This window comes from Halorubrum sp. B52 (assembly GCF_059752555.1).
In genome coordinates this window covers 499,674-607,269 of record NZ_MWTG01000009.1, presented here as the reverse complement: position 1 = coordinate 607,269, position 107,596 = coordinate 499,674, and the positions used below count along the sequence as shown (strand labels likewise).

At 70.9% G+C, this 107,596-nt stretch carries 122 protein-coding genes and 3 tRNA genes (2 of these 125 only partly in view); 61 read left to right on the top strand and 64 right to left on the bottom strand.

The genetic code is table 11. From position 1 onward, the window contains the following. Positions 1 to 558, bottom strand: partial view of an SDR family oxidoreductase gene (locus B4V04_RS11660; RefSeq protein ID WP_498231796.1) — the 5' portion only. 198 nt of this gene lie to the left of the window's left edge; 558 of the gene's 756 nt are visible here — the first part of the coding sequence; it begins with the start codon at positions 556 to 558; the stop codon falls past the left edge of the window. Positions 559 to 695: 137 nt separating this feature from the next. On the opposite strand from B4V04_RS11660, the gene crtID reads away from it, so the two are divergent. The 5 genes from crtID (at position 696) to B4V04_RS11635 (ending at position 5,277) form a co-directional block, all read left to right on the top strand. After that, a complete protein-coding gene (crtID, locus tag B4V04_RS11655; protein WP_498231794.1) occupies positions 696 to 2,195 on the top strand; it encodes a bifunctional phytoene desaturase/3,4-desaturase in 1,500 nt (499 codons plus the stop codon). Beyond that, the gene (locus B4V04_RS11650; protein WP_498231792.1) at positions 2,192 to 3,091 is read left to right on the top strand and encodes a prenyltransferase; all 900 of its coding nucleotides are present in this window, start codon (positions 2,192 to 2,194) and stop codon (positions 3,089 to 3,091) included. Before crtID ends, B4V04_RS11650 begins: the two co-directional genes overlap by 4 nt. After that, positions 3,088 to 3,990, top strand: coding sequence for a bisanhydrobacterioruberin hydratase (gene cruF / locus B4V04_RS11645; protein WP_498231790.1), 903 nt, complete (start codon positions 3,088 to 3,090; stop codon positions 3,988 to 3,990). Before B4V04_RS11650 ends, cruF begins: the two co-directional genes overlap by 4 nt. 164 nt (positions 3,991 to 4,154) lie before the next feature. Further along, complete coding sequence (locus B4V04_RS11640; protein WP_498231788.1) at positions 4,155 to 4,712, top strand: hypothetical protein; 558 nt, start codon at positions 4,155 to 4,157, stop codon at positions 4,710 to 4,712. A 139-nt stretch (positions 4,713 to 4,851) separates the two neighbouring features. Beyond that, positions 4,852 to 5,277 carry a universal stress protein gene (locus B4V04_RS11635; RefSeq protein WP_498231786.1) on the top strand — a complete coding sequence of 142 codons (426 nt, stop codon included), beginning with the start codon at positions 4,852 to 4,854 and terminating at the stop codon, positions 5,275 to 5,277. 28 nt (positions 5,278 to 5,305) lie between these two features. Here the strand turns inward: B4V04_RS11635 and B4V04_RS11630 are convergent, their stop codons facing one another. Then, positions 5,306 to 6,709, bottom strand: coding sequence for a dihydrolipoyl dehydrogenase family protein (locus B4V04_RS11630; RefSeq protein ID WP_498231784.1), 1,404 nt, complete (start codon positions 6,707 to 6,709; stop codon positions 5,306 to 5,308). A 266-nt stretch (positions 6,710 to 6,975) separates the two neighbouring features. Between B4V04_RS11630 and B4V04_RS11625 the strand changes: the two genes are divergently transcribed. After that, positions 6,976 to 7,743, top strand: coding sequence for an MBL fold metallo-hydrolase (locus tag B4V04_RS11625; RefSeq protein ID WP_498231782.1), 768 nt, complete (start codon positions 6,976 to 6,978; stop codon positions 7,741 to 7,743). A gap of 123 nt (positions 7,744 to 7,866) precedes the next feature. After that, positions 7,867 to 8,871, top strand: coding sequence for a GTP 3',8-cyclase MoaA (gene moaA, locus B4V04_RS11620; RefSeq protein WP_498231780.1), 1,005 nt, complete (start codon positions 7,867 to 7,869; stop codon positions 8,869 to 8,871). A gap of 31 nt (positions 8,872 to 8,902) precedes the next feature. On the opposite strand, the gene B4V04_RS11615 is transcribed toward moaA, so the two are convergent. Together B4V04_RS11615 and B4V04_RS11610 are read right to left on the bottom strand one after the other, a co-directional pair. Continuing rightward, positions 8,903 to 10,867, bottom strand: coding sequence for a S9 family peptidase (locus B4V04_RS11615; RefSeq protein WP_498231778.1), 1,965 nt, complete (start codon positions 10,865 to 10,867; stop codon positions 8,903 to 8,905). 259 nt (positions 10,868 to 11,126) lie between these two features. Beyond that, positions 11,127 to 11,201: transfer RNA gene (locus tag B4V04_RS11610), tRNA-Arg, on the bottom strand. Positions 11,202 to 11,303: 102 nt separating this feature from the next. Here B4V04_RS11610 and B4V04_RS11605 point away from each other — a divergent pair. Together B4V04_RS11605 and B4V04_RS11600 are read left to right on the top strand one after the other, a co-directional pair. Then, entirely contained in the window at positions 11,304 to 11,930 is a 627-nt protein-coding gene (locus B4V04_RS11605) for an AAA family ATPase (protein ID WP_498231776.1), read from the top strand. Further along, a complete protein-coding gene (locus tag B4V04_RS11600) occupies positions 11,927 to 12,379 on the top strand; it encodes an RNA-binding domain-containing protein (protein ID WP_498231774.1) in 453 nt (150 codons plus the stop codon). The genes B4V04_RS11605 and B4V04_RS11600 overlap by 4 nt, the downstream gene beginning before the upstream one ends. A gap of 36 nt (positions 12,380 to 12,415) precedes the next feature. Here the strand turns inward: B4V04_RS11600 and B4V04_RS11595 are convergent, their stop codons facing one another. From B4V04_RS11595 to B4V04_RS11575, 5 genes are all read right to left on the bottom strand, one after another. After that, the gene (locus tag B4V04_RS11595) at positions 12,416 to 12,994 is read right to left on the bottom strand and encodes a DUF7978 family protein (RefSeq protein ID WP_498231772.1); all 579 of its coding nucleotides are present in this window, start codon (positions 12,992 to 12,994) and stop codon (positions 12,416 to 12,418) included. 93 nt (positions 12,995 to 13,087) lie between these two features. After that, positions 13,088 to 13,681 carry a GNAT family N-acetyltransferase gene (locus tag B4V04_RS11590; RefSeq protein ID WP_498231770.1) on the bottom strand — a complete coding sequence of 198 codons (594 nt, stop codon included), beginning with the start codon at positions 13,679 to 13,681 and terminating at the stop codon, positions 13,088 to 13,090. Positions 13,682 to 13,784: 103 nt separating this feature from the next. Then, a complete protein-coding gene (locus B4V04_RS11585) occupies positions 13,785 to 14,702 on the bottom strand; it encodes a DMT family transporter (protein WP_498231768.1) in 918 nt (305 codons plus the stop codon). A gap of 100 nt (positions 14,703 to 14,802) precedes the next feature. Beyond that, positions 14,803 to 15,474, bottom strand: a complete 672-nt coding sequence (locus B4V04_RS11580) for an ArsR/SmtB family transcription factor (protein ID WP_498231766.1) — start codon at positions 15,472 to 15,474, stop codon at positions 14,803 to 14,805. Positions 15,475 to 15,608: 134 nt separating this feature from the next. Next, positions 15,609 to 16,925, bottom strand: a complete 1,317-nt coding sequence (locus B4V04_RS11575) for an MFS transporter (RefSeq protein ID WP_498231764.1) — start codon at positions 16,923 to 16,925, stop codon at positions 15,609 to 15,611. A 168-nt stretch (positions 16,926 to 17,093) separates the two neighbouring features. Between B4V04_RS11575 and gpmI the strand changes: the two genes are divergently transcribed. After that, entirely contained in the window at positions 17,094 to 18,665 is a 1,572-nt protein-coding gene (gene gpmI / locus B4V04_RS11570; RefSeq protein WP_498231762.1) for a 2,3-bisphosphoglycerate-independent phosphoglycerate mutase, read from the top strand. A 10-nt stretch (positions 18,666 to 18,675) separates the two neighbouring features. Here the strand turns inward: gpmI and B4V04_RS11565 are convergent, their stop codons facing one another. Further along, entirely contained in the window at positions 18,676 to 18,798 is a 123-nt protein-coding gene (locus B4V04_RS11565; RefSeq protein ID WP_498231760.1) for a hypothetical protein, read from the bottom strand. A gap of 127 nt (positions 18,799 to 18,925) precedes the next feature. Further along, positions 18,926 to 19,468 carry a hypothetical protein gene (locus tag B4V04_RS11560; RefSeq protein WP_498231758.1) on the bottom strand — a complete coding sequence of 181 codons (543 nt, stop codon included), beginning with the start codon at positions 19,466 to 19,468 and terminating at the stop codon, positions 18,926 to 18,928. Between the two features lie 286 nt (positions 19,469 to 19,754). On the opposite strand from B4V04_RS11560, the gene B4V04_RS11555 reads away from it, so the two are divergent. The 5 genes from B4V04_RS11555 (at position 19,755) to B4V04_RS11535 (ending at position 24,449) form a co-directional block, all read left to right on the top strand. Then, on the top strand, positions 19,755 to 20,897 hold the full coding sequence (locus B4V04_RS11555; RefSeq protein WP_498231757.1) for a thiolase family protein: 1,143 nt from the start codon (positions 19,755 to 19,757) through the stop codon (positions 20,895 to 20,897). Between the two features lie 47 nt (positions 20,898 to 20,944). Continuing rightward, positions 20,945 to 21,532 (top strand): DUF655 domain-containing protein, encoded by a 588-nt coding sequence (locus B4V04_RS11550; protein WP_498231755.1) that lies wholly within the window; start codon positions 20,945 to 20,947, stop codon positions 21,530 to 21,532. Positions 21,533 to 21,577: 45 nt separating this feature from the next. Beyond that, entirely contained in the window at positions 21,578 to 22,504 is a 927-nt protein-coding gene (locus tag B4V04_RS11545) for a 16S ribosomal RNA methyltransferase A (protein WP_498231753.1), read from the top strand. 209 nt (positions 22,505 to 22,713) lie between these two features. Next, positions 22,714 to 23,835, top strand: coding sequence for a mechanosensitive ion channel family protein (locus tag B4V04_RS11540; RefSeq protein WP_498232455.1), 1,122 nt, complete (start codon positions 22,714 to 22,716; stop codon positions 23,833 to 23,835). Next, positions 23,832 to 24,449, top strand: a complete 618-nt coding sequence (locus B4V04_RS11535) for a HemK2/MTQ2 family protein methyltransferase (RefSeq protein WP_498231752.1) — start codon at positions 23,832 to 23,834, stop codon at positions 24,447 to 24,449. Before B4V04_RS11540 ends, B4V04_RS11535 begins: the two co-directional genes overlap by 4 nt. 7 nt (positions 24,450 to 24,456) lie before the next feature. Here B4V04_RS11535 and B4V04_RS11530 read toward each other — a convergent pair whose 3' ends face one another. After that, entirely contained in the window at positions 24,457 to 25,374 is a 918-nt protein-coding gene (locus tag B4V04_RS11530; protein ID WP_498231751.1) for an ABC transporter substrate-binding protein, read from the bottom strand. Between the two features lie 111 nt (positions 25,375 to 25,485). Between B4V04_RS11530 and B4V04_RS11525 the strand changes: the two genes are divergently transcribed. From B4V04_RS11525 to B4V04_RS11515, 3 genes are all read left to right on the top strand, one after another. Continuing rightward, positions 25,486 to 26,487, top strand: a complete 1,002-nt coding sequence (locus B4V04_RS11525) for a 5-methyltetrahydropteroyltriglutamate--homocysteine methyltransferase (RefSeq protein ID WP_498231749.1) — start codon at positions 25,486 to 25,488, stop codon at positions 26,485 to 26,487. Further along, complete coding sequence (locus B4V04_RS11520) at positions 26,487 to 27,557, top strand: methionine synthase (RefSeq protein ID WP_498231747.1); 1,071 nt, start codon at positions 26,487 to 26,489, stop codon at positions 27,555 to 27,557. The genes B4V04_RS11525 and B4V04_RS11520 overlap by 1 nt, the downstream gene beginning before the upstream one ends. A gap of 99 nt (positions 27,558 to 27,656) precedes the next feature. Then, positions 27,657 to 28,406 (top strand): sugar phosphate isomerase/epimerase family protein, encoded by a 750-nt coding sequence (locus B4V04_RS11515; protein ID WP_498231745.1) that lies wholly within the window; start codon positions 27,657 to 27,659, stop codon positions 28,404 to 28,406. Between the two features lie 43 nt (positions 28,407 to 28,449). On the opposite strand, the gene B4V04_RS11510 is transcribed toward B4V04_RS11515, so the two are convergent. The 3 genes from B4V04_RS11510 to B4V04_RS11500 all read right to left on the bottom strand — a co-directional run bounded on the left by B4V04_RS11510 (position 28,450) and on the right by B4V04_RS11500 (position 31,038). Next, positions 28,450 to 28,959, bottom strand: a complete 510-nt coding sequence (locus tag B4V04_RS11510; protein WP_498231744.1) for a universal stress protein — start codon at positions 28,957 to 28,959, stop codon at positions 28,450 to 28,452. Positions 28,960 to 29,063: 104 nt separating this feature from the next. Further along, positions 29,064 to 29,876: a DUF7547 family protein gene (locus tag B4V04_RS11505; RefSeq protein ID WP_498231742.1), complete on the bottom strand. Its 813-nt coding sequence runs from the start codon at positions 29,874 to 29,876 to the stop codon at positions 29,064 to 29,066. A gap of 58 nt (positions 29,877 to 29,934) precedes the next feature. Beyond that, on the bottom strand, positions 29,935 to 31,038 hold the full coding sequence (locus tag B4V04_RS11500; RefSeq protein WP_498231741.1) for an NADH:flavin oxidoreductase/NADH oxidase: 1,104 nt from the start codon (positions 31,036 to 31,038) through the stop codon (positions 29,935 to 29,937). 153 nt (positions 31,039 to 31,191) lie between these two features. Between B4V04_RS11500 and B4V04_RS11495 the strand changes: the two genes are divergently transcribed. Further along, entirely contained in the window at positions 31,192 to 31,353 is a 162-nt protein-coding gene (locus tag B4V04_RS11495; protein WP_498231739.1) for a hypothetical protein, read from the top strand. A gap of 57 nt (positions 31,354 to 31,410) precedes the next feature. Here B4V04_RS11495 and B4V04_RS11490 read toward each other — a convergent pair whose 3' ends face one another. Beyond that, positions 31,411 to 32,199: a sulfite exporter TauE/SafE family protein gene (locus B4V04_RS11490; protein WP_498231738.1), complete on the bottom strand. Its 789-nt coding sequence runs from the start codon at positions 32,197 to 32,199 to the stop codon at positions 31,411 to 31,413. A gap of 100 nt (positions 32,200 to 32,299) precedes the next feature. Here B4V04_RS11490 and B4V04_RS11485 point away from each other — a divergent pair, with 100 nt between their 5' ends. After that, on the top strand, positions 32,300 to 32,692 hold the full coding sequence (locus B4V04_RS11485; protein ID WP_498231736.1) for a CopG family ribbon-helix-helix protein: 393 nt from the start codon (positions 32,300 to 32,302) through the stop codon (positions 32,690 to 32,692). Between the two features lie 39 nt (positions 32,693 to 32,731). Here the strand turns inward: B4V04_RS11485 and B4V04_RS11480 are convergent, their stop codons facing one another. The 4 genes from B4V04_RS11480 to B4V04_RS11465 form a co-directional block, all read right to left on the bottom strand. Then, positions 32,732 to 33,277, bottom strand: coding sequence for a DUF1684 domain-containing protein (locus tag B4V04_RS11480; RefSeq protein ID WP_498231735.1), 546 nt, complete (start codon positions 33,275 to 33,277; stop codon positions 32,732 to 32,734). An 85-nt stretch (positions 33,278 to 33,362) separates the two neighbouring features. Further along, complete coding sequence (locus B4V04_RS11475) at positions 33,363 to 34,064, bottom strand: helix-turn-helix domain-containing protein (protein WP_498231734.1); 702 nt, start codon at positions 34,062 to 34,064, stop codon at positions 33,363 to 33,365. A gap of 122 nt (positions 34,065 to 34,186) precedes the next feature. After that, a complete protein-coding gene (locus B4V04_RS11470; RefSeq protein WP_498231732.1) occupies positions 34,187 to 34,465 on the bottom strand; it encodes a DUF7521 family protein in 279 nt (92 codons plus the stop codon). Beyond that, complete coding sequence (locus B4V04_RS11465; protein ID WP_498231731.1) at positions 34,462 to 34,860, bottom strand: helix-turn-helix domain-containing protein; 399 nt, start codon at positions 34,858 to 34,860, stop codon at positions 34,462 to 34,464. Before B4V04_RS11465 ends, B4V04_RS11470 begins: the two co-directional genes overlap by 4 nt. A gap of 129 nt (positions 34,861 to 34,989) precedes the next feature. On the opposite strand from B4V04_RS11465, the gene B4V04_RS11460 reads away from it, so the two are divergent. The 3 genes from B4V04_RS11460 (at position 34,990) to rnhB (ending at position 37,925) form a co-directional block, all read left to right on the top strand. Further along, entirely contained in the window at positions 34,990 to 36,624 is a 1,635-nt protein-coding gene (locus tag B4V04_RS11460) for a potassium channel family protein (protein ID WP_498231729.1), read from the top strand. 148 nt (positions 36,625 to 36,772) lie between these two features. Continuing rightward, on the top strand, positions 36,773 to 37,144 hold the full coding sequence (locus B4V04_RS11455) for a 30S ribosomal protein S8e (RefSeq protein WP_144797511.1): 372 nt from the start codon (positions 36,773 to 36,775) through the stop codon (positions 37,142 to 37,144). A gap of 55 nt (positions 37,145 to 37,199) precedes the next feature. Further along, on the top strand, positions 37,200 to 37,925 hold the full coding sequence (rnhB, locus tag B4V04_RS11450; protein ID WP_498231727.1) for a ribonuclease HII: 726 nt from the start codon (positions 37,200 to 37,202) through the stop codon (positions 37,923 to 37,925). Positions 37,926 to 37,932: 7 nt separating this feature from the next. On the opposite strand, the gene B4V04_RS11445 is transcribed toward rnhB, so the two are convergent. From B4V04_RS11445 to secF, 3 genes are all read right to left on the bottom strand, one after another. Then, on the bottom strand, positions 37,933 to 38,685 hold the full coding sequence (locus tag B4V04_RS11445; protein WP_498231725.1) for a TMEM165/GDT1 family protein: 753 nt from the start codon (positions 38,683 to 38,685) through the stop codon (positions 37,933 to 37,935). 211 nt (positions 38,686 to 38,896) lie between these two features. Continuing rightward, on the bottom strand, positions 38,897 to 40,498 hold the full coding sequence (locus tag B4V04_RS11440) for a preprotein translocase subunit SecD (protein ID WP_144797518.1): 1,602 nt from the start codon (positions 40,496 to 40,498) through the stop codon (positions 38,897 to 38,899). Next, on the bottom strand, positions 40,498 to 41,379 hold the full coding sequence (gene secF / locus B4V04_RS11435; protein WP_144797520.1) for a protein translocase subunit SecF: 882 nt from the start codon (positions 41,377 to 41,379) through the stop codon (positions 40,498 to 40,500). Before secF ends, B4V04_RS11440 begins: the two co-directional genes overlap by 1 nt. Before the next feature lie 159 nt (positions 41,380 to 41,538). On the opposite strand from secF, the gene B4V04_RS11430 reads away from it, so the two are divergent. Beyond that, positions 41,539 to 41,943 (top strand): DUF7968 family protein, encoded by a 405-nt coding sequence (locus tag B4V04_RS11430; protein ID WP_498231722.1) that lies wholly within the window; start codon positions 41,539 to 41,541, stop codon positions 41,941 to 41,943. 1 nt (position 41,944) lies between these two features. Here B4V04_RS11430 and B4V04_RS11425 read toward each other — a convergent pair whose 3' ends face one another. Then, positions 41,945 to 42,433, bottom strand: coding sequence for a DUF5812 family protein (locus tag B4V04_RS11425; protein ID WP_144797524.1), 489 nt, complete (start codon positions 42,431 to 42,433; stop codon positions 41,945 to 41,947). A gap of 44 nt (positions 42,434 to 42,477) precedes the next feature. Then, positions 42,478 to 43,050: a DUF8056 family protein gene (locus B4V04_RS11420; RefSeq protein WP_144797526.1), complete on the bottom strand. Its 573-nt coding sequence runs from the start codon at positions 43,048 to 43,050 to the stop codon at positions 42,478 to 42,480. Positions 43,051 to 43,132: 82 nt separating this feature from the next. Between B4V04_RS11420 and B4V04_RS11415 the strand changes: the two genes are divergently transcribed. Then, positions 43,133 to 43,813 (top strand): undecaprenyl diphosphate synthase family protein, encoded by a 681-nt coding sequence (locus tag B4V04_RS11415; protein ID WP_498231719.1) that lies wholly within the window; start codon positions 43,133 to 43,135, stop codon positions 43,811 to 43,813. Positions 43,814 to 43,896: 83 nt separating this feature from the next. Here B4V04_RS11415 and B4V04_RS11410 read toward each other — a convergent pair whose 3' ends face one another. The 3 genes from B4V04_RS11410 to B4V04_RS11400 all read right to left on the bottom strand — a co-directional run bounded on the left by B4V04_RS11410 (position 43,897) and on the right by B4V04_RS11400 (position 46,227). After that, positions 43,897 to 45,063: an inorganic phosphate transporter gene (locus B4V04_RS11410; protein ID WP_498231717.1), complete on the bottom strand. Its 1,167-nt coding sequence runs from the start codon at positions 45,061 to 45,063 to the stop codon at positions 43,897 to 43,899. 291 nt (positions 45,064 to 45,354) lie between these two features. Next, positions 45,355 to 45,425: transfer RNA gene (locus tag B4V04_RS11405), tRNA-Gly, on the bottom strand. An 88-nt stretch (positions 45,426 to 45,513) separates the two neighbouring features. Further along, a complete protein-coding gene (locus B4V04_RS11400; RefSeq protein ID WP_498231715.1) occupies positions 45,514 to 46,227 on the bottom strand; it encodes an enoyl-CoA hydratase/isomerase family protein in 714 nt (237 codons plus the stop codon). A 59-nt stretch (positions 46,228 to 46,286) separates the two neighbouring features. Here B4V04_RS11400 and B4V04_RS11395 point away from each other — a divergent pair, with 59 nt between their 5' ends. The 8 genes from B4V04_RS11395 to B4V04_RS11360 all read left to right on the top strand — a co-directional run bounded on the left by B4V04_RS11395 (position 46,287) and on the right by B4V04_RS11360 (position 51,643). After that, positions 46,287 to 46,952, top strand: a complete 666-nt coding sequence (locus tag B4V04_RS11395) for a DUF7114 family protein (RefSeq protein WP_498231713.1) — start codon at positions 46,287 to 46,289, stop codon at positions 46,950 to 46,952. 110 nt (positions 46,953 to 47,062) lie between these two features. Beyond that, positions 47,063 to 47,134 (top strand) — tRNA-Thr (locus B4V04_RS11390). A gap of 66 nt (positions 47,135 to 47,200) precedes the next feature. Then, complete coding sequence (locus tag B4V04_RS11385) at positions 47,201 to 47,899, top strand: haloacid dehalogenase type II (RefSeq protein WP_498231711.1); 699 nt, start codon at positions 47,201 to 47,203, stop codon at positions 47,897 to 47,899. Positions 47,900 to 48,002: 103 nt separating this feature from the next. After that, positions 48,003 to 48,668 carry a DUF7384 family protein gene (locus B4V04_RS11380; RefSeq protein WP_498231710.1) on the top strand — a complete coding sequence of 222 codons (666 nt, stop codon included), beginning with the start codon at positions 48,003 to 48,005 and terminating at the stop codon, positions 48,666 to 48,668. A gap of 25 nt (positions 48,669 to 48,693) precedes the next feature. Further along, positions 48,694 to 49,662 carry an HhH-GPD family protein gene (locus B4V04_RS11375; RefSeq protein ID WP_498231709.1) on the top strand — a complete coding sequence of 323 codons (969 nt, stop codon included), beginning with the start codon at positions 48,694 to 48,696 and terminating at the stop codon, positions 49,660 to 49,662. Between the two features lie 105 nt (positions 49,663 to 49,767). Further along, positions 49,768 to 50,166 (top strand): DUF5778 family protein, encoded by a 399-nt coding sequence (locus tag B4V04_RS11370; RefSeq protein WP_498231707.1) that lies wholly within the window; start codon positions 49,768 to 49,770, stop codon positions 50,164 to 50,166. A gap of 34 nt (positions 50,167 to 50,200) precedes the next feature. Further along, a complete protein-coding gene (locus B4V04_RS11365; RefSeq protein WP_498231705.1) occupies positions 50,201 to 50,851 on the top strand; it encodes an alpha/beta hydrolase in 651 nt (216 codons plus the stop codon). Between the two features lie 81 nt (positions 50,852 to 50,932). Continuing rightward, positions 50,933 to 51,643, top strand: coding sequence for a class I SAM-dependent methyltransferase (locus B4V04_RS11360; protein ID WP_498231704.1), 711 nt, complete (start codon positions 50,933 to 50,935; stop codon positions 51,641 to 51,643). Between the two features lie 44 nt (positions 51,644 to 51,687). Here B4V04_RS11360 and B4V04_RS11355 read toward each other — a convergent pair whose 3' ends face one another. The 6 genes from B4V04_RS11355 to B4V04_RS11330 all read right to left on the bottom strand — a co-directional run bounded on the left by B4V04_RS11355 (position 51,688) and on the right by B4V04_RS11330 (position 57,121). Next, the gene (locus tag B4V04_RS11355; RefSeq protein ID WP_498231703.1) at positions 51,688 to 52,017 is read right to left on the bottom strand and encodes a transcription factor S; all 330 of its coding nucleotides are present in this window, start codon (positions 52,015 to 52,017) and stop codon (positions 51,688 to 51,690) included. A gap of 363 nt (positions 52,018 to 52,380) precedes the next feature. Next, entirely contained in the window at positions 52,381 to 53,499 is a 1,119-nt protein-coding gene (locus B4V04_RS11350; RefSeq protein WP_498231702.1) for a putative sulfate/molybdate transporter, read from the bottom strand. A gap of 87 nt (positions 53,500 to 53,586) precedes the next feature. Next, positions 53,587 to 54,207, bottom strand: coding sequence for a DUF8135 domain-containing protein (locus tag B4V04_RS11345; protein WP_498231700.1), 621 nt, complete (start codon positions 54,205 to 54,207; stop codon positions 53,587 to 53,589). Further along, a complete protein-coding gene (locus B4V04_RS11340; RefSeq protein WP_498231698.1) occupies positions 54,204 to 55,079 on the bottom strand; it encodes a hypothetical protein in 876 nt (291 codons plus the stop codon). The genes B4V04_RS11345 and B4V04_RS11340 overlap by 4 nt, the downstream gene beginning before the upstream one ends. Before the next feature lie 131 nt (positions 55,080 to 55,210). Beyond that, positions 55,211 to 56,047: an RAD55 family ATPase gene (locus B4V04_RS11335; RefSeq protein ID WP_498231696.1), complete on the bottom strand. Its 837-nt coding sequence runs from the start codon at positions 56,045 to 56,047 to the stop codon at positions 55,211 to 55,213. Between the two features lie 60 nt (positions 56,048 to 56,107). Beyond that, entirely contained in the window at positions 56,108 to 57,121 is a 1,014-nt protein-coding gene (locus B4V04_RS11330) for a beta-ribofuranosylaminobenzene 5'-phosphate synthase family protein (protein WP_498231694.1), read from the bottom strand. 139 nt (positions 57,122 to 57,260) lie between these two features. On the opposite strand from B4V04_RS11330, the gene B4V04_RS11325 reads away from it, so the two are divergent. Continuing rightward, on the top strand, positions 57,261 to 57,731 hold the full coding sequence (locus B4V04_RS11325; protein ID WP_498231692.1) for a hypothetical protein: 471 nt from the start codon (positions 57,261 to 57,263) through the stop codon (positions 57,729 to 57,731). Between the two features lie 73 nt (positions 57,732 to 57,804). Here B4V04_RS11325 and B4V04_RS11320 read toward each other — a convergent pair whose 3' ends face one another. From B4V04_RS11320 to tbsP, 3 genes are all read right to left on the bottom strand, one after another. After that, positions 57,805 to 58,143 carry a cupin domain-containing protein gene (locus B4V04_RS11320; protein ID WP_498231690.1) on the bottom strand — a complete coding sequence of 113 codons (339 nt, stop codon included), beginning with the start codon at positions 58,141 to 58,143 and terminating at the stop codon, positions 57,805 to 57,807. 76 nt (positions 58,144 to 58,219) lie between these two features. Then, entirely contained in the window at positions 58,220 to 59,911 is a 1,692-nt protein-coding gene (locus B4V04_RS11315) for a YcaO-like family protein (RefSeq protein WP_498231689.1), read from the bottom strand. A gap of 69 nt (positions 59,912 to 59,980) precedes the next feature. Beyond that, positions 59,981 to 60,787 carry a transcriptional regulator TbsP gene (gene tbsP, locus B4V04_RS11310; protein ID WP_498231687.1) on the bottom strand — a complete coding sequence of 269 codons (807 nt, stop codon included), beginning with the start codon at positions 60,785 to 60,787 and terminating at the stop codon, positions 59,981 to 59,983. A gap of 317 nt (positions 60,788 to 61,104) precedes the next feature. Here tbsP and glyA point away from each other — a divergent pair, with 317 nt between their 5' ends. The 6 genes from glyA to B4V04_RS11280 all read left to right on the top strand — a co-directional run bounded on the left by glyA (position 61,105) and on the right by B4V04_RS11280 (position 65,245). Next, positions 61,105 to 62,352 carry a serine hydroxymethyltransferase gene (gene glyA, locus B4V04_RS11305; protein WP_498231686.1) on the top strand — a complete coding sequence of 416 codons (1,248 nt, stop codon included), beginning with the start codon at positions 61,105 to 61,107 and terminating at the stop codon, positions 62,350 to 62,352. Positions 62,353 to 62,462: 110 nt separating this feature from the next. Further along, entirely contained in the window at positions 62,463 to 62,873 is a 411-nt protein-coding gene (locus tag B4V04_RS11300) for a DUF3054 domain-containing protein (RefSeq protein ID WP_498231684.1), read from the top strand. A 234-nt stretch (positions 62,874 to 63,107) separates the two neighbouring features. Next, positions 63,108 to 63,389, top strand: coding sequence for a DUF8015 family protein (locus tag B4V04_RS11295; protein WP_498231682.1), 282 nt, complete (start codon positions 63,108 to 63,110; stop codon positions 63,387 to 63,389). Between the two features lie 85 nt (positions 63,390 to 63,474). Beyond that, the gene (locus tag B4V04_RS11290) at positions 63,475 to 64,473 is read left to right on the top strand and encodes an ornithine cyclodeaminase family protein (RefSeq protein ID WP_498231680.1); all 999 of its coding nucleotides are present in this window, start codon (positions 63,475 to 63,477) and stop codon (positions 64,471 to 64,473) included. 107 nt (positions 64,474 to 64,580) lie between these two features. Next, positions 64,581 to 65,000: a CBS domain-containing protein gene (locus B4V04_RS11285; RefSeq protein ID WP_498231679.1), complete on the top strand. Its 420-nt coding sequence runs from the start codon at positions 64,581 to 64,583 to the stop codon at positions 64,998 to 65,000. 2 nt (positions 65,001 to 65,002) lie between these two features. After that, positions 65,003 to 65,245, top strand: a complete 243-nt coding sequence (locus tag B4V04_RS11280; RefSeq protein WP_498231677.1) for an amphi-Trp domain-containing protein — start codon at positions 65,003 to 65,005, stop codon at positions 65,243 to 65,245. 110 nt (positions 65,246 to 65,355) lie between these two features. On the opposite strand, the gene B4V04_RS11275 is transcribed toward B4V04_RS11280, so the two are convergent. Together B4V04_RS11275 and B4V04_RS11270 are read right to left on the bottom strand one after the other, a co-directional pair. Then, entirely contained in the window at positions 65,356 to 66,423 is a 1,068-nt protein-coding gene (locus tag B4V04_RS11275) for an mRNA surveillance protein pelota (protein ID WP_498231676.1), read from the bottom strand. A gap of 25 nt (positions 66,424 to 66,448) precedes the next feature. After that, a complete protein-coding gene (locus tag B4V04_RS11270) occupies positions 66,449 to 67,603 on the bottom strand; it encodes a DUF4013 domain-containing protein (RefSeq protein WP_498231675.1) in 1,155 nt (384 codons plus the stop codon). Positions 67,604 to 67,898: 295 nt separating this feature from the next. Here B4V04_RS11270 and B4V04_RS11265 point away from each other — a divergent pair, with 295 nt between their 5' ends. From B4V04_RS11265 to B4V04_RS11255, 3 genes are all read left to right on the top strand, one after another. After that, on the top strand, positions 67,899 to 68,318 hold the full coding sequence (locus tag B4V04_RS11265) for a DUF8159 domain-containing protein (protein WP_498231673.1): 420 nt from the start codon (positions 67,899 to 67,901) through the stop codon (positions 68,316 to 68,318). Then, on the top strand, positions 68,315 to 69,250 hold the full coding sequence (locus B4V04_RS11260; protein ID WP_498231671.1) for an alpha/beta hydrolase: 936 nt from the start codon (positions 68,315 to 68,317) through the stop codon (positions 69,248 to 69,250). The genes B4V04_RS11265 and B4V04_RS11260 overlap by 4 nt, the downstream gene beginning before the upstream one ends. A 65-nt stretch (positions 69,251 to 69,315) precedes the next feature. Then, a complete protein-coding gene (locus B4V04_RS11255; protein ID WP_498231669.1) occupies positions 69,316 to 69,627 on the top strand; it encodes an MTH1187 family thiamine-binding protein in 312 nt (103 codons plus the stop codon). 18 nt (positions 69,628 to 69,645) lie between these two features. Here the strand turns inward: B4V04_RS11255 and B4V04_RS11250 are convergent, their stop codons facing one another. From B4V04_RS11250 to B4V04_RS11235, 4 genes are all read right to left on the bottom strand, one after another. After that, complete coding sequence (locus B4V04_RS11250; protein ID WP_498231668.1) at positions 69,646 to 71,154, bottom strand: RtcB family protein; 1,509 nt, start codon at positions 71,152 to 71,154, stop codon at positions 69,646 to 69,648. Positions 71,155 to 71,271: 117 nt separating this feature from the next. Beyond that, a complete protein-coding gene (locus B4V04_RS11245; RefSeq protein ID WP_498231666.1) occupies positions 71,272 to 71,799 on the bottom strand; it encodes a hypothetical protein in 528 nt (175 codons plus the stop codon). Between the two features lie 68 nt (positions 71,800 to 71,867). Further along, positions 71,868 to 72,356: an archease gene (locus B4V04_RS11240; RefSeq protein ID WP_498231664.1), complete on the bottom strand. Its 489-nt coding sequence runs from the start codon at positions 72,354 to 72,356 to the stop codon at positions 71,868 to 71,870. Further along, complete coding sequence (locus tag B4V04_RS11235) at positions 72,353 to 73,210, bottom strand: DUF502 domain-containing protein (protein WP_498231662.1); 858 nt, start codon at positions 73,208 to 73,210, stop codon at positions 72,353 to 72,355. The genes B4V04_RS11240 and B4V04_RS11235 overlap by 4 nt, the downstream gene beginning before the upstream one ends. A gap of 133 nt (positions 73,211 to 73,343) precedes the next feature. Between B4V04_RS11235 and B4V04_RS11230 the strand changes: the two genes are divergently transcribed. From B4V04_RS11230 to hmgA, 3 genes are all read left to right on the top strand, one after another. Next, positions 73,344 to 73,817: a GNAT family N-acetyltransferase gene (locus B4V04_RS11230; protein WP_144797788.1), complete on the top strand. Its 474-nt coding sequence runs from the start codon at positions 73,344 to 73,346 to the stop codon at positions 73,815 to 73,817. A gap of 87 nt (positions 73,818 to 73,904) precedes the next feature. Further along, complete coding sequence (locus B4V04_RS11225; RefSeq protein WP_498231660.1) at positions 73,905 to 74,702, top strand: inositol monophosphatase family protein; 798 nt, start codon at positions 73,905 to 73,907, stop codon at positions 74,700 to 74,702. 67 nt (positions 74,703 to 74,769) lie between these two features. Further along, a complete protein-coding gene (hmgA, locus tag B4V04_RS11220) occupies positions 74,770 to 75,993 on the top strand; it encodes a hydroxymethylglutaryl-CoA reductase (NADPH) (RefSeq protein WP_498231658.1) in 1,224 nt (407 codons plus the stop codon). Between the two features lie 28 nt (positions 75,994 to 76,021). Here hmgA and B4V04_RS11215 read toward each other — a convergent pair whose 3' ends face one another. From B4V04_RS11215 to B4V04_RS11205, 3 genes are all read right to left on the bottom strand, one after another. Then, on the bottom strand, positions 76,022 to 76,339 hold the full coding sequence (locus tag B4V04_RS11215; protein WP_498231656.1) for a DUF2250 domain-containing protein: 318 nt from the start codon (positions 76,337 to 76,339) through the stop codon (positions 76,022 to 76,024). A gap of 96 nt (positions 76,340 to 76,435) precedes the next feature. Further along, positions 76,436 to 77,866 (bottom strand): 7,8-didemethyl-8-hydroxy-5-deazariboflavin synthase subunit CofH, encoded by a 1,431-nt coding sequence (gene cofH, locus B4V04_RS11210; RefSeq protein ID WP_498231655.1) that lies wholly within the window; start codon positions 77,864 to 77,866, stop codon positions 76,436 to 76,438. 591 nt (positions 77,867 to 78,457) lie between these two features. After that, complete coding sequence (locus B4V04_RS11205) at positions 78,458 to 79,399, bottom strand: HFX_2341 family transcriptional regulator (RefSeq protein ID WP_498231653.1); 942 nt, start codon at positions 79,397 to 79,399, stop codon at positions 78,458 to 78,460. A gap of 198 nt (positions 79,400 to 79,597) precedes the next feature. On the opposite strand from B4V04_RS11205, the gene B4V04_RS11200 reads away from it, so the two are divergent. Then, on the top strand, positions 79,598 to 80,074 hold the full coding sequence (locus B4V04_RS11200) for a 50S ribosomal protein L11 (RefSeq protein ID WP_144797800.1): 477 nt from the start codon (positions 79,598 to 79,600) through the stop codon (positions 80,072 to 80,074). 58 nt (positions 80,075 to 80,132) lie between these two features. Here the strand turns inward: B4V04_RS11200 and B4V04_RS11195 are convergent, their stop codons facing one another. Next, a complete protein-coding gene (locus B4V04_RS11195) occupies positions 80,133 to 80,855 on the bottom strand; it encodes a DUF4013 domain-containing protein (RefSeq protein WP_498231651.1) in 723 nt (240 codons plus the stop codon). 102 nt (positions 80,856 to 80,957) lie between these two features. Here B4V04_RS11195 and B4V04_RS11190 point away from each other — a divergent pair, with 102 nt between their 5' ends. Further along, complete coding sequence (locus tag B4V04_RS11190; RefSeq protein WP_498231649.1) at positions 80,958 to 81,245, top strand: DUF8072 family protein; 288 nt, start codon at positions 80,958 to 80,960, stop codon at positions 81,243 to 81,245. 35 nt (positions 81,246 to 81,280) lie between these two features. Here the strand turns inward: B4V04_RS11190 and B4V04_RS11185 are convergent, their stop codons facing one another. Both B4V04_RS11185 and B4V04_RS11180 read right to left on the bottom strand, forming a co-directional pair. Continuing rightward, entirely contained in the window at positions 81,281 to 81,742 is a 462-nt protein-coding gene (locus B4V04_RS11185; RefSeq protein WP_498231647.1) for a universal stress protein, read from the bottom strand. An 84-nt stretch (positions 81,743 to 81,826) separates the two neighbouring features. Next, a complete protein-coding gene (locus B4V04_RS11180) occupies positions 81,827 to 83,746 on the bottom strand; it encodes an ATP-binding protein (RefSeq protein WP_498231645.1) in 1,920 nt (639 codons plus the stop codon). 125 nt (positions 83,747 to 83,871) lie between these two features. Here B4V04_RS11180 and B4V04_RS11175 point away from each other — a divergent pair, with 125 nt between their 5' ends. Continuing rightward, positions 83,872 to 84,207, top strand: coding sequence for a DUF7113 family protein (locus B4V04_RS11175; protein ID WP_498231644.1), 336 nt, complete (start codon positions 83,872 to 83,874; stop codon positions 84,205 to 84,207). Positions 84,208 to 84,268: 61 nt separating this feature from the next. Beyond that, a complete protein-coding gene (locus B4V04_RS11170) occupies positions 84,269 to 84,976 on the top strand; it encodes a DUF2270 domain-containing protein (RefSeq protein ID WP_498231642.1) in 708 nt (235 codons plus the stop codon). A gap of 36 nt (positions 84,977 to 85,012) precedes the next feature. On the opposite strand, the gene B4V04_RS11165 is transcribed toward B4V04_RS11170, so the two are convergent. Beyond that, positions 85,013 to 85,204, bottom strand: a complete 192-nt coding sequence (locus B4V04_RS11165) for a hypothetical protein (RefSeq protein ID WP_144797814.1) — start codon at positions 85,202 to 85,204, stop codon at positions 85,013 to 85,015. A 95-nt stretch (positions 85,205 to 85,299) separates the two neighbouring features. Beyond that, positions 85,300 to 86,052 (bottom strand): helix-turn-helix domain-containing protein, encoded by a 753-nt coding sequence (locus B4V04_RS11160; protein ID WP_498231640.1) that lies wholly within the window; start codon positions 86,050 to 86,052, stop codon positions 85,300 to 85,302. Positions 86,053 to 86,190: 138 nt separating this feature from the next. Here B4V04_RS11160 and B4V04_RS11155 point away from each other — a divergent pair, with 138 nt between their 5' ends. Then, the gene (locus B4V04_RS11155) at positions 86,191 to 86,799 is read left to right on the top strand and encodes a hypothetical protein (protein WP_498231639.1); all 609 of its coding nucleotides are present in this window, start codon (positions 86,191 to 86,193) and stop codon (positions 86,797 to 86,799) included. A gap of 25 nt (positions 86,800 to 86,824) precedes the next feature. Here the strand turns inward: B4V04_RS11155 and B4V04_RS11150 are convergent, their stop codons facing one another. The 3 genes from B4V04_RS11150 to B4V04_RS11140 form a co-directional block, all read right to left on the bottom strand. After that, a complete protein-coding gene (locus B4V04_RS11150; RefSeq protein WP_498231638.1) occupies positions 86,825 to 88,666 on the bottom strand; it encodes an SLC13 family permease in 1,842 nt (613 codons plus the stop codon). A 139-nt stretch (positions 88,667 to 88,805) separates the two neighbouring features. Further along, on the bottom strand, positions 88,806 to 89,090 hold the full coding sequence (locus tag B4V04_RS11145) for a translation initiation factor eIF-1A (RefSeq protein ID WP_144797820.1): 285 nt from the start codon (positions 89,088 to 89,090) through the stop codon (positions 88,806 to 88,808). 126 nt (positions 89,091 to 89,216) lie between these two features. Continuing rightward, positions 89,217 to 89,858: a P-loop nucleotide/nucleoside kinase family protein gene (locus B4V04_RS11140; protein ID WP_498231636.1), complete on the bottom strand. Its 642-nt coding sequence runs from the start codon at positions 89,856 to 89,858 to the stop codon at positions 89,217 to 89,219. A gap of 167 nt (positions 89,859 to 90,025) precedes the next feature. Between B4V04_RS11140 and B4V04_RS11135 the strand changes: the two genes are divergently transcribed. The 3 genes from B4V04_RS11135 to B4V04_RS11125 all read left to right on the top strand — a co-directional run bounded on the left by B4V04_RS11135 (position 90,026) and on the right by B4V04_RS11125 (position 92,346). Continuing rightward, on the top strand, positions 90,026 to 90,160 hold the full coding sequence (locus B4V04_RS11135; protein WP_277752397.1) for a hypothetical protein: 135 nt from the start codon (positions 90,026 to 90,028) through the stop codon (positions 90,158 to 90,160). A 118-nt stretch (positions 90,161 to 90,278) separates the two neighbouring features. Then, entirely contained in the window at positions 90,279 to 90,998 is a 720-nt protein-coding gene (locus B4V04_RS11130; RefSeq protein ID WP_498231635.1) for a carbonic anhydrase, read from the top strand. An 85-nt stretch (positions 90,999 to 91,083) separates the two neighbouring features. After that, entirely contained in the window at positions 91,084 to 92,346 is a 1,263-nt protein-coding gene (locus tag B4V04_RS11125; protein ID WP_498231634.1) for an outer membrane protein assembly factor BamB family protein, read from the top strand. A 194-nt stretch (positions 92,347 to 92,540) separates the two neighbouring features. Here the strand turns inward: B4V04_RS11125 and ndk are convergent, their stop codons facing one another. From ndk to rpl7ae, 4 genes are read right to left on the bottom strand one after another with little or no spacing between them, the layout of a single operon-like run. Next, entirely contained in the window at positions 92,541 to 93,020 is a 480-nt protein-coding gene (gene ndk / locus B4V04_RS11120; protein WP_498231633.1) for a nucleoside-diphosphate kinase, read from the bottom strand. Then, positions 93,021 to 93,209 carry a 50S ribosomal protein L24e gene (locus tag B4V04_RS11115; RefSeq protein WP_092565766.1) on the bottom strand — a complete coding sequence of 63 codons (189 nt, stop codon included), beginning with the start codon at positions 93,207 to 93,209 and terminating at the stop codon, positions 93,021 to 93,023. Positions 93,210 to 93,212: 3 nt separating this feature from the next. Then, positions 93,213 to 93,437 (bottom strand): 30S ribosomal protein S28e, encoded by a 225-nt coding sequence (locus B4V04_RS11110; RefSeq protein WP_004046478.1) that lies wholly within the window; start codon positions 93,435 to 93,437, stop codon positions 93,213 to 93,215. Between the two features lie 6 nt (positions 93,438 to 93,443). Then, positions 93,444 to 93,806, bottom strand: coding sequence for a 50S ribosomal protein L7Ae (gene rpl7ae / locus B4V04_RS11105; RefSeq protein WP_144797830.1), 363 nt, complete (start codon positions 93,804 to 93,806; stop codon positions 93,444 to 93,446). A 274-nt stretch (positions 93,807 to 94,080) separates the two neighbouring features. On the opposite strand from rpl7ae, the gene B4V04_RS11100 reads away from it, so the two are divergent. Continuing rightward, positions 94,081 to 95,496: a bifunctional metallophosphatase/5'-nucleotidase gene (locus B4V04_RS11100; protein WP_498231632.1), complete on the top strand. Its 1,416-nt coding sequence runs from the start codon at positions 94,081 to 94,083 to the stop codon at positions 95,494 to 95,496. Between the two features lie 54 nt (positions 95,497 to 95,550). On the opposite strand, the gene B4V04_RS11095 is transcribed toward B4V04_RS11100, so the two are convergent. The 3 genes from B4V04_RS11095 to B4V04_RS11085 form a co-directional block, all read right to left on the bottom strand. After that, positions 95,551 to 96,501, bottom strand: coding sequence for a tetrahydrofolate dehydrogenase/cyclohydrolase catalytic domain-containing protein (locus tag B4V04_RS11095; RefSeq protein WP_498231630.1), 951 nt, complete (start codon positions 96,499 to 96,501; stop codon positions 95,551 to 95,553). A 106-nt stretch (positions 96,502 to 96,607) separates the two neighbouring features. Next, positions 96,608 to 97,384 carry an aldo/keto reductase gene (locus tag B4V04_RS11090; RefSeq protein ID WP_498231628.1) on the bottom strand — a complete coding sequence of 259 codons (777 nt, stop codon included), beginning with the start codon at positions 97,382 to 97,384 and terminating at the stop codon, positions 96,608 to 96,610. Between the two features lie 57 nt (positions 97,385 to 97,441). Then, positions 97,442 to 98,137 (bottom strand): HAD family hydrolase, encoded by a 696-nt coding sequence (locus B4V04_RS11085; RefSeq protein WP_498231626.1) that lies wholly within the window; start codon positions 98,135 to 98,137, stop codon positions 97,442 to 97,444. A 188-nt stretch (positions 98,138 to 98,325) separates the two neighbouring features. On the opposite strand from B4V04_RS11085, the gene B4V04_RS11080 reads away from it, so the two are divergent. Then, entirely contained in the window at positions 98,326 to 99,465 is a 1,140-nt protein-coding gene (locus B4V04_RS11080) for a CBS domain-containing protein (RefSeq protein ID WP_498231624.1), read from the top strand. An 85-nt stretch (positions 99,466 to 99,550) separates the two neighbouring features. Here the strand turns inward: B4V04_RS11080 and B4V04_RS11075 are convergent, their stop codons facing one another. The 3 genes from B4V04_RS11075 to B4V04_RS11065 form a co-directional block, all read right to left on the bottom strand. After that, a complete protein-coding gene (locus tag B4V04_RS11075) occupies positions 99,551 to 102,946 on the bottom strand; it encodes a S8 family serine peptidase (RefSeq protein WP_498231623.1) in 3,396 nt (1,131 codons plus the stop codon). Positions 102,947 to 102,996: 50 nt separating this feature from the next. Next, positions 102,997 to 103,704, bottom strand: coding sequence for a DNA repair and recombination protein RadB (gene radB / locus B4V04_RS11070; protein ID WP_498231621.1), 708 nt, complete (start codon positions 103,702 to 103,704; stop codon positions 102,997 to 102,999). A 184-nt stretch (positions 103,705 to 103,888) separates the two neighbouring features. Continuing rightward, on the bottom strand, positions 103,889 to 104,095 hold the full coding sequence (locus B4V04_RS11065; protein WP_004046191.1) for a cold-shock protein: 207 nt from the start codon (positions 104,093 to 104,095) through the stop codon (positions 103,889 to 103,891). A 186-nt stretch (positions 104,096 to 104,281) separates the two neighbouring features. On the opposite strand from B4V04_RS11065, the gene B4V04_RS11060 reads away from it, so the two are divergent. The 5 genes from B4V04_RS11060 to B4V04_RS11040 all read left to right on the top strand — a co-directional run. Continuing rightward, entirely contained in the window at positions 104,282 to 104,977 is a 696-nt protein-coding gene (locus tag B4V04_RS11060) for an SCO family protein (RefSeq protein ID WP_498231619.1), read from the top strand. After that, complete coding sequence (locus B4V04_RS11055; protein WP_498231617.1) at positions 104,974 to 105,519, top strand: TlpA family protein disulfide reductase; 546 nt, start codon at positions 104,974 to 104,976, stop codon at positions 105,517 to 105,519. The genes B4V04_RS11060 and B4V04_RS11055 overlap by 4 nt, the downstream gene beginning before the upstream one ends. Then, positions 105,516 to 106,181, top strand: a complete 666-nt coding sequence (locus B4V04_RS11050; protein ID WP_498231615.1) for a cytochrome C biogenesis protein — start codon at positions 105,516 to 105,518, stop codon at positions 106,179 to 106,181. Before B4V04_RS11055 ends, B4V04_RS11050 begins: the two co-directional genes overlap by 4 nt. Positions 106,182 to 106,270: 89 nt before the next feature. After that, positions 106,271 to 106,927 (top strand): AIM24 family protein, encoded by a 657-nt coding sequence (locus B4V04_RS11045; protein WP_498231613.1) that lies wholly within the window; start codon positions 106,271 to 106,273, stop codon positions 106,925 to 106,927. Positions 106,928 to 106,940: 13 nt separating this feature from the next. After that, on the top strand, positions 106,941 to 107,596 hold the 5' portion of the coding sequence (locus tag B4V04_RS11040) for a glycerophosphodiester phosphodiesterase (protein WP_498231611.1). The gene runs 259 nt beyond the window's last position; only the first 656 of its 915 coding nucleotides appear in the window; its start codon is at positions 106,941 to 106,943; the stop codon falls past the right edge of the window.

The following is a 107,596-nucleotide window of genomic DNA, read 5'->3' as shown; positions in this document are numbered from 1 at the left end:
GCGGGCGACCGCCTCGGCCGCCGCCTTCGAGACCGCGTACGCGCCCATGCCGGGCGTCGACTCGTGGGCGACCGACCCCGAGGGGACGATCACCCGCGCGTCGTCGGCGAGGTGGGGGACGGCCTCGTTGACCGTCGCGAAGACGCCGCGGGCGTTGGTGCGCATGGTGTCGTCGTAGTCGGCGTACGAGAGCGCGTCCGTCGGGCTCTCGCCGGGCGCGCCGTGGAAGACGGCGGCGTTCGCGAGCACGACGTCGATCGGCCCGCCCTCGCGAGCGGCCCGCTGGAAGAAGCGCTCGAGGTCGAACTCGTCGCGGACGTCGACGCGCTCGCCCCACGCGGTCCCGGCGTCGTGGCTCTCCTCGCCGTCGTCGGCCGCCGTTGCGCCGACCGCCTCCTCCCCCTGACCGCCGTCGCCGTTCAGCTCCGCGACGGTGCGATCGACGGCGTCGCCGTCGCGGCCGGAGACGGCGACGAACGCCCCCGCGTCGACGAACGCCTCGGCCACCGCCCGCCCGATCCCGCTCGTTGCGCCGGTGATCGCGACCGTCGGATCCATGTGGGAATCGGTAGGAGCGTCGGCGACTTAGGCGTACCCACTCGCCGCGTCGGATCGGCGGCCGCCCGCGGATCGCGTCGGCGCCGCCCCGCCGCGTCTGGCCGGTATTTATACCCCTTCCGACCCTACGAGATCACATGGACGTGGCCCCGGACATCGACGCCGTGGCCGGCGAATCCGTCGTCGTGATCGGCGGCGGGTTCGGCGGCCTCTCGACCGCGTGTTACCTCGCGGACGCCGGCGCGGACGTGACCCTCTTGGAGAAGAACGAGCAGCTCGGCGGGCGCGCGAGCCGCCTGGAGGCCGACAGCTTCCGGTTCGACATGGGCCCCTCGTGGTACCTGATGCCGGACGTGTTCGAGCGGTTCTTCGGCCACTTCGGGCGCTCGCCCGACGAGTTCTACGAGTTGGAGCGGCTCGATCCCCACTACCGCGTGTTCTGGAAGGACGGCGACAAGGTCGACGTGCTCCCGGACCGCGAGGCGAACAGGGAGCTGTTCGAGGAGTACGAGCCCGGCGCGGGCGACGCGTTCGAGGCGTACCTGGAGGAGTCGAAGCGCACCTACGAGATCGGGATGGAGCACTTCGTGTACGAGGACCGCCCGCGGCTGCGCGACTACGTGGACAAGGACGTGCTCCGGTACTCGTGGGGGCTCTCGCTGCTCGGGAAGATGCAGGGGCACGTGGAGGACTACTTCGACCACCCGAAGCTCCAGCAGCTGATGCAGTACACGCTCGTCTTCCTCGGCGGCTCGCCGTACAACACCCCGGCGCTGTACAACCTGATGAGTCACGTGGACTACAACATGGGCGTCTACTACCCCGAGGGCGGTATCGGCGCCGTCGTCGACGGGATCGTCGAGCTCGGCGACGACCTCGGCGTGGAGTACGTCACCGACGCCGAGGTGACGGGGATCGAGGGGCGCCGCGGCGGGTTCGCGGTCGACGCCGCCGACGGCGAGCGCTACCTCTCGGACCTCGTCGTCTCCGACGCCGACTACGCGCACACCGAACAGGAGCTGCTACCGCCGCGCAAGCGCCAGTACACGGAGGAGTACTGGGAGTCCCGGACGTACGCCCCCTCGGCGTTCCTGCTGTACCTCGGCGTCGAGGGCGACGTGCCCAACCTCGAACACCACACGCTGGTGCTGCCGACGGCGTGGGACGGCCACTTCGCGCAGATCTTCGACGACCCCTCGTGGCCCGACGACCCCGCCTACTACCTCTGCGTCCCCTCCGAGACCGACGACACCGTGGCGCCCGAGGGACACAGCAACCTCTTCGCGCTGGTCCCCATCGCGCCCGGGCTGGAGGACACGCCCGAACTGCGCGCGGAGTACCGCGACCTCGTGTTGGACGACATCGCGGAGAACACCGAGACGGAGCTTCGCGGCCGGATCGTCTTCGAGGAGACGTTCTGCGTCGACGACTTCGCCGACCGCTACAACAGCTACCGCGGGAGCGCGCTCGGCTTGGCGCACACGCTGCGGCAGACCTCGCTGCTCCGGCCGCCCCACGAGTCCGACGCGGTCGACGGCCTCTACTTCACGGGGTCGACGACGACGCCCGGCATCGGCGTCCCGATGTGTCTCATCAGCGGACAGATAACGGCCGAGGCGGTCTCGAAGCCGACGTGAGCGACGCCGTGACCCGCACAGCGACCGACGCCGACCGACGGTCGATCGCCGGCGACCTCCGGTACCTGCTGGTGCTATCGCGGCCGCGCTTCTGGCTGTACCTCGCGGGGCCGGTCGCGGTCGGGGTCACGTACGGGATCGGCGACGTGAGCGGGCTGTTCACGCCGACGACCGTCGCGCTGGCGGCGTACTTCCTCGTGCCCGCCAACGTCTTCCTCTACGGCGTCAACGACGCGTTCGACGCCGACATCGACGAGCTGAACCCGAAGAAAGAGGACCGCGAGGCGCGCTGGAAGGGGAGCCGGCTCGTCGCGCTCGCGGTGCTCGCGTCGGCGCTCGCGGGGCTCGCCACCTTCGCGGTCACGCCGCGGGTCGCGTGGCCGTACCTCGCCGGGTTCCTCCTGCTGTCGGTCGGCTACAGCGCCCCGCCGGTGCGGTTCAAGACGACGCCGTTCCTCGACTCGGCCTCGAACGGCCTCTATATTCTCCCCGGCGCGGCCGCGTACGCGACCGTCGCCGGCGCCCACCCGCCGCTCGCGGCGCTCGCGGGCGCGTGGCTCTGGACGATGGGGATGCACACGTTCTCCGCGATCCCCGACATCGAGCCGGACCGGGCCGCCGGGATCCGGACGACGGCGACGCTGCTCGGGGAGCGGCGGACGTACGCCTACTGCTTCGCGTGCTGGGTCGTCGCCGCGGCCGCGTTCGCCGCGGTCGACCTCCGGCTCGGCGCGCTGCTCGGCGTCTACCCGGTCTTCGTCGCGTGGGTCGCCGCGTCGTCGGTGTCGGTCGACCGCGCGTACTGGTGGTTCCCGGCGCTGAACACCGCCGTCGGCACGCTGCTGGCGATGGGCGGGCTCTGGCGCGTCTACCCGGTCACGGAGGTGCTCGCGTGAGCGACGAGGGCGGGTCGGCCGGGCCGGCGGGGTCCGCGGAGTCGGGCGCGTCCGGCGTCGACGCGCTCCGCGCGCGGCTCCCCGACACGCGCCGCGGGGCCGAGGCGCTCCTCGACCGGACCGTCCGCGAGAACCGGTTCACCATCGCCGTGTTATTCCCGCTCGTCGGCGCGGTCGCCCTGGTCGGCAGCGCGGAGGGGTGGGTGCCGGAGCCGCTCGCCTTCCACCCGTGGTTCGTGCTGTTCGGCGTGCTGGTGATGCGCTCGCCGCTCGTCGTCGGGACCCTCCCCGCGCTCGACCGGCGTGCGCTCGGGTGGGTCGGCGTCCTGATCGCGTACACCTACGCCATCGAGCTGGTCGGCGTCGCCACGGGGTGGCCGTACGGGAACTTCGAGTACACGGTCGACCTCGGGCCGATGCTCGCCGGCGTGCCGGTCGCGCTCCCGGTCTTCTTCATCCCGCTCGTCGTGAACGCCTACCTGCTCTGTCTCCTGCTCCTCGGCCCGCGGGCCTCGAACGGCTGGCTCCGCCTCCTGACCGTGATCGCCGCGGTCGTCGCGATGGACGTGGTCCTCGACCCCGGCGCGGTCGCGCTCGGCTTCTGGAGCTTCGGCGGCGGGAGCTTCTACGGCGTCCCGCTCTCGAACTACGCCGGCTGGGTGGTCTCGGCGACGGTGGCGGTCGTCACCCTCGACCGCGCGTTCGCGGGGACGACGCTCCGCGACCGGCTGCGCGACTGCGAGTTCATGCTCGACGACATGGTGAGCTTCGTGATCCTCTGGGGCGGGATCAACCTCTGGTACGGGAACCTCCTGCCGGTCGCCGTCGCCGCCGCGTTCGGCGTCGGACTCGTCCGCGCGGACCGGTTCGACGCGCGGGTGTTCTCGCCGTGGGGATGAAGGCGGCGCAGTCGATCGGGGCGGCGGGAGGGGCGAGGCGGTCGCCCTTCGCGGCGTGACGCGGCGTCTCCCCGGCCCGACTCGGTGTCCCTTATATACGCCCGCCTCCTTCTCGGAGATATGAGCGTTCAGGAGAGTCGCGGGCGGCACGGCGGGGAGGCGGAATGAGCCGGTTGGCGATCGAGTACGGCGCCCACGAGCGCGTCCGCGAGGTCGTCGACCGGCTGACCTACTGCGCCGAGCACGTCAGCGTCGCGTTCGACGGCTGGGAGGAGCCGCACGTCAAGGGGCCGGGGCTGTACTTCGCGGTCGTCGCCGACCGCGGCTACGGCGCGTACGCCGACCCGATGGGCGACAACCGGTGGCCCCGCGAGAGCTGCGCGTCGGTGTTCGACGAGGACGCCTTCGTGGACGCGGTCGGGTCGGTGAGCGTCGAGCAGGACGGCGGGGTCGTCGTCGCCGTCGACGGCGAGATCGAGGAGCAGATGGTCCGCTTCCGCGACCTCGGCACCCGGAGCGGCGAGTCCCAGCTCGTCGACGACGTGGGCTACGAGCCGTGGATGGGGTCGCGACACATGAGCGCGATCGAGACGTCGGTCCGGCCGGAAGTCGTGGCGACGGTGACGCTGAGCGAGGAGACGGGGCGCGTGAGCCGCTTCCGCGACGGGGAGGCGACGTCGATGCGGCGCCACGAGCTCGGCGGCGAGTGGAGGGTCGAATAGGCGGCGGGCAGCGGCGGTAGACGGCGGCGGGCGGCGGCGGTAGACGGCGGCGGGCGGCGGCGGTCGACCCGCCGACCGCGTTTCCGGACATCGGGTCCGAGGCCCCATCGTTATTGGCCCGCCCGTCGAACCCTGGCGTATGTACGACGAGATCCTGGTGCCGACCGACGGGAGCGAGGCTGTCGACCGCGCGCTCGACCACGCGCTGCGGCTGGCGAGCGACCACGACGCGACGGTCCACGCGCTGTACGTCGTCGATCAACGGATAGCGACCGCGAACTCCGGCGACCTCCACGACGAGATCGTCGAGGACCTGGAGACGCAGGGGGAGGAGGCGGTCGCCGCCGTCGCCGAGCGCGCCGAGGAGGCAGGGATCGACGTCGAGACGAGCGTCCTCCGGGGGACGCCCGACACGGAGATCGTCTCGTACGCCGACGAGCGCGGGATCGACGTGATCGTGATGAGTCCGGAGGGGAAGTCGCCGCGCGAGCGTATCCGGTCGCTCGGCAGCGTCTCCGACCGCGTCGCCGACGACGCGAACGTGCCGGTGTTCCTGATCAAGTAGGCGGCGCCGCAGCTCGCCGAGACGGGCGCTACTCCCCGAGCGTCGCCGACGCCTCTCGGAACAGCCCGTCGAGGATCTCCGGCGTGGTGGGGTGGTACGCGCGGTCGGGCACGTCCCTGACGTCCATTCCGGTCTCGATTATCACCTGCATCGTCTTCGCCATCGCGTCGGCGTGGTAGTGGAGCCCCTGGTACCCGAGGACCGTCCCGTCGGCGCCGACGACGAGCCGGGCGAGCCCCTCCGGGACGTTCTTGGTCTTGAACACCCCGTCGTCCGCCGCCTCGCGGGTGACGACGCGGTGGTCGAGGCCGGCGGCCTCTGCCGACGCCGCCGAGTGACCGAGGCGGGCGAACGGGAGCACGCCGAGACCGGAGAAGACCACGTGATGGTGGACGTTCTCGTAGTCGACGAGCGGGTCGCCGTCGCGGTGCCGCAGGAGGTTCTCGGCCGCCGTCTCCCCCTGTTCCTTGGCGACGTGGAGGATCGGCTCCTTCCCGTTGGCGTCGCCGACGACGAAGACGCGGTCGTCGCCGCGGGCCCGCATCGCGTCGTCGACCCACCCCTGCCCCGGGTCGAGGCGCGTCTCCTCCAGCCCGAGACGGTCGAGCGCCGGGCGACGGCCGGTGAACGCGAACAGCTGGTCGGCCTCGATCGCGGTCTCCTCTCCGTCGCGGTCGACGTGGAGCCTGACGCCGCCGGAGTCGGTCGGCTCGACGCGTTGCTCCGTCGCGCGGGTGAGCACCTCGACGTCGAACGCGTCCCGGTAGTAGTCGAGCAGCGCGTCGCCGAAGGGGGCGTCGGCCTCGTCGAGCGGCCGGGCGTCGTGCTCGATCACGGTGAGGTCCATCCCCGCCGCCTCGCTGAGGTACGGCACCAGCTCCATGCCGACGTAGCCGAACCCCATGACGACGCCGGAGTCGCCGAAGTCGGTCGCGTCGAGCACGTCCGCGCTCGTCGTCACCTCGACGTCGTCGATGCCGGGCAGCGACGGGAGGTTCACCGTCGAGCCCGTCGCGATCACGACGTAGTCCGGCTCGATCGTTCGGTCGCCGACCGCGAGGCGGCGGTCGTCGACGAACCGCGCGGTGTCGCGGAGGAACTTGACACCCTCGCGCTCCGCGAGCTCGTCGACGGCGGCGCGGCGGTGGGCGGCGAAGTTCGACGTGTGCTCGTTCTTCCGCTCCACGACGGCCTCCAGGTCGACGTCCGGAAGCGGGCCGGAGAGCCGGTCGTCGTGTCGCGCCGCGAAGCGGTGTTCGGCCGCCGACAGCACCTCCTTCGAGGGCATACAGCCGCGGAGGATGCAGAGCCCGCCGCCCGGGTCGCCGTCGTCGATCAGCGTCAGCTCGATATCGGGGTCGTCCGCGAGCCGCTCGGCGGCGGCGACGCCGGCGCTCCCGTACGCGCCGACGACCGCGACGTGCGTTGACATACCCCGACCCTTTCGGTCGGGACACATAACCGTTCCGCGGGGGGGGCGGTCGGCCGACGAATGCGGTCGGTTCCGGGCCGGTCTCGCGGCGGTCCCGCATCGAGCGGGGCGCGACGTCGCAACACAGTTAACCGTGCCTGTCACCGTCGGTTAGCCACGATGTCGCGCGAGCGAGACGGACGTCGAACCGGAGGGGGACCGCCACGCGAGCCCGGGGCCGACGGAGGGCCGGCGCGACCCGACGCCGGAGCGAGGGCCCGCCACTGATGGAACTCACCGTCCTCGGCTCCGGCAGCGCGATGCCGGTGCCCGACCGCGCGCAGGCGGGGTACCTCCTCGACGACGGCGAGCGCTCCCTCCTCGTCGACTGCGGCAGCGGCGTCCTCCAGCGGCTCGCGGGCACCGAGACCGGCTACGAGGGGGTCTCGACCGTCCTCCTCACGCACCACCACCTCGACCACGTCGCCGCCCTCCTCCCCCTGCTGAAGGCCCGGTGGCTCGCGGGGGCCGAACACCTCGAAGTGGTCGGCCCCGCGGGGACGAAATCGCTCGTCGACGGCCTCCTCGACGTCCACGACTACCTCGACGGGCGGGTTGACCTCGCGGTCCGAGAGGTGTCGGCGGCGCGCCCGTTCGCGGCGGCCGGGTTCGACGTCGCCGCCCGGGAGACGCGCCACTCGATGGCGGGGCTGGCCTACCGGTTCTCGCCGCCGAGTTCCGACGTCGACCCCACCGACGGCCCGCTCGCGCTCTCCGGCGACACCGAAGCGTTCGCGGGGATGGCGTCGTTCGCCGACGGAAGCGACCTCCTCGTCCACGACTGCTCGTTCCCGGACGGCACCGACGTGTCGAACCACCCGAACCCCACGCAGTTGGGCGCGTCGCTCGCGGGCGTCGACGTCGACACGCTCCTCCTGTCGCACCTCTACCCGCACACGGGCGGTCGGGAGCGCGAGATGGCCCGGAGCGTCCGCGAGGCGGGGTTCGACGGCGACGTCGAGGTCGCGAGCGACGGGCTGCGCGTCGAGCTCTGAGCGGCCCTCGACCCGGATCCGGTCCCTCTCGTCGGCGTTTCGGCCGTAAACGTAACCGTTGACAATTACCTGACCCCGTGATGGACCCTGATATTTAAGCGATCATAGCCGCTCCGTTGGGACATGACCGAGCCGCTCGCGGACGACTTCGGACGGGAGGTGACGGGGGTCCGGGTCTCGCTCACCGACCGGTGTAACTTCGACTGCGTCTACTGTCACAACGAGGGGTTAGGCGACACGCGGGGGCCGATGGAGCCGAGCGACGACGAGATGAGCGCCGACGACGTGGTCCGCTTCCTTGAGGTCGTCGAGGGGTACGGCGTCGACTCGGTGAAGTTCACCGGCGGCGAGCCGATGCTGCGTCAGGACTTAGAGGAGATCGTCGAGCGCACGCCCGACTCGATGGAGGTGTCGATGACGACGAACGGCACCTTCCTGCCGGGGCGCGCCGAGGACCTGAAGGCGGCCGGGCTCGACCGCGTGAACGTCTCGCAGGACGCGCTCGACCCCGACGACTTCGCCGAGGTGACGAAGTCCGGCGCCTACGAGCGGGTGCTGGAGGGCGTGAAGGCCGCCGTCGACGCCGGGCTCGACCCCGTGAAGCTGAACATGGTCGTGTTCACGCACACCGCGGGCTACGTCGAGGAGATGGTCGAGCACGTCGCCGACAACGAGGGGCTCCAGCTCCAGCTCATCGAGTACATGCCGGAGCTCACCGGGAAGCCGGAGTGGAACATCGACATCGGGCGCGTCCACGACTGGCTCGCCGAGGAGGCGGACCGGATCGAGCACCGCGAGATGCACGACCGCAAGCGCTACTTCGTCGGCGAGGACGCCGACGGCGAGGGCGGCGGGATGGTCGAGATCGTCGACCCCGTGGAGAACGAGGAGTTCTGCGCGAACTGCGGCCGCGTCCGCGTCACCCACGAGGGGTACCTGAAGGGGTGTCTCAACCGCAACGACGACCTCCGGTCGATGGGCGAGATGACCCGCGAGGAGATCGCGGAGACGTTCGAGGCGGTCGTCGCCAACCGCGTCCCCTACTACGGGGAGTACCTCGTCGAGAACGACGAGGGCGAGTACGAGATCAACGAGGAGTACCTCGGGACGCCGAGCGCGGCGGACTGAGGGGACCGCACGACGAAGGGGCGTCGGAGCCCTACTCCGGCGGCTCGTACGGCCGACTGCTCCCGTCGTCCGGGAGCTCCCGCAGGTATTTGGCGAACAGGTCCGCGACCCGCGTGTACGCGTCGAGGACGTTCTCTCGCTTCCCGAATCCGTGCGGCTCGCCCTCGTACCGGCGGAGCTCGTGGCGGACGTCGTGTTTCTCCAACTCGTCGACCAGCTGCTCCGACTGGCTGATCGGGACGCGGGCGTCCGCCTCGCCGTGGAGAACCATGAGCGGGTCGTCGATGTCGGGAACGGTCCGGATCGGGCTCGCGTCGCGGTAGGCGTCGAGGTCGGAGACGAAGTCGCCGAGCTCCCGCTTGAGGAGCTGCCAGCCCACGTCGTCGGTGTCGTCGACGAACGTCTCGTAGTCGTACACGCCGTAGAAGGCGGCGCCGGCGCGGAACCGGTCGCTGTTACCGAGCGCGTTCACGGTCATCAGCCCGCCGCCGGAGCCGCCGAAGATCCCGACTCGGTCGCCGTCGACGGCGTCGTATCGCGCCGCCGTCGCGTCCGCGGCGCGGATCACGTCGTCGAGGTCGCCGCCGCCCCAGTCGCCGTCGTTCGCCATCCGGAACGCCCGGCCGAAGCCGTCGGAGCCGCGGTAGTTCGGGCGGACGACCGCGTAGCCGAGCGCCGCGAAGTAGGCCGCCCGGTGGTCGAAGCCGAAGCCGTCGAAGGCTGTGGGGCCGCCGTGCGGCTTCACGAGCAGGGGGACCGAGTCGGGCTCGGCGTCGTCTCCGCCGTCCGAACCGTCGCCCGCGTCCGTGTCCGGCAGGTGGATCACCGCGTGGACCTCGGTCCCGGCCGAGTCGTAGGTGAACGCCTCCGGCTCGGGGAGCCGCGCCGCGAACCCCGCCGTCGCCGACGGTGTGAGCCGTTCCCCGCTCGCCGCGTCGACGACGGCCGGGGGCTCGGTCGGGGTCTCGCGCACCGACACCACCCGGTCGCCGTCCCAGCGCGGCGCGCCGTGGATCGCGTCGCCCGAGGCGAGGACCGTCACGTCGTCGGCCGTCTCGGGGTCGGTCTCGGCGCCCGCCCCGGGGCCGGCGTCCGCGAGCGCACCGTCGACGTCGACCGCGTGCACGTGCGTTCGACCGTCTCTCGTGGCGGTGACGGCGAGACGGTCGCCCGCGTCGTTCCACTCGGGCGCCGCGATCTCCGTCTCCGGGACGCCGTAGATTGGGGTCGGCGAGTCGCCGCTCTCGTCTCCCTCGTCGGCCGCGGCGCCGCCGTCGATCCCGTACACCGCGTCGTAACCGCTCCCGTCGTGGACGAACGCGACCGCCCCGTGGTCGCCGGGGCGGGGGCGCGGGCAGGCCGCCCGGACGCCCGGCTCGGCGAACAGCTCCGTGACTCCCTCCTCGTCGCCCTCGCTCTCACCGTCGTCACCGAGCGGGACGCGAACGAGCGCGGCCTCGTAGTCGAACAGGTCGGCGTGGTCCGAGCGGGTCGCGACGACGCTGTCTCCCTGCCAGTGCGGGTCGGCGTAGAGGGAGTCGTCGTTCGCGATCGCCTCGACGCGGTCGCCGTCGGGCGAGACGACCGCGAGGCTCGCCCGCGAGAAGGCGTCCGTGACGACGGCGATGCCGGGCTCGCCCCACGCGAGCCCCGAGATGCCGCCCGACAGGTCCGTGAGCACCTCGACCGCGCCGGTGTCCGCGCCGACGGTCGCGAGCTCGGCGTCGGCGGTGACGAAGGCGATCCGGTCGCCGTCGGGGCTCCAGTCGAGCCACCGGGCGTCGGTGCGACCGTAGCGCATGGCCGAGACGCCCTCGCTCGTGAGTCGGACGTCGTCGCCGTCGGCCGCCAGCCAGAGGTCGGTGGTCAGCTCGCGGTTCTTCGCGTAGGCGATCCGCCCGTCCGGCCCGACCGCGGCCTGCACGACGCGGTCCGCGACGGCCGTGTCGGCGAGCAGGCCGTCGTAGTCGGTGTCCCTGAGGTCTCGTCGGTACACGCGTGGGTCTCGGGCGAGCGGGTACTTGGGCGTGTGGCTCGCGGAAAGGCGGCGTGCGGGATGCGCTGCCGACCGGGAAAACGTACGGGCACAGTGGGATTCGAACCAGAATCAGACGTGCTCGCTCCCTGCTCGCGGCTCCGCCGCTCGCTTACCGAGGTGCTCACTTCGTTCGCACCTCGCATCGCTCGCTGCGCGCGACTGATGGGGTTCGAATCCCCTGCGAGCCGGTTCGCTCGTCGCTTCGCTCCTCGCTGTACGGGCACAGTGGGATTCGAACCCACGACCGTCGGATTAGAAGTCCGACGCTCTATCCGAGCTGAGCTATGTGCCCTCACCTCGTCTTCTACCGCCCGATATAAAAAACGCCGACGGTTCGCGCCGCCGGGCGGCGCCAACAGCAGACCTAAGTCCGGCACGGGACTACTCCGCGCCAATGAACGTCATCGGAACCGTCGGGCTCCCCGGGAGCGGGAAGGGGGAGGCGGCGAACGTGGCCGAGGCGGCGGACATCCCGGTCGTCGTCATGGGCGACGTGATCCGGGCGGAGTGCCGCCGCCGCGGGCTCGACCCCGCCGAGCACCACGGCCGGATCGCGCGGGCGCTCCGCGAGGAGGAGGGCGACGACGCCATCGCCGCCCGCACGCTCCCGCGGATCCGCGAGGCCGCCGCCGAGAGCGACCGGGACGCCGTCCTCGTCGACGGACTGCGCTCCACCGTCGAGTTAGAGCGCTTCCGCGAGGCGTTCGGCGACGACTTCACGCTCGTGGCGATCCGGGCGCCGTTCGAACTCCGCGCCGAGCGCCTCGACGCCCGCGGCCGCGACGACTCCGACTCCGACCTGGAGGCGCTCCGCGAGCGCGACGCGCGCGAAATCGAACTCGGTCTCGGCGACACCCTCGACCGCGCCGACGTCGAGGTCGACAACACGGGGACGCTCGGCGAGTTCCGGAGCCGCGTCCGGGAGGTGCTGGGGGTCGGAGCAGAGGGAGCGGAGCGGGACGAGGAAGAGGAGGAAGCGGAGTCGACGGCGACCACGAGCGCCGGAGGTGACGCCGCGTGATCTACAGCGTCGACGTGCGGATCGAGGTCCCGGTCAACGACACGGAGGTGACAGACCGGGTCTTCGACGCGGTGCGGAACGTGTTCCCGGACGCGGAGCCGGTCCACGAGGACGGGAAGCTCGTCGCCGAGGCGCACACCCTCGACGCCTTCTCGGACGTGCTCCACGAACAGGAGATCCTCGACACGGCCCGCCGGGTGTTCCTGCGGAACAGCACCGACGAGGGGTTCGCCTTCTCGCTGAAGAAGCAGGCGGCGTTCGAAGGGATCGTCAACTTCGCCGTCGGGGAGTCGGACGAACTGGGCGAGATCGACGTCGACGTCCGCGTCCGCGAGCCCGACGTCGAATCGTTCATCGACTACGTCGCGCCGGAGACCGACGAGGGGCGGCCCGTCGACCCCGTCCGTGAGTACGGCGATCGGATCGAGCCCGACGAGGGCGACTACTGAACGCCGAGCAACTGACCGACTCGCAGTTTATACCTCTCAGTCGCTCAGCAGCGTCGCGCCCGCACCGCCGATCGCGCCGAAGACGGCCGGGTACACCGCGCCCGCGAGCAGCACGGCGGTGATGAGATCGGGAGCGACCGTCCCGTCGCCGACGGCGTAGCGGAAGAGGAACGCGCCGATCGCGGCCAGCGGGAGGTAGCCCGCGACCACGAACGCGCCGGGCTTCGCGCCGTCGACCGGCTCGCGCTCTCCGGCGACCCGGCTCGCGACGAGCCCGGCGACGACCAGCAGGACGGGCGGAACGACGTACAGCAGGGTCAGCGAGCCGCCGTCGGCCTGCGAGATGAGGTTCGTCATCTGCGAGCCGCCGATCAGCGACGGCACCCGGGTGTCGACGAAGTGCCCGTTGTAGAACACCCACCCGACCGCCTGCCACGTCGGGATGGGGTCGCCGCCGAACAGCTCGGCGAAGACGTTGAACCCCGCCAGCTGGTCCTCTATCGCGCCGGCCTGCGTGACGTACGCGAACAGGTAGCCGAGGAGGTACGCGGCGGCGCCCGCGGCCGCGCCGCCGACGATTTCGCTCGTTCCGCTCGTTCGGTCGGGGACTGACATGCACCCGGAGTCGTTTCGGCCGTGGTAAGTGTTTGTTGGCTCGCGGTGAGCGAGTAAAAAACGCGACTCAGGCGCCGGAACCACCGGAATCGGTCAGCTCGTCGCCTCGCGCCACTCCCCCTGCGAGATCGTGTAGCGCACCTCGTCGTGCACGCTCCCGTCGAGGAAGGTGAGGGTGTTCCGCAGGCGGCCCTCGCGGCGGCCGCCGAAGCGGTCGACGTACCGCTCGACCGCGCGCCGCGAGTTGTCGTTGTCGGGGTGGTGGCTCACGGCGACGACCTCCAGGTCGAGGTCGTCGAACGCGACCGCGACGAGCGCCCCGGCGCGCTCGCCGGAGTACCCACGACCCCAGAACCGCTTGCGGAGCCACGTGCCGAGCTCGGCGGTCCGGGTGTCCCAGTCCACCGAGAAGCCGCCGAAGCCGGCGATCTCGCCGGCGCCGTCCTCGCCCTCGCGGGGGCGGATGACGTAGCTCGCGGCCTCGTCGTCGTCCCACCGCTCGCGGCCGCGTTCGAGGAACTCGCGGGTCTCCTTCTTCGTCTCGTGGGGGTCCCACGTGACGTACTGAGTCACCTCGTCGATCCCGGGGTCCGACGAGCAGATCCGGTAACACGCGTCGAGGTCGACGTTCTCGGGGCGCCGGGACTCCAGTCGAAGCCGATCCGTCTCGATCGTCTCGGGGAACATGGCGGCCACTCTCGGGGGAATCGCCTAAAAGGATCCCCGAGAATGAGACGCGTTTACATTTTACAGGGAGCGGGAGACGGCGACGGCCGCGGGAGCGACCCCGTCAGGCGAGCCCGTACCGCCGGAGCGCCGACCGCAACGCCGCCCGCTTCACGAGCGCGAAGCCGACGCAGATGATCAGGAAGCCGGCGACCGTGTTGAGCGTGATCCCCTCGCTCAGGAACACCCAGCCGGCGACCGCGGCGAAGATCGGGGCGACGTACGAGACGAGGTTGATCTCGATGGGCCCGAGCCGGTCGAGCAGGTCGAAGTAGATGAGGAAGCCGAGCCCGCTGGCGGCGATCGACAGGTACGCCAGCGCCAGCACTCCCTCCGTCGTCCACGCGACGTCGGCGACCGACTCGCCGAGTCCGACCGACAGCACGTGCATCAACAGGGCGCCGGCGATCATCGACCACGCCTCCATCGTCTCGATCGGGATGTCGGCGTCCGACGCGCGGGTGAGCACCGACCCGAGCGCGAACGAGGCCGCCGCGAGCAACACGAGGAGCTTCGCGACCGTGCCGCCGCCGGTCAGGTTCGCGGGGTCGGGCGCGGCCAGCACGACCGCGCCGACGAGGCCGACGAGGAGGCCGACCACGCCGACGAGGGTCAGCCGCTCGGAGGGGAGGAAGGCGCGGGCGAAGACGGTCGTCAGCACGGGCGAGAGACTGACGATCACGGCTGCGACCGCGCTCGTCACGGCGGGGTCCGTCTCGCCGATAAAGAGGAACGCGTGGTAGGCGGCGATGATCAGCGTCGCACCGACCGCGACGACGGCCCACTCGTCGCGCCCCCGGGGGACCGGGTCGTCGACGACGTACGCGGCGTACGCGAGCATGACGACGCCGGCGACGTCGTACCTGAGCGCGGCGAACAGCACCGGCGGGAAGTACGCGAGGCCGGCCTTGATCGCCATGAACGCGGAGCCCCAGACGGCGGCGAGGACGAGGAACAGCGCGAGGTCCCGTGCTCGGCTCACACGCGTCCTCCTCCGGGCGCGGTTCAAAAGGTTCCGGAAGCGGCCGGGCGTGCTGGGAGACGGACGTGCGGGCGACGTGGGAGCGCGAACGGCCGACGCGCTACCGGACTCGGTAGCTGTCGGCGTCGCCGTCGGCCTCGCGGGCGAGGACGCCGACGTCGGCGAGACGCCCGAGCGCGTCGCCGACGGTCTCCTCGCGGGCGCCGACCTCGTCGGCCACGGCCGCGGGCGTGCCGTCCGTCTCGATCACCGCGGCGAGGATCGCGGCGTAGAAGCGGCTGTCGGCCTCCGTGCCGAGCCGCTCGTCGATCTTCGCGAGCGTGTCCTCGACCCGGCCCTGCACCCACCGCTGGGCCAGCGAGAGCTCGCGGTCGAGGTCCTGGAGGCGGGCGTACTCCCCCGCGAGGTCGGCGATGTCGTTCGACGTGCCCGAGCCGTCGGGCGCCTCGATACTGAGGTGGGGACACCGCCCGGACATGTCGAGGCTGTTCTTGGCCGGGTAGGCGCTCTTCGCGCCGAAGCCGTACGGGGAGACGCTCACTTCCAGCCTGAGGCTGCGGGTGATACGGAAGTACTTCCGGCGCTGGTCGTCCGTCGTCGACTCGATCAGGCCCGCCTCCTCGAGCTTTCGCAGGTGGTCGATAACGGCCTTCGGGCTCACGTCGAGGTACTCCGAGATCTCCGTGACGTAGCAGGGCTTGGTCGCGAGCAGCCGGAGGATGCGCCGCCGGTTCTCGTTCCCGAGGAGATCGAGCAGTACCGCGGAGTCCATTAACGTATGGTTAGCGTCGCGAATATAAAAGACTGCCTTCCTCGGCGAGCACCGTTGTCCACTGAGAGGGTTCGTCCCGTCTGTGACCGTGCTCGCACGCTCGAGTTCCGTGACGACGTGGACGATCGAGGGCGTCACTCGGAGTCGGCTTCTCCGGAACCGACGTAGATCTCGTCCGATAACAGCAGCGCGATGGGGATCGCCGAGAGAACGACCAGCCCCGAGATCAACAGGAACGCGCGACGCAGCCCCGCCGTATCCCCGATCCAGCCGACGATAGCGGGCGATGCCGAGGAGAGGACGAGCGCCCCGGTCCAGAGGTATCCGAACGTGCGACCCTCGCTCTCGGCCGGCGCGATGTCCGAGACGATCGCGTCTCGCGCCGGATTGAGGCCCCAGAGACTGCCGCCCAAGACGACGAGAACGAGAAACAGGACTGGCGGCGAAAGGACCGTCTCGGAGAGAACGGCCAACGTGGACGCGCCGACGACGAGGAACCCGAGTAGCACGTGCCGCGAGTCGTACCGATCGATGAGCCTGCCAGTTCCGATCTGGACGCCACCGGCGGTTACCAACAACACCGAGTAGTAGAAGCTCGCCGTCGATTCCGGCGTCACGGCGAACCCGCTGATCGAGAAGGAGTAGCCGTATTCGCTGGTAATGAACTCCGGGAGGAACACGGTCGTCCCCGCCGTTGCCACGAGCTGGAGGACGAACGCGACGAAGACGGCCGAGATCGGGTACAGGAACAGTCGACGGTCCGCGTCCCGGATCGAGGGTCCACCGGCGGACTCAGCTCCGGTCGACGACCTCGGTGCCGCCGACCTCGGGGGACGCGTCTCGAACGCGCCGAGGGTGGAGAAGAGGTACCCGGCGTACAGCAGACCGACGATCCCGAAGACGACGAGGATCTCCTCCCATCCCGTGAAGAGCAGTCCGACGCCGACGAGCGCGGGTGCGACACCCTCCCCGAACGATCGGGCGGATCCCCACATCCCGAGGACCGTCCCTTTGCGCTGTTCGGGCACGTTCTGGCTGATGAGCGGGTATCCGATCGGGTGGAGCGTGCTCGATCCGAGTCCGACGACCAGCATCACGGCCAACATGCCGACGAACTGGCCGTTCACCGTCGTCCCCGCGATCGAGGTCTCGAACCCGAGGACGTTCATCCCCGGGAGCAGGGGAAAGACGGCGAAACTCGCGCCCATCAGAGCGATCCCCGTCGGGAGCATGAGCCGACGGTCGTATCGGTCCGAGAGGTGTCCCATCGGTGCCTGTCCGACGGCGGAACCGAACGTCTGAGCGCCGAGCAACACCCCCAGCTGCCACAGGGGAAACCCGAACGCTACCGCCCATATGGGTATCAGCGGAGGGAACGACCGCTTCAGGAAGTGATCCATCCCGTGAGCCCCGCTGATCACGAAGGCGAAGCGACGTTCCTCGTCCTCCATCTGGTAGGTGAGCGTCTCGATATCGACACATAACCTCACCGGTCTCAGCGACGCTCCGCCCGGGTCTGTTACACGATCGAAACGCCGCCGCGGTCGATCGGTCCGGTCGGCTCGAACCCTTCGGACCGGAGCGAAGGGTAGTTACCCGGGGGGAGCGGAACGAGGCGTATGGAGACGGCGCTCATCGTTCTCGACGGTTGGGGACTCGGCGGCGGAGCGGGAGGCGGTGACGGCGAGGACGGCGAGACGGCCGACCCCTCCGGGCGACCGGCCGGCCGTGACGCGGTCGCGGCCGCCGACACGCCGACGTTCGACGACGCGACCGCGCGCGGCGCGGACGGCCGGCTCGTCGTCCACGGCCGGCGCGTGGGGCTCCCCGAGGGCCAGATGGGGAACTCGGAGGTCGGCCATCTGAACATCGGCGCGGGGCGCGTGGTCAAGCAGGCGTACACCCGGATCACGGACGCGCTCGCGGAGGGCTCGCTCTCGGACAACGACGCGATCGCCGGCGCGCTGGAGCACGCGGAGTCGACCGGCGGACGGGTGCATCTCATGGGGCTCGTCTCCGACGGCGGCGTCCACTCGGACGTCGAGCACCTGCTCGCGCTGATCGACGCCGCGGCCGACGCGGGCGTGCCGGCGACGACCCACGCGTTCACGGACGGCCGCGACACCGCCCCCGAGATCGCCGACCGCTTCCTCGCCGAGGTGGAGGCGAAGGCCGCGGAGCGCGGGACCGGCCGCGTCGCGACCGTCACTGGACGGTACCACGCGATGGACCGCGACGAGAACTGGGAGCGGACGAGGAAGGCGTACGACGCGATCGTCGAGCGCGAGGCGCCCCACCGCGCGGAGACGGCGGTCGAGGCCGCGACGCAGGCCCACGCCCGCGGCGAGACCGACGAGTTCATCGAGCCGACCCTCGTCGGCGACGAGCCGGCGCTGGCCGACGGCGACGCGGTGATCTTCTTCAACTTCCGGGCGGACCGCGCCCGCCAGCTCGTCCGACTGCTCACCGACACCCGGCCCGAGTGGGAGTTCGAGCTCGACCAGCCGGACGTCCGGCTGACGACGGTGACCGAGTACGACGAGACGTTCGAGTTCCCGGTCGCGTTCCCGCCGGAGATCCCCGAGAACACGATCGGAGAGGTCGTCGCCGACGCGGGGCTCACGCAGCTCCGGATCGCCGAGTCGGAGAAGTACCCGCACGTCACCTACTTCCTCAACGGCGGCCGCGAGGTGAAGTTCCCGGGCGAGCTGCGCGAGATCGTGGAGAGCCCCGACGTCTCCACGTACGACCAGCAGCCGGAGATGTCGGCCCCCGAGCTCACCGACGAGGCGATCGGGATCATCGACGGCGAGGATCCCGACCTGATGGTCCTCAACTACGCGAACCCGGACATGGTGGGCCACACCGGCGACTTCGACGCCGCCGTCGAGGCGGTCGAGGCCGTCGACGCGCAGCTCGACCGGCTCCTCGACGCGGTCGCCGACGCGGGCGGACACGCGGTCGTGACCGCCGACCACGGCAACGCCGACGACATGGGGACGCCCGAGGACCCCCACACCGCCCACACGTTCAACCCGGTCCCGTTCGTCTACCTGACGCCCGACGGCGATGACGGCGGGCGCGCGGTCCGCGAGGGCGGGTCGCTGTGCGACATCGCCCCGACGCTCGTGGACCTGATCGGGCTCGACCGCCCCGCGGAGATGACCGGCGAGCCGCTCCTTTCCGAATAGTTCTGGCCGTTTAACGCCACTCAGTCGTCGCGGTAGCCTCCGCGCCCGAGGACTCACCTTCCGAGCCGTGCCTCGGATCGAAGGTCGGTCGCTCGACGCCGAGCAGTTCGTACGGATCCGCGTCGTCCGGCATCGGTGACTCGTATTCGTCGGCGTCGCCCGGCGGCGTATGTCTCCTCGAAGGCGGTTTGCGGGTGCTTCCAGATGTCCAGTGCGAGGTCGGCGAACCGGCTCCGGCCTCGGTTACTGTGAACGTACCTCTACTGGTTAGAGGGGTTCTCTGGACGTGTTAGTTTATTCCCGAATCCGCCCTCAACGTCGACGTGGTACTCCCAGTCCCCTCCGAAGGTCTCGGGGCGATCCCCGGTGTACCGCGGGTCGGTTTTGTGAACGATGGTGTAGTTGTAGTTGCCGTTGTCGTCGTAGCCTCGGCAGTTGATCTGGTTCTTTACCCAGCCGGAGTCGAGGAACGGGTCGTTGTCGAACGTGCCCCGGTACTGCACCTTGTAGTAGCAGTTGGTGATGGTGGATTGGTCGAGTTCGTCGAACCCGCTCACGGTTCCCTGCGTGCGACCGTCGCCCAGATCCCAGTAGTGGTCACCGTTCGCGTCGTAGGCGTACCGCGACTTGTACGCCCCTGTGACGACTTCGCCTTCGTCGGGAATCCCGTTGTCGTCTTCGTCTTCGAAATTGCTTTTCGTCGTTTTGCCGAGCGCGGTTCCTACCGGGACGGCTCCGAGTGCCGCTGCCCCTGCGACACCGTGGAGCAGTCGGCGACGAGTCGTGTTGTCGGGGTTGATCATGTTGAGCAGCAGCCATGATGACAGGACAATAGATAAACATTTCTTCCGTTTTGCGTTACTGTCTGATAATTTGGTAAGAGACGGAGAAGAGCATACATCACCGTAGCGGATTCAGCTGTGATCGCCCGCGGAACGGCTCGGTGCTACGCTGGCCAACCGTCAGCAGCAACTTCCCTCGAAAATACCACTTATTAAAAGGATACACAGAGTCGATAAATCGTAAACTCCGGGCATATTTCCGGCGGTTCCACGGCCATTTAAGAGCGTCACCGGTCTCTGATCGATCATGACAGACGAGACCACACCGGTGATCGCCGCAGCCTACCGAACGCCGCAGGGGAGAGACGGAGGCGTCTACGAGGACGTCCGCAGCGAGGACCTCTCGACGAGGCTCATCGACCACACGCTGGCGGAGACGGGGCTGACGAGCGACCACGTCGACGACCTGATGTGGGGCGTCGCCCAGCAGCGGACCGAGCAGGACAACAACGTCGCCCGCGTCATCGCGCTCCTCTCGGAGCTCGGCGAGTCGGTGCCGGCGACCTCGATCAACCGCTGGTGCGCCTCCTCGATGCAGGCGATCATCTCCGCGTCGGACGCGATCGCGGCGGGGAACCGCGACTGCGTCGTCGCCGGCGGCGTCGAGAACATGAGCCGCGTCCCGATGGACGGCGACTCCTACCAGCACCTCCACCCGGAGCTGTCGGAGCGGTACAACGTCTTCCAGCTCCAGATGGGGATGACCGCCGAGAAGGTGGCCGAGGAGTACGACGTGAGCCGCGAGGCGCAGGACGAGTACGCCGCGCGGAGCCATCGGCGCGCCGCCGAGGCGACCGACTCGGGACGATTCGACGACGAGATCGTCCCGGTCGAGACGGACGACGGGCTCGTCGAGGAAGACGAGGGGATCCGCCCGGACACGACGGCCGAGAAGCTCGCCGAGCTCCCGCCCGCGTTCACGGGCGACGGGACGGTGACGGCCGGCAACTCCTCGCAGATCTCCGACGGCGCCGCCCTGACGCTGGTGACGAGTAAGGCGTTCGCCGAGGACCACGGGCTCGACGTGCTCGCGGAGGTCGGCACGAACGCGGTCGCCGGCGTCGACCCCACCGTGATGGGGATCGGGCCGGTGCCCGCGACCCGGAACCTGCTCGACCGCTCCGGGCGGTCGATCGACGACTACGACCTAGTCGAGCTCAACGAGGCGTTCGCCTCCCAGTGCGAGTACGCTCGGCGCGAACTCGGCGTCGACGCGGAGCGCTACAACGTCAACGGCGGCGCCATCGCGCTCGGCCACCCGCTCGGCGCCTCCGGGGCGCGGCTCCCCGTCACGCTGCTCCACGAGATGGAGAAGCGCGACGCCGGCCGCGGGCTCGCGACTCTCTGCGTCGGCTTCGGGCAGGGCGCCGCGATCGAGTTCTCGCGATAGGCCGGCGCGGCAGCGGTTTTTTCACCGTACGGTGCGGTAAAACGAGTATGAGCGATCCCGAAACCGACGCGCCCGACGCGGCGGACGACGAGGAGGGCCCGGTCGCCGTCCTGTTGGACGTGTTGCCGAACGGGCGGCCGGACGACGACCGTCCGCCGTCGCGGAAGTCCCCGGTCGCGTACGGCCTCGGGACCGACTCGTTCCGACTGTACGAGCTGGATCTCGGCGAGGACGCCGCGGCGTCCGTGAGCGATCGGCTCGCGCTCGACGGGCCGGCCGTCGGCCGGTACCGCGAGGTGTCGTACGACGACCTCACCCGGAACGCGGCCGCGGAGGTGGAGTACGCGGTCGAGGCGATCGTCGAGGCCGACGAGGAGCGCTTCGTCGACTTCTACAACGAGGCCGGGCCGATCACCCTCCGCCTCCACCAGCTCAACCTCCTCCCGGGCGTGGGCAAGCAGCTCCGGAACAACGTCCTCGACGAGCGCAAGCGCGGCCCCTTCGAGAGCTTCGCGGAGGTGTCCGAGCGCGTCTCGGGGCTCCACCGCCCGCGCGAGGTTATCGTCGAACGGATCGTCGAGGAGATCCGCGAGGACGACCTGAAGTACCGGACGTTCGCCGGCCGCGAGGAGTGAGCCTCGAAACGGGACTTTTACCCGGAGCGCCGGTCTATCGCGGCCATGACCGACCTATCGACGGGTGAGGCCGCGGCGTACGGGGACCGCGACCCCGACGCCCTCGCGCGCCGCGCCGGGGAGCGCGCGAACCCCGATCGCGACCAGCACTTCCTCGTCGACGACCGCGTGCTCGACCGGATCCCGGGGTACCTCCCGGACGACGCGGACGCGAGTCACCTGCTGGAGATCGGCGGGGGCGCGGGCGCGCTCACCGACCGACTGCTGGCGGTTCTCACTGCCGACGACCGCGACGGCGACGCCGAGCGCGACGCCGACGACGCTCCCGGCCGCCTCTCCGTCGTCGAGCGCGACGGGACGTTCGCCGCCTTCCTCCGCGAGGAGTTCGCGGCCGCGATCGACGACGGCCTCCTCGACGTGATCGAGGGCGACGCGCTCGACGTCGACCTCCCCCCGTTCACCGCCTGCGTCGCCAACCTCCCGTACGGCGTCTCCTCGGAGATCGCCTTCCGCCTGCTCCCCGAGGGGAGGCCGCTCGTGTTGATGTTCCAGGCCGAGTTCGCCGAGCGCATGGTGGCCTCGGCGGGCGAGTCGGAGTACGGCCGCCTCTCGGTGTCCGCCCAGCACTACGCCGCCGTCGAGATCGTCGAGCGCGTCCCGAAAGAGGCGTTCGACCCGCAGCCCGCCGTCGAGAGCGCCGTCGTCCGGTGTACGCCTCGCGACCCCGACTACGAGGTCGGCGACGAGGCGTTCTTCCTCCGGTTCGTGAAGGCGCTGTTCACCCAGCGGCGCAAGACGGTGCGGAACGCGATCCGGAACACCGGCCACATCTCCGGGCTGGACGAGCCCGAGGCCGTCGTCGAGGCCGCCGACGAGGAGCTGCTCCGCCGGCGCCCCGGCACGCTGGAGCCGAGCGCGTTCGCCGCGCTGGCGGAGCTGGCCCGCGAGCACGGCGCGCCGACCGAGGTGTGATCGCGGGGATGACGCTCGCGATCGCCCAGTCGACGCTCGCGGACGTCGTCCTCGCGGTCGGCTCGCTGTCCGCCGGCTCGCTCCCCGTCGCGACGCTCCCGGAGCTGCTGACCGCCGGCGGCAACGCCACCGGTCCCGTGGGGGGCGTCTACGACACCCTGACCGAGAACGTCAGGCGCACCCTCGCCTCCGTCCTGATAGTCGCGGCCGTGCTCGCCGTGCGGCTGCTCACCGCGTGGGCGAAGCGGCGGGACGGAGAGCTCACCTCGACGCAGCGCCTGCTGCTCTCGGCGTCCGTCGGCGCCGCCACCGCGCTCGGCGCGCTCTCGCTGCTCGCGGTGTGGGACCGCAGCGGCGCGCTCCTCGACGCGTTCGAGGCGGCCGCGATCACGGACCAGCTGTCGAACGTCGTGCTCGCGGTGGTGCTCCTGGCGAGCGCCTACGCCGTCACCGACTTCCTCGGCGGGGTCATCCGCGAGCTCTCCGCCGAGAGCACCGTCCTCACCGACCACCAGGAGGAGGTGGTCCGGCGGCTCACGCAGCTGACGGTGTACACCTTCGCGCTGCTCGTCGTCGTCGGGCTGTTCACCGACAACGTCGGCGGACTCCTCGTCGGGGCGGGGTTCCTCGGGATCGTGGTCGGGATGGCCGCCCGGCAGACGCTCGGCGCGGTGCTCGCCGGGTTCGTGCTGATGTTCTCCCGGCCCTTCGAGGTCGGCGACTGGGTCGAGGTCGGGGACCACGAGGGGACGGTCACCGAGATCTCGATCATGAGCACCCGGCTCCGGTCGTTCGACGGCGAGATGGTCACGCTGCCGAACGACGACGTGCGGTCGGGCTCGATCGTCGACCGGTCGCGCCGGAACCGCCTGCGGATCGAAGTCGAGGTCGGCGTCGACTACGCGACCGACCTCGAGCGCGCGGCGGCGGTGATCGAGGAGGCGATCGCCGGCGTCGACGACGTCGCCGCGATGCCCGAGCCGGACGCCGTGACGAAGCGGTTCGACGACTCGGCGGTCGTCCTCGGCGCCCGGTACTGGATCCGGAACCCGAGCATGCGGAAGCGCTGGCGCACGCAGACGGCCGCGATGGGCGCGATCAAGTCCGCGCTGGAGGCCGAGGGGATCGTCATCCCGTTCCCGCAGCAGACGCTCTCCGCGCGGGAGGAGGGCACGTCCGGACCGCAGCTCGACGCGTCGGTCGAGGGGCGGGCGGCGACGCGGGGCGGCGGCAACCGAAGCGACGGCGGCGAGACGGCCGACGGGTCGGGTGACGGAGGCGGCGACGCGACTGCCGGGTCCGGCGACGACGGCGAGGGGGCGGACGAGTGAGCGACGAGGGCGCTCCGGACGGGGATCCCGCTCCCGGGCCCGACCTCGCCGCGCGCCGCGGCGTCGACGACGCGGTCGTCTACCAGCCCGCCGAGGACTCCGGACTGCTCGCCGAGGCGGCGGTCGAGGCCGCGCGCGGTCGCGTGCTGGAGGTCGGTACCGGCTCCGGCTGGGTCGCCGCGCGGATCGCCGCGGAGCGCGACCTGGACGTGGTCGGCGCCGACCTCAACCCGCACGCGGCGCGGCAGGCCCGCGAGCGCGGCGTCGAGGCCGTCGTCGCCGACCTCTGTGCCCCGTTCCGCGCGGACGCGTTCGACACCGTCTGCTTCAACCCGCCGTACCTCCCGACCGACCCCGACAACGAGTGGGGCGACTGGATGGAGCACGCGCTCTCGGGCGGCGAGTCGGGCCGGGAGCTGATCGAGCCGTTCCTCGCCGACGTGGGACGCGTCCTCGCGCCCGGCGGCGTCGTCCTGCTGCTCGTCTCCTCGCTGACCGGCTACGAGGAGGTGCTCGCGCTGGTCGAGGCGGCCGGCTTCGAGGGCGAGGCCGTCGTCGAGGAGTCGTTCCCGTTCGAGACGCTCACCGTGCTTCGGCTCGACCGGCGGGAGTGAGTCGGTTTTACCCGTCCTTCGGGACTCCCGCCACGGGGTCGACGCGCCGCACCTTCTCGCCGTGATCCCCGAATCGATCGGGGTGGATCACCGCCGCCAGCGCCTCCAGCGTGTCGACGACGCGGTGGCTGTGGCGGTTCAGGTAGGCGATGCCGTCCATCGCGTACACCCGGCCGTCGCGCACCGCCGCCACCTCGCCGAGCGACTCGCGCTCCAGCAGGTCGAGGGCCGCGCGCTCGGCCTCGCCGACGTCGGCGCTACAGGGCCCGATCACGACGACCTCCGGGTCGAAGGCGCGGAGCTCGTCGGGGGTCACCTTCCGGGACCGCTCCCCCGACGCGACGAGCCCGGGCTCCCCGCCGGCGATCCGGATCAGGTCGGTGACCCAGAGCCCGGCGTGGCGGAGCGGGTCGGTCCAGTCGAGGACGGCGACGCGGGGGCGGGGCTTGCCCTCGCTCGAGGAGACCGCGTCGGCGACGGCGTCGATCCGGGCGTCGAGGTCGTCGCGGAGCTCGGCCGCGGCCGCCGGACGGCCGACCGCCTCGCCGACTCGCTCGACGTTCGCGAGGACGTCGTCGAGGTCGTCGGCGTAGACGTCGAGCACCGCCGCGTCGAGGTCGAGCCGCTCGACCGCCCGGCGGGCGAGCCCGGCGTCGAGCGCGCACACCGCGCAGACGCCCTGCGTGAGGATCACGTCGGGATCGGCCGCGGCGAGCCGGTCGCCGTCGAGGTAGTAGGTGTCGTCGTGCGCGGCGATCCGGTCGAGGTCGGCGGGGTCGGCGTCGAGATCGCGGACGAGCCCGGTGAGGGTCGGCCGGTCCTCGACCGCCGGCGGACGGTCGCACTGGTGGGAGACCGCGGCGGGGACCGCGCCGAGCGCGGCCGCCAGCTCGGTCGCGGAGGGGAACAGGGAGACGACGCTCATGGGGATCGGTCCCCGACCAGCGGCTTAACCGTTCGGCCCGCGGTCGGTAATAACTATTGGGCATAAAATACATTAGCAAATATTATACGGCGGCATATCGAACGACTGGTGATGACTGAACGTGTCGCGGCCACGCCGGGGCTGTATCCGCTCCCGGACTGGGCGAAAGGGACGCTCTCGGACCTCAAGGGCCACCAGAAGGGGGACCTACTGAGCGGCGACGAGAGCGAGGCGATCGTCGAGCAGTACGACGAGGTCCGCGCGGAGTTCGTCGACGACCAGCTGGACGCCGGCCTCGACCGCGTCGTCGAGGGGCAGGGCCGGTGGGACGACATGATCGCGCACCCGCTGACGGTGCACGATTCGGTCGAGACCGGCGGTATCGTGCGGTACTACGACAACAACAACTTCTACCGCGACCCGCGCGTGGTCGACGACCTCGACTTCTCCGGCGACGTGGCGCGCGAGCTGGAGTCGGCCGAGCGGCTGATCGACGGCGAGGCGCCCCTCGCCGCGACGCTGCCGGGCCCGTACTCGCTCGCCGGCCTCGCGAGCGACGAGCACTACGGCGACGAGGCGGCGTTCCAGGCCGCGATCGCCGAGTTCCTCGCGGGCGAGGTCGAGGCGTTCCCCGCCCACGAGACGCTGTTTCTCCTGGAGCCGTCGCTGGTGACGAACCCGCCCGCCGAGGGCGCGGAGTCGACGGCGACGGACGCCATCGCGACGGTCGCCGACGCGACCGACGCCGACGTGGTGGTCCAGACCTTCTACGGCGCGCTCGGCGAGAAGCTGTACGCGCACCTCGTCGACGAGGCGGGCGCCGACGCGCTCGGGCTCGACCTCGTCGCCGGCGACCGCGACGACACGGTGTACAACGTCCAGGAGTTCGGTTCCACCGACTCGCTCGCGCTCGGCCTCGTCGACGGGCAGAACACGCTCGTCGAGGAGCCGGAGACGGTCGCGGAGCGGGTCGAGTGGTTCGAGTCGCAGATCCCCGCCGAGGGGTTCGATCGGACGTACCTCACCCCGAACACCGAGCTGTTCTACCTGCCCGCCAACAAGTACCGCGCGAAGCTGAACGCCCTGGCCGCCGCCGCGGAGGTGCTCGACTAATGGCCCGAAACCCCGAAGCCAACCGCGAACAGTTCCGCCCGAACGACCACCCGAACGACGCGTTCCTGCTGACCACCGTCGTCGGCTCGTACCCGAAGCCGAAGTGGCTGAACCGGGCGGACGAGCTCGTCGACGACCCCGACTCGAAGTTCGACGCCGAGGACCTCGAGGAGGCCCACGACGACGCCTGTCGGCTGATCACCCACGAGCACGAGCGCGCCGGGCTCGACACGGTCGTCGACGGAGAGATGCGCCGCAACGAGATGGTGGAGTTCTTCGCCGACCGCATCGACGGCTACGAGTTCAACGGCCCCGTGAAGGTGTGGGGCCACAACTACTTCGACAAGCCGTCGGTCGTCGAGGAGGTCACCTACGAGGAGCCGTGGCTCGTCGACGAGTTCGAGTTCACCTCGGACGTCGCCGAGCGACCCGTCAAGGTCCCTATCACGGGGCCGTACACGCTCGGCTTCTGGGCGTTCAACGAGGCGTACCCCTCCACCGAGGAGCTCGTCTACGACCTCGCCGACCTCGTCAACGAGGAGGTCGAGAAGCTGGTCGAGGCGGGCGCGCGCTACATCCAGATCGACGAGCCCGCGCTGGCGACGACGCCGGAGGACCACGCCATCGTCGGCGAGGCGTTAGAGCGCATCGTCTCGGGCATCGACGAGGAGGTCCGCATCGGGCTCCACGTCTGTTACGGCGACTACTCGCGGATCTACCCCGAGATCAACGACTACCCGATCGACGAGTTCGACGTCGAGCTGTGTAACGGCGACTTCGAGCAGATCCCGACGTTCACCGACCCCGAGTTCGAGCCCGACCTCGCGCTCGGCGTCGTCGACGCCCACACCGCCGAGATCGAGTCCGTCGAGGAGATCAAAGAGAACGTCCGGCAGGGGCTCCGCGTCGTCCCGCCGGAGAAGCTCACGATCTCGCCCGACTGCGGGCTGAAGCTGCTCCCGCGCGAGATCGCGTACGGGAAGACCGAGAACATGGTGACCGCGGTCCGCGAGATCGAAGCCGAGATCGACTCCGGCGCGATCGACGTCGAGAACCCGCTCGACGACTGAGGCGGCGATCGGCCGCGCCCGGCTCGACCGCCTCGGCGACACCGCCGGCCGCACCGGCCGCGCCACTACTTATAACACGCCGCCGTCCCCACCGCCGACATGGAGATCGGTCTCACCGTCGGCGACGACCTCGACCGGCTCGCGGCGTCGCCGTCGCGGTTCGACTTCTGCGAACTCGGGGTCGGCGAGCCGACGCTCGTGCCCGGCGATATCGACCCCGAGCGGCTCGACGACGCGCTCGGCGGCCACGAGCTGCTCGTCCACCTCCCCTACAGCCAGCGGCTGGCGAGCTACGTCCCAGAGGTGAACGACGCCATCGTCGACTACCAGCGCAGACTGTTGGAGGCGGCCGGCGAGCTGGGCGCCGAGAAGGCGGTGCTCCACGCGACCTCCGCCGACCGCGACGACGTCGAGTTCCGCGACGTCGCCGCCGAGCAGCTCCGCCGCGTCGCCGACGCCGGCCGCGAGGCGGGCGTCGAGGTCGTCGTCGAGAACGTCGGCCACCAGCACGCGGGGCTCCAGCTCTCCGTCCTCGGCGAGATGGCGCGCGACACCGACACGCCGGTCTGCTTCGACGTGGGACACGCGTACATGGAGGGCGGCGACAAGGCGATCGAGCGGTTCCTGCGCTCTCACGGCGACCGCGTCTCGCACCTCCACTGTCACGACGTGCGCCGCCGGGGCGACACCCATCTCCCGATCGGCGCCGGCGAGGTGGACTACGAGAGCGTCGCGGCCGAGCTCGACGGATTCGACGGCACGGTCGCGCTGGAGGTGTTCACCGACGACGACGCCCTGCTCGTCGACTCCGCGGAGCGCGTCGCGTCCCGGCTGGGCGCGGAGTTTTAGAGATGCCCTCGTTGAAGCCCTCCACTACGAATCGGGTTCGGGTTCAGTTGGGGAAGTAAAAGTCCGATTTCGGGTTGTCGTGCGAGGAGGCGTTCCTGAGTTTGGCGATCTTCGCTGGACTTCGGTCGCGAACGATGACAACGTCGTAGGAGTCCTCTGCTGCGACAGTTCCCGCGACGCTGCTCACTGCGGTGACGAGATGACCGGCGTTTTCGCTCCCGAGGAAGACCATTGATGCGTCTTCGTCTCGCGCCACCTTTCGCAGACATTTCGAGATGGTACCGGAGGGAGCGTACCGATCGACGACTTTGTGACGGAAATCAGCGCTCGGGCACAGATCGGTTACCTGTTTATGTAACGTCGAAACGACGGATGTCAGATCGAACTCCTCGTCCCGTTCGATCCAGTCGCGTTCCCTGGCGTAGTCCCGATTCCCGTTCGGGATAACACTCACAGCCAGCACGTCCTCGTCGAATACGCTCCCGAACTCGGTGGCGCGGACGAGCGCTGCTTCGGCCAGTCCAGATCCATCGAACGGAACGACAATTGTCATACCTCAGTATTGTCCGGTGTACGAGAATGTCTTCCGGTGTTTCCCGCCAACGAGAAACCGACAACCGCGTGCAGTCCGTCGTGTAACCACCGACGTTGCGGCCGTCAGGCCGATTCGGGGCCGGGGTCGTCGTCTTCTCCTCCGTCGTCCGTAGCCTCTCCGTCGGTGCCCGTGGCCTCTTCCCCGGCGTCCCCTGCCTCGTCGTCGAACTGGCGCTTGATGGACTCCAGCTCCGACTCGACGTCGACCTCGGGCGCGCGGTCGTCGCCCGGGTCGTCCGCCTCACCGCCTCCATCGCTCTCGCCGTCCGCGTCCGGGTCGGTCACGTCGATCCGGACGCCGCGGTCGTCGTCGGCCGAACCGGTGGCGTCACTGTCGCCGGTCTCGCGTCGCCGCTCCTCGCTCCGCCCGTCGGGCCGGTCCCGTCGTCCGCGACGCGCGGCGTCGGCCTCCCGGCGGCCCTCATCGATCCGCGATTCGATCTCGGCGGTGAGGTCGCGGGCGTCCTCGATGATCGACCGGGAGGCGGCCTCTTCGGGGAGGTCGGCCTCCGAGAGCGCGGTCCGGAGCTCCGAGAGCGACCGCGCGAGGCCGGCGCTCGCGCCGTCGCGGACGTCGGCGAGGCGGTCGGCCGTCGCGCCGGAGTCGTCGGCGAGGCTCCGACCGGGGTCCGCGAGCCGGAGCGTCCCGCGGAGCAGTTCGAGCGACTTGATCGTCGTCTCCAAGAGGGCGATGATCGTCGGGATCGTGTACTGCTCGGTGAACCGGAGCAGCTCGGAGAGCCGGGGCGGCCGCGGCGGCCCCGGGCGGTCGCGTTCCGTGTCCCGGAGGTCGCGCCGAAGCTCGCTGAGGACGTCCTCGAGCTCGTCGAGCCGCTCCTCGAGCTCGTCGTCGCGTCGGTCGTCGCGGGAACTCATACCCCTGAGTATGCGACGCGCGGATAAAAAGCCCGGCCGACGCGAGAGCGCGGCGCGCTCAGTCGAACCGGCCGCGCCGGTACTGCACCGGCCACTCGACCTCCGCGCCGAGCTCGTGGGCGGCCTCCAGCGGCCAGTACGGGTGGCGGAGCATCTCGCGGCCGAGCGCGACGAGGTCGGCCCGGCCGTTTCGGACGAGGGCGTCGGCGTGGGTCGGCTCCGTGATCCCGCCGACCGCGGCGACGGGCACGTCGGTCCCCTCGCGGATCGCCTCGGCGTACGGCACCTGATACCCCGGGCCGGTCCCCGGGAGCCGCTGGTCGGGGTGGATCCCGCCGCCGGAGACGTCGATCAGGTCCGCGCCGGCCTCGGCGAGCAGCGGGGCCAGCCGCACGGAATCGTCGACGTCCCACGAGTCGCGGTCGGGCAGCCAGTCGGTCGCGGAGATCCGGACGAAGACGGGCTTATCCTCGGGCCACACGTCGCGGACGGACGCGACGACCTCGCGGACGAGCCGAGTCCGGTCCTCGAAGCTCCCGCCGTACGCGTCGTCGCGGTCGTTGGTGACCGGCGAGAGGAACTGGTGGAGGAGGTAGCCGTGGGCCGCGTGGACCTCGGCGATCTCGAAGCCGGCGTCGAGCGCGCGCGCCGCGGCGTCGGCGAACGACTCGATCACGTCGTCGACGTCGTCGCCGTCCATCCGGCGGGTCGCCGCGGGCCCGCCGCTCCCCGCGCGGTCGCCGTCGGGGTACGGCTCGTCGGTCGCCGATATCGTCTCCCACCCCGCCGGGTCGTCCGCGGGGATCGGGTCGCCGCCCTCGGCCGGCGGGCGGTGGGAGGCCTTCCGACCCGCGTGCGCCAGCTGGATCCCGGGCGTCGCGCCCTGCGACCGAACGAAGTCGGCGATCGGCTCGATCGCCTCGGCGTGTGCGTCGGACCAGATCCCGAGACAGCCCGGGGTGATCCGACCGCGCTCCTCGACCGCGGTCGCCTCGGTCATCACGACGCCGGCGCCGCCGACCGCGCGGGAGCCGAGGTGGATCCGGTGCCAGTCGTTCGCGAACCCGTCGTCCGCGGAGTACTGGCACATCGGCGACAGCATCACACGGTTCCGGAGCTCGGTGTCGCGCAGCGTCAGCGGCGCGAAGAGCGAATCCGTCATCGTCGGAGGGGACGGCCGCCGCCGGGTAATGCGCTCCGATTCCCCGCGCGGATCACCGCGATCGCACCGGTGCGCGGGTCACCGCCGTCGGGGGATCCCACTATTTTAGGCCGACCGAAACCTATAACCCCCCGTACCCCTGACGGAGTGGTAATGAGCACTGGGGACCGGATCGAGCGCGGCGCCGAGGAGTCGGCGGACGCACGGCCGATCGTCGCGGCGAGTCGCTGTTCGCCCGACCGAACCGTCTTCGCGGAGCAGGGGAACACCGAGGCGTGGATCGCGACCGACCTCACGGTCGAGTTGGAGCGGTAACGCGGCGAGACCCCTCTCTTTCTTTCGTCTCATCGGGTCTGACAGCGGGTCGTTCGGCTAGAACACTCCGGTGACGAACCCGAGCCCCATCGCGACGAGGACCGCGGCCGAGAAGACCGGGAGGTACGGCGCGTACCGCTCGACCCGCTCCTCGTGGCGCTCGTAGCCCGCGATCAACAGCAGCGTCAGGCCGACGATGCCGGCGATGACCGTGAGCGCGTACGCCGTCATCAGTTCGAGGCAGTGCGTCGAACCCGCACAGATGGCGATGATCTCGAACTCCTCCTCGTGGGCGAAGCCGAGCACGAACGCGAACCACGCGATGCCGAGGAGTCCGCGGTCGGCGGTGTCGTCGGGGCTCTCGTCGGAGTGAGTGTGATCGCCGTGGTCGCGCGAGTGGTCTCCTCCGTGGTCGTGCGAGTGGTCTCCTCCGTGGTCGTGCGAGTGCGCCTCGCCGCGCTCCTCCTCCGAGTGCCCGTGGCCGTGTCCGTGAGAATGCCCGTGACCGTGCGTGTACTCTCGGATCCCGAGCCCGATGAGCAACGCGCCGGCCACGAGGCTGACCGGACCGCCGATCTGCACGTCGCCGAACACCGTGACCGGATCGTTGATCTGCGTGAGCTCGAAATACCCCTTCGCGTAGAAGAAGACCCCCACCATCGCGACGCTGCTCACGAGGTGGCCGACGCCGATGATCAGGCTCGCCGCGAGCCCGTACGCCCACTTGTGCGTCCGGTCGAGGGCGTAGGAGGCCGCGACCGGCCAGCCGTGGCCCGGCTCGACGCCGTGGACGGCGCCGAGCGCGACCGCCCCGAGGAGCAGTCCGGGTGCGTCGCCGTGAAGCATTGTCGAACCCTCCGTGGAAGCCGCGCATAACGGTTGTTACTACCGGACCGGCCTGATCGTAATACTCGGGACTCTTAAGCGAGCGCGGCGAAGCCGACCCATGCGAACGAGCGTCAACGTGCCGGCGGACCTCCGCGACGAGTTCGACCGCGTCTGGCGGGAGGAGGGGCTCGACAACCGCTCGCGGGCGGTCCGGGAGGCGATGCGCGAGTACGTCGAGTCGCACGCGCGGCTCGAATCGATGACCGGCGAGGTGGTCGCGCTCGTCGGCTTCGACTACCGCCACCACGACGTGATCCGAGAGCTCCACGGCGTCCAGCACGCGTACCAGGACGTGATCCTCAACACGAGTCACACCCATCAGGGGGAGTGGTGTCTGGAATCTTTGTTCTGCCGCGGCGAGGCCGCGCGCGTCCGCGACCTGAGCTACCGGCTCCGCGACTTCGACGCGGTCAGCCGGGTGAAGGTCATGGTCATCCGCGACCGGGAGTGAGCGCGTTCGCGACGGCGGGACGCGTCGCCACCGAGCCGACTACTCGACGTCCGGCGCGCGTTCGCCGGCCGGGACGACGATCTCGAGCCAGTTCTCCTCGGGCGGGAGCGGACAGGCGAACGTCTCGCTGTACGCGCAGAAGGGGTTGTACGCGAGGTTGAAATCGAGGACGACGACGTCGCCGTCGGCGAGCTCCCCCTCCGGCTCCAGCTCCATGTATCGGCCCTGGTGGTACGTCTGCTGCCCGGTCGTCTTGTCGCGGAAGGGGACGAAGATCGCGCCGTCCTCGCCCTCCTGACGGTAGCCGGCGAGCGCGTGCTCCTCGCCGTCGACCTCGAAGGCGAAGGTGACGACCCGGAGGTACCGGACCGGGTTGCTCGCGGTGGTCTCCATCTCGACGGGTTCGGGGTCGTCGTGGACCGTCACGGTCGCCTCGACGCGGTAGTCGTCGTCGGGCGGGAAGTAGTCGAGCCCCTCGAACCCGTCGCGGTGCTCGGGCGGGATCGGCGACTGCGGGTGGTCGGCGAAGAACTCGTCCTTCTCGCGGCGGTTGGCGCGGAGCCGCTCGGCGTACTCGTCGGTCATACCCGGCGAAAGGAGCGCCGGCGGTTTCAGGGCCGCGGTTCGGTCGGGTCGGCGCCGAAACCCACGACGTCCCGCGCCGGGGCGCTCACAGCGCCTGCAGATCGGCGAGGCAGTCGTCGAGGTCGCGGGTCGACGTCGCCAGCGAGAAGCGGTCGACGCGCGCGAGGTCGGCGGCGTGGTCCCAGAGGTCCTCGGCCTCGATCCCGTGGAGGACGACCGCGTTCGGCGTCGGGCTCACGACCCGCAGCGCGACCAGCGGCGACTCGCCGCGGGTCACCCCCGTGAACACGAGCGCGCGGTTCGTCGACTGGCCGTAGAGGCGGTAGAACTCCTCGCTGGAGAGCCGCGTGATCGCCTCGATGGAGTTGATCACGGTGTGGCCGTTGACGCGGTCCTGGTCGCCGCGGACGACCTCGGTGGCGTCCATCGCCTCGTAGAACTCCTCGACCGGCACCGCGGTCGAGTACTCGCGGAGGTCGTGGACGATGTCGCTCTCGAACCCCGCCGAGAGCACGCGGGCGTACTGGCGGAGGCGCCCGCCGCCGCGCCGCTCGTCGATGTCGAGGAGGCCCTCGACGATCCGGCGCACGACGCCGATCCCCGGGCTCTCGCGGCGTCCGCTCTCGTAGTCGGAGATCACGGACGAGGAGATCTCGAGCTGTTCGGCGAGCTCGGTCTGCGAGACGTCGAAGTCGGTCCGCCACTTCCGGAGCGTCGCCCCGGGATCGTCGCTGAGCGTTATCTCGCCGGCGATCCGGCGGGAGAGCTCCTCGCGTGCGTCGCTCATTAGGCGGTCCGAGGGCGGAGCGGCGCAAAAGGCTACCGAAAGCGGGGTTCGTCGAACGTCGACAGTCGTCGCGGGGCCGTCGCGGAGCCGACGGCCGGACCGAGAGTGCGACGCGAGCGGGATTACTCCACGTACAGCGAGTAGACGATGACGCCGAAGCCGACCGCGGTCAGCAGGCTGTTGATCGCGATCCCCACGGCCAGATCGGACCCGATGACTTGGTGAGAGACCCCGCCGATGAGCGCGCCGACGGTGACGATACCGAACCCGAGTCCGAGCGCGCGCAGCGAGGGGTCGCCGGTCCTGCCGTACGCGCGGAGCGCGTAGTAAGTGATGCTGCCACCGAGCACGAGGATGGCGGTCTTTGCCACGATGATGGCGAGGTCGATGTGCGTTGTCATGTTTCCTCTCGCAGTTCCGACCAGAGGTCGGCCAGCCGTTCGTCCCGAGTGCGCTCCGGGCGGGAGAACTCGACGGCGAGCTCGCGGCGCGCGTCCGCCTCGTCGTCCGCGCCGTCGATCGAGACCGTCACGGAGTCGAACGAGACGGAGTAGCGCGTCGTGTGCTGTCCGTCGCGGCGGATGTCCGTCGACTCCCGGAGCAGGGAGGCGTCGGTGAGCTTCTCCAGCTTCCGATACGTCGTCGACAGGGGGATGTCGCACTCCTCGGAGAGGTCGCTCGCCGTCTTCGGTTCGGTGAGCGCCGTCAGGATCCGGCGCGCGGCGTCGTCGGCCAACGCGTCCAGCACGTCGTCGACCGACGGCGGATCCTCCTCGCGCGACGGGTCCCGCACCATGTCCTACCGTTGGTACCCCCCGTGTCTTAAACCATCGAACTTCGGCCCGGCCGCGCTCGCGCTCGCAACCCCGCCGTCGCGCGGCCGGACGCCGCCCGTTTTTGTGGGTGGACGGCGTACGACGGGTCGATGGACTCGTGGAAGCGCCGCGTCGTCGGGTACTTCGGCTTCGTCCTCTTCGTGCTGATCTTCACCGCGGTCGTCTACCGCTACGGGATGCGGGTGTACGAGGGCGACCCGCGCACGATGATCGAGGCGCTGCGCTTCTCGGTCGAGATGTTCACCACCACCGGGTTCGGCGGAGACTCCCCGTGGGAGAGCCAACAGCTGAACGCCTTCATCGCCGTGATGGACCTCGTCGGCATGGTGCTGCTGATCGGCGCGCTGCCGGTCGTGGTGACGCCGCTGTTGGAGGAGGCGTTCTCGACGACCGCCCCCCGGTCGCTGGACGAGGACCTGTCCGACCACGTCGTCGTCTGTTCGGACACCTCGCGGTCGGCGGCGCTCATCGCGGAGTTCGACTCCCACGGGATCCCCTACGTGATCGTCGAACCCGACGACGATCGCGCCGTGCGGCTCCACGAGGGGGGCCGGACCGTGATCCGCGCCGACCCGGAGTCGACGGACGGGCTGGCGGCCGCGAACCTCGCCGACGCGCGGGCGCTGGTGACGGACGTCTCCGACCAGGTGGACGCGAGCATCGTGCTCGCCGCGAAGGAGTTGGCCCCGGACGTGCGCGTGGTCAGCGTCGTCGAGGACCCGGAGCGCGAGCGATACCACCGGCTCGCCGGCGCGGACGAGGTGCTCTCGCCGCGGTCGCTGCTCGGCGAGAGCCTCGCCGCGAAGGTGACGACCGCGCTCCAGACCGACCTCGGCGAGGCGGTCGCCATCGGCGACTCCCTCCGACTCGCGGAGGTGTCGGTCCCGCACGGGAGCCGCCTCGCCGGGTCGACGCTGGGCGACAGCGGGATCCGCGAGCGCGCCGGCGTCAACGTCATCGGCGCGTGGTTCAACGGCGAGTTCGACGCGGCGCCCCCGCCGGACGCGACGCTGTCGGCCGGGACGGTCCTGCTCGTCTCCGGGCGGCCGGACCAGCTGGAGCGGCTCGTCGAGCTGACGAACTCCGCCACGCGGCGGTTCGGCGCGGGCGAGACGGTGGTGATCGGGTACGGACAGGTCGGGCGGGCGGTCGCCGAGACGGTCGCCGACGCCGACCTGCCCGTCACGGTCGTGGACCTGAAGGACGCCGAGGGCGTCGACGTGGTCGGCGACGCGACCGATCCGGAGACGCTGCGCGCCGCCGGCGTCGAGGCGGCGCAGACGGTCGTGCTCGCGCTCCCGGACGACACGACGACGGAGTTCACGACGCTCGTGGTCCGCGACCTGGCGCCGAACACGCAGGTGCTCGCCCGCGTCGAGGACGCCGCGAGCGTCCGGAAGATGCACCGGGCGGGCGCCGACTACGTCCTCTCGCTCGCGACCGTCACCGGGCGGCTGTCCGCCTCGACCGTCATCGAGGACCGCGACGTGCTCTCGCTCGACCAGCAGATAGAGGTCGTCAGGAGGCGCGTGCCGCGGCTCGCCGGGCGGACGCTCGGCCGGGCGAACGTGCGAGAGACCACCGGCTGCACCGTCATCGCCATCGAGCGCGACGGGGAGACCCTGACCGACATCGGTCCCGACACCCGAATCGGGGCGGACGACGAACTCGTCGTCGTCGGCACCGACGAGGGGATCCGGTCGTTCGAGCGCCGGTTCGCGTGACCGCGTTCGTCGGTTCGCGTGACCGCGTTCGTCGGTTCACGCGGACTCGCGTGCGTCGCGCCGTCACGCCCCCTCGGACCCGTCACGGGCCGGCTCGCCGCCGAGACGAGTCGAACGCTTCAAGTATTCGCTGGCTGTTCGTACCTGTATGAAAGACCAGGGACGCTCCACGCGCAAGCGGACGGGCGGTCGACTCAAGCACGCCTCGAACAAGAAGCGCCACCAGCTCGGCCGCGAGCCCGCCGAGACCACCGTCGGCGAGACGCGGGTCCAGTACATCGACTCCCGCGGCACGGAGAAGAAGGTCCGCGCGCTCTCGACGAACGTCGCGCAGGTCGCCGACGGCGGCGAGGTCAGCGAGGCCGAGATCGAGAACGTCGTCGACAACCCCTCGAACGTCAACTACGCCCGCCGGAACATCGTCACCAAGGGCGCCGTCATCGACACCTCCGCCGGCCGCGCCCGCGTCACCTCGCGCCCCGGCCAGACCGGACAGGTCAACGCCGTCCTCATCGACTGAGTCCGCCCCGGCCGCTTTCTGAACGTATTTACCCCTCGCCGACGACGAGCGACGCGTGTACCTCGGCGTCGACGAGGCCGGCAAGGGGCCCGTGCTCGGACCGATGGTCGCCGCGGCCGTGCTCGCGACCCCGGCGAGCCTCCCGGCCGACGTCGACGACTCGAAACGGCTCTCTCCCGATCGGCGCGAGGCGATGGCCGCGGCGATCCGCGGAAGCGACCGCGTCGCCGTCGGCGTCGCGTTCGTCGAACCGGCCGAGATCGACCGGCCCGACACCGACATGAACACGCTCACGGTGCGCGGCCAGGCGCGGGCGGTGCGGGCCGCGCTCGCCGAGATCGGGGAGATCTCCGGCGAGGAGCCTCCCGAGGAACCGGTCCGCGTCGTCGCCGACGCGGGCGACACCAGCGAGGCGCGGTTCGCGCGTCGGCTCGGGGGGTTCGTCCGAGGGGACGGCGACTCGACTGACGCCGACACCGACGCCGCCCTCCCCGCTGTCGACGTCGAGGCCTTCCACGGCGCCGACGAGGACGATCCGGTCGTCGGCGCGGCGAGCGTGGTCGCGAAGGTGGCCCGCGACGCCCGGATGGCCGCGATCGACGACCGGTATCCGGGATACGACGGCGTCGGGAGCGGCTACCCGAGCGACCCGACGACGCGGTCGTTCCTGCGGGCGTACGTCGCCGACAACGGCGACGTCCCGGACTGCGCCCGCCGGTCGTGGGCGACCTGCGACGACGCGTTGGCGGCCGCCGAGCAGTCGGGGCTCGACGAGTTCTAGACGGCGTTTACACGAGCGTCGAGACCGCCCCGCTCACGGCGCCGATGAACGTCTCCCAGACCGAGAAGCCGGCGACGATCGAGAGGACCGTGTCGGCGCCGAAGAAGGCGAACAGCGCCGCGGAGGCGATGTGCGCGCGCCGCACGTCGAAGCGGTGGGCGAACGTGTGGAAGAAGTAGGCGTTCGCGAGGCTGATCGGGATGATCGCGAGCATCTCGCCGACCCAGATCGCGGAGGTCGCCCCGTACTGCACCGCCAGCCCGATCGTGACCAGCTGCGTCTTGTCGCCGAACTCGCCGGTGGCCATGAGCACGAAGATCGGAAGGAAGCCGCCGAGCGACCCCTCGAACCGGTCGAGCGGGCCGGGGAGCGTCACCGAGTCGAGGTCGGCGTAGTCGGCGTCGACCGTCGGGGAATCCGACGGCTCGGCGTCGGCGACCGTCGCCGCCGTGCCGCCGTCGCTGGACGCGACCCGATCGGTGTCGCGCTCGGGCATCGACCGGTACAACAGATAGGCGAAGACGAAGAACAGGGCCGCAGTCACGGCGTCGAGGACGACGCCCGGCAGCGCCGACTGGAGCGCCTGTCCGAAGGCGATCTCGACCGCGGTCCAGCCGGCGAACGCCGACCCGGCGGCCGCGACGACCACCTTCGGGTCGTACCGCGTCGACAGCGCGGCGATCATGAACTGCACCTTCTCGCCCGGGAGCACGGCGATCTGGGCCGCGAACGCGACGATCAGGATCTCGGTGTAGGTCATGCGTTCCCGTCCTCCCGACGCTCGTCGGTCGAGCCCCTCGCCCCGAGGCGGCCGCCCGTCGTCATGGTCGGTTTAGAGGAGTCTAAATTAAGAGTTTGTCGGCTTCTCGTCCCCATCGACGGATCGAACGACGCGGCGGAAAGGGGGTAGTGGCAGGACGGAGCGACGGCGCGGCGGCGAGTCAGCGAGACGGGACCGCCGCCGCGTCGGCTCACCGGATCGTCAGCAGACGGCGGAGGATGTCGCCGTAGGCGGGGCGCGTGATCAGGACGCCGATCAGGACGCCGAGGATGGTGAAGATCGCGAACCCGGAGAGGTCCCCGAGCGAGAGCACCATCAGCGGCGACATCGCGACGATCGTCGTCGCGGCGGCGGCGCCGATGACCCAGAAGGCCCGGCGGAACCGGGAGTTGAACACCTTCCGGGAGTTCACCTCGCCCTCGCTCATCACCTCGTCGGCGATGATCACGAGGTCGTCGACGCCGGTCCCGACGACCGCGATGAAGCCGGCGATGACCGCCAGCTCGATCGGGTAGCTCACCAGCGCCGCGAAGCCGAGCAGGGCGTACACCTCCGCGAGCGCCGTGACGATCATCGGCAGCGCCACCGCGGGCTCGCGGTAGCGCAGGAACACCATGCCCGCGACCGCGAACACCGCGAGGATCCCCGTCACCAGCGAGTAGTTCTTGTAGTTCTCGCCCTGCGTGGCGGAGATCGTGCTGGACGTCCCCTCGCCGCTGATGTCCAGTTCCGCCGGCAGCGCGCCGGCGCGCAGGTTGACCGAGATCTCCTGGGCCGTCGAGAACTCGTTGGTGGTCAGCTCGAAGCTCCCGCGCTCGGCCCACGAGCCGCTCGCCATGCTGTCGGCGAGCCCCGGGTCCATCCCGAAGGAGTTGACGACCTCGCCGTTGACGGTGAGCAGGAGACAGGGGTTCGAGTTGCCGAGCTCGCCCGTCTCGGGGTCGTACTCGCAGCGGTCCGCCTCCGACTGGTACGACGAGGGGAACCCGCGGTCGACGACGGCCTGCTGGAACCGCTCCGCCGGCGACGGCTGGCCGCCGGAGGCGGTGTTCCGAACGTTCACGGGCACGTACGCGCGGGTGGTCCCCTCGCGCTGGGAGGCCGTACCGATGTTCTCGAAGTCGTCCTGGATGAGCACTCCGTCGTCGACGGCGGTCCCGTTCCCGCTCGGGTACGCGATGTCGATCTGGACCGTCCCCCGCTCCTGAAGCAGGTCGACGACGTCGCTTCGTCCCTCGCCGGGCACCTCGACGAGGATGAAGTACTCGCCGGAGAGCGACTGGACCTGCTGGACGCTCCCGCCGGAGAGCCCCGCCTCGTTGATCTTACCTTCGATGATGCTCTGCGTGAGGTCGCGGGTCTCCGCGGTCACGCCGGGCCGGACGCCCTCGTAGGAGTACCCCGAGGCGTCCATCGCCGCGCGGAACTCCTCCTCGGTCACGGACGGGTCCGTGACCTCGACGGCGCGGACGTCCTCGCCGACGCTCGAGCTCACGTCGCGGAGCTGGACGTCCTCGAGCTCGTCGGCGACGGCCCGTTCGACCGTCGCGGGGTCGTCGCCGGCGAAGTCGACGCCGGTCGCGGTGTACCCCTCCAGCGGGGCCCGCACGCGGGTGCCGCCCTCCAGGTCCAGCCCGTACTGGAGGTTCGTGATCCCCTGGCTCGCCTCGCTCTGGTTCTCACCCGGCGCGGTCGCGGGCGCGAACTGCGGGGCGAATAGCGCGACCGTCGCGCCGAGCACGACGACGACGAGGAGCAGGATGCGCCAGTTGTTCTTGATCGGTTCCAACATCAGCGCTTCACCCCCTCGAACTTGTACCAGCGGAGTAGCGAGACGTTCAGCAGGTACGTGTTCATCAGGTCCGCACAGAGGCCGACCGAGAGGATGATCCCGATGTTCCGCAGGAGGTCGACGCCGAAGAGGGTCGCGACGACCGCCATCACGATCATCGCGGCCATCGACGTGAGCGTCATCGTGACCCCGGTCCGCATCGCGCGGCTCACCGACTCGTAGAAGTCGCCCGTCCGCCGCAGCACGGAGTTGTTCAACAGGATGTCTGAGTCGACGCTGTAGCCGATGATCATCAGCAGCGCCGCGATCGTCCCGAGTGTCATCTGGATCCCGAGGAGGTTCATCACCGCGACGGGGATGACCAAGTCTGAGAACGCGGAGGCGACCACCGCGAGCGAGGGGACGAACGTCCGGAACAGCGCGAACACGAGCACGCTCATCCCGAGGAACGCCAGCGCGACTCCGAACACCGCGGTCCGGGCCGTGTCGCCGGCGAAGCTCGGCGATACCTGGTCGACCGCGGTCGTGGTGAGCCCCGCGTCGTCGGCCTGTTGCTCGAGACCCTCGGCCAGTCCTTCCGGGTCCTCGTCGGCCGCGCGGAAGGTGACGACGTACACGTCGTCCGCGGGGATCGACCGGATCGAGTCGGGCTGCCTGTCGAACTCGGTTTCGATGCGTTCCTCGACGTTACCGCCGTCGTCGGCTATCCGGAGCTCGACGCCGCCCGTGAACGCCAGCCCGAGGTTCGCCGGCGCTCCCGTGACGAGATACCATCCCAGGATGATCGCGAGCGCGAGAGCGAGGACCGCGAGCGGGACCGCCACGAGCTGCCGGTTCGAGTACTCGGTGTAGTTGACCTCCGGTACCTCGATCGCTACCATAAATACCGGTTCCTGCGCGGGCGCGAATAAGCCTTCTCACTCGACCGCGAGCCGGCGGCGTCGTTCGGTCGCGAGCCGGCGATCCCGTTCGCTCCCGCCCGGGCGACCGAGACGCGGACCGCCGAAACGGACTAACCGCCGGGCGTGCTACCGTCACCCATGGATGCGCCTGAGGCCGCCCGCGTCGTCCTCTCGTACCCCGAGGGGCTCAGCGACTGGGGACGCGATCAGGTCGAGACGGACCGCTATCGGTCGTACTTCGCCCGGGTCATGGACGAGGTCGCCGTCGGCGACGTCCGCGAGGAGTTCGTCGACGTCGGCTGCTGCGGGGACAGCCTCGACGTGCCGTTCCGCGTGGAGCGGATCGAGGCCCGCGGTGGTGGCGACGACGCCGACGAGACTCGCGGCGACGACCTCGACGGCACTCGCGGCGATACCGTCGACGCCGCGGTCGTGACGAGCGAGACGACCGTCGACTACGAGACGCGCGACGGCGACGTCGACGGCGGCTGGCGGGTCCAGAGCGCGGCCGGTCCGTCGGGTTCGAACACCGAGGCCGGATGAGTCAGGGCATGTAGCGGACGCTGACGACCCCCGGCTCCGACCGGATCTCGACGCGGTTCACTCCGAGCCGAGCCGCCCGAGAGAGCGTCGCCTCGCGGTCCTCGATCACGTCGGCGACCGCGTCCTCGGTGTCCGGCTCGGGCGGCGTCAGCACGTGGACCTCGCCCTCGCCGGCGCGGGGCTCGCGGGCGAGCTCCCCCGTCGGCGTCTCCGCCGCGAGCTCGCGCTCGTGGACGGTCGGGGGCTCCTCGCTCTCCTCGATCGAGAGTGGTCGGCGCGCCGCCACCTCGATCACCCGGTACGTGACCTCCATCGGGGGGTCGGGAGCGACGGTCGCCTCCACCGCGTCGTCGACGTCGAGGCCCGGGTTCGAGCTCAGGGTGTGGACCTGTCCGTCGTGGACGTCCTTCAGCACCGCCGAGTCGCTCTCGACGTGCGTGACGAGGAACGTGCTCTCTTTTTCGTCCGTATCCGTCGGCTCGTCGGTCATTGGGCGAGATAGGCGACCGACCCTTTTCCGGGTTTCGAGCCGCGTCAGTCGTCGTCGACTGTGGGCTCGTCGGCGGCGGGATCGTCGACCGTCTCCGCGGCGCCCGCGTCGTCGGTCACGCGGAGACGGTAGTGGATCGCGAACACGACGACCGCGGCGGCGACCGGGGGAACGACGCCGACCGGTTGCGGGAGCGCGTAGAGGGCGCCGACGACGGCGGACTCGGTTGGGTCCCGGAGCGCCGCCGGCGCGGAGATCACCAGGCCGACGTACAGCGACAGGAGGAAGAGGAAGCCGCCGTACGCCATCTTCCGGTCGTACCCCGACCGGACGGGGTCGCCGCGGCGGTGGCGGCGCGCGACGAACAGAAGCGGCGCGAGCAGCGGCGCGACCGCGGCGAAGCCGGCGATCACGTACAGCGACCGCGAGAACAGGAACGTGCCGCCCTGCACGTCGGCCGTCTCCGCCATCCAGACGACGAGCGCGAGGGTGACGACCGTCGCGATCAGCCCGGCCGCGAGCGCGCCGACGACCCCGTAGACGCGCATGGTCCACGACTCGGTGTGCCGGATCGCGTAGGGGATCGCGCCGAACACCCCGCGGTAGCTGTCTGCCATCGCCTCGGCTAGGGCCGACGCCGAATTAAACCCCTCGTCGGCGGACGTGGGTTTTTAAATTCCCGCGACGGAATCGTCTCCCGTGGGCCTGTACGACGCGTACCTCGCCGTCCGCCATCGACTCCACGAGGGGGAGCCGCCGGAGCACGTCGCGATCGTCATCACCGAGCGGGACCTCCTCGTCGACGGCGCGTTCGACACCCTCGCCGAGGCGCTCGGATGGGCGCTGGAGTACGGCGCCGAGCGCGTCACCGTCTCGGTGTCGGTGCTCGACGAGTCCGTGGTCCCGACGCTCGCGCGCGAGCTCCGCCGGCTCGACGCGCCCGCCCCGTTCGTCGTGCGCGGGCCGGACGACGCCGACGTGGAGAGAAGCGTCGACCGAGAGGCGGGGAGCGCGGACGGCGACGGAGGTGGCGCCGACGACGGAACCGCCGACGGCGACGCCCCGATCAGGATCACCGTCGGACTCGGCGGGAAGGCGGAGTTCGCGGCCGCGGTCCGCGAGATCGCGAGCGACGTCGACGCCGGAACGCTCGATCCGGCGGCGATCGACGCGGACGACGTCTCCGACCGGCTCGTGTTCCCGGAGGAGCCGGACCTCGTGATCAAGACGGGCGCCGAGCGGCTCTCCGACTTCGCGATCTGGCAGTCGGTGTACGCCGAGCTCTACTTCACCGACGTGAACTGGCGCGACTTCAGGCGGCGGGATTACCTGCGCGCGGTCCTCGACTTCCAAGACCGGCAGCGGCGGTTCGGGCGGTAGGCGGTTCGGTCCGAAAGGGAGGCGGTACGGTCGGAAAGAGGGGCGGTTCGGTCGGAAAGAGAGTCGTGGAGGCGGCCCCGCGTCTACCAGACGAAGCGGAACAGCAGCGTGAACGTGACGAGCGCCCCGACCGTCGAGAGGATCGGGACGACGTTCTGCATCAGGACGACGCGCGCGCTGGTGCTCGGGTTGAACAGGTCCGACGCCGAGGGGATGTCGGTCGGGTCGCCCTCGCCGATCGGACCGGTCCCGTCCGCCTTCAGCGCGCCGACGGACACCTTCGGCTCCTTCTCCCCGCTGATCCCCTGGCGCACCGTCACGGTCCGCGTCGCGCGCCCCCAGCCGAGCCCGACGATCGACATCGTCGCGATGATGACGAACGACGCCGGGATCCCGACCGCCGAGAGGCTGATGACGATCCCGGAGGAGACGCAGGCGACGACGATCGCCGCGGTCAGCGGGAGGTCGGTGATGTCGTTGCCGAGCGTGTCGAGCGTCCGCCGGGCGATCGTGAACGCGCCGACCGCGACGGCGGCGCTCCCGAGGAGGATCATCGGCGTCATCTCTACGTTATCGAGCGCGACGAGCGGCGCGATCGCGTTCGCGATGTTCGAGGTGCCCGACGAGAACGCCATCAGACAGCCGATGGCGATGACGACGAAGCCGCCGACGAGCTCCCGGCGGGTCGTGTTCGGTCCCGGGACCGGCTTCGGGATCAGCCCGGAGCGGTCGAACTCGAACAGCGCACCCTCGGTGCTGTCGATCGCCACCCAGCTATCGATCGCCGGGTAGAAGTAGCGCCCCACGACGCCCGACACCCAGAAGCCGATGATCGGCGCGACGATCCACCAGATGGCGATCTCGCCCATCACCGCCCGGTCGAGGGTGCCCGTCGCGAGCCCGAGCCCCGCGATCGCCCCGACCGCCGTCATCGACGTCGACGCCGGGACGCCGGCGAAGTTCCCGACGAACAGCGCGCCGCCGATGAAAAAGAGGACCACGATGCTCGTCTCCAGCGTGAACACGTTGCCGCCGGTGACGAGGTCCTCCCCGAGCGTCGTCACGACCCGCTGACCGAGCGTGCCGGCCCCGATGAAGAAGAACACCGACATCAGCGCCGCGGCCCCCGACTTCGAGAGCACTCCCGACCCGACCGCCGGACCGAAGGCGGGACCGGTCGTGGCGCCCCCGATGTTGTACCCGACGAACGCCGCGACCACGAATCCGACGAGAAGTAAGACCTCAACCATATACTCGCAACAACGACGCACGCCCGGTTAAACGAACAGGTTCGCGCTCGCTGTGGCGAGGTGTTCTCGCGGTTTGATCGGCGGTCGAACGAGCTGAACGCTCCCGGCGGAAGTCAGTTCGAGAAATGCACAGGCCGAGACTCCCCGCAAGCAGGGAGGGACCGGAGGTCCCTCTTGCAGCCGGCGCGTAGCGCCGGCGACAGCGCGAGCGGGGAGTCAGGGCGGTGCGCGACCGCAGGGAGTTTGTCGAGCAGAGCGAGACAAGCGTCGACTGACGAAGTCAGTCGGAAGTGCACCGGCCGAGATTTGAACTCGGGTTGCAACCATGGCAAGGTTGCGTGATACCACTACACTACCGGTGCGTGCTTCGCACTTAGTGGTTGGTCGGAGGTTCACTTAAACCTGTCACATCGGGACGGCGCCGGGGTCGGACCGCTTCGCTCGCGCGGCTTACTCCCTCCGCGACGCCGCGATCTCCGCGCCGTGCGACCGGACGAGGGCGGCGAACGCCTCGGCCTCCGCGTCCGCCTGCGTCGCGTCGTCCCGCCTGTCGCGCACCCGGCGCTTCACGGTGCGCAGCGCGTCCGGCTTCCCGTCCGCGATCTCGTCGGCGACCGCGCGGGGGTCGTCGACGACCCGGGAGACGAGTCCGGTCCGGAGCGCCTCGTCGGCGTCGAGGACGCGGCCCGAGAGCGCGAACTCCAGGGCGTCGCCCTCGCGCATCACCCGCGGGAGGCGGACCGTGCCGCCCCACGCGCCGAAGAGCCCGAAGTCGACGCCCGGCTCGGCGAACGTCGCCGCGGGCGTGGCGACCCGGACGTCGGCCGCGAGCGCCATCTCGACTCCGCCGCCGCGGGCCGCGCCGTCGATCCCGCAGACGACGACCGTGTCCGCCGCCGCGATCGCCGCGGCGGTGCGCTGTCCCCGTCGGGCGAACGACGCCGCGTCGTCCGCGTCGGCGTCGGTGTCGAGGGCGGCGACGGCGTCGAGGTCGGCGCCGGCGCAGAAGGCGTCTCCGGCGCCGCGGAGGTAGATGACGGGCTGCTCGGCGTCGGAGACGGCGCTGCGGAGCGCGTCCAAGTCCTCGGGGCGAAGCGCGTTTCGTCGCTCCGGGCGGTCGATCGTGACGACGCGGACGCGGCCGTCGGTGCTGGTGCGGATCACGGCGTCGTATCCCGGTCGTTTCCAAAGGTCTTTGCCCTTCGCTCGACTACATCGCGGTAATGGACGATGCCGCGCGAGCGCGTGAGGCCGCTCACGAGGCGCTCGCGGACGTCGAGCCCGAGCGGCTGCGCGAGGCCCTCGAGAGCCGCATTCTGGACGCCGCCGTGACGCCCGGCGTGCTGGCGCTCGTCACGGCCCGGGCGGTCGACCCCGACGTGCGCCTCGACGGGGTCGTCGACCGGGCGGCGGGCGTACAGCTCATCTACGAGGGGCTCCGGCTCACCCGCGCGGTGGCCCACGAGGAGCCGTGGCTGACCGCGGCCACCCGCGAGACCGACATCGACGCGGACATGGACGTGCTCACGGCCGACGTGCTCGTCTCGCGCGGCTTCTCGCTGCTGGCGTGTACCGACGCCGCCACCGCGGCGGTCGAGGTCGTGCGCGCGTTCGGTCGGGACCAGACCCTCCGCGACCGCGAGGGCACCGACCCCGCGGCGGCGGCCGCGCTCGACCGGAACCTGGAGGTCGACGCCCTCGAGCTGGCGGTCGTCGCCGGCACCACGGCCGTCGGCGGCGACCCGCCCGAGGAGCTGCTGACGTACGCTCGGGAGCTGGCGGCCGACTACGACGGCGAGTTCCCGCCGCCCGGGCGCGCGCTCCCGGACGCGACCGCCGACCGGATCGCCGACATCTCCGACCGCGCCGTGAGCGCGACGGACCGGTGAGCGTCCGATCGACGAGCGCCCGGTCGCGTGACCGCGGAGCAGCCGGATCGGGGGGAGGCGGCGGCGGATCGAAACCCATAAAGTCGAATCCGGTCAACGACTGATTGCGTGCCTGGGTAGCTTAGCGGTAAAGCGCGTCCTTGGTAAGGACGAGACCCCGAGTTCAAATCTCGGCCTAGGCTTGTTCTGCCGTTCGTCGTCGTGGCCGCATTCACCACGGTTATGACGCGGGTTGGTGTACCACGACCATGGACTTCGACTCCGTCTCGACGGTGACCGTCGATTCGTACAGCACGCTCGTGGACATCGGTTCGCAGGAGGCGGTGCTCGAAGCGCACGTCGACGGCCTCGACGACGCCGAGAGCGTCTCGCAGCTGTGGCGCGCGCAGTACCTCCAGTACTCGATGATCGCGAACGACATCGACGCCTACCAGCCGTTCTGGGAGCTCATCGGGCAGGGCCTCCGATACGCGCTCGAAGCGAACGGGTACGACGTGCCGAAGGCGACCCGCGACGAGATCCGGCGCACCGTCTACGAGGACGAGCTATCGATCTTCGACGACGTCCGGGACGGGATCGGGCGGATCACCGACCTGGGGTACGAGGTGTACATCGTCTCGAACGGCTCGCCCGAGATGCTGGAGCATCTGGTCGCGGCGGCGGACCTCGGAGACGTCGTGACGGACGCGATCAGCGCGGACGAGGTCGAGACGTACAAGCCGGACGCGGGGATCTACGAGCACGCGGCGGCGCGGACCGACACGCCGATCGGGGAGATACTGCACGCCTCCGGCGGCGGGATGCGGGACGTCTGGGGCGCGAAACACGCCGGCATGTCGGCCGCGTGGGTCTCCCGTCCCGGGAAGACGCTCCCGACGGAGGAGCTGGGCCCCGAGCCGGACCTCGTCATCGAGGGGTTCCACGACCTCGCGGACCGGCTCGAGTGAGCGGTCCGGGCCGTCCGGTCGGGGCGCTTCCGACGGACGTCGCGGGCGACCGACGGCGCGCGCAGCCGCAACGCGGATACCCGTGGGCGACCACGGTCCGGCCGTGACCTTCGCCGACCTGTTCGAGCGAGCGGCCGGACGCGCTGCGACCGAGGACGCGGTGCGCGCCGCGCTCGCGGATCGCCGATCGGGCTCCGGGGGCGAGGACGGTTCGAACACCGACGGCGACGACGCGGAGAGCGACGCCGACGTCTCCCCCCTCGACCGCGAGCCGAGCCCCGCCCGCGTCGTGGCCGACGCCGACGCGCTCGCGGCGGACCTCCTCGTCGGCGGCGCGGCCCGCGAGGCGCTCGACGCGCTGCGCGCGCACTCGTGGACGACGCTCGTCGCCAGCGACGCCCTCCTCGACGACGCCGAGGCGGTGATCGCAGACCTCGCGGACGACTCCCTCGCGGCCGACTGGCGCGACGCGGTCGAGGCGTGGCGCGAGCCGGTCGCGCACCCGGCGGGCGACCACCCGGCGCTGGCCTCGGCGTACCGCGGCGCCGCGATGCAGGTCGTGAGCCTCGATCCGTCGCTCACGGGGGCGCGAGCGGCCGCCGGGCTCCGCGACCGACTGCCGGTGAGCGTCCGGGAGCCGCGGGCGTTCGCGACCGTGTTCTCGGCCGAGAAGCTCTACCCCGAGGCCGTCGGCGGCGACTACCCGGGACCCGACCGCGACCCGCGCTCGATGGCTCCGGTCGGCGTCGGCGAGGACCAGCACCGATAAACGAGCGCCGACCCGACGAACGGTAATGACCGATTCGGACGCGACCGCGAGGGATGCCGGCGGCACGGAGGGGCTCGCCGACGGCGACGCCCCCGCGCTGCCGGCCGACCTCGACGCGGTCCGCGAGGCGCTCGTGGAGTGGTACGAGGCGGACCACCGCGACTTCCCGTGGCGGCGAACCGAGGACCCCTACGCGGTCCTCGTCAGCGAGGTGATGAGCCAGCAGACGCAGCTCGACCGGGTGGTCCCCGCGTGGGAGGACTTCCTCGACGAGTGGCCGACGACCGCCGACCTCGCCGCCGCCGACCGCGGCGACGTGGTCGCGTTCTGGTCCGACCACTCGCTCGGCTACAACAACCGCGCGAAGTACCTCCACGAGGCCGCCGGACAGGTCGAGGACGACTACGGCGGCCAGTTCCCAGAGTCGCCCGACGACCTGCAGGAGCTGATGGGCGTCGGCCCGTACACCGCCAACGCGGTGGCGTCGTTCGCCTTCAACAACGGCGACGCGGTCGTCGACACCAACGTGAAGCGCGTGCTCCACCGCGCGTTCGCGGTCCCCGACGACGACGCGGCGTTCGCGCGAGTCGCCTCCCTGGTCATGCCCGACGGCGAGTCCCGCGTCTGGAACAACGCGATCATGGAGCTCGGCGGCGTCGCCTGCGGGACGACCCCCCGCTGCGACGAGGCGGGCTGCCCGTGGCGCGGCCGGTGTCACGCGTACGAGACCGGCGACTTCACCGCGCCCGACGTGCCCGAGCAGCCGAGCTTCGAGGGGAGCCGCCGGCAGTTCCGGGGGCGGGTCGTCCGGACGCTCGGCGAGTACGACGAGCTGGCGCTCGACGAGCTCGGTCCCCGGGTCCGGGTCGACTACGCGCCCGACGGCGAGCACGGGCGCGAGTGGCTCCGCGGGCTCGTCGACGACCTCGCCGACGACGGGCTGGTCGACGTTGACGAGGGCGCCGACGGCCCGGTCGTTCGCCTCCGGGACTGAGCGGCCGGGCGTCGTCCCCGATCGGTCGGGCATCGCTCGGCGGCCGGAACGGAGCCGAACGCGTGAACCGTCACCCGTTTATCACCGGGGACGGAATAGAGGGCCATGAGCGAGACCGTCGACTCCGACCTCTACGCGCGGACGAAGGCCCTGCTGGAGCCGGGCGACATCGAACTCCTGGGCTGTATCGTCCACACGACGCTCGGCGGGCAGGAGGACCTCGAGATGCACGAGCTCACGGTCGCCGCCAACGACGTCATCGCCGACCACGCCGGCAAGGGCGAGGCGTACATCGAGGCCGGCAACGACGACACGAGCTTCTCCTCGAACCAGTTCCAGGGGCTCACTCTCGACGGCGAGGAGTTCGTCTGGGAGTGCCAGCAGCTCCTCCGGGACGGCACCTTCGACCTGGTGTTCTACTACGAGGCCGACGTCGACCAGGAGGCGCTTACAGAGGATCTGGCCGCGCTCGACAACGTCGACCGCGTGACGCAGGTGCCCTGACGCGGCGAACTCCGAGGTTTCCAGCCCAACTCCCGTGAGCGACACCGTCCTCATCCCCGGCGGTCGCGACGTGCGCGCGAGTCTCGACACCGCCGCGAGCGACGCGCGCGAGTCGGATCGCGACGGCGACGCCCGCGCCGACGCGCTCGTCGTCGCTTGCCCGCCCCACCCGCAGCAGCGCGGCCACCGCGGCGATGAGCGGCTGCGAGCGGCGAGCGACGCCCTGACCGACCGCGGGATCGACTGCCTCCGCTTCGACTACGGCGACTGGGACGAGGGGTACGGCGAGAGCACGGACGCCGACAACGCGGTCGGATGGGCGGCCGAGCGCTACGAGCGCGTCGGGCTGTTCGGCTTCTCGTTCGGGGGAACGGTCGCGCTCGTGACGGCCGCCTCGCGCCCCGGCCTCGCCGGCGTCTGCGCGCTCGCGCCCACGGCCCGGCTGAACCCCGACGTCGACGCGGTCGCGGCGCTCGACGGTCTGATCGATTTGGGCGTACCGGCGCGGATCCTGTACGCGACCCGCGACTCGACGGCCGACTGGGAGCCCGTCGTGGAGCGGGCCGAGGAGCTGGGAATCGAGACGAGAGCGTTCGAGTCGGACCACTTCTTCGTGGGGCGTGCCGGTGACGTGGGAGCGGACGCGGCGAGTTTTTTCGCGCCGCGTCCGGGCAGAAGCGTATAAACGGCAGTCGGTTATCGCCGTGCTAACGGCCGGTGAACGAACTGGCACATATAAGCCCCACACGGGCGACAGCTACCATTCGTGGTCTCTCCCCTCAATACGTTGAAAGGCCGGATCGCAGGGCTCGTCCCGGCGCGAGCGTATCCCGTACTGAAGGGCGCACGCGCGTCGGTCTTCTACGACCCGGATCGAGTCAAGGCCCCTCACGGAAGGGACTCCGTCCCGGAGACCCTCTCGGCGGAACACGTCAGAGACGCCGAGGTCGTCCCGTCTCGAGAGGAGATGCTGGAAGCGTTCCCGCAGGGCGGACGCGTCGCGGAGTTGGGGACGGACGAGGGGGATTTCTCCGAGCGGATCCTCTCGATAACGGACCCCGACGAACTGTACTTGATCGACGTCTGGGAGTCGACGGAGTTCAGCGACCGGAGTGTAGAGGAGGTGAAAACCAGGTACGCGGAGCAGATCGCGGACGGAACCGTGGAAGTCCTGCCGGAGCGACCGGACGTCGCCCTCGAACGCTTCGAAGACGGGTCCCTCGACTGGGCGTACATCGACACCACCCACACGTACGAGCAAACGCTGAACGAGCTGCGGATCTGCAGAGAGAAAGTGAAATCCGACGGCGTCATCGCCGGACACGATTACTGCCTCGGTGACGTCCCCGGGGGGCGGTGGTACGGCGTCATCGCCGCGGTTCACGAGTTCTGCGCGGAGTCTGAGATGGAGTTGACGTACCTGTCGCTCGAAACCCACGGCCACAGCAGCTTCGCGATAGAGCGGCTCGACTCGTAGCGTGGAAATCGCCGGTGTGCCGAATACGGCGGCTTCGGGTGCCGTCAGTTGTAGCCGCGCCAGCGACGCCCGCACTCCTTGCATTTGAAAAAGCGCGTCGGCGGCTCGTCGGCGGCGCCCGTCTGTTTGATCGTGTACCACGCCTCGCCGTGGCCGCACTCGTCGCAGACGACGTCGGTCGCGGTCGGCTTCCCCTCGAAGTTCGCGCCCTCCTCCGTCTCGATCACCTCGCCGCCGGTCTGTTCCGTGGTCGACTCGAAGTCGGCCGCGAGCGCCTCGTCGCGCTCGGCGGTGCCGCCGCAGTCGTCGTTCTGACACACCATCTCCCCGTCGACGGAGACCATCATCGAGCCGCAGTCGTCACAGAACTGCATATACGCGTCGGCTACGGTACGGAGCGGTTTAGCTCCCGTGACTGCGCTCTAGACGAGGACGGATACGGAGCCGGATTGTGACGTGGTTTCCTCAACGACACGGGGACGACCTTCAAAGCCCCAGCCGCGCTCGGCTCCCACAGCTCGCTGCGGTCCTCGGTCGCTGCGCTCCCTGCGGTCCTTGCGTCGCTGGGGTTCGCCGAGCGCGGCTGCCCCTTTGAGTCCCACCCCGCACCGCAACCGCACAGCACCTCACGCCTCCCCAGCCTCGTCGCTGGCGCCGACGGCGCCAGCGACTCCCTCGCGCGCGCTCCTCACGCCCGGTGGGCGCTCGGAGGCGCGCGCCGCCGCACCGCCGACCATTTATAAGCGATCGTCACTAGTGTCGCCGACCCGCTCCCACGCGAGGTGCGCGACGATCCCGAGCAGGAACGCGACGCCGAGGTTCGTCGCCAGCGCGACGAGACCGATCGCGACCGAGAGCGCGACGTTCGAGGAGTCGAGGGCGTTGCGCGCGAGCGAGACGGCGACGATCGCGAGCAGCGCGCCGAGCATCGCCACCGGGAACGCGTCGAGGAGCGCGGGCGTCGCGAAGGGGACGGCGAGGAGGTAGCCGGCGCCGAGGACGACGTTCGCGCCGCCGGTGCGCGCGCCGAACGCGTGCTTGCCGGCGACCCCGTCGCAGCCGTGACACATCGGGATCCCGCCGAGCGGCACCGCGAGCAGGTTCGTCGCGCCCATGCTCGCCGACAGCTCGTCCGGTGTCACCTCGGCGTCGAACAGGTCGGCGAAGAGGAGGGAGGTCGCGAGCGCGGCGTTCCCGATCGTCATCGCGAGCTGCGCGACCACGCCGTCGGCCGTCCGTCGGGTGATCGCCGCGGAGAACGCCGAGGGCGACGGGGTCGGCGGCGCCCCGGGCCACTGCGGCGCCGGGACGCCGGCGGCGACGACGGCGATCGCGACGCCCGCGACCGCCACCGCGAGCGCGCTCGCCTTCCGGTGCCCGGCGAGCGTCGCGAGGGCGGCGATTCCCACGCCGACCGCCGCGAGGACCGGGTCGCCGAGCGCGAGGTCGACGCCGGTCTGCAGCAGGATCAGCCCGACCGCGAACTGCACCCCGCGGATCACCGGCTCGCCGATCCAGCGCTCCACCCGCGCGAGCGTCCCGGAGAGCCCGATCGCGAGGAGGAGGACGCCGAGGATCAGCCCGGCGAGCGCGAGCTCGGCGTACGTCAGCGCGCCCGCGATCGCCAGCGCCGCCAGCGCCTTCATCGGCTCGACGGACACGGGGAGCCCGTACCGGACCCCCCAGACGACCTGGAAGACGCCGAAGCCGACGAGCGCGTGCGGCAGCGACACGTCGGTCAACAGCGCCAGCGCGACCACGAGCGGGATGACCGTAATCGAATCCCCTATCGCCCCGGTGAACGCTCCCGGACCGAACTCGATCCCGCGCCGTCGCACCGCTCCGACGATTCCCACAGTGTGCGTGGACTCGCGCCGGAGACGCTTGAGAGTATTCAGAAACCGTCGTCGGGATCGATCGGCGCCGACGTAATCGTTTTTAGTTCACTCGCCGGAGTCGAACGTCGGGTCCTCCTCGGAGACCATCGGGCAGTTCCGCACGCGGAACTCGTCAAAACCGACCGCCTCGAGGATCGTCGTCCCCTCGTGGCCGCACGCGACCTCGGGCGGCGGAGTGAAGTGCGGGCACTGCTGGCAGTACGTCCGCTTGGAGACGACGTGCTCGGTGTCGCCACCGCCGGGGACGGCCGTCGCCCCTCCGAGGGCGTCGGTCCCCGCGGCGTCCGCGTCGAGGGACTCCCAGACGTCCTCCTCGGCCGGACCGCCGACGTCCATCCGCTCGAACGCGTCGTCGACGTCGGCCCCCGGATCGGCGGGGCCGAGCTCGTCGAAGGGGTCGTCGCGCCGCGCGCCGGAGGCGCCGGATTCGGGGTCGACGGGAGCGGGATCGACGGGGTCGGAGTCGGAGGCGCCCCCGTCCGGGTCGTTTCCGTCCGGATCGCCCCCGTCCGGATCGCCCCCGTCTGGATCGTCTCCTTCGACACCGGCCCCGAGCTCGGCGAAGGGGTCGTCGACCTCGGCCGCGGGCTCCTCGAGGGAGTCGAACGGGTCGTCCACCTCGCCCGCGTCCGAGTCGCGGCGCCGCCCGCCACCCTCGTCGCTCATCGGTCGCCTCCGGCGTCGCGGGTGCTCACGTCGCCTCGGTCGTCGTCGACGTCGCCGTCGAGGGCGGGCTGCTCCGCGGCGACGAGCCGCGAGGTGCCGAGGAAGCCGGGGTTCGGGTCCAGCTCGGCGAACTCCCGTCCGCAGTGGGGGCACTCGGGCGTCGTCAACAGCCCGATGTCGACGGTTCCGCCGCAGTCGGTGCAGGCCGCCTTCCGGACGCCGTCGCGGTTGGCGGTCGCCGTCAGCGCGTCGAGGCGCTCGCGGTCGGCGCGGTCGCGCTCGGCCGCCTCCAGCCGGCGCCGGACCCTGACGACCGCGCTCGCGACCCGGGAGAGCTTGTCGTCGAGCCCCTCGACGTCGACCGCGTCGGCGTGCGCCGCCGACTCCGCGAGGTCGTCCACCCGCTCCTCGACGCCGGCCAGCCGGTCGTCGAGGTCGCTGACGCGCCCTTCGACCGCCTCGTCGACGGTCGACCGCGCCGCCGCGTCCGCTTCGAGGTCGTCGACCCGCTCCGCGATCCGGTCGAGGTCGGCCGCGAGCGCGTCCAGCCGCTCGGCCGTCTCGGCGTGCGCGTGGTCGGCCGGCGCCTTCGCCTCCAGATCGCGGTAGAGCTCGACGAAGCGCTCCCGGAGGTCCTCGACCTTCTCGTCGACGTCGGCGTCGAGGGCGTCGAGCCGCGACTCGATCGCGGCCACCTCCTCTCGGTCCGGCACGTCGATCCCCTCCTCCTCCGCGAGCGCGACGATCGCGCGCTTCAGCAGCTCCTCGCGGCCGACGTCGGCTTCATCGGCGGCCTCGTCGACGGCGGCTTCGGTGGCGGTGGCCTCGTCGGCGGCGTCGACCGTCCCGTCGGTCGGATCGAAGTCGCTCATTGAGGATACCCCGCCATTTATGCTCCGTTTAACGGGGAGACTTAAGTAATCTGTCGCGCCGTTCTCCGGATCGATACTCGGAGCGCGGGGACCGGCCCGAGTGAAACGCGGTCGGTGCCGCGTTCGACCGCTCACCGGATCTTCCGCACGTCGCTGATGTCGAATCCCCCCTCGTGGATCTCGGTCTCGAACCGGACGATGTTCTCCGCCTCCAGCCGGGAGAGGACGCCGCGGAACTCGCGGACGAACATCGTTCGGGCGCGCTGGGAGCCGCCGCTCTCCCACGTGAACTGGAGGGTGCCGCCCGCGGCGTCCATCAGGGCGCCGAACTCCCGGTCGGAGATGGAGTCGGTGTTCACCAACACGAGGATGAGCCCGCCCCACCGGTAGGCGGCCTTCTTGAGCCCCTTCATCACCATCGCCACGTCGCTCCACTCCGTGTCCTCGTCGACCATCGAGACGAGGTCGGTGACGGAGTCGATGCAGACTAAGCTTCCGTCGGCGTTCTCGGAGAGGTAGTCGCCGAACGCCGTGAGCACGTCCTCGTACTCCCCGCGGTCGCCGAGCTCCGTGATCGACGCGGTCTCGGTCTCGTACCAGTCGCGGGGGACCGGACTCAGCTGGAAGTACTCCGGCGAGAGGTCGCGGAAGGCGATCTCGTCGATCGCGGCGTCGACGATCTCGTCGGCCATCGTGTACCCCATCTCGCGGGTGAGCGCGTCGGTGTCGGCGGTGAACGAGAGGTAGTGGACGTCGTCCGGGAGCGCGGCGTCGGCCGGGAGGTCGCCGTAGTAGAGGTCGAACAGCTCCGCGTCGGCGCGCCCGAGGGCGTTCATCGCCGCGGCGGTGTAGAGAAACTCGCGCGCGCCCGCCCCGGACTCGCCGGCGAGCAGCACGACGTTGCCCGGCGGCGCGCCGCCGCCGAGGATCGAGTCGAGGCGGGCGACGCCGAACGGAACGCTCGTCATGTCCCGTACCGGGTCGCCGTCCCGCTTAGTGTTGTTGCTCGTGCGGGCGTCGCGGAGCGGCTAGTCGGTCCGCTGTCCCGTCACCCGCGCCCCGCCCTCGGCCGCGCGGACGACCGCGACCGACCCGTCCACGCCCGCCTCCGCCAGCGCGCGCTCGCCCGCGCCCGCCGCTCCGTCGGCGTTCGCGGCGTCCGTGACGCCGTACACGGTCGGGCCCCACGAGGACTGGCCCGCGCCGAACACCGCGGCCGACCCCGACAGCGACGCCACCACGTCGCCGACGGGCGGGCGATAGACGCCCCCCTGCTCGTCGGCGTACCAGGCGCCGTTGAGCCGACCGATCTCCGCGACCGCGGCGCCGAATCGCTCGGCGTTCCCGGTCGCGACCGCGGGGAGCACCCGCCGCGTGACGATCCCGCCGATCCGGTCGGCGAGCCCGGGCTCCGCGCGCTCGACCGCGGTCCGCATCGCGTCGTCCTCCGCGTCCCCGTTCCGGCCCGGGGCGACGTCCGGGCGCACGAGCAGGAAGCGCCAGTCGTCGGGCACGTCGTGGCGGGCCGCCACCGGCGGGACGGTCCACTCGCCGTCCGCGGGGCGGTCGGTCGTGAACCGGGCGGTCGGGTGGCCGGCGTCGAGGACGAACCCGCCCGCCTCGAACGTCGCGACGCCGACGCCGGAGCGTCCCCCGCGGCCGAGCGCCGGGGCGCGCTCGCGGACGCGGGGCTCCTCGCCGTGAGCGACCGCGACGGCCGCGAGCGTCGCGGCGGCCAGCTGCGTCCCGCTCCCGAGCCCGGCGTGGCGCGGGAGCGACTCGCGGAGCGTGACGCGGGCGCCGTCGACGCCGAGCAGGTCGACGGCCGTGCGGGCGTACCGGAGGACGTCGTCGCGGACGGCGGGGTCGGTGGAGTCGTCGCCGTCGGCCGTCTCGACCGCCACCCGGTCGGCGGGCTCGGCGTCGACGACGACCCGCGGCTCGCGGAGGCCGACGCCGAGGGCCCCGTACAGCCGCTCGTGCGAGAGGCTGAGGTTACAGAAGCCGAAGTGGAGCCGGGCGCCGGCGCTCGCGCGTGCCATCGTTGTCCGCGTTTGGGGGGCGACTGATAAAGGGTGCGTGACAGTGGCGGGCGTTGCCCACGAGTCCGAGCGAGGACGGTGCGGCCGGCGTCGCGGAACCGAAAAGACTTCGTGTCAATCCAGATGTTTGTCCGTTCGTATGCCCTCCAGAAGAGCGTTGCTGGCGACCGTCGGCAGCGCGGCTGTCGCCGGGATAGCAGGCTGTAGCGGGTCGGAATCGGGCGGTCCGGACACGGTCGACTGTCAGACGAGCGCCCTCGATCACGGGGACGGCGACGTGCTCGATGCCGGCGCGACCGGGACGGTCGAAGACGGCGACGTGCGGCTCGCGGTCCCGCTGTCCGTCGACGACGTCCGAGAGAACGACCTCGACAGGATCGAGGTGTACGACGCGACGGACGCGCTGGCACACGTCATTCCGGTCTCGGCCGACGACGCCGGACTCATGGCGAACAAGGTCGGCGTGAACGAGGGACAGCTCCGGTACGAGCAGTCCCTGGGCCGTCGACCGTTCCACGGGCAGTACCGAGTCGTCGCGGTGAACGCGACCGGTGAGGCCGTCGATTCCGTCACCGTCGAGTTCAACTGCTTCGCGGACGTCAGCGACTGACCGGTCGCCCCCGCGCGGTGACGGTCGACGACGGATCGACGCCGGGGTCACTCACAAACGCGCGCCCGGTCGCTCACTCCCGCCAGTCCGGGTTCGCGCGCGGCGGCGAGAAGATGTCGTACCCCACGACCGCCTCGTCGCCGTCGTTGCGCGCGGCGTGCGGCTCGTCGCCGGGGATGCTGTAGGTGTCGCCGGCCTCGACGACCAGCTCCTCGCCGTCGACGAGGAACGTGAGCGCCCCCTCGGTGACGACGCCGATCTGCTCGTGCGGGTGGTCGTGCTCGGGCACTTCGGCGCCGGGTTCGATGACGAAGCGCTGGATGCTGGTGTCCTCGCCGGCCGCGCCCTGCGTGAGGAACACGTCGTCGACCGCCTCGGCCGCCTCGACGTCCGCGTCGGATACGACGTCCATGGCAGAGCCGGCGGCCGGGAGCGACTTAAATAGGGCGGGTGGGGCGGCCAGCGAGCGGGTAGGGGGAGACGAGCGACTACGGGAACGGGTGGTACTCCTTCTCCAAGTCGGGCTCGAACCCCATCGACCGGGGCACGTCGCGGGCGCGGTCGCCGAAGAAGGGGTCGCCGGTGAACAGCGGCTGCGCGCCGGGGACGAGCACGCGGACCGCCTCGAACCCCATGCCGGCGAGGTCGCGGGTCGTGAGCCGGGCGACGTACGGCTCCAGCCCGACGGTCTCGACGCGGTCGACGACGGCCTCCAGCTCCGCGGTCCCCGAGAGCGCCGGCTCGCCGAGCGCGTCGGCGGCGACGCTCGCGTCCGGGTCGAAGAACGCCCGCGTCTCGTCGGGGAAGTCGGCGTGGTGACCGATCGCGGCGCCCTCCTCCGCGGCCGCCTCCGGGCCCATCGACCGGAGCTCCGTCCAGTTCTGAAGCGCCTCCGCGAGCGCGCTCCGGGCCGCCGCGACCGGGTCGAGGTCGGCGCCCGAGCCGGCCGCGAACCGAGGCCAGTCGCCGTCGCGGTGAACGCCGACGGCGACGACGGGCACGTCGACGTCGGTCGTGACGAGCAGGGGCGTCACCGACAGCGACTCGGCCCGCGCGCGCTTCTCCAGCTCGGCGAACGTCGGGTCCTCCACCTCGAGCCCGAGCGGCTCCGTCGTCGAGTACCAGCTCGTCATCGTCGCGTCGCGCTCGATCGCCTCGTACAGCCCCGACAGCGCGGCTTCCGGCCCGGAGTTGCCGAGCCCGAGCCCGGTCGTGATCGCGGGCCGGTACCGGCGCTCCGGCGGCGGGAAGTGGACGAACTCCGCCGGGAGGCTCGCCGGCTCGCCCGTCGCGAGGGACTCTCCCGTGACCCACGCGAGGCCGTCGTCGCGGTCGTACGCCTCGTGGTCGTCGGGGCGCACGAACGCGTCGGGCGTCACCGGGCTCGGGACGTTCGCGGCCGGCGCGCGCGTGAACGACGCCTCGCGGTAGACGCCCGCCGCGTACCGCTCTAACCCCTCGCCGAGCGCCTTCATGAACGCCGCGTCCCAGCCGGCGTCGACGCCGCCGCCGAACTCGGCGGCGCGGGCGTCCGAGAACGGCGTGGTGTCGGCGACGCGCGCGACGTAGTACGGCACCGGGAACGACTCCCGCTCGCCGACCTCCGAGAGCGCGCCGATCCGGGGGTCGACCGCCCGCTCGGCGCGGTCGATCGACTCGTCGAGGGCGCGGTCCGCGTGCTCCCGCGGGAGCGCGTCGCCGGGGGCGTCGCCGCAGCCGCAGCCGGGGACCGGGAGGAGGGTCCGCTCCGCGCCCGGCACTTCGACGACCGCGTCGGCGACCGGGTCGCCGGCGAGCAGTCGGATGACGCGGCGCCCGGCGAGCGCACCGGCGTAGCGCACGGCCGACCGGCGGCCCCGGGTGGCGTCCGCCGGCTCCGCCCCGCCGCTCGCGACCCGGGCCCGGAGGCAGTCGTAGCAGGCCTCGTCGAAGACGGTGACCGCGGCGTCGACGTCGGCGAGCGGGACGCCGCCGAGCCCGCCCACCTCGATCCCGACCCATCGGTCGAGGGCGTCGTTCGCGGCGGCGAAGGCGTCCGACCCGGCGGTGTCGACCACGACCGCGAGGTCGAAGCCGTCCAGCAGCCCCGGCTCGACCGGCATCACGTTCACGTCGACGTCGCCCAGCGCGGCCGAGACGGCGTCGACCGCGGGCCCATCGCCGACAAGTGCGATATCCATGTCCCGTCCGACGCGAGGGAGCGGAAAAAAGCCGCGGGTAGCGGTGTCGCGGGCGGAGACGGCCCTCGGTTACGACATCAGTTCGCTCGCGACCGCCGCGAGCTCGTCGGCGTCGACGCCGTGGAGCCGGTCGTCGCCGAGCTTGAGCCGGAGGCGGGGTCGGCCGACGTCGATCGGGACCTTCTCGGTGTCGATGATCCCGAGGTCCTCCAGCCGGGTCTTCGTTCGGGAGAACGTCGCCTTCGAGGCGATCCCGACGTCCTCGCCCCACTTCGAGATGTCGTAGAGGAGCACGTCGTTCTTCGCGGCGACGAGCAGCGAGACGGTCACCTCGTCGAGCGCGGCGTCGGCCGCCTCCATCGACGCGAGCACGGCGTCGAAGTCGTCGCGGGTGGCCTCGCCGATCTCGGCGGCCATCGTCTCGCGGACGCGGCTGAGCGCCGGCGTTCGGAGCCCGTACTCCTCGGCCGCCTCGAAGGCGTCGCGGTGCGTCGCGAACACCTCGTCGACGAACTCCCCCTCTTCCGTCGAGAGCGCGGCGACGTGCTCGCCCGCGCTCACGAGGACGACCACCCGCGAGGGAGAGACGAACAGCGCGTTGTCGACCTCCGCCGAGAGCACGCGGAGCCCGAGCGAGCCGTCGGCGACGAGGTCGGCCGCCTTCGACGCGACGAGGAAGTCGTCCGTCACCTTCTTCAGCGTTCGCTCGTCGGCCAGCATCGACAGCTTCGGTAGGTCGTCGCGACCGGTCGCCGCCTCGACGAGCGATACGATCGTCTCCGCGGACGGGTCGACGACGAGGAGCTCCTCGTCGGCGTCGGCGAACGCCGTGTCGAGGACGTTCTCGACGTCCGTCTCCAGTAAATTCGACACCATCTATCTTCTCGGATAAAAGCCAGATATCTATTTAATATTAACGGGATTAGAGGAGTGAACAACTGGTTTTCAGCGGCCGAAACGCCCGAAAACGACGGATTTGTCGATCCCGATCGGGATCGGCGGGTCGAACGGGTCGCGGCGGGCGCGGGCGGAACGACCTGAGGGCCGCGAGAGCGACGGTGCGAGGCTTGCGAGGGCGACGGTGCGAGGCTTGCGAGGACGACGGTGCGAGGCTCGCGGCGCCGCTCTCGCGGGAGCCGCGGCAGCGACGCCGTGACGGAAGGATTAATGCGCGATCGCACCGGCGTTCGTACATGGACAACGAGCACGTCCGGGAGGTCGATCCGGCGGTCGCCGACGCGCTGGCCGGCGAACGCGACAGACAGGAGCAGACGCTCGCGATGATCGCCAGCGAGAACCACGTCAGCGAGGCGGTGCTGGAGGCGCAGGGGAGCGTCCTCACGAACAAGTACGCCGAGGGGTACCCGGGCGCCCGCTACTACGCCGGCTGCGAGTACGCCGACGAGGTCGAGGAGCTCGCGATCGAGCGCGCGAAGGAGCTGTGGGGCGCCGAACACGTCAACGTCCAGCCGCACTCTGGGACGCAGGCGAACCAGGCGGTGTACTACGCGATGCTGGAGCCGGGCGACAAGATCCTCTCGCTGGACCTGAACCACGGCGGCCACCTCTCGCACGGCCACCCCGCGAACTTCACCGGGCAGATCTACGAGGTCGAACAGTACGAGGTCGACCCCGACACCGGGTACATCGACTACGAGGGCCTCCGCGAGACGGCCGAGGAGTTCGAGCCCGACATCGTCGTCTCCGGCTACTCCGCGTACCCGCGCACCGTCGACTGGGAGGCGATCCAGGCCGCCGCCGACGCGGTCGACGCCTACCACCTCGCCGACATCGCCCACATCACGGGGCTCGTCGCGGCGGACGTCCACCCCTCGCCGGTCGGCGTCGCGGACTTCGTCACCGGCTCGACCCACAAGACGATCCGCGCCGGTCGCGGCGGGATCGTGATGTGCGACGCGGAGCACGCCGACGACGTCGACAAGGCGGTGTTCCCCGGCGGGCAGGGCGGCCCGCTCATGCACAACGTCGCCGGCAAGGCGGTGGGGTTCAAGGAGGCGCTCGAACCCGAGTTCGAGGAGTACGCGAAGCAGGTCGTCGACAACGCCGAGGTCCTCGCGGAGACGCTCCAGGGCCACGGGCTCTCCTTGGTCTCCGGCGGCACCGACAACCACCTCGTGTTGGCCGACCTCCGCGACTCGCACCCGGACCTGCCGGGCGGCGACGCCGAGGACGCGCTGGCGGCCGCGAACATCGTCCTCAACGGGAACACCGTCCCGGGCGAGACGCGCTCGCCGTTCAACCCCTCGGGGATCCGCGCCGGCACGGCCGGCCTCACGACCCGCGGGTTCGACGAGGCGGCGATCGAGGAGGTCGGCGACCTGATCTACCGCGTCGTCGACGACGTCGACAGCGACGACGTCATCTACGAGGTCGGCGAGCGCGTCGTCGAGCTCTGCGAGGAGCACCCGCTGTACGAGTAGCTCGCGGCGGTCGGCGGGCGGCGCGGCGGGCGGCGGGCGACGCTCGTCGACGCGGCGACCGCCCGACCGAATCCGTGCGTACAAAGTAGGGGCGCCCCGGACTGGTCGACATGGCCGACTCGTCGTTCCTCTCGAATCGCCTCGACCGCGCCGCCGCGCCGCTCCTGGTCGGCGACCTGCTCGCGTTGATCGTCATGTTGACTATCGGGACACTGAACCACACCTCGGTCGAGTTCCTCACGGCGAACCCGCTGTACCTGCCCGGCGTGTACGCGCCGTTCCTGATCGCCTGGGCCCTGATCGCGCCGGTCGTCGGCGCGTACTCCGCCGGCGCCGCGGAGACGGCGAAGTCGTCCGTTCCGCTGGCGGTCCGGTCGTGGATCCCGGCCGCCGTCGTCGGACTCGGGCTCCGCGCGTTCGTCTTCCGCGGCGGCGCCGAACTGAGCTTCGCCGTCGTCATGCTCGTGGCGGGGTCGGTGTTCCTCGGCGGCTGGCGCGCCCTGTACTTCAGACTCCGGTAACGATCCGTATCGGGGCCTCCGCCGCCGTCGTCCGGCTCGTTTTCGTTCCGATTCCGCCGCGTCTCCGACGGCCCCGAATTCGGTCGGTGAGCCGCCAGAACGACGGTCCACCGCTCGCGTCCATCGTGGAATAGTTGTCATAACTTATCAGAAACCACAGAGTGATCAGCGAGGGTATCACGTCGAACCCTGAGAAAGATTTAATAGCGATTTTGTCGTAGTTTACGACTGAGCATGACTGGGTACTACGACTACGTCCTCGGACTCATTCCGGCCGCGCTGATCGGTGTGACCGCCTTTCTGAACCTGGTCGGACTGTCGTTGACGGCCGCGCTTCCCGGGGGCGCGCTCGTCGCGGGGGGCGTCATGGCCCACGCGATGTTCGTCCGGAGCCCAGTCGCCGACTCGGTCGGCGGCGGCACGCGCGTGCGTCCGGGCCGGTTCGTCGGGCGGTCCGACGAGTGGTCGACCGACCGCTCCGCCGGGCGGTCGCGTCCCGGCGAAGCCGCCGACTGAGCCGGTGCCGACCTCGGCGCCGCCGCACTGGTCGACGGTTCCGCTTCCCTGTACGGTTTAGTCCCCCGCACCCGAGGGGACCGGTATGACCGAGACGCTGTTCCTGTCGAGCGCCGACGTCGACGACCTCGCCGAGCCGGCGGACTACGTCGCCGCCGTGCGCGACGCGTACCGCCAGATCGGCGAGGGCGCGCCGGCGAAGCCGCGGACGAAGCTGTACAACCGCGATCCGGCAGGCATGCTGACCTCGTACACCGCGATCCTCCCCGAGACGGGGGGGATGGGCGGGTACACCTACTCCGCGGGGTTCGGCGCGGGCGACGCCTGGTTCGTGACCCCGCTGTTCGACGCCGAGTCGGGCGAACCGCTCGCGGTGCTCGACGGCGCCTCGATGAACCCGTTCAAGACGGGCGCCGCGGGGGCGACCGCGGTCGACGCGCTCGCTCGCGAGGACGCGACCGAGGTCGCCGTGATCGGCAGCGGCGCGCAGGCCCGCGGCCAGCTGGCGACGACCGCGACCGTCAGGGAGTTCGAGGCCGTCCGGGTGTTCTCGCCGACCGCCGAGCACCGCGAGGCGTTCGCCGAGGAGTTCGCCGACCGGATCGACCCCGACGTCACGGCGGTCGCGAGCGCGAGCGAGGCGGTCGCCGGCGCCGACGTGGTGATCGCGGCGACGAACGCGAGCGAGCCCGTGATCGACGACGCGGACGTCGAGCCCGGCACCCACGTGACGGCGATGGGACAGTACCACCCGGAGAAGAACGAGCTCCCGCCCGAGCTGATCGCCCGGGCGACGTACGTCCCCGACATCCGCGAGCGGGCGACGCAGGACGCGGGGTCGTTCCTCGCCGCGGTCGAGGCGGGGCTCGTCGGCGAGGACCACGTCGCGGCCGACCTCGGCGAGGTCGTCGCCGGCGAGCATCCGGGCCGGACGAGCGAGGAGGAGATCACCGTCTTCGACTCCGGCGGGACCGGGATCGAGACGGTCGCGGCCGCACACATGCTCTACGAGCGGGCGAGCGAGAAGGGGCGCGGGACGACGATCGACTTCGCGCCCGCGAGCGAGGCGCTCACCGGGAAGTGAACGTCGCCGACAGGTGATCCGCCAAAAGTGACACTGTTCTAAGAAATTAAGAATCATGAGGTATTTGAAGTCGGCAGTCCGTGAAGTCGTTCACGGAGGGAGCTCCCATGCCTATCAAAGATCTTGCACGAAGCGACACAGTCACCGCCGATCCCGAGACGCCCGTGGTCGAACTCGCGGCGACCATGGACGAGGAGAACGTCGGAAGCGTCCTGATCGCGACCGACGGGATACCCGTCGGGATCGTTACAGATAGGGATCTGACCGTCCGCATCCTCGGAGCGGAAGCCGATCCGGACACTCGGACCGCCGAAGACGTGATGACCGACGATCTCTGTACGATCGAGTCCAACGCGGGATTCTACGAGGCGACCAGCCTGATGGCCGAGCACGGTATCCGGCGGCTCCCCGTCTGCGAGGGCGAGAGGCTCGTCGGAATCATCACGGCCGATGACCTGACCGAACTGCTGGCCGACGAACAGCGACAGCTCGGAGACGTCATCCGGGCTCAGCGACCCGAATACTGACCATGCCGGAAGAGCAGCTGTTCAAAACCGAAGAACGGGCGACGAGGGCGGAGATCGCCGACGCGTTACGCGACGCCGCCGATCAGCTCGAATCCGAGGAGGTTCGGTTGGTGAGTGACACCGCGGAGCAGACCGTCTCCGTCCCGGAAACCCCTCGTTTCGAGGTCGAGCTCGAACGCCTCACGGATTCGGAAACCGGAGAACAACGGTACGAGCTCGAGTACGAGATCAGGTGGACGAAGTAGTCTCTGCGCTGTGCCGATTTTCTCATCCTCCGTCTCTCCACCGGACTCCCGGCGAAGGCCGTTCGATCGGCCCTCGGGGAACGGAGGGACGGAAAGGACCGTCCGATCTCTTACTGTAACCGATACCGCAGGATCGCGGCGATCCCGCCGAGATTGGAGAGCTGCTCGCCGGGGGCGAACTCCGAGGAGAAGACGACCACGTCGCCGCCCTGCCGCTCGACCGACTCGATCACCTCGTTGACGTCGATCGCCCAGTCGCCCTCGCCCTGTCGCTCCGTGCGGAGCCGGTCGTCGACCACGAGGAGCGTCTCGATCGCGCCGAACTCGGCGGCCTCCGCCACGTCCTCCGGGCCGTACGTCGCCTTCGCGCCCTGCGCGATGTTCTCGGTCAGCTCGTCGATGAGGCTCGCCTCCTTCGAGATCCGCGTCTCCTTCTGAACCTCGTCGACCGCGCCGCGCTTGAGCACCTCGTGGACCCCGCGGTCGCCGGCGGCCGAGGTGTCGACCGTGGTGATCCGGTCGGCGAGGTCGCGGTACTCCTCGGTGACGTAGTCGAGCGCGTCGTTCTTCGTGAACCCCGGACCGGCGAGGATCACGGCGTCGGCGTCGAGGTGCGCGAGCGCCTCGCCGAGCTCGGCGAACAGCTCCTCGCGGGGCCGCGAGTACTCCCCCTTCCCCGTCGGCTTCGTGAACGAGGCGTACTCCTCCGTGCCGTACTGCTGGACGGTGTGAATGTAGGCGGCCCCCTCCTCGACGGTCGCGATGGCGACGTCGGGGTTCTCGGCGGCCTCCGTCGCCTCCTCTAACCGCTCCGTCTGGTCCGGCTTGAAGTGCTTCTCGACCGTGATCTCGTCGTGCTCCTCCACGTTGAGCGTGTGGTGGGCGTTGAGCTGGTCCTCGCGGGAGCAGTCGACGATCACGCCCGAGACGCGGAGCCGGTTGGCGAACCGGGCGAACTCCACGTCGTCGACCTCCAGCGTGACGAACAGGTGCTCGCGCTGGCCGCCGGTGTCCCGCATCTGGTCGTCGTTCCGCTGGATGCGACGGGTCGTGTCGCCCTCGACGAGGTCCCCCGGTTCGAGGACGTGCGCGAGGTGCCAGAGGTCGTCGACGTTCTCGGGGACGAGGGTGAGCCGCTCCCGGCCCTCCTCGCCGTAGCCCCGGTCGGAGATGCGCATACGCGACCGTTCGCCCGCGCTCGTATCAACTCTTGTCTTCCGGGTCGACGGGAGCGTCCCACTCGAACCCGGCGGCCTCCGCGCGCTCGGTGTCTCCGGGCTCGGCGCGGTCCTCTCCCCCCTCGCTGTCGGACGGGGACGCGCGGTCGTCGCCGCTCTCGACGCCGCCCGCGGCGTTCCACTCGAAGCCGGTGCGGTCGGCGCCGGTCGAGGCCCCGCGGTCGACGCCGAGCGGGACGGTCCGACCGGTCTGGACCGCCGGCGGCACTTCCGCCGTCGACCGCCGGAACCCGCCGTCGGGCCGGTCGGGGGAGGGATCGGTCGGCGTGGGGGCCGGTTCCGACGCCGCGGGCGGCGACACGGGCGGTTCGAACGCTCCTGCCGACGACGAGGCGGGCGACTCGACCGGCTCCGCGGCGCCGAACTCGACCGCTCCCGCGGCGCCGTGGCCGTACAGCGCGTGCGCGACGACCCGAACGGCGAAGACGAACGCGGCGCCGACGACGAGCGGGACGAGCGGCGCGGCCAGCGCGTACCCCGCGCCGAGCGCCGCGACCGCGACGGCCCACGCGGCCGCGTACTCCGCCGACCCGGCGACGGCGGCGACCCGACCCGGACGGAGGGCGTCGCGGAGTCGCCCGGACGCGGCGAACGCGGCCAGCGCGGCCGGCCTGACGTACGCGAACGCGAGGAGGTACGCGGCGGTGGCGACGGCGAGGAACCCGCCGCCGGCGCCGAGGACGGCGGGAACGCCCCCGGGGCCGAGCGCGCGTTCCGCGAGATCGAGCGCGGGGACGAGGTCGACGGCACCGGTCCCGACGGCGGCGACCGCGAGGGCGACGACCGCGAACAGGAGCGCCAGCGGCGCGAGCAGCAGCGCGCTCAGCAGGACCGATCTGAGTCCGTCTCGGTACAGTTCGTTCCAGGCGACGAACGGGGGCGCGCCGTCTCGGTTCCCGGTCGCGCCCCCGCCGGCGACGACGCGGACGAGGTACCCGCGGGCGACGAAGGCGGGCGCGAGCGCGAGCGGCGCGAGGACGACGAGCGGGGGAAAGACGAGGACGCCTCCGATCCACGCCGGAGTGACGACCCACGTCAGCAGGGTCAGGAGGCCGCCGACGACGAGGACGCCGGCGGCGTCGGCGGACCGCGACAGGACCGACGACGCGCCCCGAATCATATCCGATCCTGTTCCGCGACGGTGATAAAGGATGCCCGGTCGGGCGGACTGCGTGGTCGGGGAAACCCTCTGAAGCGGGCGAACCCGAAGGACCGCCTCCCGAGCGTTTATATGATTTCGCGGAGTAGTACCAGTCGGCCGCGCGGGACTATCGTGTGCCTCTGACAACTCCGATCGCGGCCGCCGTGCGCGGCGGCCACCCCCCGTCCGCGGCTTTCGACGGACCGAGCGTTTCTCTCGCCGCGAGCGACGGCCGCGCCGGTAGCGATTTATTCCGTCCGGACGACCGTCCCGTATGACCGGCGACGAGCAGACGGCCGATGTGGAGCCGGCGCTCCGCAGCTACGGGATCAGTGTCGAGGAGATCGACGGCGGCGACCCGCTGGATCTCACGTACATGACGGCGTTCCCCGGCCGCGAGGTGCACCACGGCGAGATGGGGCGCGCCCTCAACGCGCTCATCGACCGCGCCGAGGCGGACGAGTGGGACCCCGTCCGGGTCGAGGCGACGGTCGTCCGCGCGCCCGGCGACGTCCTCGGGACGTGGCGCGCCGAGCCGGAATGGTTCGAGGCGCTGGCCGCGTACGAGATCTCGGAGACGGAGTTCTCGACGCGCGTGCTGGAGACGCTGTCGCACGCGGACGAGCCCGCGGCGGACGACGCCGACCAGCCCGACGACGGGACCGACCCCGCGGAGTCCGGGGACCGAACGTGACCCGCAGAAACCCGGTGAACCGCGCGCAGCGCCGGCTCGACCGCCCGCCTCGCGAGCGGTTCGCCACCCGCGCGCTCGCGTTCGACGGCGACGGCGACACCTGCCGCGGCACCCTCTATCTGCCGGGCGGCGACGACGACGACCCGCCGGTCGTCGTGATGGCGCCCGGCCTCGGCGCGGAGCGGACCTTCGGCTACCCGGCGGTCGCGGAGCGGTTCGCCGACGCGGGCTACGCCGCGTTCCTGTTCGACTACCGCGAGTTCGGCGCCTCCGACGGCGACTCGCAGGCGGTCCACCCCGCGGACCAGCGCGCCGACTACGCGGCCGCGATCGACCGCGTCGGCCGCGTCGACGCCGTCGGGCGCGAGCTCGTGCTCTGGGGCGCGTCGCTGTCGGCGGCGCACGTCCTCACGCTCGCCGCCGAGCGCGCCGACGTCGACGCCGCGATCGGCGCGGTCCCGATGCTCGACGGCCGGGCGATCGCCCGGCGCCGCGGCGCGAAGTACCTCGCGCGGTCGGGGGCCGCCGGGCTCCGCGACCTGATCGGTCATCGGTTCGGTCGCGGGCGGTCGGTCCCGATCGTCGGCACTACCGAGGAGCTCGCGGCGATCACGGAGCCGGGGACGAAGCGGAAGTACCTCGACCTGGTCGACCGGGAGTCGACGTGGCGCAACGAGACGCCGGCGCGCTCGCTCCTGCGGGTCGCGAACTACCGACCGGTCGAGCGGCTCGGCGAGATCAGAGCGCCGACGCTCCTGTTGGCGGGGACCGACGATGCGATCGTCGACAGCGAGGCGGTCGTCGACGCGGGCGAGGCCCTCTCGCGCGGGACCGTCGTCACCATGCCCGCGGACCACTTCTCCCCGCTCGGCGAGGACTTCGAGCCCGCGGTCGGGCATCAGCTGTCGTTCCTGCGGGACGCCCTGGAGTAGGAGGAGTCGACGCGGGCCCTCCCGGCTCGCCCGTTTTTAAATAACGTCGGCGCGAATCCCCGGCCATGACCACTGTCGCGCTGTTGAGCGTCGCACCGGTGATCGAGGGGAGCATGGCCGGCGAGGTCGCGAAGGCCGTCGCCGCGCTCGACGAGTTCGACGTGAGCTACGAGACGAACCCGATGGGCACGGTGATCGAGGCCGACGACGCCGAGACGGTGTTCGCCGCGGCCGCGGCCGCCCACGACGCCGTCGACGGCGACCGCGTCTCGACGGTGCTGAAGGTCGACGACAAGCGGACCGCGGAGACGACCGCCGCGGAGAAGGTCGAGGCCGTCGAGGAGGTGCTCGGTCGAGAGGCGAAGCGGGAGCGCTGAACGGGGACCGGCCCCCGACTACCCCTTGATGTTGCAGACGGGGAACGTCCGCGCCACCTTGTCGCCAATTCCCAGCTCGTCGCTGACGCGGATCACCTCGTCGATGTCCTTGTAGACGCCGGGCGCCTCCTCGGCGATGGTCGCGCCCGACTGCGCCTTCACGAAGATCCGCTGGCCGTCCTCGAGGTCGTCCTGCACGTCGCCGCCCCAGAACTCCTGTTTCGCCTGCGTCCGGCTCATCAGCCGCCCGGCGCCGTGGGCGGTGGAGCCGAACGACACCGACATCGACTCCGCGCCGCCGCGGAGCACGTACGAGCCGGCGCCCATGCTCCCGGGGATGATTACGGGCTGACCCACGCCGCGGTACGTCTCGGGCACGTCCTCGTGGCCCGCGGGGAACGCGCGCGTGGCGCCCTTGCGGTGGACGTACAGCTCCCGATCCGCGCGGTCCACGGCCGCGTCGCCCACAGCGGGGCGCCCGTCCGCGTCGACGCCGACCTCGTGGGTCTCCTTCTTCGCGATGTTGTGCGCGACGTCGTACAAAAGCTCCATCCCGAGGTCGTCGATCGGGTCGGCGTCGAACACCTCGCCGAACGTCTCGCGGGCCTGGTGGGTGATGAGCTGGCGGTTCACCCACGCGAAGTTGATGCACGCACCCATCGCGCCGTAATACTCCTCGGCGAGCTCCGAGCCGGCGGGCGCGGCCGCGAGCTCCTTGTCCGGCAGCGAGTCGAGGAGGTCACCGTGCCCCTTCTCGATCCGGCGCAGGTAGTCGTTGCAGGTCTGGTGGCCGAGCCCGCGGCTCCCGCAGTGGATCAGGACGACGATCCCGTCCTCTTCGAGCCCGTACGCCTCGGCGACCTCGGGCAGGAACACGTCAGTGACGCGCTGGACCTCGAGGAAGTGGTTCCCCGACCCGAGCGACCCCATCTGGTTGCGCCCGCGGTCCATCGCCTTCTGAGAGACGTACTCCGGCCGCGCGTCGGGCCGTCGCCCCTCGTCCTCGCAGCGCGCGAGGTCGCTCTCGATCCCGTACCCCGCCTCGACCGCCCACTCGACGCCGCGCTCTAAGGCGCCCTCGATCGCGTCGGCGTCGCCCTCGATCACGCCGCCGCCGCCGAGCCCGGAGGGGATCGCCTCGAAGAGCGCGTCGACGAGCTCCTCCTCGCGGCCGCGCACGTCGTCGTAAGTGAGATTAGTTTTCACCATTCTGACGCCGCAATTTATGTCGTAGCCGACCGCTCCGGGGGAAATACAGCCGGTCCGGGCGTCGATCGCGCCGACGCCGCCGACGGGGAAGCCGTACCCCTGGTGGCCGTCGGGCATACAGAGGGCCGGCTCGACGATGCCCGGGAGGTGCGTCGCGTTCTTCAGCTGCCGGAGCGAGTCGTCCTCGCCGATCTCCTCCAGCAGCGACTCGCTGGCGAGGACCCGCGCCGGGACGTTCATGTCGCCCTCGCGGGGGATCTCCCAGACGTGCTCCCGCACCTTCTCCAGTCGGATCCCGTCGAACTCGCGCGTGGTCATACGCCGACGTTCGGCGCGGGGAGGCAAGGGCGTTGCGAGAGGCGGGCGCGGGCGTCCCGGCGCGGCGACTCGCTCGCGGCGAGGCGGCGTCGACCGCGGCGGGCGACGGCCGCCGCGCTACCGGTCGACGGGATCGAACGGCAGCCAGCCGATCGCGCCCTCGGCGAGCGTGAGCGCGGCGAAGACGCGGCCGAGCACGAGCCCGTAGATCAGGTGCGCGACGGCGATCACCGCGCCGAACTCGAAGCTCTCCGTGAGCCCGGGGACGGGCAGCGTGGGGACCGGAAGCGACGTCGCCCCCTCGAGCGCGATCGCGGTCGGCAACAGCAGCCCGCCCGTGATCACCCCGAGCAGCGCCGAGTGGACGACCCCGAGCGAGAGACACCCCCCGACGTCGGCGCGGAGGTCGTCGAAGAAGTCGCGGTCGAAGACCGCGACGAACAGGGCCCCGAAGAGGGAGCTGTTGAACAGGTGGACCGCCCACCCGGCGAGGACCGTCTCGACGCCGACGAGCGCGCCGATCGTCGGCATGAGTCCCAAGACGCCGTGTAACACCACGCCCATCGCCACGCCGGCGACGAGACCGGCCAGCGCGCCCGAGCGCCAGCGGCGGTCGGTCGACTCCGCGCCCTCGATCTGTGACATACGGTAACAACGCTCTCGACACTCATAATCGTTTTCCCGGATCTCTTCCGCTCGGGTTTGTATCCCCTTCAAACGTCGAATACGACGTACGCGTACCAGCCGTCGTCGCGGGGTTCGAGCGTCATCTCGGAGTAGGTGACCGCCTTGATCTCGCGGGCCGCCACGTCGCCGAGCGGGACCCCGCGGGCCGTCGCGTCGACGGTCCACGTGTCGGGGGCGTCCGTCGCCGCATCGTCGCCGTCCGCCGGGAAGTCGTCCGTCGCCGCACCGTCGCCGTCCGCCGGGAAGTCGTCCGGCCCCGAGACCGAACACCGGTGGTCGGCGGGAAGCACGAGCCGCACGTCGCGCTCGTAGATCAGCTGATCGAGGTAGTCGAACAGCAGCGCCTCGCGGCTCTCGGCGCGCACGGACAGCGAGAAGCGGTCGCCGCTCTCGGGGACTTCCTCGCAGCTCGCGGCCGCGAGCCCGTCGGCGACCGCCTCGAACAGCGCCGACAGGGTCGGCGCGGTCGCCTCGACCGCCACGTCGGCGGTGTGGTCGCGGAGCGCGAAGCTCACGGCTCGTCACCCGGGCCGTCGTCGGGCGCGATCCGCTCGTCGCTCCGCCCGCCGCGGTCGTCGCTCCGCTCGCCGCTCGTCCGGTCGGTCTCCTCGTCCGGGCGCTTCGCGGCGTCCGACATCGAGGAGTGGTACGAGTCGATCCGGCCCCCCTGACCGGCGTCGCGGACCTGCGCCGGCGACACGCCCTCGGCGTCGGCCGCGGCGCGTTCGAGGGCGACGCCGCTCGTCACCAGCGCCCGGATCCCCTGCTCGACGCTCAGGTCGACGTCGACGATGCGGCGCTCGGGGACGAACAGGACGTGTCCTCCCATCACCGGATTCGGAGCCATCGGCATGAACAGCGTCCGCATCTCCTCGCTCTCGGTCGGGCCGGCGACCGCGTCCGGCGTCTCGCTCGTGACGAACGCGAGGGTGTAGACGTCTTTCGTCGGGAACTCGACGAGGACCACCTCCCGGAAATTGCCGCCGTCCGACTCCAGCATGGCGTCGCTCATCTGTCGGAACCCCTGGTAAACGGAGCCGACGCCCGGTATCTGCTCGATCGCGTAGTCGGCGTAGTCGACCGCGCGCTCGCCGTACCGCGTCGACTCGACGGCGACGCCGATGAGGAGGATCGTCCCGACGAACACGACCGGCGTGGCGACCTCGATGGCGACCTCGCGGTCGACCGGGAGCGTCGACGGCGGCAACAGCGGCAGGATCGCCGTGGAGAAGGCGTCGAGGTAGTCGTAGATCGCGTTGAACACGAACCCCAGCACCGCGAGCGTGATGACGGAGGGGACGATGACGGCGACGCCGGTCAGCAGCGCCCGCCTGAGGCGCCCGCGGTCCGGCGGGGACTCGACAGCCATTATCGGCATCACGGCCGACTCGACCAAAATGCTTCCGTCGTCGGACGGGTCCGTCGAGACCGCGAGCCCGCCCGACCGCAACCCTCCCCGGTGGCGGTGGAGTTATATTCCGCTGGCCTGTTAGCTCCTTGCAGTGAGCGTCAACGTGGAGAAACGGACGGATCCGCCCGGGACGTCCGACCACGCCGCCGCGGCGTGGGACCTCAAGGAACGGATCCGGACCGAGGAGGGGGTCCTCCGACAGCGACGCGGCTTCTTCACCGACGCCTACCGCCGCTCCACGACGCACCTCCTCGTCGAGAACGACGCGCTCGTCGCGTTCGCCTCGGTCCGCCGCGACGGGTACATCCTCTTTCTGGCCGTCCATCCCGACCACCGGGGGCGAGGACACGCCGAACGGCTCGTCGCCGACGTCGCCGAGGACCACCGATCGGTCACCTGTCACGCTCGGACGACGAACGAGCGCGCGCTCGGCTTCTACGAGCACCTCGGCTTCGAGGTCGTCCGGCGGATAGACGACTACTACGAGGACGGCGGCGACGCCTACTACCTCAAGCTCGGCGGCGAGTCGCTCCGCGAGCGGCTCTCCGGGATCGTCGGGCGGTAGGCCGCTCGTCCGTCGGACGGTAGGCGCCTCGTCCGCCCGGCGCCCGCCACCGGAACGCGTTTCAGTTCCCCCGTCGAACCGGGCCGCGTGACCGATCACGACCAGGTCGAGGCGGTCGCGCGGGCGGCCGTCCTCGCCGGCGGCGCGGAGCTGCGCGCCCGGTACCGGGACGGCGACGCCGAGGCCGAGTACGGGGCCCACGACGTGAAGGCGGCGGCCGACGTGGCGGCCGAATCGCGGATGCTCCCGGTGGTGCGCCGGGCGTTCCCGGAGCACGCGGTGTTCGCCGAGGAGGCGGGCGAGTTCCCCGGCAGCGAACCGTACCGGTGGATCGTCGACCCCCTCGACGGCACCAACGACTTCGCCGCGGGCCTGCCGACGTTCGCGTCGTCGGTCGCGGTCCTCCGGGACGGAGCGCCGCTCGTCGCGGCGGTCCACCTACCCGCGACGGACGAGACGTACGTCGCCCGCTCCGGCGAGGGCGTCCGGTACGACGGCGAGCGCGTCACGGCCGCCGACGCGCGGGTCGCTGCGGGCGGCGAGGGCGGCGTCGCAGGCGCCACGGTCGCGACGATCGTCGGTCGGGACGTGCCCCGCGACCCGGCGCTCGCGGCCGAGGCCGACGCGGTCCGTGACGCGCTCGACGACCGCGTCAAGCGCGTGCTCGACAGCTGGGCGCCGACGGTTCACTCCGGCCTGTTGGCCCGCGGCCGGCTCCAGGGGCTCGTGCAGTTCCACCCGGACGAGGAGGAGCGGGCGGTCACGGAGCTGCTCGCGGCCGAGGCCGGCGCCGCGATTCGGCGGGAGGGAGACCTGTACGTCGCCGCGGCCGACGAGGCGACGCTCGGGGAGCTGTGGGCGGCGCTGGACGAGGCCGACCGCTGAGCCCGGAGACGAATCGGTGACCCCGAAAACCGACAGCCATTAGCACGCGCCGCGAGGAGTCGCGGGCATGACCGACCCCACTCCCGCGTCGCTCGCGGCGCGCGTCCGCGACGGCGAGATCCGGTTCCACGAGCTCGAGGAGCACGCCGACGCCGACACGGCCGCGGCGGCCCGCAGGCGCCTCGTCGCGGAGACCGCGGACGCCGACGTCGACGTGCTGGGCGAGTACGCGTTCGACGCCGCCGACGCGCACGGCTCGAACATCGAGAACATGATCGGCGCCGTGCAGGTGCCGCTGGGCGTCGCCGGCCCCGTCTCGGTCGACGGCGGCGCGTTCGCCGGCGAGCGCTACCTCCCGCTGGCGACCACGGAGGGCGCCTTGGTCGCCTCGATCAACCGCGGCTGCTCCGTCGTCAACGACGCCGGCGGGGCGACCGCGCGGGTGACGAAGAGCGGGATGACCCGCGCGCCCGTCTTCCGCGTCGCCGACGTCGCCGAGGCCGAGGCGCTCGTCGCGTGGGCCCGCGACAGCGAGGACGCGCTGCGGGAGGCCGCGGAGTCGACGACGAGTCACGGCGAGCTGCTCGACGTGACGCCGTACGTCGTCGGCAACAACGTCTTCCTGCGGTTCCGCTACGACACGAAGGACGCGATGGGGATGAACATGGCCACCATCGCGACGCGGGAGGCGTGCGACGTCGTCGAGGCGGAGACGGACGCCGCCCTGGTCGCGCTCTCCGGGAACCTCTGTTCGGACAAGAAGCCCGCCGCGATCAACGCGGTCGAGGGGCGCGGCCGGTCGGTGAGCGCCGACGTCGAGGTCCCCCGCGAGGTCGTCGAGGACCGGCTCCACACGACCCCCGAGGCGATCGCCGAGATCAACACCCGGAAGAACCTCGTCGGCTCCGCGAAGGCGGGCGGGCTCGGCTTCAACGCCCACGTCGCCAACGCGGTCGCCGCGATGTTCCTCGCGACCGGACAGGACGAGGCGCAGGTGGTCGAGGGGGCGAACGCGATCACGACCGCGGAGGCGACGCCCGACGGCGACCTCTACTGCTCCGTGTCGCTCGCGAGCCTCGAGGTGGGCACCGTCGGCGGCGGGACGAAGCTCCCGACGCAGGCCGCCGGGCTCGACGTGCTCGGCGTCCGCGGCGGGGGGGACCCGGCCGGCAGCAACGGGGACGCGCTCGCCGAGGCGATCGCGGTCGGCGCGCTCGCGGGCGAGCTCTCGCTGCTGGCGGCGCTCGGCTCCAGACACCTCTCCTCGGCGCACGCGGACCTCGGGCGGTAGGTCCTCTCGTCGGCGCGTCTCTTAAAGATCAGTCCGACCACGGCGCGCAGTCGTCGCGGAGCGCGTCGCGGCCGTCGTCCGTGATCCGGTACACCGTCTCTCCGGTGACCCGGGCCACGAGTCCGAGCGCTTCGAGCGCGTCCAGCCGCGACTCGACGTGGTCGACGTACAGCCCCGTGTTGCTCGCGACGAACGCCGGGTAGTCGGTCCCCGCGTCGGCGAGGTACGCCAGCACCCGCTCGTCGGAGCGCGTGAGCGCGACCCCCGGGCGGTCCCGGTCGCCGTCGCCCTCCTCGGCCTCGGCGTCGCTCCCCGAATTGGGGGTCGGTACGTCTGACGCGGGCATATTAGGTGTGCTAACGCGTACCACACTGAAGAGTATTCCGGTGGTTCCCGGCCGCTGAGAGGCGCCGAAAGGCGCGAGCCGCATCCGGCGCCCGCCTCAGTCGTCGGCCCCGACCGACTCGCCGCCCGAGCCCGGGCCGTCGGACGACCGGTCCGGCAGCATCGGAGAGCCGTCGGCTCGGGGTCCGAGCCGCGGGCCGTGCGGGCCGTCGTCGGGGTCGATCCGGCGCCGGGTGCGGTAGTCGGTGGAGCGCTCCACCGGGGTGCGACCGATCGCCGCGATCATCTCGACGTAGTCGTCGAACGAGCGGTACTCGCCGTACTCGCCGCCGGCGCGCTTCGTGATCTCCTCCGAGAGGATGGTGCCCATGAAGTCGTCGGCGCCGCAGTTGAGCAGCTTCAGGCCGTGGGCGTCTCCCGACTTCACCCACGAGGCCTGTACGTGGTCGACGTTGTCTAAGAAGAGGCGCGCGACCGCCACCACGAGCTCGTCCTCGTCGCGCGAGGGGCCGGAGTCGACGACGCCGTGGCGGTACAGCGGCGTGTTCTGATGAATGAACGAGAGGGGGACGAACTCCGTGATCCCGCCGGTTCGGTCCTGGAGATCCCGGATCACCTTCAGATGTTCCGCGCGGTGCGCGACCGTCTCGACGTGGCCGTACATCATCGTCGAGGTGACGTCGAGGCCGGCCGCGACCGCGCCCTCCATCGCCGCCACCCAGTCGTCCGTGCGGATCTTCCCCGGGCAGATCACGTCGCGCACCTCGTCGACGAGGATCTCCGCGGCGGTGCCGGGCGCCGAGTCGAGGCCGGCGGCCGCCAGTTCGCGGTACACCGCCTCGTACTCCCAGTCGGTGCCGCGGGCGGCGTGGTACGCCTCCTCCGGCGTCATCGAGTGGAGGTGGACCCCGCCGACGGACATCGCCTCGATCTGCTCGACGTAGGTCCCCGGGTCGGTGTCGTACGCCTCGGGCGGCTTGTAGTTCACCGCGCTCTCGGGGTCGTCGTAGCCGGCGAGGAGCTCGTGGTGCTCCTCGTTCAGCGCCAGGGCGGGGTGGAGCCCGGAGACGGAACACACCTCGTAGATCCCCATCTCGAGGGCGTCCTCGACGATCCGCCGGGACTCCGCGGGGGGCTTCGTGAACCCGGCGTGGTCCGCGTCGCTGTCGGCCTCGAAGGCGTGCGCGGAGTCCTTGAAGTTGCAGAACAGACAGCCCGTGTTGCAGGCGGTGGTGACGTTGTTGTTGAGGTTGGCGACGAACGTCACCTCGTCGCCGACCTCGTCGCGGCGCCGGCGGTCGGCGGCCTCGAGGACGGCCTCCTTCCGGACCGGGTCGATCCCCGCCCGGTCGGTGCCGGTCGCGAGCAGTTCGGTCGCGTCGTCGACCGTGAGCCGCGTCCCGTCGCGGGCCTTCGCCAGCGCGTTCTCGAACGACTGGTCGGTGGCGGGCTCGGCGAAGCCGAAGTCGTCCCGGTCGAGCGCCTCCGCGTCGGAGGCGTCAGCGTCGGGATCCCGAGCCGAGGTCATGGGGTAAGCGTCCCCGCCCCACGAATAAAAACGGGACGGTCACGGCACCCCCTCTCAGAATCGTGACGCGGGACGCTCGTGCGGAGCGCGGCGGGAGCGGGGCTTCGAACCGCCGATGGCGACGTGGTAGAGATATCGGCGAGAGGCGCTCGATTTCGTATTTAAATAACCGCGGTGGCGCGCGCCTCCGAGTGGCCGAGAGGCCACGAGGAGCGCGTGCGAGGGACGCGGCGACCGGAGGGAGCCGCGAGGCTGGGGAGGCGTGAGGTGCGGTCGCTGTACGGGCGGGACTCAAAGGGGCAGCCGCGAGGACGGCGCAGGCGTTCACGAGAGCTCCGCTCTCGTGAGCCAATCAGAACGCAAAGCGTTCTGATGACGACGTAAGCACCGCAACGAGGGAGCGAGAGCGACCGAGTGAGGCGCGCAGCGAGCGTGCGCCGTCCTCGCGGCTGGGGCTTTGGAGGTATTCCCCGCCGATACGGTGTCAACCGTGTATAACCGAGCGGCTGGGGCTTTGGAGGCGTTCACCGCGTCAGCAACGGATTATAAATAAACAGCCGTGATTCGAAGCACGACCGCAGCAATCCCGAGTTATCGCGCCAGTTCTCGGTCCTCGTCCGCGTGCGCTCGGACCCAGAGCTGGCCGATCCGCGAGAGCGTCGTCCGGTAGGACTTCCCGCGCTCCTCCTGTTCGATGTACCCCTTCCCGCCGGGGCCGAGCCGGTCGACGTTGTAGATCACCTTCGAGCGGAACGAGTCGGTGTACTCCTCGTTGAGGTCGGCCGCGAGCGTCTCCGCCAGCTCCGAGACGGAGGCGAACTCGCCGTGCTCGCCGAGGGTGAAGAGCACGAGCTCCTCGAACGGCTTGACGTTCTGGAAGGAGGCGACGGGCAGCTCGATCACGTGGCTGTCGCCGATGCGCTTCGCGCCGATGGTGGTGCCACGCTCGTCGAACTCCTCTAACAGGTCCGTCGTCGTCTCGAGCCGGTCGGCGACGCGGCCGTCGTCGATCGCGTCGCCGTCGACCGCGTCGCTCTCGACCAGCTCGCGCAGAAGGTCGCGGTTCGCGCGCAGCTCCTCCGCGAGCTCGGTCTCGAGGTACTTCTCGGGGGCGGTGTAGTAGGTGTGGATCCGGTCGCGGTCGTCCTGCCGCTCGACCATGATCGAGTGGGCCGCGGTCGCGAACGCGAACGAGACCGGCCGGGGCATCGAACAGAGGTTCACCCACACTTCGCGCTCCTCGGCGCCGTCGCCGTCCCGGTCGAGCTCCGCGTTGATCAGGTCGAAGGCGCGCTCGAAGGCGGCGTCGTAGTCGTACACGTCGGTCAGTCGCTCGCGGACGGTCTCGGCGCCGAGCAGGCTTCGGAAGTCCTGTTCGAGCTTCCGGGCGATGTTCCGCGAGTACTCGACGTTGGCCTCGCTGCCGACCGTCCCCTCCAGGAGGATCACCCGGTCGACGTCGAACTGGTCCCGGATGAGCGGGGCGATCATGCGGTCGTAGTCGAAACCAACCGGAACGATGTGGGTGCCCATACGGGAGTCGTAACGCTGCCGCTTATAAAAGCACCAGCCACCGACGGCGACCGCTCGCGACGTCCGCCTCCGATTCGACCCGGCTCGCGTCTCGCGAACGTGCCCGTCGCGTCCGCTCGGTGTCCGAGGTATGCGAACCGCTGGCTCCCCCTACCCGAAAGAACAACCGTTAAAAGTCGTCACCGGGTTCGTACGGACATGGCTGGAACTATCGAAGCGCTCGTCCCCGGCGGGCAGGCCAACCCCGGCCCGCCGCTCGGTCCCGAGCTCGGGCCGACGCCGGTGGACGTACAGGACGTCGTGGCGCAGATCAACGACGAAACCGCCGCGTTCGACGGGATGGAGGTCCCCGTCACGGTGGAGTACGACGACGACGGCTCGTTCACCATCGAGGTCGGCGTCCCGCCGACGGCCGAGCTGATCAAAGACGAGGCCGGGTTCGAGACGGGCTCCGGCGAGCCCCAGAAGGACTTCGTCGCGGACATGTCGATCGAACAGGTGAAGAAGGTCGCCGAGCAGAAATCGACCGACCTGCTCTCGTACGACGTGAAAAACGCCGCCAAGGAGGTCGGCGGCACCTGCGCCTCTCTCGGCGTCACCATCGAAGGCGAGGACGCCCGGACGTTCGACGACCGCGTCGACGCCGGCGACTACGACGACGTCCTCGACGCGTAACGCGACCGTCGACGCTTTTTGCTGCGTTCCGATGCGTTCGTTCCGTTGTTGAAGCCGCCTACACCGCGGGCCGCTCCGCGGGCTCGGTGTCGGTCGGTTCGGCCGCGACGGGCCGCACGTCGGCCCACGTCCAGCCGATGACGGCGGCCGCGGCGACGAGCGCGTAGAACTGGACGAACAGCCCCGCGATCGTCCCGAGCACCGGCACGACCGAGAGCACGCCGACGGCCAGCGCGCCCGCGAGGACGACGACGGCGGCCGTGAGCCAGCCGGTCGCGTACGCCCGCTTCGTGACCACGGTCCAGAGCGTCCCGACCGCGAACCCGTCCCCGACCCGTCCGGAGTCGGCGACGGCGGCCAGCGCCGCGGGGGTCACGTACAGCCCGGCGAGCGAGACGACGAGCGCGGCGAGCGCGAGGAGCAGCGCGAGCGCGCCACCGATCAGACCGCCCAGCAGGCCACCGTCGCCCCCGCCCGAACCGATCACGGCCGCCCCGACGCCGAAGACCGCGGCGACCGCGAACACGAGGAGCGGCAACAGCGAGTAGACGAGCGTGACCGCGAACGCCTTCGCTCCCTCGACGAGCAGGTCGCCCCACTCTTCGAAGATCGGGGGCGCGTCGTCGCCGTCGGCCGTCCGCCGAAGGACCCGGGAGACGTAGCCGAGCACGAGGATCGACGGGACGACGAGCGGGCTCGCGAGCAGGAGCACGCCGCCGATCAGGACGGTCACGACGGCGTCGTCGCCGTCGCGCAGGTAGTCGAGTGACGCGGATATCATTGGTGATCCTACATATAGACGCGTTGAAAGGACTTAAAGGCGTACGGTGGCGGTTCGGGGACGGACCGCGGTTTTATTTCCGCACCGCGCCGACTCGGGACCATGCCCGATCTCCACCCGATCGCGAAGCGGATCCACAACGTCCAACCGCGGCCGGTCCGCCTCACCCTCGACGACGGCGAGACCGGCGTCTTCGAGTTCTCCTCTACCGAGTTCTTCCAACGGGAGTTCCGCGGCGAGGGGGTTCGCACCGACGCCGACGGCGACGCCGAGTTCCGACTGATCACCTCCGAGGACCACGAGTCGGTGCTGCTGGGCCGGTCGGGACCGGACGAGGAGGGTTGGACCGTCGTCGGCGAGATCGTCGAGGCCGAGCGCGCTGAGGAGTGAGGGCGTCCGCGCGCTGATAGCCGCGTTTCCGTCGTCTACCGCACGACCGTCACGGGCACCTCGGCGCGGCGGACGACCGCCTCGGCGACGCTACCGAGCAGGATCCGCGAGAGCCCGGTCCGGCCGCGACTCGCGAGCACGACGTGGTCGAACGGCTCCCCGGTCCCCTCCGACCCGTCCTCGTCGCCGACGGCGGCCTCGCCGCCCGCGACCGCGAGGATCGTCGCGGTCGGCCGTCCGACCTCCAGTCTGGCGTCGACGTCGCGGTCCACCGCCTCGGTCGCCTCGCGGAGGATCCGCTCGCCGCGGCCCTTGGCGCTGTCGTACCACTGATCGACCGCGCCCGGGAACCCGCCCTCCGCGCCGGTCGTCGAGTCCGCGGGGTTGATCACGTGGAGCGCGGTCAGGTCGGCGTCCGGCCATTCCTCGGCCGCGAACCGTAGCGCCTCGGTCGCCTCCGCCGAGCCGTCGACCGCCACCAGGATCCGTTTGGTCATACCGGCGCTTCTCGGTCCGGCTTGAAAAAGGGCGACGGCGGATCCGGCCGGGCGGAAAGCCGAGCTCGCCCGGCCGCCGCTCGCCTACTCGCCGTGGCGCGTCACGCACTTCGAGAGCCCGATCAGCTCCACCGGTTCCGAGTTGTCCGGCGAGTACACCACCATCTGCCCCTTCTCCATGTACGGGACCTTGCCGGCGAGGTTCGAGGGGATGTTGACGCTGCTGATGGCGTCCTCGTCGCCGAGGTTGAGGACGATCTTCGTGTTCACCTGTTTAAAAACCGACTCCGCGACGTCCTGGGGGTCCTGCGTGATCAGGAAGAGGCCGAGCCGCTCTTTCCGGCCCTGCTTGGCGGCCTCCGTGAACTTCTGGACGACCTTCCGGGCCTGCACGTTGTCGGCGTCCGCGAGGAAGTTGTGCGCCTCGTCCATCCCGATCAGCAGGGGCGTCTCCTCGATCCGGTCGCTGTCGGGGTCGTTCGAGAGCTTGTCGTCGACGAGCAGCCCCGCGACCGCGAGCACGACGATCTCCTTCTGCCGGGAGGTCGGCAGGTGATAGGTGGGCACCACGGAGAGGCCGCCGGGCCGGACGAGCGTGTGGTCCAGCTCCGTGATCGGCTTCGCGTCCTGGTCGAAGACGCCGCCGGGGACCGCCCGGACCCGCCGTTTCACGGCGTCGAACGTCGCCTCGTGGACCCGGCCGCTCTCGTCGAGCTCCTCTTTCAGCGCCGGGTCGTCGAGGTACGAGAGGAACTGGCTGTACGTCCCCGAGTCGCCGTAATCGTTGAAGAATCGGTTGAGGAGGGTCAACAGCGCGGGGTACTGGTTGTCGTTGAGCCCGGAGCCCGCGACGAGCCACGGCATGTCCCGCGCGAGCGAGAACGGGATGGTGAACTCGACGCGCTCGGCGCGGTGGCCCTCGCCGGGGTACGTCGCGTTCGCGACCCGCGGCACCAGCGCGACGGTGTCGTCGTGGCCGCCGTGAGCGATGCCCTCTCGGTCCAGCCGTCGAGCGAAGTCGGCGTCGAGGTCGGGGTTGTCGTCGTGCATCTGCGCGTACTCGTCCTGCGGGTCGAACTGGACGACCGCCATCCGCGACTCCCGGCCGTCGCCGGTCGGGTAGGTGCGGTCCGAGTCGAGGTACTGCCGGAGGACGTTCTTGGAGGCGTGGGTCTTCCCCGACCCGGTCCCGCCGGCGACGAGGGTGTGCCGGAACGCGAGCGGGTCGCCGTCGGCGTAGTCGTCCTTCACCCGGTAGTCGACGGTGGGCGGCTCGGCCGCCGTCCGGACCTTCTCGCCGCCGACGGAGAGGTGGCCGAGGAAGACGCCGTCCTCGGGGATCTTCAGCCCGGTCTTGATCTCGGCGTCGTCGGACGCCTCCTCGACGACCGCGCCCGGCTTCGGCACCCGGTCGGTCATCCGGCGCTTCATCTCGTCGCCCTCGCCGTAGACGACCGACATCGGCTCCAGCTCGGCCATGAACTTGTAGTCGCGCTCGGCGAAGTCGTCGCGGCGCATCTGCCGGCGCGCGTGGATCTCGGTGGCGTCGTCGGAGCGGAACTCCTGGGCGTACTCCAGCCCCGTGATCCGGCAGAACAGCCGCTCGCCGTCCGGGTACGGCACGAGGAGGTACTTCCCGAGCCGGACCGCCTCGCGGTTCCCCGTCGTGACGAACGCCTTCAGCGTCGTCTCGTCGTCCTCCTCGGCGACGCGGAGCCCCTGCGAGACGGAGACGACGCCGAGCCCGACGTCCTCGCCCGCCGGCTCCACGTCGTACGCGGCGAACCCGGCGTCGTCCGCCTCGTCGCCCTCGCTCCCCGCGGCCATCGCGCGACCGCCGTCACCGGTCGCCGCGCCTCCCGGGGCCGCCCCCTCCGCTCCGGGCGCGTCGTCGGCGTCGCCGGCGGCGGCGTCCGGCGAGCCGGAGTCTTCGGGCTCTTCGGCGGCGTCTCCCCCGCCATCGCCCTCGTCGTCGGTGAACTCGGTGAAGTCCTCCAGCGTCATGGACGAATCAGCGGTCGCCACGCCGAAAGCGTTTCCCCCTCCGCGTCGCGTCGGGCGTCCCGGGCGTCTCGGGCGACTCGCGCCCGTCGCGGGCCCCTTTTCCGCGTCGGGGCCCTACCGGTGGTATGATACTGGTTCGCGGCAGCGGCGGGGGCACCGAACTCACCGGAACGGTGTTCGAGCGCGGCGAGGACCCGCCGACGTACAAGGGCGCGCCCGACGAGGACGCCCCCTACGTCTGGGTGTGCGACTCCTTCTACCAGGTCGAGAGCGGCGGCTCGGCGCTCACCGTCGACGGCGAGGAGATCCGCGTCGCCTTCGAGGAGCCGATGCCCCGCGGGTTCGACACCAAGTCGGCCGCGCTCGACGCGGCCGAGGAGCACGTCCGCACGCAGTTCGCCCGGATCGGCGTCGACCCCGCCGACGTCGAGGTCGAAGTGACGAAGGCGGGCCCCGCCTGAGGCGTCGCCGCACCGCGCTCTCGCATCGGGGTTTACCCGTTCGGACCCGGTACGGGGACGTATGTCCGAGCCACCGGAGGACTTCGATCCCGGGTCGCGGGAGGAGCGCGAAGTCGCCGCCGAGGCCGCCGGCGACCGCTCCGACCTCCTCTCGCTCATGGCCCACACCTACCGCGGCGAGCTCGGACGGACGGGTTCGTGGCGGACTCGTATCGACCGGACGACGAACTGGGCGGTCGTGGTGACGGCCTCGCTGCTCACGTGGACCTTCTCCAGCGAGTCGCGCCCCCACTACGTGCTGCTCATCGGACTCGTGATGCTCAGCGTCTTCCTCGGGATCGAGACCCGCCGCTACCGCATGTTCGACGTCTGGCGGTCCCGCGTCCGGCTGCTGGAGGAGAACGTGTTCGCGAACGCGCTCGATCCGGAGGGCGTCGAGCAGTCGAACTGGCGGAAGCTCCTGAGCGAGGACCTCCGCGAGCCGACGATCAAGACCCCGACCGTCGAGGCGATGTCCCGGCGCCTCTATCGGGTGTACGCCCCGCTCCTCACCGTCCTCATCGCCGCGTGGGTCGTCCGGCTCACGGTGTTCACGCCGTCCGGGAGCGGCGTCGTCGCGACCGCGGCGATCGGCGCGGTCCCGGGCGCGTTCGTGCTCGCGATCGTCGGCGGGTTCTACCTCGCCGTGCTGGCGCTGACGCTGCGCCGGGCCCCGAGGCGGGCGAAGGGCGAACTCCAGGCCGCGGAGGACGCCGAAGAGTGGAAGTGATCGGCCCGCGGGGCGTCCCGCGCCGCCGAGACGGCCTCACTCCTCGTCGTCGGGCGCGGAGACGCCGAGCGGGAGCGACTCCGGCGGCTCCGCGTCGCCGTCGAGCCCCTCGTAGGCGTCGTCGATGAGGCGGGAGAGCTGGGTCTCGGGCGTCACGCCGCGGGCGGCCGCGAGCGCCGCGAGCCGCTCGTACTGCTCGGTCGGAACGGACACCGAACCCTCGGTCATACCCGTCGCTGGTCGCCGTAGCTACAAAAGCGTTGCTCGGAGGGCGCCGTCGTTCGGTTCTCTCGTCTTCCGCGCTTCGTTCGCCTTCCGCCGCTTCACTCGCCTTCCGCGCTTCGTTCGCCTTCCGCCGTCGCGCCGCTCTCGCGACGGGTCTGATCTGTCCGCCCTTCGAACCGGTCGAAGAGGGCGTTCATCACCGTCGACTCCGCCCGGGAGAGGTGCTCCCACACCGTCGTCGACCCGAGCCCGAGCTCGTCGGCGACGTCCTCGACCCCCACGCCGCCCCCGTGGTCGTAGTAGCCGACCGCGATCGCCGTCGCGAGGACCTCTCGCTGTCTCGGCGTGAGCCCGTCGAGGATGCCCGACGCCGGCAGTCCCGGGGGGCGCTCGATCGACGCTAGCTCGACGTTGCGCGCGAGCTCGACGTCGTTGCCGCCGCGCTCCAGCTCGCGGAGCACCGCCGCGAGGTCGTCGTCGGCCTCGATGTACACCGTCCACCGCTCGATTCCGCCGGCGATGGTCGTCCCGGTCCGGTAGTGGATCCCCATCTCCGAGAACCGCTCGCGGATCCCGTCCCACCCGTCGCCGTCGATCACCACCGCGACGTACGCGTGGTCGCCGGTGACCGGCGACAGCGGCTCCGCCTCGACGACGTCGGCGGCCGCGCGGAACTCGTCGACGAACGACTCGATCTCCGCGGTCGGCCCGCGGAGCTCCACGATCCGCTTCCGCTCGCTCCCCCGACCGGTCATCGACGAGACGGACCGCATCGTCACCTCCGGGTGGCGAGCGCTCACCTCGGACTCCGGCCCGCCGCGGTGGCGGATCCGGAGGGTCACTTCGCGCATACCCCAGAGTGGGCGCCGACGTTCAAACGGTTTCCGGACGATTTCGCGGCCGCGCGGGACCGCGACGGGGCCTCGCGAAGCCGCTTCCCCTCGCGGCTGCCGCGGGCTTATGAGCGCGCGTCGCCAATCGCCGATCGAATGCCCGACGACCCCGCCGAGGACGGGCGCGCCGCCGAGACGTCGGTCGACGCGGACGGCGAGGTGACGGAACCGATCGACGACTCGCCGGACGCGACGGTCGACGACTCGCCGAGTCCGCCGACGGGCGCCGTCGATGACGAGGTGCAGCGTCGCCTCCGAGAGGCGTATCTCAACGACGAGGAGAGCGTCCTCGTCGTGACCGCGGTGCGGTCGACGGGGAGGCGCGTCGTCGTCGAACTCCGACCGCCCCACGGGGGAACGACCCACGTCGAGCGGTTCCCGGCGCCGCGGGACGGGTCGCTGGCGGAGTCGGAGGCGTTCCTCGCGTTCCTCGACGCCGCGGGCGTCTCGCCGCTCGACGTCGACGAGGTGGTCGGGACGCGGGTCCCCGCGACGTACGACACGGAGGAGGGCTGGCGCCTCGACGAGGCGTACGTCGGGGAGCGCGGCGAGGACGAGAGCGACGCCGCCGAGACGGACCGACTCTCGGGGCGGTGGAACCGGGCGGCCGAGTGGCTCTGGACCTACCGTTACTGGCTCGTCGCGGTCCTCCTCGTCGGCGGCGAGCTGCTGTTCGTCGCCGTGATCCTCCTGTTGTTCGCCTGATCGACTCGGTCGGCCGCGACCGCGGCTACACGCCCCACAGCAGCGTCACGCCGGCGGTGGTCACGACCGCCAGGAGGAGCTGCAGCGGTCCCCCGACCCGGACGAAGTCGGCGAACTCGTAGCCGCCGGGGCCGTACACCATCAGGTTCGTCTGGTACCCCACCGGCGTCGAGAAGGAGGTCGCCGACGCGAACGTCACGACGAGCAGGAACGCGAACCCGTTCGCGCCGAGTCTCGCGGCCGCGTCCACGGCGATCGGGATCATCAACACGACCGTCGCCACCGGCGTGATGACGTTCGCGAGGACCCCCGTCACCAGCGAGAACAGCAGCAACACCGCGACGGTCGGGAGGACCGCGCCGGTCGCCACCAGCCCCTCCGCGATCAGGGCCGCCCCGCCGGTCCGCTCCATCGCCAGTCCGAGGGGGATCACGCCGGCGAGCAGGAAGATCACGTTCCACGAGACCGCCCCGTAGGCGTCCGACGGCGTGAGACAGCCGGTGACGACCATCAGGAACACGCCGGCGAGCGCGGCGATGACTACCGGGAGGACGCCGAGGGCGGCCGCCATCACGACGCCGACCATGATCCCGACCGCGACGGGGGTCCGCGGCGACAGCGGCGCGACCGCGTCGACGTCCGCGTCGATCAGGCGGTCCAACCCCTCGGCGTCGACGCTGACGAGGTCGCCGGACTCCGCGAAGTGGGCCGCGGACTCCGGAGTCGTCCGGACGAGCAGGAGGTCGCCGACCGCGAGCTCGACGTCGTCGAGCCCGGTGCGGAGCAGCTCTCCCTCCCGCCGGATCGCGAGCACCCTCGTATCGTACACCTCTCGGAGACGGGTCTCCGCGAGCGTCTCGCCGACGAACGTCGAGGTCTCGGGGACGAGCGCCTTGTCGAGGACGCTGTCGGTCGTCGCGTTCGCGAGCGTCTCGTCCGTCACCTCTCGGTCGCCGAGCGTTCGGAGGTCGCGCTCCGCACGGAGGGACTCGACCGACTCGGGCGTCCCGTGTACGACGAGCACGTCGCCGGAGCGGAGTCGACGGTCGGAGCCGACCGCGAGCGAGCCCGTCCCGTCCCGCCGGAGCTGGAGGACGGTCGCGCCGGCCGCGGTCCGCTCGGCGAGGTCGGACACGGGGGTCCCGAGCGAGTCGCTTCCGGGCGGGACGCGGACGTGCGTCAGGAACTCGTCGAGGTCGAACTCCTCGACGAGGTCGGCGTTCGCGGGGATCCGCGCCGGAGTGAGCCGCCGGCCGACCGTCAGCAGGTAAGCCGTTCCGACGGCGAGGACGACGACCCCGAGCGCGGAGAACTCGAACATCCCGATCGGGCCGCGGGGGAGCAGGGTGGCCGCGAACTCGCTCGCTAAGAGATTGGTCGACGTGCCGATGAGGGTGAGCGTCCCGCCGAGGATCGCGGCGTACGACAGCGGCATGAGAAGCTTCGACGGCGACACCCCGCTCTCGTCGGCGAGGTCGGTGATCATCGGGATGAAGACGGCGACGACCGGCGTGTTGTTGACGAACCCCGCGATCGGCCCCGTGGTCAGCACGGTCGCGGCGAGCGCGCGCGTCTCGCTGCCGCGGGTCGCCGCCGCCAGTCGAACCCCGAGCCGCTCCACGAGTCCCGTGGCGTTGATCCCGGCGCTCAGCATGTACATCGCGACGATGGTGACCGTCGCGGTGTTGGCGAACCCGGAGATCGCGCCCCGAGAGCTCACCCCCGTCCACGGCTCCAGCGCCGCCAGCGCGACGACGATCCCGATCGCGGTGACGTCGTTAGGTATCGCCTCCGTGACGAACAGCACCAGCGCGGCGGCTATCAGCCCGAACACCACGAGCGTCCCGGTCGACGCGCCGGCGAACATGGTCGAACGCCACGGGGGAGCTACATAGGGTTTCGCTCTCCGCAACGCGACGGCGCCGCTGAGACGTCAGATCGGTCCGCGCGGGCCGCTACGGGTCGAGGAGTTCGGAGAACGGCACCGCACACCGCGTCGAAAACGACTACTGGATGTGTCCTTCGCGCCGCAGCTGGTCCGCGTCCTCGTCGCTGTACCGCCACTCGACGTTCGCCTTCTCGTCCTGCCACGACCACGGCTCCGCGAGCACGACGTCGCCCTCGCTGATCCACGTCCGGTACTTCATGCGGCCGGGGATCCGACCCAGTCGCGTCTCGCCGTCGACGCAGCGCAGGCGGACGTGGTTCCCGCCGAGGTGCTCGGTCACTACGGCGAACACTTCGTCGTCCGAGGGCATTCGGAGGTTCCGACGCCCGGATTCTTCGCTCATACAGTCCGTAGTGCACTCGCCGGTATAAGTGATGGGAGACGCGTGTGCGCGTTCGCCGTGCGAATCGCTAGCACGAGTCGAGGTGGCGGGAGTCGCGAGCCGGGGGTCGATCGGCGCCTCCGTCGCTCATCCGTCGCGACCGGACGGGCCGCCGAACGCCGCGTCGACCTGCGCGAACGTCTCCGCCTCGTCGCCCGAGTTGTCGACGGTCACGTGGTCCGCCTCGATCCGATCGAAGGCGTCCCTGAAGTGGAGGTAGACGTCGAAGTCGGCGTCGCTGATCCCGTCGCGGCGCTCGATCCGGCGCTCGACGACTGCCTCGTCGCACTCGACCTCCACGAGGTCGAACGAGCCGGCCGCCCGCTCGCCCGCCTCCCGGGCGTCGGCGCGGAAGCGGGCGTCGGCGAACGTGGCGTCGAGGACGACGGCGTCCCCGTCGGCGGCGCGCTCGCGGGCCCGGTCGATCAGCTCCGCGTACACCGCCTCGGTCTCCGCGTCGGTGTACTCCGGGTCCCCGAACAGCTCCTTGCGGATCACGTCCGTGCGGAGGACCTCGCCGTCGACGTGGGCGGCGACCCGCCGGGCGACCGTCGTCTTGCCGACGCCGGGCAGCCCGCAGACGACCGCGATGGCGCCGGTCTCGGCGTCGCCCGACCGGTCGCCGTCCCGGCCCGCGAACGCGTCGGCGGTATCCGCGCCGTCGACCGCGTCACGGTTCGACATCGACACCTCCGCTCCGTCCGGCGAGTCGTCGCCCTCCGTGTTCATCCACTCGGACGGTCCGGCGAGAGGTAAAAGAAAGTTCTCTTCGGCGAGGGGAGGTCCGCCGTGGCGTCGATCCGATGCCGATCCGACAGCGGCCCGGGCGGCGGCGGAGCCCTCCGTCTCGGGACGCGAGCGAAGCGTTCAAACCCCGCGGCGACGACGCGGTTTGTATGAGAGACATGGAAAGCGTCGTCCTCGACCAGAACGAGGAGGCCCTCGCCCCGGCCGTCGTGGTCGCGACGATCGCGCTGCTCGCGGTGTTCGTCCTCGGATTCCTGGTTCAGATCGTCGGGCTCGTGATCTGACCCGATCGGCTCATCTCGGTCCGATCCTGTTCAGTCGGTCCCCCTCCGGTCCGGACCACTCCAGTCGGTCCCCCTCCGGTCCGGCCCCTTTTTGAACGCACGCGCGGAGTTTCGGCGTATGACCCGCGAACTCCTCGCCGAACTCCTCGACGGGAACGACGATCACGTCGGTTCCGCCGCCGCCGGCGAGCTCGCCGCCCGGCGCGACGGGCAGCGACCGCCCGTCGTCTCCGTCTGCTGTTCGGACTCTCGCGTGTCACAGGAGGGGATGTGGTCGGTCGACCGGCCGGGATTCCTCTTCACCGCGGGCAACATCGGGAACCGCGTGAGCGACGTCGTCGACGGCGAGCGCGTGCTCTCGGGGAGCGTCGCCTACCCGCTCGCTCACGCGGACACGGGCGTGCTCGCCGTCGTCGGCCACACCGGGTGCGGCGCGGTCGGCGCCGCCCTCGCCGCGGTCCGCGACGGCGCCGTCCCCGAGGAGCCGGGCGTCCGAGCGGACGTGGCGGAGCTCGAGCCGATCGTGGAGTCGGGGCTCGCGGCGGTCGGCGACGGGAACGCGGCCGCGAACGATGACGGGAACGCGGCCGCGAACGGCGGCGCGAGCCTCCGCAACCGCCTCGTCGAGTACAACGTCCACGAGCAGGTCGCGGTCGCCCGCGGGACCGAGACCGCCGCCGACGCCGACGTGTACGGCTTCGTGTACGACTTCCACGGGGCGTACGGCGACCGCGACGGCGCCACCTACCTCGTCAACGCGAACGGCGAGCGCGACCCGGACGCCCTCCGAGAGCTCGTCGACCCGGGCCACGCGGACAACGTCGCCACCCTGCTGTAGTCCTCCTCCCGCCCCGTCGTTCGCCACCCCCTTCCGCCCGCCGCATCCGACAGTCGTATCACCGGGACGACCGAACTCGGTGGCAATGGACCGTCGCGTTCTGTTCGCGAGCCTGATCCTCCTCGCCGGCGGCGCGACCGGCGTCGGGGTCGCCCTGTTCGCGTTCGTCGGCATCGACGACGCCGCGGTGGAGTCGGAGGTCGTGTGGGAGACGGAGCCCGTCGCCGGCGACGACGGGAGCGGCGCGGTCGTCGCCACCATGGACGGCGACTCGCTGGTCCTCCAGTCGACGGTCGAGGACGGCGAGCGGGCCGTCCGCGCGACCGCCGTCGGCGGAGACGTCGAGTGGCGAACGCCCCTCTCCGCCGTCGGGCCTCCCGGCGCGACCGGCGGGGACGCGGCCGACGGCGGTGCGGCCGACGGCGACCCGCCCGACGTGAGCGATCTCGCCTCTGGGACGCTCGACGGCGATGCGGTCGTCGCGTTCACGACGGAGTCCGGGTCGCTCGTCGTCCTCGACGCGGCGGACGGCGCGACGCGGTTCACCGTCGACCTCGGCGGCCCGGGCGGGCTGCGCCCGGCGATCGGCGATCTCACCGGCGACGGGCGGGCCGAGGTCGCCGCGGCCACGGCCGACGGTCGCGTCGTCGCCGTCGACGGAGCGGGGGACACCGTGTTCGAGACGACCCTCGACGCGTCGGTCGACCGGCGGCCGCTGATCGTCGGCTTCGGGGACGGGGAAGGAGACGACGCCGAGGCGCCGCGCGGCGTCGCGGTCGCGACCGTCGGCGACGAGGAGACCACGGTGCGTCTGCTCGACGCGACCGGCGACGCTCGCTGGACGACGACCCCGTCCGTCACGCCGCTGAGCTGGAACGCGGCCGACACGCGGGACGGCCCCGTCATCGCGCTCGGCGGGACGAACGGGAACCTGGAGACGATCGAGGCCTCTGACGGCTCCGGCAGGTACGAGGTCGGACTCCAGGACCTCCCCGTCGCCGTCGGCGACGCCGACCGCGGTCGGATCCACGTCGGCGGCGTGCGCAGCGTCTGGGCGGTCGACCTCCTCGACGGTGAGGTCGTCTGGAAACAGCAGTACGGGGGCGACACGCGCGTGAACGCCCCGGGCGTCGGCAACGTCAGCGCGGACGCCGGAGCCGGGCCCGTCGCGGTGAATCGGGAGGGCGACGTGCTCGCGCTGAACCCCAGCGGCGAGGCGATCGCCCAGGGGAACGTCGGCGCCGCGGTGGTGTACGCGGGACCGCTGTTCGCCGACGTGACCGGCGACGGGACCGACGAGGTGCTCGTCGTCACCGAGGACGGCCGCATCGTTGCGCTCGACGACTGAGCCGGCGCTCGACGCCCGATCGTCGGTTCGACTGCCACCCGATCGCCGCGACGGTTTATATACTTCGCTGACAGGAGAACCGCACGACTCCGCGGGAACGTTGACGGTCGTTCATCGGAAACGCGGTGTGTCGACGGAGCCGCCGCTCCCGGCTCTCGCGGGCGTCGAAAAGCGGGAACGCGGGAGGCGCGTCCTCAGTGCTGCTCGTCCTCGTACACCCACGCGGCGGTGTCGAGGCCGTAGTCGGCGAGCTCGTCCTCGTCGAAGAAGAGGTCGATCTCGCGCTCGTTGGCGCCCTCGTCCTCGTGGTCCGACGCGTGGATCACGTTGTGGCCGAGGTCTAAGCCGAAGTCGCCGCGGATCGTGCCCGGGGCGGACTCGGCGGGGTCGGTCTCGCCGACCATCGCGCGGACCTGCCGGGTCGCGTCGGCGCCCTCCCACACCATCGCGAAGACGGGGCCGGAGGTGATGAACTCGACGAGGCCGTCGAAGAACGGCTTGCCCTCGTGTTCACCGTAGTGGTCGTGGGCGAGCTCCTCGTCGATCCGCATGAACTTGCCGCCGACGAGCTTCAGGCCGCGCTCCTCGAAGCGGGAGACGATCTCGCCGATGAGGCCGCGCTGGACGCCGTCCGGCTTCACCATCACGAAGGTGCGCTCGTCGTGGTGGCTCATCTACTCGCCACCGTGGTCGCGCCCTTCCTCGGTCCACTCGAGGTCGCGCGCCTCGCGGCCGAGGAAGTAGTTCTTCTCCGCCTTCGAGTCGACGAAGTGGAGGATCTGTCCGTCCTTCTTGACGTACATCGTGCCCGTGCCGGGCTCGATCTCCTCGCCGGTGTAGTCGCAGGTGCGTGTCTCGACCATTGGTTATCGCCCTCCGATGGAGTCCGCGTCGCGCTGGGTCTCCCGGAGCTGGAGCACGTCGCCCATGCGGACGGGGCCCAGGACGTTCCGGGTGATGATCCGGCCCTGGTTCGATCCCTCCTGGATGCGGCATTTGACCTGCATGGCCTCGCCGTGCATCCCGGTCTTGCCGACGACCTCGATCACCTCGGCGGTGGTCGAGTCGCCGGTGCCCTCTTCTGCGCTCATGGGTGGTTATCGGAGCTCCGCGACCTTCTCGCCGATGTCCTCGACGTCGTCCTCGGCGTCGCCGGCGTCCACGACGGCGGCGGCGGCCGAGCCGACCTCGAGGCCCGCGGCGTGACCGACTTCGTCCTGCGTGTCGACGAAGACGACCGGGATCCCCTTCTCGTCGGCGAGCTCGGGGAGGTGCATGACAATCTCCTCGGGGGAGACGTCCTCCGCGACGATGACGAGGTCGGCGTTGCCGCGCTCGACGGCCTTGGTGGTCTCGTTGGTTCCTTTCTTCACGGTACCTGTGTCTCGGGCGACCTCGAGCGCCTCGAGCGATCGCTCGGCGAGGTCGGCTGGGGTTTCGTAGTCTACGTAAACGGGCATATGTTGTTCACCTGTCCTCCGTGCGGGCTCGCGTGTCCGTCCCGTGGCCGGTCCCTAACGGAACGGCACATCATCAACCCCACAGAGGCTGTGACCCGACGTAGTCCGGACGTCCATAAAAGCGCTTTCAATGTCCCTCGCGTGTGCGAGCGGGAGTCACGGGTCGGAAAGCGGCTCCTCGGGCCCGAAGGAGCGCCCTCGGCGACCCCGGAGCGCCGGTCCCGTCGGACTCCGCGTTTCTTAAGCGTCGCTCGCCCCTCCGGTCGGGCATCGAATGGTCCGTCTCGTTCACTACTCCGACATCGAGAACGTCTTCGACGCCCCCGAGCGGGCGGCCCGCCTCGCCGGCCGGATCCGGGCGCTCTCGGGCCCCGACGCCGCGGTCGTCGCCACCGGCGACACGACCGCGCCGGGCGTCCTCTCGCTGGTCGCGAGCGGGCGGCAGGTCGTCGACTTCTACGCGGCCACCGGCACCGTCCTCGACACGTTCGGCAACCACGAGTTCGACTACGGGCCGGACGCGCTCCGCGGGCTCGTCGCCGACGCCCCGGCGACGTTCGTCTCCGCGAACGTCCGCGACGAGGCGGGCGAGCCCTTCGGCCGCGAGGCGGGCGTCGTCCCGTGGGCGACCCGCGAGGTCGACGGGGCCGCGGTCGGCTTCGTCGGCGTCACCGACCCCGCCACCGACTCGCTGAATCCGATGGCCGCCGAGCTCTCGTTCGACGACCCGGTCGCCGCCGCGCGCGACGCGCTCGCCGAGATGCGGACCGCGGTCGCCGAGCGCGGGAGCGGGGAGGACGCCACTGCGCTCGATCACGCCGTGGTCCTCTCCCACCTCGGCGCGGGCGACGACGACCTCGCGCGGGCGCTCGACGTCGACGCGATCCTCGGCGGCCACGTCCACAGCCGGCGCAACGAGGTCGTCGCCGGCACCCGGATCGTCCGCCCCGGCGTCAACGGCGAGGCGGTCGCCGAGGTCGACCTGGGGCCGTCCGTCCCGGACGCGACGCTCCACGAGCCCGACGGGGCGACGCCGGCGCCGGGACTGGCCGACGCCCTCGCGGAGCGGATGGCCGCGGCCGACCTCGACGAGACCGTCGACGTCGTCGAAAACCCGATCGAGCGCACGGGCGAGGTCGTCCACGGCGGCGAGTGCCGCGTCGGCAACTTCGTCGCGGACGCGTTCCGGTGGGCCCACGACGCCGACGTGGGGCTCTCGAACGCCGGCGGGCTCCGGCAGGGCGACCCGTGGGCGGGCGCGGTGACGAAGGCCGACCTGATCAGCCTGATCCCGTTCGAGGAGCCCGTGGCGCTCGCCTCGGTCACGGGCGCGGAGCTCCTCGAGATACTCCGCGAGATGGCCGCGCCCGACGTCGACTTCGGGGAGGACGACTGGTGGCACGGCCACGTCTCGAACGCCGAGATCGTCTGGGACGCCGACGCGGAGCTGATCATGGAGGCGACCGTCGGCGGCGAGCCGATCGACCCCGAGGCGCGCTACACCGTCGCGGTCTCGGAGTACCTCCTCCACTCCGAACACGAGTACCCGACGCTCGCGCAGCGCCACCGGATCGACGAGGCCGACATCCAGTACGAGGTGCTCGCCGCCTACGCCCGCGAGCACGGGATCGACCCCGAGATCGAGGGCCGGATCGAGATCCGGAACCGCGCCGCCGGCGACGACGACTGAGCGGATCGCGATCCGGCTGAGCGAGCCGCGGTTCAGACCGACCGCCTTCCCGGTTCAGTCCAGATCGACCGCGACATCGTGCTGCAGTCCGGCCGCCTTCACCGTATTATAAAGCAGCATCGCGCGCGTCATCGGCCCGACGCCGCCGGGGACCGGGGTGATCGCGCCCGCCACCTCCCTCGCCGACTCGTAGTCGACGTCGCCGACGAGCTCGTACCCCTTCTCCGTCTCGGCGTCGACCCGGTTGATCCCCACGTCGATCACGGTCGCGCCCGGCTTGAGCATCGAGCCGTCGACGAACTCCGGGATGCCGGCGGCGGCGATCACGATGTCGGCGTCCGCGAGCTTCCCCTCCAAGTCCTCGGTCCGAGAGTGACACACCGTCGTGGTCGCGTTGCCGGTCGGCGACTTCTGGATCAGGAGGTTCGCCATCGGCTTCCCGACGATGTCCGACCGGCCGACGACGACCGCGTCGGCGCCCTCGGTCTCCACGTCGTACGCCGCGAGGAGCTTCTGGACGCCGTGGGGGGTGCAGGGCTTGAACCGGGCGTCGCCGGCGACGAGTCGCCCGACGTTCTCCGGGTGGAAGCCGTCGACGTCCTTCTCGGGGGCGATCCGCCGGAGGACGCTCCGTTTGTCGACGTGGTCGGGAACGGGTAGCTGAACCAGGATGCCGTGGACGTCGTCGCGCTCGTTGAGGTCGTCGATCGTGTCGTACAGCTCCTCGGCGGGGGCGTCGGCGTCGATCTCGACGTGGACGCTCTCGATACCGACCTCCTCGCAGTCGCGCTGTTTCATCGAGACGTACGTCTCGCTCGCGGGGTCGTCGCTCATCAGGACGGTGGCGAGTCCGGGCGTCACGCCCGCCGCTTCCAGCGTCTCGACGTGCGCGGTCACGTCCGCGCGCACGTCGGCCGCGACGGCCTCGCCGTCGATGATCGTCGTCGCGTCCGCGTCGCCGGCGGGGACCCCGTCGCCGTCGGCGGCGTCCGTGTTCTCGGTCATACCGGAACCGAGAGCGAGGCGATACAAAAGTGACGCGGGATCGTGTCGATCTCACCTATATGACGCCCGAGAGTATACACGAACCTGTATTATTCGGCGTCGGACGTCACTCCGGGAACAGCTCCTCCTCGCGCTCGACCGCGTCGATCGCGGCGACCTCGTCCGGAGCGAGGTCGAGGTCGGCGGCCGCGAGGTTCGCGCGGAGGTGGCGCTCGCTCGACGCCTTCGGGATCGCGGCGACCGGCTCCTTCGCGGTCGCCCACGCGATCGCGACCGCCTCGGGCGTCGCCCCGTGCGCCTCGGCGACCGACCGGACGGCGTCGACCTCGCGCACCCGGCCGCCGGCCAGCGGCGAGTAGGCGACCACGTCGTAGCCGTGTCGCCGGGCGTGTGCGAGGAGTTCGGGCCTGTAGAACAGCGGATGCAGCTCTGTCTGGTGGGCCGCGAGCGGCGCGTCGAGGACGTCGAGAGCGCGGTCCAACTGGTCCGGCTCGAAGTTCGAGACGCCGACGTTCCGGACGAGCCCCTCGTCGACCAGCCGGTCGAGCGCGGGCAGCGTCGCCGCCGGGTCGTAGTCGCCCCGCGGGCGGTGGACGTACAGCAGGTCGATCGCCTCGACGCCGAGCCGGTCGGCGCTCTCGCGGGCGGCCGGGCCGACGTCGCCGGGGGCGAGGTCGTCGATCCACAGCTTCGTCGCGACCGTCACGTCCTCGCGGTCGAGGTCGCCGTCGGCCGGTCCCGCCGCGAGCCCCGCGCCGACGACCGCCTCGTTGCCGTAGATCCGGGCGGTGTCGAGGTGGCGGTAGCCGACCGAGAGCGCGGTCGCGACCGCGTCGGGGTCGTCGATCCCCATCGTGCCGAGACCGACGGGCGGGAGGTCCATGTGCCACGCTGGGCCCGACCGAGACAAAAAGGTCCGGCTTCCCGCGGCGGACGGGATTCAGGCCGGTTCGTCGCGCTCCGCGTCGGAGCGGACGGGCGCCCGCCCGCAGATGCTCACGAGGTCGTGGAGGTCGTCGATCTCGTACGTCGGCTGGCAGGAGAGCTCCGCGGAGCGGCGGTGCGGGCGCCGGACGAACGCGGAGTCGATGCCGGCGTTGTCGGCGGCGCGCACGTCCGACTCGTTGTCGCCGACGAACAGCGCCGTCTCGGCGCCGAGGTCCTCCAAGGCGCGTTCGAGGTAGTACGGCGAGGGCTTCTTGCGCGAGAGGCTGGCGATCGACGGCTCGCGCCCGTAGGCGACCTCGAACCGCCCGGCGAGGTCGAAGTGATCGAGGACGGCGTCGACGGTCGCCTGCTGGTTCGAGGAGACCACGCCGAGCGGGGCGTCGAGGTAGCGGAGCGCGTCGACGTCCTCGTACGGCGTCTTCCGACCTTTCCGGGCGGCGTCGATCTGGGCGGCCGAGGCCGTCTCGTCGCGGACGCGCCAGAACTCCGCCGGCTCCATCCCGTACCGCTCGCAGATGTCGGTCAGCGTCGCGGGGTCGACGCCGACGGCGACGTCGTCGACGTGGGCCAGGTCGGGGTCCTCGACGCCGAGGCTCACGAACGCGTCCCAGGCGGCCTCCCGGAGCGTGTCGAACGAGGTCCGTCCGACGAGCACCCCGTCCTTGTCGAGGACGACGGCGTCGTACACGACCCACCCTCCGTGAGTAACCGGCAAAAAGCTTTCACCGGTTCCGGTCGCCGCGGATCGCGGTATTTTCCTTCGCTGTCCGGGCGGAAATGAATTAGGATTGACACCACCGAAGGGGGTGGCGCTCTCACCGGCGAGCACGCCTCCCGCACTTTCAATACCCGGCGCGACCAACCCTCGACTTGGATATGAATATCGTTGATATCGCGGTGCCGGAATACGTCGAGGTCGACGTCGACACGCGACTCGCCAAGGTTCGGTCCATCTTCGAGCGCGAGAACCCGAAGGGGATCGTCGTCACCGAGGACGGCGAGTACGTCGGCGTGGTCGGGGAGAAGCAGCTCATGCGCTCGCGCATGGAGGACGACACGAAGGTGTCGGCCGTGATGAAGCCCGCGCCCTCCGTCGACCGCCACGAGGACGTGCGGGAGACGGCCCGCCTCCTCGTCGAGGGCGACGTGAAGATCGCGCCCGTCTACGAGGGCGAGAAGCTCTACGGGATCGTCACGGTCGACCAGATCCTCGAGGCCGTCCTCGACAGCCTCGACGCGATCACCGTCGCGCAGGTCGCGACGGAGGACGTCATCGGGATAAACGAGAAGGACAGCGTCGGCCGCGCGATCAACCGCCTCCGCGAGAACGGGATCTCCCGGCTCCCGGCCCTCGACGAGGACGGCCGACTTGTCGGCGTCGTCACCACCAACGACATCGTCGAGTTCGTCGTCCGCGACCAGGAACGGCAGGGCAGCGGCGACCGCGCCGGCGACATCGACCGGATGCTCGACATCCCCGTCTACGACATCATGTCGAGCCCCGTCGTCACCGCGACCGCCGACGAGACCGCGCAGGCCGTCGTCGAGCGCATGTTCGACAACGAGGTTTCCGGGCTCGTCGTCACCCCGGACGGCGCAGACACCGTCGCCGGGATAGTGACGAAGACCGACGTGCTCCGCGCGCTCACGTTCACCGAGCAGGACTCGATGGACGTCCAGATCACCAACGTCGACCTGCTGGACACGACCACCCGCGAGCACATCGTCGAGTCGATCGAGCAGGTCGCCGACAAGTACGCCGCGATGCACGTCATCCACGCGCACGTCCGGCTCCACGCGCACAAGGAGAAGCTCCGCGGCACGCCCCTGATCCAGTGTCAGATCCGCCTCCGGACCAACGAGGGCCAGGTCGGCGGCTCCGGCGAGGGGTACGGCGCCGAACACGCCTTCCACGTCGCGCTCGACAAGCTGGAGCGCAACGTCCTCGAGATCAAGGGCGTCAACGCCGACGAGGAGTACCGCGGCCAGCTGCTCCGCAAGCTCGGCGAGCTGTGAGCCGATAGCGGGTTCGGCGGTTCCGGCGCTTTTTTCGCGCGTCTTTTCGTTTTCCGTCTCGACGACGGATTCCCGAGGCCGATCCTCAGCCGTTCCCGGCGCGAAGTCTCCCGAGCAGCGTCGCCGCGAGCAGCGCAGCGATCCCGGCGACCGGCCCGAAACCGGGTGCCTCGTCGTCCGAGGTGTCGTCCGGCGCGCCGGGCTCGTCGGTCCCCTCCCCGTCGTCGCCGTCGGACTCGTTCGTGCCGCCGCCCGCGTCCGTCCCGTCTCCTCCGCCGCCGTCGTCCGACGACCCGTCGTCGACGGGCTCCCGTTCGTCGGTCGGTTCGGTCGTCCCGTTCGGAGGGACGCCGGATTCGTTGGTCAGACGGCTCGTTTCGTTCGTCGGTTCCGCCGTCCCGTTCGTCGGTTCCGCCGTCTCGTTCGCGATTCCGTCGGTCTCGCCCGTCTCCTCCTCGTCAGCAGGTGTCGTGGATCCACCGCCCCCGCCACCCCCGCTGACTCCGCCGCCACCCCCACCCCCGCCGCCTCCGCCGCCTCCATCGCCGCTATCTGTGCTCCCGCCGTCGTCCTCGCCGCTGATCACGTCGAACGACTTCGTTCGGGTGTCGTTCCCCGTCGATGCGGTGACGTCGTACCGACCGGTCGACGCGCCCTCGTCGATCGAGACCGCGGTCGTCGTCGATCGCGTCGCGTCGATCTCGACGCCCGAGAGCGACCGCGACGCCGGATCGGCCGTCCCGCTCGGCGAGACGGACGCGCTCACGGTGACGTTCCCGGCCGCTCGGCCCGCGTTTCGGACGTCGATCGAGAACTCGCCGCTCGACCCCCGTTCGATCTCGTCCGGCCCGGAGATCGAGGTGACCTCGAACACCGCCGTCGGGCTCAGCGAGACGCTCTCCTCGCGCGACTCGTTCGCCGCGAGCGCGAGCGTCCGCGACGACTCGGCGTACCCGGCGGCCGAGACCGTCACCGTCCGCTCCCCGCGGTCGACCCCGAGCGAGTAGTTCCCGGCGGTTCCGGTGTCGGTGGACGTCGACCCGGTGGACACGGTCGCACCGGCGACCGGGTCGCCGCTGCGTTCGTTCGTCACCGTTCCGGAGAGCGTCGCCGCTCTCGGATCGAGCGCGAGCCCCGGATCCGCGGTCGCGTTGGGATCGATCGTCAGGTCGGTTCGCGCGTCCGGGCGGAAGTCCGGCGCCTCCGCGGTGACGTCGTACGACCCGGGCCGGAGATCCACCGCGTACGACCCGTCGTCCGCCGCGTCGATGGCGGCGACGGTCGCGTCCGTCTCGTTCCTGACCGTCACCGTCGGGTTCGACGGACGATCGAGGTCGTCGCTCGCGTTCACGACCCCGGCGAGCGTCCCGTTTCGGAGCGCGAGCGAGAGGTTCGCGGTGGCGGCGTCGCCGCTACCGTTCAGTTCGACCGTCTCGCTCGCGGGCGCGTACGTCGCGTTGCTCGCGGTGACAGTGAGATTGGTCGCCGGCACGTCGACGCGGTAGGTCCCGTTCTCGTCGGTCGTCGTCTCGGCGACCGCCTCGGTGTCGTTTCGGACGACCACGTCGACCGCGGGAAGCGTCGCGTTCGTCTCCGCGTCCGTCACGGTGCCGTTCACCGTGCCGACTGCGTCTGCGACCCGGGTCGCCGCGGTGGTGTTGTCCTCGGCCGACGCGACTTCGACCGTCGTTTCGCCGGTCCCGAAGTCGCTCGGGACGGTCCCGTCGAGTGAAACGGTCGCGGTGTTTCCGGCGCCGAGCGAGACGTCCGTCGCGTTAAGCACCCGGACGTCGCTCTCGTTCGCCGGATCGGTCAGGCGGAGTTCGACAGTTCGATTTTCACCGCTTATTCGACCCACGTTCGTCACGTTTGCCGTCGCGTTGATCGTTCCGTTTCGCTCGGCGATCGGAGGTGAGTCTAGATCGGTCACATTGTAGAACGGCCTCGTCGACGAGACGGCTGCGTAGGCGTCGACGATCCCGGTCCCATATCGCGTGTCCGGCTCCGTCGCGTTGTCGGGGTGGTTCGCGGTACTCCTGATCGCGTCATAGATCACCTCGTCAGAAACGTTTCTCGACGTCGACGAGATCATCAGCGCCGCGACGCCGGAGACGTGCGGCGCGGCCATGGAGGTGCCGCTCTTTTCCGTATAGCCTCCGCCCGGCGTCGACGAGTACACGCTCACTCCCGGCGCCGACGCGTCCGGGACGACGTACTCGGCGGGCCAGTCGGCGGTCAGAGTCTCGTTGTTCCAGTCATCCGTGTTCACCGTCTCGCCGCTGGAGAACCAGGCGACATCGCGGCTGTCGTTGACCGCGCCGACAGCGAACGACTCGTACACGTTCCCGGGGGAACTCGACGATCCTTCTTCGCTGTTTCCGGCCGACACGACCACGATCTTCCCGGTGCCGCGAGCGTTCTGCACCGGTTCGATGAACCCGTCCGCGTATCCGTCCGCACCGAGGCTCATCTGAAGCACGTCGACGTCCGAGTCCTCTGTCGCGTGCTCCATGCCGGCGACGACCCGCATGAACGTCGCGTTTCCGCCGTCGTCGTCGAACACTTTGATACCGTGGAGCGTCGCCTCGGGGGCCACACCGATCGCCGTCCCGCTCTCGTTTCCGCCGGCGACCGTCCCGGCGACGTGGGTACCGTGACCGTTCCCGTCCGACGCGTCGCTGAGGTCGTCGCTCACGAGATTCCCGTCCGTGTCGTACTCCGCCCACCCGCTCACCGTGAGATCCGGGTGGTTCGGGTCGATTCCCGTGTCGATCACGGCAACGGTCGCGCCCGCTCCCCTCGCGTCGAACGCCTCCCACACCTCGGGGGCGCGCACCATGTCGACGCCGTACGTCGCGTTCGTCGAGGTCGAGGTTGCGGAGACGGACCCCGAAGTAGGGCCCTCGACGGATCCGGGGCCGCCGGCCGCTGCTCCGCCACCTGCGGCCGAAGCCGAGTCGAGTTCCATCTCGAAGTTCTCGTGAACGCGCTCGACGCCGCGCACGTCGAGGAGTCGCTCGACCGCGACGCTCTCGGTGTCGACCGTAACGAGCATCGCGTTCGCGAGCCAGGAGCTCCGCTCGACCGTGACGCCGGGCTTCCGCTCTGCGAACCGCTCGAAGTCGCCCTGCGCGGCCGCGGCCTTCGTCTTGAGCTCGTCAGTTCCGATCCGGCCCCCGTCGCCGGCGCGGTGCGCGCCGGGCCCGGCGTCGTCCTCGAAGCGCACGACGAGTTCGACGGTGCCGTTCGCCGACCGCAGTCCGGGGCCCACGGCGTCGGACGACGCCGCCCCGGACGACGTCGACGTCGACGTCGACGGAGCGGGAGATGCGGGGGACGCGTCGCCGCCGACCGCCGGGCGGTCGACGGCCGCTGCGCCGAGGCCGCCGGCCACCGCCGCGGGCGCGAGGGCGGCGACGAGGACGCACGCGACGACGAGCAGGACGGTCGCTCGTCCGAGTCGACTCGCCCGGTTATCCATTACGTATTAGGTCGGTAGGAAGGGCTTAATTCCCACGCCCGGCGCGACGGTCAGGCGTCCGCGCCCTCGGCGAGCCCGTCGGCGACGATCCGGAAGGTGGCGGAGTCGCCGGCGGGCTTCGAGCGGTGTTTCTCCAGCGTGGCCCGGCGGTTCCCGCCGCGGAACCGGTCGACGCGGAGGATCGCGCCGGTCCAGTGGTTGAGGGTGTTGCCGCCGAGCGCGCGGTCGCGGTCGGAGTCCGGGTCGGTGAACACCTGGTTGGTGATCACGACGGCCAGGTCGTGGCGGCGGGCCAGCGAGAGCAGGTGCGTCACCTGCTTGGCGACCTTTCGGAGGGACTCGCCGCCCTCAGTGTCGCCGGCGCGCTCCAGTCGGTAGAACCCCGTCGCGGAGTCCAACACGATCAGCTCGACCTCCTCGGCGAGCTCCTCGGCGTCGCGGACCGCCTCCCGCTGGTCGTCGAAGTCGTACGCCTCCGAGATCACCAGCCGCGACGCGATCTCCTCGACCGTGTCGTCGACGTCGGGGTCGTCGGCGCGGCCCGCAGCCAGCTGCTCGAAGCGGTCGATGGAGAGCCCCTCGGTGTCGATGTAGAGCGCGCGGTCGCCGGCGGCGGCGACCTCGACCGCCGCGGCCAGCGCGAGGTTCGTCTTCCCGGCCGCGGGCGGGCCGTACAACTGCGTGACGACCCCGCGCTCGAAGCCGCCGCCCAACAGGTCGTCGACCGGTCGACAGCCGGTCGGGATCGGATCGCTCACTACGAGACGCGTTGCTCGCGCTCGTATTTAAACGGTCGATCGCGGCGACGGCGAGCGTAGACGAGTAGCCGAGCGTCCCGCTCGTCGGGGCGAAATAAGCGCGAAAAACGGGACGGTCGCCGGTCGCGGTGACCGGCGACGGGGTCCGGTAGTGCGTGCGGACGCGGCGTCCGCGGTAGAGTCGTTAGTTGCGCGTCAGGTTCGTCGCGCGGGGTCCCTTGGGCGAGGACTCGATGTCGAACTCGACCTCCTGGCCCTCCTCGAGGTCCGGGCCGCCGACGTCTTCCATGTGGAAGAACACGTCCTCGTCGTCGTCGAGATCGCCGTCGTCAGTCGAAATGAAACCGTAGCCGCCAGTGTCGTTGAAGAAGTCAACCTTACCGTTTGCCATTGCAACCAAACGTACAGGCGTTTCGGGGATAACGCTTGCGAGGGTCGTGGTACCACGACCGTTCCGAGCGACGTGTCCGCTCTCGCCGCCCGGATTCGACGCGCGTCACCGACCGCGGCTGTGTTCATCGCGTGCCACCAGCCGCGAGGTTCATTTACGAGCGTCCGCGTAGACACGGACAGACACATGGATCGTCGCACCTATCTGCGGTCGCTCGCGGCCGGAACCGGCGTCGGCGCGACCGTCGGGACAGCCGGCTGTCTCGGCGTGCTCGGCGCGGGCGGCGCCGAGGGGACCGTCCTCGGCCCGCCGGAGCGCGACCTGAGCGAGGCGGCCCACCCGAGCTACGGCGACGAGATGCCGGAGTTCACCGTCCCGGACCCGCTCACGGGCGAGGAGGTGTCGGTCGCCGACTTCGAGGGCGAGCGCGCCGTCCTCTGGACCTCCTTCTACACGAACTGCCCGGACGGCGTCTGTCCGGCGCTCATCCTCCGGCTCCGGCGCGCGCAGGCGGTCGCCGCGGAAGAGGGGTACGGCGACGAGTCCGCCTTCCTCGCGCTCACGTTCGACCCCGAGCGCGACACCGCCGAGGTGCTCCGCGAGTACGCCGGCCAGCAGGGCGTCGACCTCGACGCGGGCAACTGGCACTTCCTGCGGCCGGAGAGCTACGAGCGCGGGCAGGAGGTGATGGACGAGAACTTCGGGCTCGTGATCGAGAAGGCGGACGCCGACCAGTACGAGAACCTGGAGTACCAGTTCCCCCACTACGGGCTGATCATCCTCGCCAATAAGCGGGGGATCGTCGAGCGCGCCTACCCGCGGGGCCCGCAGACGGACATCGAGCGGCTCGTGAGCGACTTCGAGCGGGTGGTCACCGCGTGAGGCGCCGCCACCTCCTCGCCGGGCTCGCCAGCGCGGGCGCGCTCGGCGGGGCCGGCGTCGTCGCGTCCGGGAGCGCGCCCGAGGTGCTCGGGAGCGGGGACGCGCCCGAACCGATCGAGCCGACGACGCTGCCGACGGTCGACGCCCCGGGGAGCCGCGACGGCGAGGTGACCCTTCCGGCTCCTGATCGCCCGACATTTATCGACTTCTTCGGAACGTGGTGTCCCCCGTGCGCCGAGCAGATGCCGGCCCTCGCGGAGGCCCACGATCGGATCGGCGACGAAGTGTTGTTCGTCTCAGTAACGACCGAAAACGTCGGCGAAGTAGTCAGCGAGGAAACTGTTGCTAACTGGTGGCGCAAGCACGAGGGCGATTGGCTCGTCGCGGCCGACACGACTGCCGAACTCGCTGCCAGATTTCCGATTAACGGCTACCCGAGCGCACGCGCTGTCGACGCGACCGGTCGCGTCCGCTGGGCGACGTCGGGGACCCACACGACAGAGGAGTTCGTCGAGGGAATCCAAAAGGCACTCGACCGATGACCGACGTCTCGCTCGCGACCAACGTCCCCTTCGCGGTGACCGCGGGCGTGGCGACGTTCTTCTCCCCGTGCGCGTATCCCCTGCTGCCGGGCTACGTCGGCTTCTACGTGAACTCCGTCGACGCCGACGACGCCTCGGTGACCGGGGCGGGAGCGCGCGGCCTCGCGGCCGCGATCGGCGTGCTGGCGACGTTCGCGCTGCTCGCGGGCGCGACGGTGCGGATCGGGTACTCGACGCTGTCGAACATCACCGTCTTCGAGACGCTCGTCGGAGTGCTGCTCGTCGTCTTCGGGCTGCTCGTGGTCGCCGGTCGAGCGCCGTCGCTGTCGATCCCGCTGCCGAAGCGCCGGTCGAGCGTCCTCGGGTTCGGGCTGTTCGGCGCGGGGTACGCGCTGGCCGGCGCGGGCTGCGTCGCGCCCGTGTTCCTCGGCGTGGTCGCGCGGGCCATCGCGCTCCCCGGCGACGCCGCCGCCCTGATCCTCTCCGTGTACGCCGGCACGGTCGCCGTCCTGATGGCCGCGACGACCGTCGCGACGGGCGTGGGACTGATCGGGAACGCCAACCGCGTGATGGCCCACGCGGGCGCCCTGAAGCGGGTCGCCGGCGCCGTGATGGTCGCCGCCGGGATCGGACAGCTGTACCTCGCGCTCGTCGTCTACTGAGGTCGGTCGGGTCCGGGTCCGACCCAGACATTCATGTCCGATGCCGGAGTACGCTACCGGTGCCGAACCCGACGGTTCGATCCCCGCACATGAATCTAGACCAGTTCACGGCCGAGAACGCGCCGACCGAGAGCGCGGAACCGTTCCAGCGCGAGAACAGCTACACCCTCGACGTCGACGTCGGTGGCACCGTGATGGCGAAGGCCGGCTCGATGATCGCGTACACCGGCGACGTCTCCTTCACCGGGAAGGCCTCCGCGGAGGGCGGAATTACCGGCTTCCTCAAGGAGGCGGCCACCGGCGAGGGGACGCCGATCATGGCCGTCGAGGGCCAGGGGCACGTCTACTTCGCCGACGACGGAAAGAAGGTGCAGGTCGTCGAGCTCGACGCCGACGAGTCGATCACGGTCAACGGCGAGGACGTGCTCGCCTTCGAGGAGGACCTCTCCTACGAGATCAGCGCCATCGACAGCCTCGCCGGCTCGCTCGCCGGCGGCTTCAGCAACGTCTACCTCGAGGGACCGGGCTACGTCGCGCTCACCACCCACGGCGACCCGATCGTCCTGGAGACGCCGGTCGCGACGGACCCCAGCGCGACCGTCGCCTGGGGCGGCACCTCCCCGAGCGTCGAGGTCAACCGCAGCCTCTCGGACATGATCGGACAGGAGTCCGGCGAGCGGTACCAGATGCGCTTCGACGACCCCGGCGGGTTCGTCGTCGTCCAGCCGTACGAGGAGCACGTCTGACGGCGGTTAGACGATGGCGGACCGCGGCGAGACCGGCGGTGCCAAGACCGACGACGGAGAGACGGACGACGAGTCGACCGACGTGACCTGCCCCACTCCGACCCTGATCGCCCACCGCGGGTTCGCCGGGGAGGCTCCGGAGAACACCGTTTCGGCCGTCGAGCGTGCCGCGACCCGCGGAGCCGACTGGGTCGAGGTCGACGTCATGCCCACCGCCGACGGCGACGTGGTCGTCGTCCACGACGCGGAGCTCTCCGGCCGCGGCGAGCGCGCCGGGACCGGTGCCGACGGCGACCGGGGGCTCACCGACGCGACCGGTGTCGTCTGGGAGACGGACACCGCGACCGTCACCGGCGCCGAGGTGCTCGACAGCGGCGAGACCGTCCCCCTCCTCGCCGACGCCCTCGACGCGGTCCCCTCGGACGTCGGCGTGAACGTCGAACTCAAGAACCCCGGCCGGCGCGGCCTCCGTCCCGACGAGAAGCTCGACGACGACGCCCTCGCGGACCGGACTGCGGTCTGGCGGCCGTTCGTCGAGCGCGTGCTCGGCGTCGCCGAGAAGTGTGAGAACGACCTCCTGTTCTCGTCGTTCTGCGAAGGGGCGCTCGCGGCGGTCCGGGAGCTGTCGTCGCTGCCGGTCGCTCCGCTAATGTCCGAGTCGATCGCGGA

Coding starts and splice junctions, on each gene's coding strand:
- crtID (WP_498231794.1), top strand. CDS start 696: ATGGACGTGGCCCCGGACATCGACGCCGTGGCCGGCGAATCCGTCGTC.
- B4V04_RS11640 (WP_498231788.1), top strand. CDS start 4,155: ATGAGCCGGTTGGCGATCGAGTACGGCGCCCACGAGCGCGTCCGCGAG.
- B4V04_RS11635 (WP_498231786.1), top strand. CDS start 4,852: ATGTACGACGAGATCCTGGTGCCGACCGACGGGAGCGAGGCTGTCGAC.
- B4V04_RS11630 (WP_498231784.1), bottom strand. CDS start 6,709: ATGTCAACGCACGTCGCGGTCGTCGGCGCGTACGGGAGCGCCGGCGTC.
- B4V04_RS11625 (WP_498231782.1), top strand. CDS start 6,976: ATGGAACTCACCGTCCTCGGCTCCGGCAGCGCGATGCCGGTGCCCGAC.
- moaA (WP_498231780.1), top strand. CDS start 7,867: ATGACCGAGCCGCTCGCGGACGACTTCGGACGGGAGGTGACGGGGGTC.
- B4V04_RS11605 (WP_498231776.1), top strand. CDS start 11,304: ATGAACGTCATCGGAACCGTCGGGCTCCCCGGGAGCGGGAAGGGGGAG.
- B4V04_RS11595 (WP_498231772.1), bottom strand. CDS start 12,994: ATGTCAGTCCCCGACCGAACGAGCGGAACGAGCGAAATCGTCGGCGGC.
- B4V04_RS11590 (WP_498231770.1), bottom strand. CDS start 13,681: ATGTTCCCCGAGACGATCGAGACGGATCGGCTTCGACTGGAGTCCCGG.
- B4V04_RS11580 (WP_498231766.1), bottom strand. CDS start 15,474: ATGGACTCCGCGGTACTGCTCGATCTCCTCGGGAACGAGAACCGGCGG.
- B4V04_RS11575 (WP_498231764.1), bottom strand. CDS start 16,925: ATGGAGGACGAGGAACGTCGCTTCGCCTTCGTGATCAGCGGGGCTCAC.
- gpmI (WP_498231762.1), top strand. CDS start 17,094: ATGGAGACGGCGCTCATCGTTCTCGACGGTTGGGGACTCGGCGGCGGA.
- B4V04_RS11565 (WP_498231760.1), bottom strand. CDS start 18,798: ATGCCGGACGACGCGGATCCGTACGAACTGCTCGGCGTCGAGCGACCG.
- B4V04_RS11560 (WP_498231758.1), bottom strand. CDS start 19,468: ATGATCAACCCCGACAACACGACTCGTCGCCGACTGCTCCACGGTGTC.
- B4V04_RS11555 (WP_498231757.1), top strand. CDS start 19,755: ATGACAGACGAGACCACACCGGTGATCGCCGCAGCCTACCGAACGCCG.
- B4V04_RS11550 (WP_498231755.1), top strand. CDS start 20,945: ATGAGCGATCCCGAAACCGACGCGCCCGACGCGGCGGACGACGAGGAG.
- B4V04_RS11545 (WP_498231753.1), top strand. CDS start 21,578: ATGACCGACCTATCGACGGGTGAGGCCGCGGCGTACGGGGACCGCGAC.
- B4V04_RS11530 (WP_498231751.1), bottom strand. CDS start 25,374: ATGAGCGTCGTCTCCCTGTTCCCCTCCGCGACCGAGCTGGCGGCCGCG.
- B4V04_RS11525 (WP_498231749.1), top strand. CDS start 25,486: ATGACTGAACGTGTCGCGGCCACGCCGGGGCTGTATCCGCTCCCGGAC.
- B4V04_RS11520 (WP_498231747.1), top strand. CDS start 26,487: ATGGCCCGAAACCCCGAAGCCAACCGCGAACAGTTCCGCCCGAACGAC.
- B4V04_RS11515 (WP_498231745.1), top strand. CDS start 27,657: ATGGAGATCGGTCTCACCGTCGGCGACGACCTCGACCGGCTCGCGGCG.
- B4V04_RS11510 (WP_498231744.1), bottom strand. CDS start 28,959: ATGACAATTGTCGTTCCGTTCGATGGATCTGGACTGGCCGAAGCAGCG.
- B4V04_RS11505 (WP_498231742.1), bottom strand. CDS start 29,876: ATGAGTTCCCGCGACGACCGACGCGACGACGAGCTCGAGGAGCGGCTC.
- B4V04_RS11500 (WP_498231741.1), bottom strand. CDS start 31,038: ATGACGGATTCGCTCTTCGCGCCGCTGACGCTGCGCGACACCGAGCTC.
- B4V04_RS11495 (WP_498231739.1), top strand. CDS start 31,192: ATGAGCACTGGGGACCGGATCGAGCGCGGCGCCGAGGAGTCGGCGGAC.
- B4V04_RS11490 (WP_498231738.1), bottom strand. CDS start 32,199: ATGCTTCACGGCGACGCACCCGGACTGCTCCTCGGGGCGGTCGCGCTC.
- B4V04_RS11485 (WP_498231736.1), top strand. CDS start 32,300: ATGCGAACGAGCGTCAACGTGCCGGCGGACCTCCGCGACGAGTTCGAC.
- B4V04_RS11480 (WP_498231735.1), bottom strand. CDS start 33,277: ATGACCGACGAGTACGCCGAGCGGCTCCGCGCCAACCGCCGCGAGAAG.
- B4V04_RS11475 (WP_498231734.1), bottom strand. CDS start 34,064: ATGAGCGACGCACGCGAGGAGCTCTCCCGCCGGATCGCCGGCGAGATA.
- B4V04_RS11470 (WP_498231732.1), bottom strand. CDS start 34,465: ATGACAACGCACATCGACCTCGCCATCATCGTGGCAAAGACCGCCATC.
- B4V04_RS11465 (WP_498231731.1), bottom strand. CDS start 34,860: ATGGTGCGGGACCCGTCGCGCGAGGAGGATCCGCCGTCGGTCGACGAC.
- B4V04_RS11460 (WP_498231729.1), top strand. CDS start 34,990: ATGGACTCGTGGAAGCGCCGCGTCGTCGGGTACTTCGGCTTCGTCCTC.
- B4V04_RS11455 (WP_144797511.1), top strand. CDS start 36,773: ATGAAAGACCAGGGACGCTCCACGCGCAAGCGGACGGGCGGTCGACTC.
- B4V04_RS11445 (WP_498231725.1), bottom strand. CDS start 38,685: ATGACCTACACCGAGATCCTGATCGTCGCGTTCGCGGCCCAGATCGCC.
- B4V04_RS11440 (WP_144797518.1), bottom strand. CDS start 40,498: ATGTTGGAACCGATCAAGAACAACTGGCGCATCCTGCTCCTCGTCGTC.
- secF (WP_144797520.1), bottom strand. CDS start 41,379: ATGGTAGCGATCGAGGTACCGGAGGTCAACTACACCGAGTACTCGAAC.
- B4V04_RS11430 (WP_498231722.1), top strand. CDS start 41,539: ATGGATGCGCCTGAGGCCGCCCGCGTCGTCCTCTCGTACCCCGAGGGG.
- B4V04_RS11425 (WP_144797524.1), bottom strand. CDS start 42,433: ATGACCGACGAGCCGACGGATACGGACGAAAAAGAGAGCACGTTCCTC.
- B4V04_RS11420 (WP_144797526.1), bottom strand. CDS start 43,050: ATGGCAGACAGCTACCGCGGGGTGTTCGGCGCGATCCCCTACGCGATC.
- B4V04_RS11410 (WP_498231717.1), bottom strand. CDS start 45,063: ATGGTTGAGGTCTTACTTCTCGTCGGATTCGTGGTCGCGGCGTTCGTC.
- B4V04_RS11395 (WP_498231713.1), top strand. CDS start 46,287: ATGGACGATGCCGCGCGAGCGCGTGAGGCCGCTCACGAGGCGCTCGCG.
- B4V04_RS11385 (WP_498231711.1), top strand. CDS start 47,201: ATGGACTTCGACTCCGTCTCGACGGTGACCGTCGATTCGTACAGCACG.
- B4V04_RS11375 (WP_498231709.1), top strand. CDS start 48,694: ATGACCGATTCGGACGCGACCGCGAGGGATGCCGGCGGCACGGAGGGG.
- B4V04_RS11370 (WP_498231707.1), top strand. CDS start 49,768: ATGAGCGAGACCGTCGACTCCGACCTCTACGCGCGGACGAAGGCCCTG.
- B4V04_RS11355 (WP_498231703.1), bottom strand. CDS start 52,017: ATGCAGTTCTGTGACGACTGCGGCTCGATGATGGTCTCCGTCGACGGG.
- B4V04_RS11345 (WP_498231700.1), bottom strand. CDS start 54,207: ATGAGCGACGAGGGTGGCGGGCGGCGCCGCGACTCGGACGCGGGCGAG.
- B4V04_RS11340 (WP_498231698.1), bottom strand. CDS start 55,079: ATGAGCGACTTCGATCCGACCGACGGGACGGTCGACGCCGCCGACGAG.
- B4V04_RS11335 (WP_498231696.1), bottom strand. CDS start 56,047: ATGACGAGCGTTCCGTTCGGCGTCGCCCGCCTCGACTCGATCCTCGGC.
- B4V04_RS11330 (WP_498231694.1), bottom strand. CDS start 57,121: ATGGCACGCGCGAGCGCCGGCGCCCGGCTCCACTTCGGCTTCTGTAAC.
- B4V04_RS11325 (WP_498231692.1), top strand. CDS start 57,261: ATGCCCTCCAGAAGAGCGTTGCTGGCGACCGTCGGCAGCGCGGCTGTC.
- B4V04_RS11320 (WP_498231690.1), bottom strand. CDS start 58,143: ATGGACGTCGTATCCGACGCGGACGTCGAGGCGGCCGAGGCGGTCGAC.
- B4V04_RS11315 (WP_498231689.1), bottom strand. CDS start 59,911: ATGGATATCGCACTTGTCGGCGATGGGCCCGCGGTCGACGCCGTCTCG.
- tbsP (WP_498231687.1), bottom strand. CDS start 60,787: ATGGTGTCGAATTTACTGGAGACGGACGTCGAGAACGTCCTCGACACG.
- glyA (WP_498231686.1), top strand. CDS start 61,105: ATGGACAACGAGCACGTCCGGGAGGTCGATCCGGCGGTCGCCGACGCG.
- B4V04_RS11300 (WP_498231684.1), top strand. CDS start 62,463: ATGGCCGACTCGTCGTTCCTCTCGAATCGCCTCGACCGCGCCGCCGCG.
- B4V04_RS11295 (WP_498231682.1), top strand. CDS start 63,108: ATGACTGGGTACTACGACTACGTCCTCGGACTCATTCCGGCCGCGCTG.
- B4V04_RS11290 (WP_498231680.1), top strand. CDS start 63,475: ATGACCGAGACGCTGTTCCTGTCGAGCGCCGACGTCGACGACCTCGCC.
- B4V04_RS11285 (WP_498231679.1), top strand. CDS start 64,581: ATGCCTATCAAAGATCTTGCACGAAGCGACACAGTCACCGCCGATCCC.
- B4V04_RS11280 (WP_498231677.1), top strand. CDS start 65,003: ATGCCGGAAGAGCAGCTGTTCAAAACCGAAGAACGGGCGACGAGGGCG.
- B4V04_RS11275 (WP_498231676.1), bottom strand. CDS start 66,423: ATGCGCATCTCCGACCGGGGCTACGGCGAGGAGGGCCGGGAGCGGCTC.
- B4V04_RS11270 (WP_498231675.1), bottom strand. CDS start 67,603: ATGATTCGGGGCGCGTCGTCGGTCCTGTCGCGGTCCGCCGACGCCGCC.
- B4V04_RS11265 (WP_498231673.1), top strand. CDS start 67,899: ATGACCGGCGACGAGCAGACGGCCGATGTGGAGCCGGCGCTCCGCAGC.
- B4V04_RS11255 (WP_498231669.1), top strand. CDS start 69,316: ATGACCACTGTCGCGCTGTTGAGCGTCGCACCGGTGATCGAGGGGAGC.
- B4V04_RS11250 (WP_498231668.1), bottom strand. CDS start 71,154: ATGACCACGCGCGAGTTCGACGGGATCCGACTGGAGAAGGTGCGGGAG.
- B4V04_RS11245 (WP_498231666.1), bottom strand. CDS start 71,799: ATGTCACAGATCGAGGGCGCGGAGTCGACCGACCGCCGCTGGCGCTCG.
- B4V04_RS11235 (WP_498231662.1), bottom strand. CDS start 73,210: ATGGCTGTCGAGTCCCCGCCGGACCGCGGGCGCCTCAGGCGGGCGCTG.
- hmgA (WP_498231658.1), top strand. CDS start 74,770: ATGACCGACCCCACTCCCGCGTCGCTCGCGGCGCGCGTCCGCGACGGC.
- B4V04_RS11215 (WP_498231656.1), bottom strand. CDS start 76,339: ATGCCCGCGTCAGACGTACCGACCCCCAATTCGGGGAGCGACGCCGAG.
- cofH (WP_498231655.1), bottom strand. CDS start 77,866: ATGACCTCGGCTCGGGATCCCGACGCTGACGCCTCCGACGCGGAGGCG.
- B4V04_RS11205 (WP_498231653.1), bottom strand. CDS start 79,399: ATGGGCACCCACATCGTTCCGGTTGGTTTCGACTACGACCGCATGATC.
- B4V04_RS11200 (WP_144797800.1), top strand. CDS start 79,598: ATGGCTGGAACTATCGAAGCGCTCGTCCCCGGCGGGCAGGCCAACCCC.
- B4V04_RS11195 (WP_498231651.1), bottom strand. CDS start 80,855: ATGATATCCGCGTCACTCGACTACCTGCGCGACGGCGACGACGCCGTC.
- B4V04_RS11190 (WP_498231649.1), top strand. CDS start 80,958: ATGCCCGATCTCCACCCGATCGCGAAGCGGATCCACAACGTCCAACCG.
- B4V04_RS11185 (WP_498231647.1), bottom strand. CDS start 81,742: ATGACCAAACGGATCCTGGTGGCGGTCGACGGCTCGGCGGAGGCGACC.
- B4V04_RS11180 (WP_498231645.1), bottom strand. CDS start 83,746: ATGACGCTGGAGGACTTCACCGAGTTCACCGACGACGAGGGCGATGGC.
- B4V04_RS11175 (WP_498231644.1), top strand. CDS start 83,872: ATGATACTGGTTCGCGGCAGCGGCGGGGGCACCGAACTCACCGGAACG.
- B4V04_RS11170 (WP_498231642.1), top strand. CDS start 84,269: ATGTCCGAGCCACCGGAGGACTTCGATCCCGGGTCGCGGGAGGAGCGC.
- B4V04_RS11165 (WP_144797814.1), bottom strand. CDS start 85,204: ATGACCGAGGGTTCGGTGTCCGTTCCGACCGAGCAGTACGAGCGGCTC.
- B4V04_RS11160 (WP_498231640.1), bottom strand. CDS start 86,052: ATGCGCGAAGTGACCCTCCGGATCCGCCACCGCGGCGGGCCGGAGTCC.
- B4V04_RS11155 (WP_498231639.1), top strand. CDS start 86,191: ATGCCCGACGACCCCGCCGAGGACGGGCGCGCCGCCGAGACGTCGGTC.
- B4V04_RS11150 (WP_498231638.1), bottom strand. CDS start 88,666: ATGTTCGCCGGCGCGTCGACCGGGACGCTCGTGGTGTTCGGGCTGATA.
- B4V04_RS11145 (WP_144797820.1), bottom strand. CDS start 89,090: ATGAGCGAAGAATCCGGGCGTCGGAACCTCCGAATGCCCTCGGACGAC.
- B4V04_RS11140 (WP_498231636.1), bottom strand. CDS start 89,858: ATGAACACGGAGGGCGACGACTCGCCGGACGGAGCGGAGGTGTCGATG.
- B4V04_RS11135 (WP_277752397.1), top strand. CDS start 90,026: ATGAGAGACATGGAAAGCGTCGTCCTCGACCAGAACGAGGAGGCCCTC.
- B4V04_RS11130 (WP_498231635.1), top strand. CDS start 90,279: ATGACCCGCGAACTCCTCGCCGAACTCCTCGACGGGAACGACGATCAC.
- B4V04_RS11125 (WP_498231634.1), top strand. CDS start 91,084: ATGGACCGTCGCGTTCTGTTCGCGAGCCTGATCCTCCTCGCCGGCGGC.
- ndk (WP_498231633.1), bottom strand. CDS start 93,020: ATGAGCCACCACGACGAGCGCACCTTCGTGATGGTGAAGCCGGACGGC.
- B4V04_RS11115 (WP_092565766.1), bottom strand. CDS start 93,209: ATGGTCGAGACACGCACCTGCGACTACACCGGCGAGGAGATCGAGCCC.
- B4V04_RS11110 (WP_004046478.1), bottom strand. CDS start 93,437: ATGAGCGCAGAAGAGGGCACCGGCGACTCGACCACCGCCGAGGTGATC.
- rpl7ae (WP_144797830.1), bottom strand. CDS start 93,806: ATGCCCGTTTACGTAGACTACGAAACCCCAGCCGACCTCGCCGAGCGA.
- B4V04_RS11100 (WP_498231632.1), top strand. CDS start 94,081: ATGGTCCGTCTCGTTCACTACTCCGACATCGAGAACGTCTTCGACGCC.
- B4V04_RS11095 (WP_498231630.1), bottom strand. CDS start 96,501: ATGACCGAGAACACGGACGCCGCCGACGGCGACGGGGTCCCCGCCGGC.
- B4V04_RS11090 (WP_498231628.1), bottom strand. CDS start 97,384: ATGGACCTCCCGCCCGTCGGTCTCGGCACGATGGGGATCGACGACCCC.
- B4V04_RS11080 (WP_498231624.1), top strand. CDS start 98,326: ATGAATATCGTTGATATCGCGGTGCCGGAATACGTCGAGGTCGACGTC.
- B4V04_RS11075 (WP_498231623.1), bottom strand. CDS start 102,946: ATGGATAACCGGGCGAGTCGACTCGGACGAGCGACCGTCCTGCTCGTC.
- B4V04_RS11065 (WP_004046191.1), bottom strand. CDS start 104,095: ATGGCAAACGGTAAGGTTGACTTCTTCAACGACACTGGCGGCTACGGT.
- B4V04_RS11060 (WP_498231619.1), top strand. CDS start 104,282: ATGGATCGTCGCACCTATCTGCGGTCGCTCGCGGCCGGAACCGGCGTC.
- B4V04_RS11050 (WP_498231615.1), top strand. CDS start 105,516: ATGACCGACGTCTCGCTCGCGACCAACGTCCCCTTCGCGGTGACCGCG.
- B4V04_RS11045 (WP_498231613.1), top strand. CDS start 106,271: ATGAATCTAGACCAGTTCACGGCCGAGAACGCGCCGACCGAGAGCGCG.